This is a genomic window from Rhodoferax sp., from assembly GCF_013297935.1.
In the GTDB taxonomy this organism is placed as follows: domain Bacteria; phylum Pseudomonadota; class Gammaproteobacteria; order Burkholderiales; family Burkholderiaceae_C; genus Allorhodoferax.
In genome coordinates, this window is the sequence record NZ_JAAFIX010000008.1 from 1 (window position 1) to 112,009 (window position 112,009).

At 59.8% G+C, this 112,009-nt stretch carries 113 protein-coding genes, 1 tRNA gene and 2 pseudogenes; 45 read left to right on the forward strand and 71 right to left on the reverse strand.

Annotation, left to right across the window (positions count from 1 at the left end; all coding sequences use genetic code 11):
• The 12 genes and pseudogenes from QZW03_RS12110 to QZW03_RS12165 form a co-directional block, all read left to right on the forward strand.
• Positions 1-451, forward strand: a pseudogene (locus QZW03_RS12110) (nitrite reductase); the annotation flags it as partial.
• 29 nt (positions 452-480) lie between these two features.
• Positions 481-894 carry a DUF934 domain-containing protein gene (locus tag QZW03_RS12115; protein WP_296510264.1) on the forward strand — a complete coding sequence of 138 codons (414 nt, stop codon included), beginning with the start codon at positions 481-483 and terminating at the stop codon, positions 892-894.
• A 62-nt stretch (positions 895-956) separates the two neighbouring features.
• The gene (locus QZW03_RS12120; protein WP_296510410.1) at positions 957-1,676 is read left to right on the forward strand and encodes a phosphoadenylyl-sulfate reductase; all 720 of its coding nucleotides are present in this window, start codon (positions 957-959) and stop codon (positions 1,674-1,676) included.
• Positions 1,677-1,776: 100 nt separating this feature from the next.
• Entirely contained in the window at positions 1,777-2,709 is a 933-nt protein-coding gene (gene cysD / locus QZW03_RS12125; protein WP_296510265.1) for a sulfate adenylyltransferase subunit CysD, read from the forward strand.
• Entirely contained in the window at positions 2,709-4,082 is a 1,374-nt protein-coding gene (locus QZW03_RS12130; protein ID WP_296510266.1) for a GTP-binding protein, read from the forward strand. The genes cysD and QZW03_RS12130 overlap by 1 nt, the downstream gene beginning before the upstream one ends.
• 107 nt (positions 4,083-4,189) lie before the next feature.
• Complete coding sequence (gene fdxA / locus QZW03_RS12135; RefSeq protein ID WP_296510267.1) at positions 4,190-4,519, forward strand: ferredoxin FdxA; 330 nt, start codon at positions 4,190-4,192, stop codon at positions 4,517-4,519.
• A gap of 13 nt (positions 4,520-4,532) precedes the next feature.
• Entirely contained in the window at positions 4,533-5,606 is a 1,074-nt protein-coding gene (locus QZW03_RS12140; RefSeq protein ID WP_296510268.1) for an NAD(P)/FAD-dependent oxidoreductase, read from the forward strand.
• 69 nt (positions 5,607-5,675) lie between these two features.
• Positions 5,676-5,751: transfer RNA gene (locus QZW03_RS12145), tRNA-Asn, on the forward strand.
• Positions 5,752-5,829: 78 nt separating this feature from the next.
• Complete coding sequence (locus tag QZW03_RS12150) at positions 5,830-6,105, forward strand: DnaJ domain-containing protein (RefSeq protein ID WP_296510269.1); 276 nt, start codon at positions 5,830-5,832, stop codon at positions 6,103-6,105.
• Between the two features lie 12 nt (positions 6,106-6,117).
• Positions 6,118-6,672, forward strand: coding sequence for a hypothetical protein (locus QZW03_RS12155; RefSeq protein WP_296510270.1), 555 nt, complete (start codon positions 6,118-6,120; stop codon positions 6,670-6,672).
• A gap of 29 nt (positions 6,673-6,701) precedes the next feature.
• Positions 6,702-7,454 carry a hypothetical protein gene (locus tag QZW03_RS12160; protein ID WP_296510271.1) on the forward strand — a complete coding sequence of 251 codons (753 nt, stop codon included), beginning with the start codon at positions 6,702-6,704 and terminating at the stop codon, positions 7,452-7,454.
• A 15-nt stretch (positions 7,455-7,469) separates the two neighbouring features.
• Positions 7,470-8,687, forward strand: coding sequence for a hypothetical protein (locus QZW03_RS12165; RefSeq protein WP_296510272.1), 1,218 nt, complete (start codon positions 7,470-7,472; stop codon positions 8,685-8,687).
• A gap of 18 nt (positions 8,688-8,705) precedes the next feature.
• Here QZW03_RS12165 and QZW03_RS12170 read toward each other — a convergent pair whose 3' ends face one another.
• From QZW03_RS12170 to QZW03_RS12210, 9 genes are all read right to left on the reverse strand, one after another.
• Complete coding sequence (locus QZW03_RS12170) at positions 8,706-9,053, reverse strand: L-rhamnose mutarotase (RefSeq protein WP_296510273.1); 348 nt, start codon at positions 9,051-9,053, stop codon at positions 8,706-8,708.
• On the reverse strand, positions 9,050-9,826 hold the full coding sequence (locus QZW03_RS12175; RefSeq protein WP_296510274.1) for an SDR family oxidoreductase: 777 nt from the start codon (positions 9,824-9,826) through the stop codon (positions 9,050-9,052). The genes QZW03_RS12170 and QZW03_RS12175 overlap by 4 nt, the downstream gene beginning before the upstream one ends.
• Positions 9,827-9,851: 25 nt before the next feature.
• A complete protein-coding gene (locus QZW03_RS12180; RefSeq protein WP_296510275.1) occupies positions 9,852-10,736 on the reverse strand; it encodes an amidohydrolase family protein in 885 nt (294 codons plus the stop codon).
• On the reverse strand, positions 10,733-12,025 hold the full coding sequence (locus QZW03_RS12185; protein WP_296510276.1) for an L-fuconate dehydratase: 1,293 nt from the start codon (positions 12,023-12,025) through the stop codon (positions 10,733-10,735). The genes QZW03_RS12180 and QZW03_RS12185 overlap by 4 nt, the downstream gene beginning before the upstream one ends.
• A 1-nt stretch (position 12,026) precedes the next feature.
• The gene (locus tag QZW03_RS12190; protein ID WP_296510277.1) at positions 12,027-12,881 is read right to left on the reverse strand and encodes a fumarylacetoacetate hydrolase family protein; all 855 of its coding nucleotides are present in this window, start codon (positions 12,879-12,881) and stop codon (positions 12,027-12,029) included.
• 124 nt (positions 12,882-13,005) lie between these two features.
• Complete coding sequence (locus QZW03_RS12195) at positions 13,006-13,950, reverse strand: ABC transporter substrate-binding protein (RefSeq protein ID WP_296510278.1); 945 nt, start codon at positions 13,948-13,950, stop codon at positions 13,006-13,008.
• A gap of 92 nt (positions 13,951-14,042) precedes the next feature.
• Positions 14,043-15,041: an ABC transporter permease gene (locus QZW03_RS12200; RefSeq protein WP_296510279.1), complete on the reverse strand. Its 999-nt coding sequence runs from the start codon at positions 15,039-15,041 to the stop codon at positions 14,043-14,045.
• 50 nt (positions 15,042-15,091) lie between these two features.
• Positions 15,092-16,615 (reverse strand): sugar ABC transporter ATP-binding protein, encoded by a 1,524-nt coding sequence (locus tag QZW03_RS12205; protein WP_296510280.1) that lies wholly within the window; start codon positions 16,613-16,615, stop codon positions 15,092-15,094.
• 12 nt (positions 16,616-16,627) lie between these two features.
• Positions 16,628-17,389, reverse strand: coding sequence for an SDR family oxidoreductase (locus tag QZW03_RS12210; protein ID WP_296510281.1), 762 nt, complete (start codon positions 17,387-17,389; stop codon positions 16,628-16,630).
• Between the two features lie 211 nt (positions 17,390-17,600).
• Between QZW03_RS12210 and QZW03_RS12215 the strand changes: the two genes are divergently transcribed.
• Both QZW03_RS12215 and QZW03_RS12220 read left to right on the forward strand, forming a co-directional pair.
• Complete coding sequence (locus QZW03_RS12215) at positions 17,601-18,374, forward strand: IclR family transcriptional regulator (RefSeq protein WP_296510411.1); 774 nt, start codon at positions 17,601-17,603, stop codon at positions 18,372-18,374.
• A gap of 61 nt (positions 18,375-18,435) precedes the next feature.
• Complete coding sequence (locus QZW03_RS12220) at positions 18,436-19,389, forward strand: chemotaxis protein (protein WP_296510282.1); 954 nt, start codon at positions 18,436-18,438, stop codon at positions 19,387-19,389.
• Between the two features lie 32 nt (positions 19,390-19,421).
• On the opposite strand, the gene QZW03_RS12225 is transcribed toward QZW03_RS12220, so the two are convergent.
• Both QZW03_RS12225 and QZW03_RS12230 read right to left on the reverse strand, forming a co-directional pair.
• Positions 19,422-20,000 (reverse strand): MOSC domain-containing protein, encoded by a 579-nt coding sequence (locus QZW03_RS12225; protein ID WP_296510283.1) that lies wholly within the window; start codon positions 19,998-20,000, stop codon positions 19,422-19,424.
• Positions 20,001-20,014: 14 nt separating this feature from the next.
• Positions 20,015-21,079, reverse strand: a complete 1,065-nt coding sequence (locus QZW03_RS12230; RefSeq protein WP_296510284.1) for a 3'-5' exonuclease — start codon at positions 21,077-21,079, stop codon at positions 20,015-20,017.
• A 98-nt stretch (positions 21,080-21,177) separates the two neighbouring features.
• On the opposite strand from QZW03_RS12230, the gene QZW03_RS12235 reads away from it, so the two are divergent.
• The 7 genes from QZW03_RS12235 (at position 21,178) to QZW03_RS12265 (ending at position 27,120) form a co-directional block, all read left to right on the forward strand.
• Positions 21,178-21,636, forward strand: coding sequence for a flavodoxin domain-containing protein (locus QZW03_RS12235; RefSeq protein ID WP_296510285.1), 459 nt, complete (start codon positions 21,178-21,180; stop codon positions 21,634-21,636).
• A 60-nt stretch (positions 21,637-21,696) separates the two neighbouring features.
• Positions 21,697-22,617, forward strand: coding sequence for a CoA transferase (locus QZW03_RS12240; protein WP_296510286.1), 921 nt, complete (start codon positions 21,697-21,699; stop codon positions 22,615-22,617).
• Positions 22,618-22,653: 36 nt separating this feature from the next.
• On the forward strand, positions 22,654-23,736 hold the full coding sequence (locus QZW03_RS12245) for an acyltransferase (RefSeq protein WP_296510287.1): 1,083 nt from the start codon (positions 22,654-22,656) through the stop codon (positions 23,734-23,736).
• A gap of 33 nt (positions 23,737-23,769) precedes the next feature.
• Positions 23,770-24,483: a YebC/PmpR family DNA-binding transcriptional regulator gene (locus QZW03_RS12250; RefSeq protein WP_296510288.1), complete on the forward strand. Its 714-nt coding sequence runs from the start codon at positions 23,770-23,772 to the stop codon at positions 24,481-24,483.
• A gap of 59 nt (positions 24,484-24,542) precedes the next feature.
• Positions 24,543-25,235, forward strand: coding sequence for a cold shock and DUF1294 domain-containing protein (locus QZW03_RS12255; protein WP_296510289.1), 693 nt, complete (start codon positions 24,543-24,545; stop codon positions 25,233-25,235).
• Between the two features lie 167 nt (positions 25,236-25,402).
• The gene (locus QZW03_RS12260) at positions 25,403-25,738 is read left to right on the forward strand and encodes a helix-turn-helix transcriptional regulator (protein ID WP_296510290.1); all 336 of its coding nucleotides are present in this window, start codon (positions 25,403-25,405) and stop codon (positions 25,736-25,738) included.
• Positions 25,739-25,740: 2 nt separating this feature from the next.
• A complete protein-coding gene (locus QZW03_RS12265; RefSeq protein ID WP_296510291.1) occupies positions 25,741-27,120 on the forward strand; it encodes a type II toxin-antitoxin system HipA family toxin in 1,380 nt (459 codons plus the stop codon).
• 177 nt (positions 27,121-27,297) lie between these two features.
• On the opposite strand, the gene QZW03_RS12270 is transcribed toward QZW03_RS12265, so the two are convergent.
• The 8 genes from QZW03_RS12270 to QZW03_RS12305 form a co-directional block, all read right to left on the reverse strand.
• On the reverse strand, positions 27,298-29,769 hold the full coding sequence (locus QZW03_RS12270) for a glycogen/starch/alpha-glucan phosphorylase (RefSeq protein WP_296510412.1): 2,472 nt from the start codon (positions 29,767-29,769) through the stop codon (positions 27,298-27,300).
• 17 nt (positions 29,770-29,786) lie between these two features.
• On the reverse strand, positions 29,787-31,256 hold the full coding sequence (glgA, locus tag QZW03_RS12275) for a glycogen synthase GlgA (RefSeq protein WP_296510292.1): 1,470 nt from the start codon (positions 31,254-31,256) through the stop codon (positions 29,787-29,789).
• Between the two features lie 38 nt (positions 31,257-31,294).
• Positions 31,295-32,551: a glucose-1-phosphate adenylyltransferase gene (gene glgC / locus QZW03_RS12280; RefSeq protein WP_296510413.1), complete on the reverse strand. Its 1,257-nt coding sequence runs from the start codon at positions 32,549-32,551 to the stop codon at positions 31,295-31,297.
• Between the two features lie 109 nt (positions 32,552-32,660).
• Entirely contained in the window at positions 32,661-34,292 is a 1,632-nt protein-coding gene (locus QZW03_RS12285) for an alpha-D-glucose phosphate-specific phosphoglucomutase (protein ID WP_296510293.1), read from the reverse strand.
• A 41-nt stretch (positions 34,293-34,333) separates the two neighbouring features.
• Positions 34,334-36,406 carry a glycogen debranching protein GlgX gene (gene glgX, locus QZW03_RS12290; RefSeq protein ID WP_296510294.1) on the reverse strand — a complete coding sequence of 691 codons (2,073 nt, stop codon included), beginning with the start codon at positions 36,404-36,406 and terminating at the stop codon, positions 34,334-34,336.
• Positions 36,407-36,414: 8 nt separating this feature from the next.
• Positions 36,415-38,601 carry a 1,4-alpha-glucan branching protein GlgB gene (glgB, locus tag QZW03_RS12295; protein ID WP_296510295.1) on the reverse strand — a complete coding sequence of 729 codons (2,187 nt, stop codon included), beginning with the start codon at positions 38,599-38,601 and terminating at the stop codon, positions 36,415-36,417.
• A 188-nt stretch (positions 38,602-38,789) separates the two neighbouring features.
• Positions 38,790-39,752: a TraB/GumN family protein gene (locus QZW03_RS12300; RefSeq protein ID WP_296510296.1), complete on the reverse strand. Its 963-nt coding sequence runs from the start codon at positions 39,750-39,752 to the stop codon at positions 38,790-38,792.
• Entirely contained in the window at positions 39,742-40,380 is a 639-nt protein-coding gene (locus QZW03_RS12305) for a hypothetical protein (RefSeq protein ID WP_296510297.1), read from the reverse strand. The genes QZW03_RS12300 and QZW03_RS12305 overlap by 11 nt, the downstream gene beginning before the upstream one ends.
• A 139-nt stretch (positions 40,381-40,519) precedes the next feature.
• Here QZW03_RS12305 and yiaA point away from each other — a divergent pair, with 139 nt between their 5' ends.
• Positions 40,520-40,954, forward strand: coding sequence for an inner membrane protein YiaA (yiaA, locus tag QZW03_RS12310; RefSeq protein ID WP_296510298.1), 435 nt, complete (start codon positions 40,520-40,522; stop codon positions 40,952-40,954).
• A 9-nt stretch (positions 40,955-40,963) separates the two neighbouring features.
• Here the strand turns inward: yiaA and QZW03_RS12315 are convergent, their stop codons facing one another.
• A complete protein-coding gene (locus QZW03_RS12315) occupies positions 40,964-43,426 on the reverse strand; it encodes a YgiQ family radical SAM protein (RefSeq protein WP_296510299.1) in 2,463 nt (820 codons plus the stop codon).
• 295 nt (positions 43,427-43,721) lie between these two features.
• Between QZW03_RS12315 and QZW03_RS12320 the strand changes: the two genes are divergently transcribed.
• The 7 genes from QZW03_RS12320 to QZW03_RS12350 all read left to right on the forward strand — a co-directional run bounded on the left by QZW03_RS12320 (position 43,722) and on the right by QZW03_RS12350 (position 51,046).
• Positions 43,722-44,567 (forward strand): ABC transporter substrate-binding protein, encoded by an 846-nt coding sequence (locus QZW03_RS12320; RefSeq protein ID WP_296510300.1) that lies wholly within the window; start codon positions 43,722-43,724, stop codon positions 44,565-44,567.
• A 69-nt stretch (positions 44,568-44,636) separates the two neighbouring features.
• Entirely contained in the window at positions 44,637-45,323 is a 687-nt protein-coding gene (locus tag QZW03_RS12325; RefSeq protein ID WP_296510301.1) for an ABC transporter permease, read from the forward strand.
• Positions 45,320-46,033, forward strand: coding sequence for an ABC transporter permease subunit (locus QZW03_RS12330; protein ID WP_296510302.1), 714 nt, complete (start codon positions 45,320-45,322; stop codon positions 46,031-46,033). Before QZW03_RS12325 ends, QZW03_RS12330 begins: the two co-directional genes overlap by 4 nt.
• A gap of 5 nt (positions 46,034-46,038) precedes the next feature.
• Positions 46,039-47,169, forward strand: a complete 1,131-nt coding sequence (locus QZW03_RS12335) for a succinylglutamate desuccinylase/aspartoacylase family protein (RefSeq protein ID WP_296510303.1) — start codon at positions 46,039-46,041, stop codon at positions 47,167-47,169.
• Positions 47,170-47,214: 45 nt separating this feature from the next.
• A complete protein-coding gene (locus QZW03_RS12340) occupies positions 47,215-47,994 on the forward strand; it encodes an ATP-binding cassette domain-containing protein (protein WP_296510304.1) in 780 nt (259 codons plus the stop codon).
• An 18-nt stretch (positions 47,995-48,012) separates the two neighbouring features.
• Positions 48,013-50,106 (forward strand): diguanylate cyclase, encoded by a 2,094-nt coding sequence (locus QZW03_RS12345; RefSeq protein WP_296510305.1) that lies wholly within the window; start codon positions 48,013-48,015, stop codon positions 50,104-50,106.
• A gap of 34 nt (positions 50,107-50,140) precedes the next feature.
• The gene (locus tag QZW03_RS12350; protein ID WP_296510306.1) at positions 50,141-51,046 is read left to right on the forward strand and encodes an acyltransferase; all 906 of its coding nucleotides are present in this window, start codon (positions 50,141-50,143) and stop codon (positions 51,044-51,046) included.
• 78 nt (positions 51,047-51,124) lie between these two features.
• Here QZW03_RS12350 and QZW03_RS12355 read toward each other — a convergent pair whose 3' ends face one another.
• The 4 genes from QZW03_RS12355 to QZW03_RS12370 form a co-directional block, all read right to left on the reverse strand.
• Entirely contained in the window at positions 51,125-51,586 is a 462-nt protein-coding gene (locus tag QZW03_RS12355) for a DUF4405 domain-containing protein (RefSeq protein ID WP_296510307.1), read from the reverse strand.
• Between the two features lie 52 nt (positions 51,587-51,638).
• Positions 51,639-52,061: a tol-pal system-associated acyl-CoA thioesterase gene (gene ybgC, locus QZW03_RS12360; protein WP_296510308.1), complete on the reverse strand. Its 423-nt coding sequence runs from the start codon at positions 52,059-52,061 to the stop codon at positions 51,639-51,641.
• A complete protein-coding gene (locus QZW03_RS12365; RefSeq protein ID WP_296510309.1) occupies positions 52,058-52,522 on the reverse strand; it encodes an SRPBCC family protein in 465 nt (154 codons plus the stop codon). The genes ybgC and QZW03_RS12365 overlap by 4 nt, the downstream gene beginning before the upstream one ends.
• Before the next feature lie 111 nt (positions 52,523-52,633).
• A complete protein-coding gene (locus QZW03_RS12370; RefSeq protein WP_296510310.1) occupies positions 52,634-52,819 on the reverse strand; it encodes a hypothetical protein in 186 nt (61 codons plus the stop codon).
• A 230-nt stretch (positions 52,820-53,049) separates the two neighbouring features.
• Here QZW03_RS12370 and QZW03_RS12375 point away from each other — a divergent pair, with 230 nt between their 5' ends.
• Positions 53,050-54,075 carry a hypothetical protein gene (locus QZW03_RS12375; RefSeq protein WP_296510311.1) on the forward strand — a complete coding sequence of 342 codons (1,026 nt, stop codon included), beginning with the start codon at positions 53,050-53,052 and terminating at the stop codon, positions 54,073-54,075.
• A complete protein-coding gene (locus QZW03_RS12380; protein WP_296510312.1) occupies positions 54,072-55,196 on the forward strand; it encodes a HupE/UreJ family protein in 1,125 nt (374 codons plus the stop codon). The genes QZW03_RS12375 and QZW03_RS12380 overlap by 4 nt, the downstream gene beginning before the upstream one ends.
• A 1-nt stretch (position 55,197) precedes the next feature.
• Here the strand turns inward: QZW03_RS12380 and QZW03_RS12385 are convergent, their stop codons facing one another.
• Both QZW03_RS12385 and QZW03_RS12390 read right to left on the reverse strand, forming a co-directional pair.
• The gene (locus QZW03_RS12385) at positions 55,198-55,947 is read right to left on the reverse strand and encodes a sulfite exporter TauE/SafE family protein (protein WP_296510313.1); all 750 of its coding nucleotides are present in this window, start codon (positions 55,945-55,947) and stop codon (positions 55,198-55,200) included.
• Positions 55,948-55,992: 45 nt separating this feature from the next.
• Positions 55,993-57,156, reverse strand: a complete 1,164-nt coding sequence (locus tag QZW03_RS12390) for an acyl-CoA dehydrogenase family protein (protein WP_296510314.1) — start codon at positions 57,154-57,156, stop codon at positions 55,993-55,995.
• 126 nt (positions 57,157-57,282) lie between these two features.
• Here QZW03_RS12390 and QZW03_RS12395 point away from each other — a divergent pair, with 126 nt between their 5' ends.
• The 6 genes from QZW03_RS12395 (at position 57,283) to QZW03_RS12420 (ending at position 63,699) form a co-directional block, all read left to right on the forward strand.
• The gene (locus tag QZW03_RS12395) at positions 57,283-58,488 is read left to right on the forward strand and encodes an acetyl-CoA C-acetyltransferase (RefSeq protein WP_296510315.1); all 1,206 of its coding nucleotides are present in this window, start codon (positions 57,283-57,285) and stop codon (positions 58,486-58,488) included.
• Between the two features lie 69 nt (positions 58,489-58,557).
• On the forward strand, positions 58,558-60,729 hold the full coding sequence (locus tag QZW03_RS12400; RefSeq protein ID WP_296510316.1) for a 3-hydroxyacyl-CoA dehydrogenase NAD-binding domain-containing protein: 2,172 nt from the start codon (positions 58,558-58,560) through the stop codon (positions 60,727-60,729).
• 23 nt (positions 60,730-60,752) lie between these two features.
• The gene (locus QZW03_RS12405; protein ID WP_296510317.1) at positions 60,753-61,661 is read left to right on the forward strand and encodes an alpha/beta fold hydrolase; all 909 of its coding nucleotides are present in this window, start codon (positions 60,753-60,755) and stop codon (positions 61,659-61,661) included.
• Positions 61,658-62,482, forward strand: coding sequence for a metal-dependent hydrolase (locus QZW03_RS12410; protein WP_296510318.1), 825 nt, complete (start codon positions 61,658-61,660; stop codon positions 62,480-62,482). The genes QZW03_RS12405 and QZW03_RS12410 overlap by 4 nt, the downstream gene beginning before the upstream one ends.
• A 9-nt stretch (positions 62,483-62,491) precedes the next feature.
• Positions 62,492-63,106, forward strand: a complete 615-nt coding sequence (locus tag QZW03_RS12415) for a chromate transporter (protein ID WP_296510319.1) — start codon at positions 62,492-62,494, stop codon at positions 63,104-63,106.
• A complete protein-coding gene (locus QZW03_RS12420) occupies positions 63,103-63,699 on the forward strand; it encodes a chromate transporter (RefSeq protein ID WP_296510320.1) in 597 nt (198 codons plus the stop codon). The genes QZW03_RS12415 and QZW03_RS12420 overlap by 4 nt, the downstream gene beginning before the upstream one ends.
• 58 nt (positions 63,700-63,757) lie before the next feature.
• Here the strand turns inward: QZW03_RS12420 and QZW03_RS12425 are convergent, their stop codons facing one another.
• The 5 genes from QZW03_RS12425 to QZW03_RS12445 form a co-directional block, all read right to left on the reverse strand.
• A complete protein-coding gene (locus QZW03_RS12425; protein ID WP_296510321.1) occupies positions 63,758-64,678 on the reverse strand; it encodes a cation diffusion facilitator family transporter in 921 nt (306 codons plus the stop codon).
• On the reverse strand, positions 64,671-65,081 hold the full coding sequence (locus QZW03_RS12430) for an OsmC family protein (protein ID WP_296510322.1): 411 nt from the start codon (positions 65,079-65,081) through the stop codon (positions 64,671-64,673). Before QZW03_RS12430 ends, QZW03_RS12425 begins: the two co-directional genes overlap by 8 nt.
• 166 nt (positions 65,082-65,247) lie before the next feature.
• The gene (locus QZW03_RS12435; protein ID WP_296510323.1) at positions 65,248-65,676 is read right to left on the reverse strand and encodes a rhodanese-like domain-containing protein; all 429 of its coding nucleotides are present in this window, start codon (positions 65,674-65,676) and stop codon (positions 65,248-65,250) included.
• A 51-nt stretch (positions 65,677-65,727) separates the two neighbouring features.
• Positions 65,728-65,961 carry a thioredoxin family protein gene (locus tag QZW03_RS12440; RefSeq protein WP_296510324.1) on the reverse strand — a complete coding sequence of 78 codons (234 nt, stop codon included), beginning with the start codon at positions 65,959-65,961 and terminating at the stop codon, positions 65,728-65,730.
• A gap of 79 nt (positions 65,962-66,040) precedes the next feature.
• Positions 66,041-67,087: a permease gene (locus tag QZW03_RS12445; RefSeq protein ID WP_296510325.1), complete on the reverse strand. Its 1,047-nt coding sequence runs from the start codon at positions 67,085-67,087 to the stop codon at positions 66,041-66,043.
• Positions 67,088-67,266: 179 nt separating this feature from the next.
• On the opposite strand from QZW03_RS12445, the pseudogene QZW03_RS12450 reads away from it, so the two are divergent.
• Positions 67,267-67,455, forward strand: a pseudogene (locus tag QZW03_RS12450) (hypothetical protein); the annotation flags it as partial.
• A gap of 417 nt (positions 67,456-67,872) precedes the next feature.
• Here the strand turns inward: QZW03_RS12450 and QZW03_RS12455 are convergent.
• Complete coding sequence (locus tag QZW03_RS12455) at positions 67,873-69,981, reverse strand: methyl-accepting chemotaxis protein (protein WP_296510326.1); 2,109 nt, start codon at positions 69,979-69,981, stop codon at positions 67,873-67,875.
• A gap of 90 nt (positions 69,982-70,071) precedes the next feature.
• Between QZW03_RS12455 and QZW03_RS12460 the strand changes: the two genes are divergently transcribed.
• The gene (locus QZW03_RS12460) at positions 70,072-70,245 is read left to right on the forward strand and encodes a hypothetical protein (RefSeq protein WP_366481691.1); all 174 of its coding nucleotides are present in this window, start codon (positions 70,072-70,074) and stop codon (positions 70,243-70,245) included.
• A gap of 88 nt (positions 70,246-70,333) precedes the next feature.
• Entirely contained in the window at positions 70,334-70,966 is a 633-nt protein-coding gene (locus QZW03_RS12465; protein ID WP_296510327.1) for a universal stress protein, read from the forward strand.
• Positions 70,967-70,973: 7 nt separating this feature from the next.
• Here QZW03_RS12465 and QZW03_RS12470 read toward each other — a convergent pair whose 3' ends face one another.
• Genes QZW03_RS12470 through merT form a run of 3 tightly spaced genes read right to left on the reverse strand, consistent with a single transcriptional unit; the run spans position 70,974 to position 71,857 of the window.
• A complete protein-coding gene (locus QZW03_RS12470; protein WP_296510328.1) occupies positions 70,974-71,192 on the reverse strand; it encodes a GDCCVxC domain-containing (seleno)protein in 219 nt (72 codons plus the stop codon).
• Positions 71,189-71,473: a mercury resistance system periplasmic binding protein MerP gene (gene merP, locus QZW03_RS12475; RefSeq protein WP_296510329.1), complete on the reverse strand. Its 285-nt coding sequence runs from the start codon at positions 71,471-71,473 to the stop codon at positions 71,189-71,191. Before merP ends, QZW03_RS12470 begins: the two co-directional genes overlap by 4 nt.
• A 12-nt stretch (positions 71,474-71,485) precedes the next feature.
• Positions 71,486-71,857 carry a mercuric ion transporter MerT gene (gene merT / locus QZW03_RS12480; protein ID WP_296510330.1) on the reverse strand — a complete coding sequence of 124 codons (372 nt, stop codon included), beginning with the start codon at positions 71,855-71,857 and terminating at the stop codon, positions 71,486-71,488.
• Positions 71,858-71,899: 42 nt separating this feature from the next.
• Between merT and merR the strand changes: the two genes are divergently transcribed.
• Both merR and QZW03_RS12490 read left to right on the forward strand, forming a co-directional pair.
• On the forward strand, positions 71,900-72,307 hold the full coding sequence (gene merR / locus QZW03_RS12485) for an Hg(II)-responsive transcriptional regulator (RefSeq protein WP_296510331.1): 408 nt from the start codon (positions 71,900-71,902) through the stop codon (positions 72,305-72,307).
• A gap of 2 nt (positions 72,308-72,309) precedes the next feature.
• Complete coding sequence (locus QZW03_RS12490) at positions 72,310-72,645, forward strand: YnfA family protein (RefSeq protein ID WP_296510332.1); 336 nt, start codon at positions 72,310-72,312, stop codon at positions 72,643-72,645.
• Between the two features lie 24 nt (positions 72,646-72,669).
• On the opposite strand, the gene QZW03_RS12495 is transcribed toward QZW03_RS12490, so the two are convergent.
• The 5 genes from QZW03_RS12495 to QZW03_RS12515 form a co-directional block, all read right to left on the reverse strand.
• Positions 72,670-73,224 carry a sigma-70 family RNA polymerase sigma factor gene (locus tag QZW03_RS12495; RefSeq protein WP_296510333.1) on the reverse strand — a complete coding sequence of 185 codons (555 nt, stop codon included), beginning with the start codon at positions 73,222-73,224 and terminating at the stop codon, positions 72,670-72,672.
• 314 nt (positions 73,225-73,538) lie between these two features.
• On the reverse strand, positions 73,539-74,033 hold the full coding sequence (locus QZW03_RS12500) for a hypothetical protein (protein WP_296510334.1): 495 nt from the start codon (positions 74,031-74,033) through the stop codon (positions 73,539-73,541).
• An 11-nt stretch (positions 74,034-74,044) separates the two neighbouring features.
• Complete coding sequence (locus QZW03_RS12505) at positions 74,045-74,389, reverse strand: hypothetical protein (protein WP_296510414.1); 345 nt, start codon at positions 74,387-74,389, stop codon at positions 74,045-74,047.
• Between the two features lie 48 nt (positions 74,390-74,437).
• Positions 74,438-75,208, reverse strand: coding sequence for a 23S rRNA (guanosine(2251)-2'-O)-methyltransferase RlmB (rlmB, locus tag QZW03_RS12510; protein ID WP_296510335.1), 771 nt, complete (start codon positions 75,206-75,208; stop codon positions 74,438-74,440).
• Between the two features lie 65 nt (positions 75,209-75,273).
• Positions 75,274-75,963, reverse strand: coding sequence for an ABC transporter ATP-binding protein (locus QZW03_RS12515; protein WP_296510336.1), 690 nt, complete (start codon positions 75,961-75,963; stop codon positions 75,274-75,276).
• On the opposite strand from QZW03_RS12515, the gene QZW03_RS12520 reads away from it, so the two are divergent.
• Positions 75,962-76,627, forward strand: a complete 666-nt coding sequence (locus QZW03_RS12520; RefSeq protein WP_296510337.1) for an arylesterase — start codon at positions 75,962-75,964, stop codon at positions 76,625-76,627. The genes QZW03_RS12515 and QZW03_RS12520 overlap by 2 nt on opposite strands.
• Positions 76,628-76,677: 50 nt before the next feature.
• Here the strand turns inward: QZW03_RS12520 and QZW03_RS12525 are convergent, their stop codons facing one another.
• The 23 genes from QZW03_RS12525 to QZW03_RS12635 all read right to left on the reverse strand — a co-directional run bounded on the left by QZW03_RS12525 (position 76,678) and on the right by QZW03_RS12635 (position 98,461).
• Positions 76,678-76,866 (reverse strand): hypothetical protein, encoded by a 189-nt coding sequence (locus QZW03_RS12525; RefSeq protein WP_296510338.1) that lies wholly within the window; start codon positions 76,864-76,866, stop codon positions 76,678-76,680.
• 46 nt (positions 76,867-76,912) lie between these two features.
• Complete coding sequence (locus QZW03_RS12530; RefSeq protein WP_296510339.1) at positions 76,913-77,761, reverse strand: DUF2189 domain-containing protein; 849 nt, start codon at positions 77,759-77,761, stop codon at positions 76,913-76,915.
• Positions 77,762-77,814: 53 nt separating this feature from the next.
• Positions 77,815-79,020 carry a PLP-dependent transferase gene (locus QZW03_RS12535; protein ID WP_296510340.1) on the reverse strand — a complete coding sequence of 402 codons (1,206 nt, stop codon included), beginning with the start codon at positions 79,018-79,020 and terminating at the stop codon, positions 77,815-77,817.
• A 24-nt stretch (positions 79,021-79,044) separates the two neighbouring features.
• On the reverse strand, positions 79,045-79,569 hold the full coding sequence (locus tag QZW03_RS12540; RefSeq protein WP_296510341.1) for a phosphoribosyltransferase: 525 nt from the start codon (positions 79,567-79,569) through the stop codon (positions 79,045-79,047).
• A 74-nt stretch (positions 79,570-79,643) separates the two neighbouring features.
• A complete protein-coding gene (locus tag QZW03_RS12545) occupies positions 79,644-81,020 on the reverse strand; it encodes an adenylosuccinate synthase (RefSeq protein ID WP_296510342.1) in 1,377 nt (458 codons plus the stop codon).
• A gap of 11 nt (positions 81,021-81,031) precedes the next feature.
• Positions 81,032-82,180 (reverse strand): ATP phosphoribosyltransferase regulatory subunit, encoded by a 1,149-nt coding sequence (locus QZW03_RS12550; protein WP_296510343.1) that lies wholly within the window; start codon positions 82,178-82,180, stop codon positions 81,032-81,034.
• 55 nt (positions 82,181-82,235) lie between these two features.
• Entirely contained in the window at positions 82,236-82,427 is a 192-nt protein-coding gene (locus QZW03_RS12555) for a DUF2065 domain-containing protein (protein ID WP_296510344.1), read from the reverse strand.
• Between the two features lie 2 nt (positions 82,428-82,429).
• Entirely contained in the window at positions 82,430-83,332 is a 903-nt protein-coding gene (hflC, locus tag QZW03_RS12560) for a protease modulator HflC (protein WP_296510345.1), read from the reverse strand.
• A gap of 9 nt (positions 83,333-83,341) precedes the next feature.
• Positions 83,342-84,733 (reverse strand): FtsH protease activity modulator HflK, encoded by a 1,392-nt coding sequence (hflK, locus tag QZW03_RS12565; protein WP_296510346.1) that lies wholly within the window; start codon positions 84,731-84,733, stop codon positions 83,342-83,344.
• A 38-nt stretch (positions 84,734-84,771) separates the two neighbouring features.
• Positions 84,772-85,932 (reverse strand): GTPase HflX, encoded by a 1,161-nt coding sequence (hflX, locus tag QZW03_RS12570; protein WP_296510415.1) that lies wholly within the window; start codon positions 85,930-85,932, stop codon positions 84,772-84,774.
• A gap of 70 nt (positions 85,933-86,002) precedes the next feature.
• On the reverse strand, positions 86,003-86,248 hold the full coding sequence (gene hfq, locus QZW03_RS12575) for an RNA chaperone Hfq (RefSeq protein WP_296510347.1): 246 nt from the start codon (positions 86,246-86,248) through the stop codon (positions 86,003-86,005).
• Positions 86,249-86,352: 104 nt separating this feature from the next.
• Positions 86,353-87,690, reverse strand: coding sequence for a ribosome biogenesis GTPase Der (gene der, locus QZW03_RS12580; RefSeq protein WP_296510348.1), 1,338 nt, complete (start codon positions 87,688-87,690; stop codon positions 86,353-86,355).
• A 12-nt stretch (positions 87,691-87,702) separates the two neighbouring features.
• Positions 87,703-88,830, reverse strand: a complete 1,128-nt coding sequence (gene bamB / locus QZW03_RS12585; RefSeq protein WP_296510349.1) for an outer membrane protein assembly factor BamB — start codon at positions 88,828-88,830, stop codon at positions 87,703-87,705.
• Positions 88,831-88,835: 5 nt separating this feature from the next.
• Positions 88,836-89,483 (reverse strand): tetratricopeptide repeat protein, encoded by a 648-nt coding sequence (locus tag QZW03_RS12590; RefSeq protein WP_296510350.1) that lies wholly within the window; start codon positions 89,481-89,483, stop codon positions 88,836-88,838.
• Positions 89,484-89,494: 11 nt separating this feature from the next.
• The gene (hisS, locus tag QZW03_RS12595; RefSeq protein WP_296510351.1) at positions 89,495-90,808 is read right to left on the reverse strand and encodes a histidine--tRNA ligase; all 1,314 of its coding nucleotides are present in this window, start codon (positions 90,806-90,808) and stop codon (positions 89,495-89,497) included.
• A gap of 6 nt (positions 90,809-90,814) precedes the next feature.
• Positions 90,815-92,083: a flavodoxin-dependent (E)-4-hydroxy-3-methylbut-2-enyl-diphosphate synthase gene (gene ispG, locus QZW03_RS12600; protein ID WP_296510352.1), complete on the reverse strand. Its 1,269-nt coding sequence runs from the start codon at positions 92,081-92,083 to the stop codon at positions 90,815-90,817.
• A complete protein-coding gene (locus QZW03_RS12605) occupies positions 92,083-92,997 on the reverse strand; it encodes a helix-turn-helix domain-containing protein (RefSeq protein ID WP_296510353.1) in 915 nt (304 codons plus the stop codon). The genes ispG and QZW03_RS12605 overlap by 1 nt, the downstream gene beginning before the upstream one ends.
• The gene (gene pilW, locus QZW03_RS12610; protein ID WP_296510354.1) at positions 92,990-93,829 is read right to left on the reverse strand and encodes a type IV pilus biogenesis/stability protein PilW; all 840 of its coding nucleotides are present in this window, start codon (positions 93,827-93,829) and stop codon (positions 92,990-92,992) included. The genes QZW03_RS12605 and pilW overlap by 8 nt, the downstream gene beginning before the upstream one ends.
• Positions 93,822-94,973, reverse strand: coding sequence for a 23S rRNA (adenine(2503)-C(2))-methyltransferase RlmN (rlmN, locus tag QZW03_RS12615; RefSeq protein WP_296510355.1), 1,152 nt, complete (start codon positions 94,971-94,973; stop codon positions 93,822-93,824). The genes pilW and rlmN overlap by 8 nt, the downstream gene beginning before the upstream one ends.
• A 6-nt stretch (positions 94,974-94,979) precedes the next feature.
• On the reverse strand, positions 94,980-95,405 hold the full coding sequence (ndk, locus tag QZW03_RS12620) for a nucleoside-diphosphate kinase (RefSeq protein ID WP_296510356.1): 426 nt from the start codon (positions 95,403-95,405) through the stop codon (positions 94,980-94,982).
• A 66-nt stretch (positions 95,406-95,471) separates the two neighbouring features.
• Positions 95,472-96,698, reverse strand: coding sequence for a pseudouridine synthase (locus tag QZW03_RS12625; protein WP_296510357.1), 1,227 nt, complete (start codon positions 96,696-96,698; stop codon positions 95,472-95,474).
• Complete coding sequence (gene scpB, locus QZW03_RS12630; RefSeq protein ID WP_296510358.1) at positions 96,695-97,354, reverse strand: SMC-Scp complex subunit ScpB; 660 nt, start codon at positions 97,352-97,354, stop codon at positions 96,695-96,697. Before scpB ends, QZW03_RS12625 begins: the two co-directional genes overlap by 4 nt.
• A 105-nt stretch (positions 97,355-97,459) precedes the next feature.
• Positions 97,460-98,461, reverse strand: coding sequence for an RluA family pseudouridine synthase (locus QZW03_RS12635; protein WP_296510416.1), 1,002 nt, complete (start codon positions 98,459-98,461; stop codon positions 97,460-97,462).
• A gap of 40 nt (positions 98,462-98,501) precedes the next feature.
• Between QZW03_RS12635 and QZW03_RS12640 the strand changes: the two genes are divergently transcribed.
• Positions 98,502-99,308, forward strand: a complete 807-nt coding sequence (locus QZW03_RS12640) for an outer membrane protein assembly factor BamD (protein ID WP_296510359.1) — start codon at positions 98,502-98,504, stop codon at positions 99,306-99,308.
• Here QZW03_RS12640 and QZW03_RS12645 read toward each other — a convergent pair.
• On the reverse strand, positions 99,277-101,277 hold the full coding sequence (locus QZW03_RS12645; RefSeq protein ID WP_296510360.1) for an ATP-dependent DNA helicase: 2,001 nt from the start codon (positions 101,275-101,277) through the stop codon (positions 99,277-99,279). The two genes, QZW03_RS12640 and QZW03_RS12645, sit on opposite strands and share 32 nt — an antisense overlap.
• Complete coding sequence (locus tag QZW03_RS12650; RefSeq protein WP_296510361.1) at positions 101,277-101,483, reverse strand: YdcH family protein; 207 nt, start codon at positions 101,481-101,483, stop codon at positions 101,277-101,279. The genes QZW03_RS12645 and QZW03_RS12650 overlap by 1 nt, the downstream gene beginning before the upstream one ends.
• Positions 101,484-101,597: 114 nt before the next feature.
• On the opposite strand from QZW03_RS12650, the gene QZW03_RS12655 reads away from it, so the two are divergent.
• Positions 101,598-102,359, forward strand: coding sequence for a protein phosphatase 2C domain-containing protein (locus QZW03_RS12655; protein ID WP_296510362.1), 762 nt, complete (start codon positions 101,598-101,600; stop codon positions 102,357-102,359).
• A gap of 27 nt (positions 102,360-102,386) precedes the next feature.
• Here QZW03_RS12655 and QZW03_RS12660 read toward each other — a convergent pair whose 3' ends face one another.
• The 6 genes from QZW03_RS12660 to QZW03_RS12685 all read right to left on the reverse strand — a co-directional run bounded on the left by QZW03_RS12660 (position 102,387) and on the right by QZW03_RS12685 (position 111,953).
• Positions 102,387-102,941: a hypothetical protein gene (locus QZW03_RS12660; RefSeq protein ID WP_296510363.1), complete on the reverse strand. Its 555-nt coding sequence runs from the start codon at positions 102,939-102,941 to the stop codon at positions 102,387-102,389.
• Positions 102,938-104,035: a cell division protein ZapE gene (gene zapE, locus QZW03_RS12665; protein WP_296510364.1), complete on the reverse strand. Its 1,098-nt coding sequence runs from the start codon at positions 104,033-104,035 to the stop codon at positions 102,938-102,940. Before zapE ends, QZW03_RS12660 begins: the two co-directional genes overlap by 4 nt.
• Before the next feature lie 82 nt (positions 104,036-104,117).
• Complete coding sequence (lpdA, locus tag QZW03_RS12670; protein ID WP_296510365.1) at positions 104,118-105,545, reverse strand: dihydrolipoyl dehydrogenase; 1,428 nt, start codon at positions 105,543-105,545, stop codon at positions 104,118-104,120.
• 119 nt (positions 105,546-105,664) lie between these two features.
• Positions 105,665-106,912, reverse strand: coding sequence for a 2-oxoglutarate dehydrogenase complex dihydrolipoyllysine-residue succinyltransferase (odhB, locus tag QZW03_RS12675; RefSeq protein ID WP_296510366.1), 1,248 nt, complete (start codon positions 106,910-106,912; stop codon positions 105,665-105,667).
• Between the two features lie 46 nt (positions 106,913-106,958).
• The gene (locus tag QZW03_RS12680) at positions 106,959-109,853 is read right to left on the reverse strand and encodes a 2-oxoglutarate dehydrogenase E1 component (protein WP_296510367.1); all 2,895 of its coding nucleotides are present in this window, start codon (positions 109,851-109,853) and stop codon (positions 106,959-106,961) included.
• Positions 109,854-110,060: 207 nt separating this feature from the next.
• A complete protein-coding gene (locus tag QZW03_RS12685; protein ID WP_296510368.1) occupies positions 110,061-111,953 on the reverse strand; it encodes a propionate--CoA ligase in 1,893 nt (630 codons plus the stop codon).
• Positions 111,954-112,009: the final 56 nt, after the last annotated feature.

Sequence of the window (112,009 nt, forward strand, 5' to 3'; positions counted from 1 at the left end):
GATTGCCGCCCAGATCACCGAGCGCTACCAGGACATGGACGAGCTGCACGACCTGGGCGAGATCGACCTGCACATCAGCGGTTGCATCAACTCCTGCGGCCACCACCACAGCGGCCACATCGGCATCTTGGGCGTGGATAAAGACGGCAAGGAGTGGTACCAGGTGTCCCTGGGCGGCTCCGACGGCTCGGCCCTGAGCGGCGAAGCAGTCCCCGGCAAGGTGGTGGGCCCTTCGTTTGGCGCTTTAGAGGTGCCCGGCGTGATTGAGGCGGTGCTCGACACCTTCCGCCAACACCGCGCAGGCAGCGAGACCTTTATCGACTGTTTCAAGCGCGTGGGCATGGACGCCTTCAAGGCGGCTGCCAACAGCGCCCGCCTGGCCGACAAGCACGAAGACCTGCACGCCCTGCCCAAGGCAGCCGGCTACGCCAAAGACACCCAAGAAGCCTGATCGCTGTGCCGAAGAAAGAGAGATTTACTATGAAATTGATAGCTGCTTCCGCACATTCCACCGGGGCTGAAGGCCAAAAAGTCATTGAACTGGCCAACACCGAAGACCCCCGCGCTTTGGACTTGGCAGGCGTCGCCCGCATCGACCTGAACTTCCCCAAGTTCACCGATGGCCGCGCCTACAGCCAGGCCTTTTTGCTGCGCCGCCGCCTGGGCTTCACCGGCGAGCTGCGCGCCACCGGCGATGTGCTGATCGACCAACTGGTGCAAATGGAGCGCACAGGTTTTGACGTGGCCGTGCTGCGCGCTGACCAGAATATCGACTTTGCACAGCGCCAGTTCGACCGCTACCGTGGCTTCTACCAAGGCGACGCAGTGACGGTGCAGCCGCACTTCGCCCGTGAGGGCGATTCCATTGCTTCGCGTGAAGGCGAAGCAGCATGAGCGCCGAAACATCCTCTTTAGGCAACCGTTTTGCCGTGCAGGTGCAGCCCGCCGGCAGCGCCATGACCCGCAATGCCGAGGCCAGCGGCGAATACATCATCAAGTTGGCCGAAGCCCAAGGCGTGCTGTCCCAAGCCGCTGCGCAATACGCAGGTTTTGAGGGCGGCGCAGCCACTGTCACCCAAGCCTCCAGCCTGGGCGCCGAAGACGTGGTCATCAGCCACCTGATCAACAGCTTGAAGCTGGACATCGGCATCTTCGTGCTGGAAACCGGTGCCCTGCACCAGGAAACTCTGGACTTGCTGGAGCGCTTCAAGGCATCGAGCCGTGCTGCGGTCACGGTGTACCAGCCGGTGAATGAATCGGTAGTGCAGTTTGTGGACCGCGAAGGCAAAGAAGCGATGTACAAGAGCATCGCCCTGCGCAAAGCCTGCTGCGGCATCCGCAAGATGGAGCCACTGGACCGCGCCCTCAAAGGCAAAGACGCCTGGATCACCGGCCTGCGCCGCGAGCAATCCGGCGCCCGCGCCGAGGTGCCCTTGGTGGACACCAGCGAGCCACGCGTCAAGATCAACCCCTTGGCCAACTGGACGTGGGGCGATGTGTGGCACTACATCCAAACCAACAAGCTGGACTACAACCCGTTGCACGACCAGTTTTTCCCCAGCATTGGCTGCGAGCCTTGCACCCGCGCCATCAGCCTGGGTGAAGACTTCCGCTCCGGCCGCTGGTGGTGGGAGGACGAAAGCGCTAAGGAATGCGGGCTGCATGTGAAGCCATGAGACTTCTTTTTCCCCACTCCCCCAACCCCTCGCCCCGCCGGACGAGGGGAGCTCAACAGCCACATTTGACCTCCCGTTTGCAGTGAGGGAATTACTTGCCATGAATGCAATGACAGAACCGACCCATTTCGACCGCCTCTCTAACCAGCACCTTGATGCGCTGGAAGAAGAAACTATTTTCATCTTGCGTGAGGTAGCGGCGGCGTTTGAGCGCCCCACCCTGCTGTTTTCGGGCGGCAAAGATTCGCTGGTCATGCTCAAGTGCGCCGAAAAGGCGTTTGGCGCGGGCCGCATTCCCTACCCGCTCTTGATGATCGACACCGGCCACAACTTCCATGAAGTGACCGACTTCCGCGACTTCCGCGCCAAGGAACTGGGCGCCGAGCTCATCGTGCGCAGCGTGGAAGACTCCATGGCCCGCGGCACCGTGCGCCTGGCCCACCCCGGCGAGAGTCGCAATGTGCACCAGTCGGTGACGCTACTCGAAGCCATTGACGAATTCCGTTTTGATGCCCTGATTGGCGGCGCCCGCCGCGACGAAGAAAAGGCCCGCGCCAAAGAGCGCATCTTTTCCCACCGCGACAGCTTCGGCCAATGGCAGCCCAAGGCCCAGCGCCCTGAGCTGTGGACGCTGTTCAACACCCGCCTACAGCCCGGCGAACACTTCCGCGTGTTCCCGATCAGCAACTGGACCGAGCTGGACGTGTGGCAATACATCGAGCGCGAACAAATCGCCTTGCCAAGCCTGTACTACACGCACAAGCGCGATGTGGTGGAGCGCAAGGGCCTCTTGGTGCCGGTCACCGACCTCACATCTGCCAAAGAAGGCGAAACCATTGAGAGCCGCGACGTGCGTTTCCGCACCGTGGGTGACATCACCTGCACCTGCCCGGTGGAAAGCCTGGCCGCCACGGCTGCCGACATCGTGATCGAAACGCTGGCCGCCGACGTGAGCGAACGCGGCGCCACCCGCATGGACGACAAGACTTCTGAGGCTTCCATGGAGAAGCGCAAAAAGGACGGATACTTCTGATGACCGCTACTAATTCAATAGCTGCTCCCGCATATTCCACGGGGGCCAGCAGCACAAATGACACTTCATCCGCCCTGCGCTTCATCACTTGCGGCAGCGTGGACGATGGCAAGAGCACCCTGATCGGCCGCCTGCTGGTGGACAGCAAAGCCGTGTTGCAAGACCAGCTGGCCAACGTGTCCAAGAGCGGCGAGGCCGACTTGGCGCTGTTCACCGATGGCCTCTCCGCTGAGCGCGAGCAAGGCATCACCATCGATGTGGCCTACCGCTACTTCGCCACGCCTACGCGCAAGTTCATCATCGGCGACGCTCCGGGCCATGAGCAGTACACCCGCAACATGGTCACCGCCGCCAGCAGCGCCCATGCCGCCGTGGTGCTGGTGGACGCGACCAAACTCAAGTGGAATGTGGAAGGCCTGGTGGACCTGCTGCCCCAGACCCGCCGCCACAGCCTGCTGGTGAACCTGCTGCGCGTGCCCGGCATCATCTTTGCCGTGAACAAGCTCGACGCCTTGGGCAATGACGCCACCGCCGCGTTTGCCAAGATCAGCGAGGCGCTGCAAGCCTTTGCGAAGCAAGCCAGCATTGACGTCACAGCCACCATCCCCATGTCGGCACTCAAGGGCCACAACGTGGTGGAAGCGACGCCTGGCTGGTGCGGCTACCAAGGCCCGAGCCTGCTGGCCTTGCTGGAAACCCTGCCGGTCACCGCCGCTGAGACCGATGTGCCCTTCTCGTTCCCCGTGCAGTGGGTCGAAAAGTTCCACAACTCTGCCGACACCACCCAGGGCCGCCGTGTGTTCTGGGGCCGTGTAGGCACCGGCACCGTGCAGGTGGGCGACACCGTGAGCATTCACCCCAGCGGTCAGACCGCCGTGGTGGCCCAGGTGGTGAACCACGCCCGCGTGCCCGGCACCGTGACAGCGGGCCATGGCGCCGGCATCACGCTGGACCGCGAAGTGGATGTGTCCCGTGGCGACTGGTTGTTGGCGCAAGTCACACCCGCAGCAGACCCGGACGACGAGTTTGCCGACACGCCTAAGCCTCGCGCCTTTGCAGAGGCCACCCGCGAAATCAAGGCCACCGTCGCCTGGATGGACGATGAGCCCCTGGTGGCTGGCCGCGTGTACCTTGCGCTGCATGGCCACCGTTGGGTCAAGGCCAAGGTCAAACGCATCGTGCACAGCTTGGACATCAACACCTTGCAAGAGCACGACGCTACCGAGATTGCGCCTAACGCTATCGGCCATATCGAGCTGGCTTTGCAAGAGGCCATTACCGCTGTTCCCTATGCCCAAAGCCGGGTGCTGGGTGCGCTGATTTTGGTGGACACAGCCAGCCACAAGACCTCCGGCGCCCTGCTGCTGAATTGATCTAGCGCAATGGAGATGCCCCCGTGACAAGGGGCGTCCGCAAAAACCAATAAAATCAAAGGCTTGGCAATTATTTGCCCGCCCTCTCACTTACTGCCCGAACCAACATGACCCACATCGTCACCGAAGCCTGTATCAAGTGCAAATACACCGACTGCGTGGACGTGTGCCCCGTGGACTGCTTCCGCGAAGGCCCCAACTTTTTGACCATCGACCCCGATGAGTGCATTGACTGCGCAGTGTGCATCCCCGAGTGCCCCGCCAACGCCATCTATGCCGAGGAAGATGCGCCCAAAGACCAGCAGCACATGATTGCCCTGAACGCCGAACTCGCCCGCCTGCCCGGCTGGAAGAGCATCACCAAGCGTAAGGCGCCCTTAGCGGACGCCGACGACTGGAAAGACAAAACCGGCAAGCTCTCCGAGCTGATCCGCTAAACCATCGCACCCCATGACTGCAGCCGTCATTGAAACGGATGCCGTTGTCATCGGAGCCGGGCCGATAGGCCTGTTCCAGGTGTTCCAGCTGGGCCTGCACGAAGTGCAGGCCCATGTCATTGATGCCCTGCCCTACGCTGGCGGCCAATGCATGGAGCTGTACCCCGACAAACCCATCTACGACATTCCGGGCACACCCGTCACCACCGGCAGGCTGCTCACGCAGAGCCTGTTGCAGCAGGCCTCGCCCTTCCACCCTGTGATGCATTTTTCTCAGCTGGTGGAGTCGGTACAGCGACTCGACGATGGTCGCCTGCACATCACCACCCACACCGGAACCCGCTTCACCACCAAAGCGCTGTTTGTAGCGGCTGGTGTGGGTGCTTTTGTGCCCCGCAAACCACTGCTCCCGGGGCTGGAGGCGTTTGAGGGCACGCAGGTGCACTACCCGCACGACGCACCCTTGGCACCCGACCGTCTGGCCGGGGCCGACGTGGTGGTGCTGGGTGGAGACGAGTCTGCAGTCGCCGCCGCACTGGAGGCCGTGCATGGCGGCTCTGGCCAGACTTCAGCACGCAGCGTGACCTTGGTGCATCGACGCGATGTTTTTGCGGCCGAACCTGCCACGTTGCAGGCCTTGGCGGCAGCACGGGCTGCAGGACAGATCCGTGTGGTGGCAGCCCAAGCTACCGCCTGCACCGCCGATGGCAATCGCTTGCACTCGCTGCAGCTGCTCACCGCAGAAGAGACTGAGCTCTCCATTCCTGTGGACCACCTCATGGTGCGTTTGGGTGTGTCGCCCAAGATGGGGCCGATTGCCGATTGGGGTTGGACACTCGAACGCAAGCAAGTTCCGGTGAGCACCGAGACTTTCGAAAGCGAAATTCCCGGAATATTTGCAGTCGGAGATATAAATTTTTATCCGGGAAAGCGGAAATTGATTTTGAGTGGCTTTCATGAGGCTACACTAGCGGCCTTCGCAGCGATGAGACTGATTTCTCCAGAGAAAAAAGTCCTCTTGCAGTACACCACCACGAGCCCGCGTTTGCATCAGCTCCTCGGTGTTGGAACCCAAGAAAAAAGTTAGCGACAGAATCTAAAAATTAAGCGTGTTTCTAAAATCACTTAAAAAACACGCTATAATTTGAGGCTTCATTCCTCAATAGCTCAGTTGGTAGAGCGCCGGACTGTTAATCCGTAGGTCCCTGGTTCGAGCCCAGGTTGAGGAGCCAAATTAACCCGCAAGGGTCTTTAAAAACCCCGCTGCGATCGCAGTGGGGTTTTTTCTTTTCCGGCAGGAAACGTGCTGCATGAAAGACCATTACGCCAGTCTCGGATTGAACAGTGCAGCCACGCTGGCTGACATTAAAAAAGCCTTCCGCCAGAAGGCGGCGCAGTTCCACCCCGACCGCAACCCCGATCCGAATGCTGCAGCCTACTTTCGTGAGGTGCAGGAAGCCTACGATGTCCTCGCAGACATCGACAAGCGCCAGGCCTACGACGACAACCGCCGGCGCGGCCTGCTCGATAGCCCCATCGAGGTAGCCCGTGAAATCTGGTCTACTTATTTTTCCCGCATTCTTTGAACAGGCACCCCTATGAGCCTCTCTCCTTTCTTTCACCACCTGCGCAGCGCCTACCAAGCCGAGATTGACGACCTGACCTCGGACTCCGAGGGAAGCAACGTTCTCGCCAAAAAATTGGCAGAGCGCCGCAAGGAACTGAAGTTCCTGCTCAGCATGCTGGAACTGAGCCCCGAGATGGTGGCGGTGGTGTTCCACCAAGGATTCCGCTTCAAGCGCCCTGCCGTGTTGGAAGAACTGGTGCGCCAGGAGTCCGAAGACCTGCCGGAATGGGACGCCTTGGCCGATGCCGTCGAACTGGCACCGTGGGCCAACAACCTGGCCCAACAAGTCTTGCAACAGCCCGCAGGCCCTTGGTTCATGAGCGTAGCCGCGGCCCTGGAATACTTGCTCACAAAACCTGATGCACGGTTTGCTGCCACGGCGGACTCTGAGGACGACGAGGACGAGGACCGCGACGACATTGAACGCGACCCCGAAGGCATGGATGAAGACGAGCGCCAGAGCCGCGTGAACGAAGAAGAAGGCGCCGCCTGGATGGTGGAGCAAGGCTTCGACCACAAAGAATAAACACCGAGCACGTACTTAGAGGACCCCCTGTGAGCCAATTAGCCCTGATTGAGAAGACCCAAGCCCTGATCGCTGCCGGCGATATCGTCGGGGCCGAGTCCGTGTTGACCGAACTTGCTGACGCAGAGGGCGACGGTGCCTTGTTAGTGGTGTTGGAGCAGTTGCCTGCCAAAGACATTCTGGCCGTGATCCGTGAATACGACGACTCCAAAGAGTCCATCGTGAACCTGCTGATCACTCCGCAGCAATTCGCGCATGCGGTGGTCATTGAAAAGCAATACAAAGACCTGACCCGCACTCACCTTCGCGGCATGATGAACTCGGTGATCTTCCGTGACGATGCAGTGGATGCCATCGAGTTCTTGACCGCTATCGGCGACTTAGAAGGTGGCAGCGAAGCACTGGCCGACTATTTCACCGAAAAGTGGAGCCGCGTGGAAGCTTTTGCGCGCAGTGGAACCTTTGACACCGTCGAAGACGATGGCGAGATCCTGTCGGAGCAGGCCCTGTACCAGTCGGCCTATGTTCGACCGCGGGTGGACCTTGATGAAGTTGCCGACCAGGACTGGATGCAAATGGCGTGGTTGCTGCGCCATGAGCTGCCCGACCTGTTCATTGAAATGCTGATTGTGTTGCGCGCCAAAGCCCGTGCATTCGACCTGGGCCTCGACGAAGAAGAGCTCCCCGAGGAAGAAGACGACGGCAAAGTGGAAACCGGTGACACCGACCGCGGCAAGGCCACACCCGCAGCACGCGAAGACGACGAAGAATCTGCCATCTAACTCACTGCCCGCGCCATGTCTGCTGCCCCCCAATCCGTATCGCTATTTGATGGCCGGCCTTTTTTCGAAAAGGCACTCGCCTACGGTGTACAGCACGGTCTGATCGGGCAGGCGCAGCTGGATGCCATTCAGACCGATGCCCCCAAGGGCATGGTCCAAATCGCCCGCTATTTCGGAACAGAGTACCTGCGTCCGGAGCTGGAGCTGGCCAAAGACCGGATCATCAATCTCGTCAGCCTGCACCTCGCGCACACCACCCAGGGCGACCTGCAGCAGGCTGCCGGTTTGCTGCGTGACCACAGCTTCCTCTCTCGCTCCAAAGCCGGGGCAGACATGCTCAAGACCCTGATCACCATGCCGCAGACCACCCACTTCGGCCTGAACGAGCGTAGCGGCTTTCGCGATGAACACATTCCACTGCTCGCGAAATGGAGCTTGCGGACCTTGGCGGAGTACCAAGCTGAACTTGCAATTCGCAGCCGCGCAGCGGCCGTGGTGGATGCGGCAGCCTGGATGGCAGCAAACTTGGGCATGGAGCCCGATGACCTCGAAGAGGCCGGCAAAGATGCTGAGGCAGTGATACGCACCGCGCTGCTGACTATGGCCTGCAAGCGAAGTGCCCTGCCGGATTGGACGAGCTTCGAGAAGATGATTTTGGCGCTCCGCAAACGCTATCTCGCCAAGCCCGGCAAACTGCCGCTCACGCTGCCGCAAGGGCTTGCGGATGACTGGATTCCGGTGGTGGAGTCCGTTCGGGACTCGGTGTGGGCGGACGCCGCCAAATGGCTGGAGTCGGATCAGTCGCCGCGCAAGCTGTTTGACCAGACCCCTGCCTTCATGGGCCGGTATTTCTGGATCGAAGACGGTCTGGCTGAGATCGCACAGTTCGACAAAGCCGTGAGTAAAGCCTGGCAAAAAGCGACAGGTGGCAATGACGATGAAGGGTCGCTGATCACCCTCTTCTTGTGCCTGGCGGCCGGCAGCACGCCCAAAACCGTGCTGACAGAAAAGGCCGCCGCCACGCTGGTTAAGAAAATCCGCAAGTCGGGCCTGCAGTCCTCCTTGGCCCTGCAGTTCATTGCAGACAACGCACCTGCCGAGCATCAAGCGGACTATGCCGCCATGTGGACCGACTTTATGGACGAAGCCGCCGGCACCCTGACCAGCGACCACGACTACACCTTCAACGATGCGGTCGCCCTGATCCGCCGCGAAGGCAACGTCAGCAGCTGACCCGCGGAGCTGCGTCGCTCAGGCCAGCTCGAATATTTTGTCCATCCGGACCCACTTCTGGCCCACCGGTGTCCAGGGCGTGGGGGTCTGGTAAGCCCACATCAGTGTCTCCCAACGGACGATGGCCTCATTCTCCAATGAAGCCCGAGCCATTTTTTCCTCAGAGTACACGGTGGAGTCGACTTCCATCAGCATGAACATCCGGGTACCCAAGCGGTAGATTTCCATCCCCAAGACCCCTTGCGACAGCAAGTGCGACCGTACCTCGGGCCAGATGGCCTCATGGGCTTTTTCATAGGCAGCAATCAAGGCCTCATCATTCACCAGATCTAACGCCAATGCGTAGCGGGCGCGCTCGCCGCTCATGACAAGGCCCGATCCAGATGGGTGTAGCCGCCATCCACAAAAATCCACTGCCCGGTAGTGTGCGACGAAAGCCCGGAGAGCAAAAACACACACATTTGCGCCATTTCGTCGGGCGTGGTCATCCGCTTACCCAATGGGATTTTGGACGTAATGGCAGCCAGCTTCTCCTCAGGCTTGGGAAACGCCTGTAGCCAGGTTTCGTACAACGGTGTCATAACCTCGGCCGGAACCAAAGCATTGACCCGCACGCCGTCGTCCAGGAGTGCCGCCGCCCACTCTCGGGTGAGGGAAAGCTGCGCCCCCTTGGAGGCGCAGTAACCACTGGTGTTTCCCTGCCCTGTGAGAGCGGTTTTAGAGGCCACGTTCACCATCGCACCGCGGCTGACCTTAAGATGCGGCACACAGTAGTGCGCCATGACGTAGTAGTGAATCAGGTTCCGCTCCAAGGATGCGACGAAAGCGTCGCGCCCCGCGTCCAGCCCCACACTGTCATTCACCCCGGCGTTGTTCACCAGACCGTCCAGGCGCCCGTAGCGCGCTATGACTTGCGCCACACCCCGGCCACACGCGGCCTCATCAGCCAAATCCAGCTGCACAAACAGATGGCTGCTGGCGCTTGCCTGCAGCTGAGAAGCAAACTCAGGTGCGAGTGGATTTTTGCCAAACACGACCGGAATGGCGCCCTCCCGGGCCAGGGTCAAGGAAATGGCAGCACCAATGCCGCTCCCCCCACCCGTCACGATGAACACCTTGTCTTGCAGGAGCAGATCCATAGCTAACTTTCGAATACGAGAAGGCTCACGCCTCTGAATGCACACTCAGGCCATAACAACGGATCGCGTTGCCAGACCAAAACGCCTCTTGTTCGGTCATGGTGAGCCTGGACTTTGCCCATTTGTGAACCAGACCATGCACCACATCATAGGAAGCTGCCAACTGGCAAACCGGCCAGTCTGAGCCGAACATGAGGCGATGGGGGCCAAAGGCGTCCAACGCCTGGTCAAAACATGTCCACATGATTTTGCTATCCGCCGGGCTGATGCTCGTTCCCGACTGCCAAGCGGTCTCGGTGACCAGCCCCGACAGCTTGCACACCACATGCGGCAAGGTAGCGAGGCTGCGGATGCTGCTCAGCCACCGGGAAGGAACTTCGGGGTTGGTCAGCCAATCCCGGATCGACGGTTTACCCAGATGGTCCAACACCAGCCAATGGCCGTCATGCTGGGCGCAAAACGATGCCACGCCCGGCAATTGGTGATCAAACACCAGGACCTCATAAATGAGCCCCGCCGCTTGAACCGCGCGCAAACCGGCCGAATTTAGCGGGTTGTGGAGCCATGCGCTCACATCCGCCTCATCCTGCAGAATGTGGCGGATACCGCGCATGGCCGGATGCGCCGTCCAGCGCTCCAGTTGCGCCTCCAGATCCGGTGCCGCCAAATCGGTCCAGCCCACCACCCCCAGCACCTCCGGATGGCGATCCGCCACCTTCAGCAAAAAGTCCGTCTCCTCCACCAGGGTGCGCGCCTGCACCGCCACCACCCCCTCAACACCTGCGGCCCGCATTGCAGTTTCGCAATCGACAGGAAAACAATCCTTCTGCAGTTCCGGCATGGCATCACTGATCCACGGGAACTCCGCGGGCTTGTAGCGCCAATAGTGCTGATGGGTGTCGATCTTCATACCGCCGCCCTGGGGCGCTGGTAGGTGTACTGCCGCAGGGACTCGGGCTTCATCTCAATCGAAAAGCCAGCGGCCTTGGGGGGCATGTAGGCTGCGTTTTCGATCACGCAGGGTTCCAAAAAGTGCTCATGCAAGTGATCCACAAACTCAATGACACGACCTTCCCGAGTACCGGCAATGCACAGGTAGTCAATCATGGACAGGTGTTGTACATACTCACACAGCCCTACTCCACCGGCGTGCGGGCACACGGACAAGTTGTACTTGGCGGCCATCAACATAACCGCAAGAATCTCGTTCACACCGCCCAGGCGGCAAGAATCGATTTGCACCACATCAATGGCACCGCGCATGATCAGTTGCTTAAAGATGATGCGGTTCTGGCACATCTCGCCGGTCGCCACTTTCACAGGATGCACACCCTCACGAATGACGCGGTGGCCCTCAATGTCGTCCGGGCTGGTGGGCTCCTCAATGAACCAGGGCTTGGCAAAAGCCAGCTCGCGCACCCACTCCACTGCCTGATTCACTTCCCAGACCTGGTTGGCGTCAATCATCAAATGCCGATCGGGCCCCAGTACCTCGCGGGCGATACGCAGGCGGCGGATATCGTCCGCCTTGTCGCGCCCAACTTTCAGCTTGATGTGGTTAAAGCCCGCGTCGGTAGCCTCTTTGCACAGGCGGCGCAGCTTGTCGTCGTCATAACCCAGCCAGCCTGCCGAAGTGGTGTAACAGGGGTAGCCCTCACGTCGCAATGTTTCCATGCGCTCGGCTTTGCCCACCGCACGCTCTCGCAACAAGGCCAGCGCCTCATCCGGCGTAATGCAATCGGTGATGTAGCGGAAGTCGATCAGCTTCACCAGTTCTTCCGGGCTCATACGAGCCACCAGTTCCCACACCGGCACACCTTCGAGCTTGGCCCACAAGTCCCACACCGCATTGACCACCGCACCTGTTGCCAGATGGATAGCACCCTTGTCCGGGCCGATCCAGCGCAGCTGGCTGTCCGACGTAATGAAGCGCCAAAAGCGCCCCATGTCGGCGGCCACCCAGTCCATGTCCAAGCCGACCACCAGATGCCGCATGGCCTCGATCGCGGCGCAGCAGATCTCGTTGCCACGCCCGATGGTGAAGGTCAGGCCGTGCCCCTCCACACCCGGACGGTCTGTTTCCAGAATGACATACGCGGCCGAATAGTCCGGATCCGGGTTCATCGCATCCGAGCCATCCAAATGTTGGGACGTGGGAAAGCGCACGTCCACGACGCGCATGCCGGTGACTTGGGTCATATCAGGCCTGTTTGGTAATCTGTGTTTGGCTTCCCAGGCCCTCGATGCCCAGGTAAATGGTTTGGCCTGCGCGCAGGTAAACCGGAGGTTTCTGACCCATCCCGACGCCGGGTGGGGTGCCAGTAGAAATGATGTCGCCGGGCTGCAGGCTCATGAAGCGACTGAGGTACGAGATCAGGAACTTCACGCCGTACACCATCGTGGACGTGCTTCCGTTTTGGTAGCGCTTGCCATCCACTTCCAACCACATGGACAAGGCCTGCGGATCGGGAACTTCGTCCGCCGTCACCAACCAAGGGCCGGTGGGGCCGAAGGTGTCGCAGCCCTTGCCCTTGTCCCAGGTTCCGCTGCGGTCGAGCTGGTACTCGCGCTCGGACACATCATTCACCACGCAGTAGCCGGCCACGTGGGACATGGCATCGGCCTCGTCAATGTAGCGGCCGCCTTTGCCGATCACGACACCCAGCTCCACTTCCCAATCGGTCTTTACCGAGCCACGGGGAATCTCAACCGCGTCATCAGGGCCGACGATAGCGCTTGTCCATTTGTTGAACACCACAGGCTCCGGTGGCACCTGCATGCCGCTTTCGGCGGCATGGTCGGAATAGTTCAGACCAATGCAAATGAACTTGCCCACATTGCCCACACAGGCACCGAGGCGCAAGTCTTTCTGCGGAGTGCCGGCCACCAGGGGCAGGCTCTCAATATTCACGCCACGCAAACGCGCCAGGCTCTCAGACAGCAAAGCGGTACCGCCGACATCGGCAATGTGTGCAGAGAGGTCGCGCACCCGGCCTTGGGCGTCCAACACACCGGGCTTTTCATGGCCTGGCAATCCGTAGCGTACAAATTTCACAGTTCTTCCTTTCCAGTCAACAAAATTCAGTGCACCCGGGGACTGGCTCTGCCAGACCGCCGGGTGCGCCCCCTCACGCAGCATGCGAGAGGGGGCGAGCGGCAAGGCCGCTCAGCGGGTGATTTCAGTCATAAAGAACCGCCGCAATCTTGGCGTCCTTCATGTTGGTCTTGTCGTAATAGTAAAAGCCGGTGTCGATGATCTTGGGCAGCTTCTCGCCCTTGAGCGCCTTCACCGCGGCCTCTACCGTTTTGTAACCAATGCCCACGGGGTTCTGGGTGATCGCGCCAGCGATCGTGCCGTCGTTGATCATGTCTTTCTGGGCTTTGCCGGAGTCAAAACCGATGATCACAACACCACTCTTTTTGGCCTCTTTCAAGCCCTTGCCTGCACCGATGGCAGAGCCCTCATTGGTGCCGAAGATCCCTTTGAGCTTGGGGTGTGCCTGGGTCAGGGTCTTGGCAATTTCAGCCGACTTCAGGTGGTCACCACCGCCGTACTGGATGTCCACCACTTTGATCTTCGGGTACTTGGCCTTGATCTGGTCCACAAAACCATCACGACGGCCGGTGCCAGTGGTGCTAGTCTGATCGTGTCCGATCACAGCCACTTCACCTTCGCCACCGATTTTTTCTGCCATCTTTTCAGCGGCCAAGGCAGCAGCGGCTTTACTGTCAGTCTGGGCGGTGGTCAGCACAATGTCGCTGTCCACGCCGGAGTCAAAGGCAATCACCGGCACTTTGGCAGCTTGCGCTTTTTTCAGCAGTGGAATAGCGGCCTTGCTGTCCAGTGCCGCAAACCCGATAGCTGCCGGCTTTTTGGCCAAGGCTGCGGACAGCATGTCGATTTGTTTGTCGACCTGTTGCTCGGTCTCCGGCCCCTCAAAAGTTACCTTGACTTTGTAGTCTTTGGCCGCTTGATCTGCCCCTTGCTTCACCGCTTGCCAGAACTGGTGCTGGAAGCCTTTGGAGATCAAGGGAATATAGATTTCCTGTGCGGTAGCGAAGCTGGAAAAGCCAGCCAGTGCGAGGCTGGCGGTCAGTGCCAGCAATTGACGTTTTGCATTCATGGTTTGTCTCCTGTTAGATGGATTTATGGCTGTCAAATGAATCACGTAAAACTCAAGGGGTAGGTAGGCGCAGTGAGGTTGATCCTGTCTCCTTAATTCTTGGTGCGGCGCAGGTTGTCGGTGTAAACCGCGAGGATGATGATCAGACCGGTCAGCACCATTTGCCACTCCTGGGCAACCGACATGATGCGCAGTCCGTTGATAAGAACACTCATGATGAATGCGCCGATGATGGTGCCCAGAATCGTGCCCACCCCACCACTGAGCGAGGTGCCACCGATGACCACGGCGGCAATGGCATCCAGTTCGTAGCCCTGCCCCAACGCGGGCTGCGCGGAGTTCAACCGGGAGGCAATCAACAAACCCGCCACACCGCAGATTCCGCCGGCAAAGGTGTAGATAGCAACCTTCCAGCGGTCCACATTCACCCCGGACAAGCGCACCGCCTCCTCGTTGCTGCCCAGCGCGAAGGTGTACCGACCCAGCGCCGTTTTGTTCAACACCACAGCGCACACGACCGCCACCACAAATAGGATGAGCACTCCATTGGGAATGGGAAGCGAGGGAAACAGATCGCCCATCAAAGAGCCCAGTGCGATCTGGTCAAACCCTTCCACGTCACTGAAGTAAATCGGGCGGGTGTTGGTAATGATGAGAGACACGCCTTTGAGCAACATCATCATCCCCAGGGTGGCAATGAAGGGTGGCACCTTGAGCTTAGTAATGGCGACGCCCGACAAAGCGCCGCACAAGCACCCCATGCCGATGGCCAGCACAATTCCCAACGGCATGGGCAAGCCCAGATTCACCATGAACACACCCGCCATCACCGCGCAAAAGGTCATGAGCACGCCAACCGATAAATCGATACCTGAGGTGATGATGATGAAGGTGCTGGCAATCGCCAATACCCCGATGACCGTGGTCGACTGCAGAATCCCGATGATGTTGTCCTGCGTCATGAAAGCGTCCGGCTTGAGGACGGTGAAGACCAGAATCAAGGCGATCAGGCTGGCGAAGGCCAGTAACTTTTGCTTGGCCTGGCCGCCGCCCATGCGCCCTGCATAGGCGGAGTTTTGTTTGACATTCATCTCGCTGTCCTGTCCGATAAAAAAATTCGTAGTCCTGGCCAAGCTGCGCATCAGGCGGCCAATGCCTCACGGCGGGTAGCCAACTCCATCAAGCTCTCCTGAGTTGCTGCATCTCCCCGCACCTCACCCGTAATGCGTCCTTCGCACATCACCAGAATGCGATGGCTCAGCAGCAAGACTTCCGGCAGTTCACTGGAAATCACCACAATGGCCCGCCCCTGCGCCGCAAGTTCATTTAAAAGTTTGTAGATCTCGCTCTTGGCGCCTATGTCGATCCCCCGGGTGGGCTCATCAAAAATCAGCACTTCGCAATCCTGCACCAGCCACTTGGCAACTACCACCTTCTGCTGGTTGCCACCCGACAAGAGCCGGGACACCTGGTAGATGGAGGGCGTTTTGATGCGGAGCTTCTCGACCATGGACGCTGCCACCCGGCTAATGGCCGTCTGGTTCAAGAACACACCCCACCGCAGCCAACGGGACAAGCTCGGCAAGGTGATATTGGCGGCCACGTCCATGCCTGTTGCGAGACCGAAGTGCTTGCGGTCCTCCGACAGGTAGCCGATACCGGCATCCACTGCGTCCCGAGGGGAGCGAAGTCGCACCGGCTTCCCGGCGACAAAGACCTCTCCGCTATCGATAGCATCAGCACCGAAAACGGCCCGAGCCACCTCGGTGCGCCCCGCCCCCATCAGGCCTGCGAACCCCAAAATCTCGCCCCGCCGCACGCTGAAACTCACATCCCGAATCGCCCGCCCGCGGTTCAACCCACGGGCTTCTAAGAGCACTTCATTGGCAGCCGTATCCGGAATGTGCTTGTCACTGACCTCAAGGTGGCGCCCCACCATCATGGCGATGATCCGTGCCATCGGGGTGTGCGCCGGTACGGTGTCGATATAGCTGCCATCCCGCATGACCGTGACGCGGTCTGCGATTTGTTGGATCTCATCCATCTTGTGCGAGATGTAGACAATGCCCACCCCTTCGCTTTTGAGCTGACGGATGATCCGGAACAACTCTGCAATCTCCGCATTGTTCAGCGCAGCGGTCGGCTCATCCATGATCAACACCCGCGATTTGAACGAGAGCGCTTTCGCTATTTCCACCATTTGCTGCTTGGCAACCGTGAGATCCGATATCCGGGTCTGCGGGTCAAGCTGAAGGTTCAGCCGCTCGAACACCGCCAGGGCCTCCGCATTCAGGCGCGCCTCGTCAAGCAGACACCCCGCCAGTCTGCGCGGCTCACGACCGATAAACATGTTTTGCGCTGCGGTCAGGTGCGGCATGAGGTGCAGCTCCTGGTGAATGATCCCGATCGCCAGCGCCTGGGCGTGAGCGGGGCTCTGAATATCCACAGGCTGGCCATCCAGCAAAACCTCGCCACCATCCATGCGGTAGACGCCTGCCAAGATCTTCATCAGCGTGGACTTGCCGGCCCCGTTTTCACCCATCAGGGCATGCACCTCGCCGGCCAACAAGTCAAAGCGCACATGGTCCAGCGCTTTGACACCGGGAAAGGATTTACTGAGGTTGCGAACCTCGATCACGGGCACCTGCGCAAGAGATGAGCTCATGAACTGCAAACCTCAAATGGTGACGCCACCATCGACCAGCATGGTTTGACCCGTCACGAACAGGGACTCGTCACTGGCCAGAAACACCACCATGGGCGCGATGTCCTCCACCAGCGCCAAACGCCCCATGGGTTGCCGGGCCACAAAGTCCTTTTCCGCCTGCACCGGGTCGGCCGCCGACGCAATGCGACCGCGCAGCGACGGGGTATCCACCGTACCCGGGCACAAAGCATTGGCCCGCAGGCCGGCTTTCACGTAGTCCGCCGCCAGAGACTTGGTCAGGCCGATCACCGCGGCCTTGGTCGCGCCATAGGCACAACGGTTGGCAAACCCCTTGATGCTGGAAGCCATCGACGCCATGTTGATGACGGACCCACTGCCGCCACTCTGGGCGGCTTTGGCCAGCATGCCGGGAAGAAACGCGCGGGTCATGCGAAACATGCTTTTCACATTCAGGTCAAAGCTCAGGTCCCAATCTGCCTCTGTGCACTCCAACACCGAGCCATTGGCCACCATGCCAGCGCAGTTGAACAGCACATCCAGCGCGGGCAACTCGGCTGCCAGTGCGGATACGGCCGCATCGCTGCGCACGTCCAACACCGCAGTGCGGATGCCGGGAGCCTCGGCACACAAGCGCTCCAGGAGCTCGGCGTTAATGTCCGTGGCGATCACGCTGGCGCCTTCGCGGGCACAAGCCAGCGCACTGGCGCGGCCGATACCCTGCGCTGCAGCGGTAATCAAAATCGTTTTGCCTGTCAGCCTGCCTGCGGTCATATCCCGGACTCCGTTACATTAATTTAAATATAAACAATCAATTCACCGATGAAGCAAATGGTAACGACACTTCGCCTAACGCGGCTCAGTACTTTCCCTAGCAGTCGCCAGGCTCTGCTATAAAAAGAACACGTTAGCCCCAGAACAACAAAGAGACTCCATGACCGATACCGCCCCCAAACCCCGTGGCCGCCGCCCGAAACCTGATGAGATGGAAGACACCAGCCTCGCCGCCGAGGACCGCTACCGCGCCCCCGCGCTGGACAAAGGGCTGGACATCCTGGAGCTGCTGGCAAGCCAACCCCAAGGCTTGACCCGCGCCGAAATCGTCAAAGAAATGGACCGCAGTGCCAGCGAGATCTACCGCATGCTGGAGCGCCTGGTCGCACGGCAATATGTCATGCGCAGCCCCTCCGGCGACCGCTACGCCCTGAGCCTGAAACTGTTTGCGCTCGCCAACATGCATCCACCTTTGAGCAGGCTGATCAACCAGGCCCTGCCGGTCATGGATGAATTCACCCGCAAGGCTGAACAAAGTTGCCACATGGGCGTGTACGACCGGGGCAATGTGCTGATCAGCGCACAAATCAACAGCCCGAGCGGCTGGAGTTTTGCGGTGCAACGGGGCGCGCGGGTGGGCTTGCTGGACACCGCCTCCGGCCATTTGCTGCTCGCCTATGCCGATGCAGGCAGCTACCAACGCATGATGGCCGAGCACACCCCCCTCGATGGAGAGGTCCCCACCACCGAAGACAAACTACGAGCGGAGCTCGCAGCCATCCGCGAGCGGGGCTATCTGGAACGCGATAGCGCCCAAACCTTGGGGGTGGTGGATATCTCCTTCCCCATCCTCGGCCCTGACAACACCGCACTGGCCACCCTGACCTGCCCCTATATCCGCCGGATCGATGCCCACATCGGCCCCGATGTCCCGCAGGTGCGTCAACTTTTAAGAGAAGCGGCAAAAACCCTCTCCATTACCTGAAGCGCACGAGCGGGGAAACGGGTAAAGTGACAACGACAACACCGCAGCATAAGGCCGGACTATGAGCACACCACTGAACACCAAAACAGCAAACCAAGGAGCTCACGGGGCGGACAACAAGTTTCAGCTGCTCCTGTTCCGCCTCGGGGACACCCCAGGCTCCGATCGCCGGGAGTTGTTTGGCATCAACGTCTTCAAGGTGCGCGAAATCGTGGTGGCCCCCGAAATCACCACCATCGTGAATGCCCCGCAGCACGCTCTGGGCTTGGCCAACGTGCGCGGCCAATTGATACCAGTGATCAACCTGCCGGCACTGGCGGGTTGTGTACCCAAAACCGACTCCAAAATCGTGCTGGTGACCGAGTTTGCGCGCACCACCCAGGCGTTTTTGGTGGACGAAGTGGTCGAAATCATTCAGCTCGACTGGAAACACCTGCTTGCCGCCGACAACAACAGTTCGGGCCTGCTCTCCGGCGTTGCCCGCATTGATGGTGACGCGATCGACTCTCGCTTGGCACAGGTCCTGGATGTGGAGCAAATCATCCGCAATGTGTTTCCCAATACCCAGATGGAGTCGTCCGGAAACCTGCAGAAAATCAAACTGCCCGAGGGGTCGACCATCTTGTTTGCCGACGACTCGGCCATTGCCCGCATGCTGGTGGAGGAAAGTCTCAAGACCATGGGCGTGTCGTATGTAGCTGTCAAAAACGGCAAAGAAGCCTGGGAGCGCCTGGCCCAGATTCACAGCGACGCCATTGCCCACGGCAAGCGCGCCAGCGACAAGGTCGCAATGGTGTTGACGGATCTTGAAATGCCCGAGATGGACGGCTTCACCCTCACCCGCAGTATTAAAAACGACAACCGGTTTGCCGGCATACCCGTCATCGTTTACTCATCCCTGACCGGCACCGCCAGCGAGGGCCACGCCACCGGCGTGGGGGCAGACGCTTACGTGGCCAAGTTCGAGCCCAACGAACTGGCCGCGGCGATCAACACCACCCTGAACCGCGGCTAGGCCACCTGCCTGCGCAGCGCCCACCAGTGCTGCTAGCGCAGGTGCTTGAATATCCGGGCTTGAAACAGGCCCGCGATAGATGTTTGCCGTGAACCCGAAACCACCGTGAACGACTCCCCCGCCCCGATCTGCCCGGGCTCGTCCACCGCCAGATAAAACCCGCAGTGCCCACTTTGGGCCATAGCTTTGACCGCACCGGCAAACCCCATGGCAGCATTGAATTTGTAGCAGGGCTCCCGCGGCTGCACCACGCGCAGTGCGCAGTGCGCAAACCGGAGCACATCGCCCACCCACAGGTCGGACTCCAGCAGGCCGGCCAGCGTGAGGTTTTCGCCCATGGAGCCATAGGGCAAGGTGTCATCAAAACCACTTGCGCCCGCAGCGCGGCGGGCCTCTTGCCAGAACCCGTAGTGCTCCGACGGGTAGGCATAGACCGCCTTGTCGAGCCCGCCATGCACCGAGGGATCGGCCTGCTCATCCCCGAGCAGCCCGAGCGGCATCACCGGCACCGGCCCGACCACCGGGGTCTTGTGAATCGCAGTCAGAATGCTGCGCCCCTGAATTTGCACCTTGCGGGCCGCCCCGACCTGCACGCTGAGTAGCTGCCCCATGAGCATCGCCCCCCTTAAAGTTGTTGGTACACGGTGTGGCCGCTGCGGCTGGAGTATTTGGTCAGGGCATCCATCTTCTCTACTTGCACGGCCGCATGGCGCCCGGCGTAGACCTCTTGGCGCAACCAATCGAACTCGGTGTGCAGCGCGGCATCGTCGCTCAGGCGGGTGGCCCACACGCGCTGGTCTGCGTTCCAGCGGTAACCCCGGGCCTTGAGCAAGTCTTTGGCCTCAAACGGCGCGTTGGTCGCGCTCAGGCGGTAGCTCGGGTTGCGGGCCGCCTGCAGCAACTGGGCCAAGCCGGTTCGCACGGTCTCGCTAGCGGGCTGCGGGAGCGGGGCCGCCAACACCGCCAGCAGGGCGTGGCAGTCCATTTCGGCCCGGTGGGCGTCGTAAAACAAGCCCAGCTCGGCGGCCAGGCTTTCTAACTTGGCAGAGCCGCGCCCTTGGGCCTTCCAATCAATATCTGCAAACGAGCAGGACCACGCCATCCCGGCAAACGCCGGCAGCCGCGCTTCCACAAACGGACGGTCAAAGCCTGCGTTATGGGCAATCACGACATCCACCCCCTGCATGAGGGCGGCAATGCGCACTTCATCCAGCGCCTGGCCTTGCACCTCGGCGTCTTGAATCCCGGTGATAGCCACCACTTCAGGGGGAATGGGCTTGCCCGGGTCTTCCAAGCCGTCATAGACCTCGACCGGCCCGACCGGGAGCCCGGTTTCGGTATCGACCGACACCCGCAACAGCGCGAGTTCTATGATTTTTTCTTTGGACTGATCCAGCCCGGTGGTCTCGGTGTCGAGCACCAGAATCGTCTTCACCGGCTTGTCGGTGGCACCAGGCCATTGCAGACACGGCTTGAGGCGACGCTGTACCCGGTAATCGGCGTGGGCCTCCAGGGCACGGGCCATGGCCTCGGCATCCATCAGCGGCGCGGGTGGAGGCACGGCAGTCTTCGGGCTTTTGGCCGCGGCAGCCTTGGGGCTGCGGCTGGCGCGTTTGGGTGGATCAAGGTCCAGCGTGGGCAAATCGGCCAGAAAAGCAAAGCCGAGTTGGGGGTCAAAAACTTGGGTCACGGTGCACCTGAGAAAAACGGGAATCCCGTCGCCGGGAGAGGCCGACATTATTGCCCCTATCATCTTGCGAACGCTCTAGAAGTCCTCTGAAACCCGCTATGCACCTCACTATTCTTGTCGGTACTGTCCATGGCAACGCCCAAAGCGTGGCCGAAGCCCTCCAACTAGGCGCCGACGACATCGGAGCCACCATCGACGTGCTGCCCATGGACGGCCTCGATATCTCCGTGTTCGACACGCCCGGCACCTTCATCGTGTGCACCTCGACCACCGGCGCGGGCGATGTTCCCGACAATGCCACCGGCCTGTTCCACAGCCTGGACGCCCAAGCCAAATACCTCGGCCATGTGCGCTACGGCTTGGTGGCGCTGGGCGACAGCAGCTACGGCGACACCTTTTTAGGTGGCGGCAAGCAGTTCGACGCCAAACTGCAAGACCTGGGGGCCCGCAAACTCGGCGATACCTGTGTGATCGACGCCATGGAAACCACAACGCCCGAAGACGATGCACTGGCCTGGCTCCAGACTTGGGCCGTCGAGTTGGCGACACTTGGGTAAGAAATAGGCCTCCAGCCCATGCAGAATGTGCGCCAACAGCTCCTTTTTTGATAGCAAATCATGCCACTGCAATCACCCGCCCATCCCGCAGCTCCCGCACACCGCCCTCTCAAGGGCACCCGTATCCTGAGCCTGGCGCTCAATCTGCCGGGCCCTGCCGCCCTGATGCGCTGCCGCGACATGGGGGCGACCTGCATCAAGCTGGAGCCGCCCGCCCCAGCCGGCGCACGGGCTGGCGCCTCCGGCGACCCCATGGGCCTGTACAACCGCCCGGCCTATGAGGCTATGCACCGCGGCATGCGGGTGCTTGCCGCCGACTTGAAAACCGAGGCCGGCCAACGCGCCCTCCACAAAGAGCTGGCCAAGGCCGACGTGCTACTCACGTCTTTCCGCCCCAGCGCGCTCAAAAAGCTCGGCTTGGAGTGGAAAACACTGCGAAAGCAGTACCCGCAGTTGTCGATGGTTGCCATCGTGGGGGCGCCCGGTGCCCGCGCCGAGGAGCCGGGCCACGACCTGACCTACCTGGCCGAAAACGACCTCGTCACCGGACTGGAGATGCCCCCCACCCTGTATGCCGACATGGGCGGCTCACTCATGACCAGTGAAGCCGTGCTGCAAACCCGCCTGCTCACCCAGGCCAAAGGCAAAGGCGTGTGGATGGAGATTGCGCTCGCAGTGGCCGCGGGCTACCTCGCGCTGCCACGGCGCTGGGGCTTGACCCAAGCCGGTGCCGCCGTGGGCGGGGGGCACGCGGGCTACCGCGTCTACCCGTGCAAAGACGGGCGGGTCGCCATGGCGGCCCTGGAGCCCCATTTCGCAGCGTCCTTGGGCGCCGCTGCCGGTCTGCGACAATCGCACCCCTTGGCCATGATGACCCCGGAGGCCCACGCCGCCGTGGCAGCTTTTGTGGCCGGCCAAACCCGCGCGCAGCTCGACGAGCTTGCAAGCACCCAAGACATTCCGCTTTACACGCTGGCCTGATTCCCCGGGCCGGCACGCCCCTTTGTGCCCGCCCTGATGACTGTTGCCCGCCTGCCCGCCCTCGCCTCGTTCCGGCTGATTGATATCTTGAAAGTGATTGCAGCCCAGTGCATCGTGCTGCACCACTTCTCTGCCTATGGCCCCCTCTCAGAAGCTGCCTCCAGCGCCTTGCCCGAAGTGTTCGAGTGGCTCTATGACAACGCCCGCATGGCCGTGCAGGTGTTTCTGGTAATTGCCGGCTACCTGGCAGCCCGCGGTTTCGCTCTTACCAAGCGCCCGACCACCGACGTGCTCAGCGGCATCTGGCAGCGCTACCAGCGCTTGGCCCTGCCCTTTGTGGCGGCCCTGTTGCTCACGGTTCTGTGCTCCGCGGTGGCGCGCCCGTTCCTGGAGGCGGGCGTCGTTCCGGCTGCCCCCACCTTGCCCCAACTGCTGGCCCATGCGAGCCTGCTGCACAGCGTGGCGGACGTGGAGTCTTTGTCGGCCGGGGTCTGGTACGTGGCAATCGACTTCCAACTCTATGCCACCCTGGCCCTGGTGTTGTGGCTGGGCGGCGGCAAGCGCTGGCTGAGCATGGCGCTGGTGGCGCTGCTGTGTGTGGCATCCATCACCTGGTTCAATACGGATGCGGAGTGGGACATCTGGTCGGTGTATTTCTTTGGCGCCTATGGCCTGGGCGCCCTGGCGTGGTGGGCGGGTCAGCGGGCCCGCCATGGTCTGTACGCCGTGGGCCTGTATGCCACCACCCTGTGTATCGGGCTGGTCGCGCTGGCGGTGAGTTTCCGGGAGCGCATGGCACTGGCTATCAGCGTGTCGGCCTTGCTCGCGAGTTTCGGCAGCGCGCAGCTGCAACTGCCCAGAGCCCTGGACCGAGCCATCGCCCTGCTCAGCCGCACCTCATACGCCCTGTTTTTGGTGCACTACGCCGTGCTGCTGCTTGCCAACGCCGCGTGGGCCGAGATTGGCTCGGACAACGGCGACGCGGCCCTGCTTTTCATGGCAGCCAGCTGGCTCACAGCGCTCGGTGCCAGCTACTTGTTTCACACCCAGGTGGAACACCGCATCGCCCAATGGCGCGCTGCGCCCGGCACCGGCTCAGCCCCTCAGGCAGCCAAGTAAAATCTATTCCTTCAACATCAAGAAAGACTCGCTATGGGCGCGCAATGGAAAGCAAAGGGCAAGGCCTTGGTAGCCGATGCCAAGGGCCGGCTGTTTACCAAGCTGGTGAAAGAAATTACCGTGGCCGCCCGTGGCGGTGCAGACCCGGCCGCCAACGCCAAGCTGCGCTTGGTGGTGGAACAGGCCCGCAAGGTCTCCATGCCCAAAGAAACCCTGGACCGCGCCATCAAAAAAGGTGCGGGTCTGACCGGTGAAGTCATCAATTACGAACACGTCATCTACGAAGGCTTTGCGCCCCACCAAGTGGCCGTGATGGTGGAGTGCCTGACCGACAACGTGAAGCGCACCGCGCCTGAAATGCGCGTGTTGTTCCGCAAAGGCCAGCTGGGCACCAGCGGCTCGGTGTCGTGGGACTTTAACCACCTGGGCATGATCGAAGCATCACCCGCTGCTGCCGACTCCGACGCCGAAGTGGCGGCTATTGAAGCCGGAGCACAAGACTTTGAAGCCGGCGACGAAGAAGGCAACACCGTGTTTTACACCGACCCGGCCGACCTGGACCTGGTCGCCCGCGCCCTGCCCAACTTCGGCTTCAACGTGTTGTCCATGAAGCTGGGCTACAAAGCCAAAAACCCTGTCGACCCCACCAGCCTGAGCGCTGAAGCGCTGGAAGAGGTAGAAGCCTTCCTGGCCGCCATCGACGGCAATGACGACGTGCAAAACGTCTACGTGGCGCTGGGCGGTTGATAACTGCCAGCGAGCCCGCGATAGCCGCAACATAGCGGCGCGCACAGGGGGGACTTCACATGCAAAAGCAGGGCCAAGTGGTCCGGTTCGACGCGCAGCGAGGCTTTGGCTTTATTCGCTGCAACGCAACCAGCCAGGATATTTTTTTTCATATCCGTGATTGCCACGGGGGGGCTCAGCCCCCGTTGGGTGCGACGGTAGATTTTGAAGAAATTCACGTTGGCGGCAAAGGCCCGAGGGCCATGGCCGTGCGGCAGCGCAACTTAAGCGCAACACCTTTCAGCGCCCGGGATGCTCACCGTCCCACTAACAACCACCGCTCAGCGCCACGCACAGCAGCACCCGCAGCGCGCCCCCGCCAAGCGGCCAGGCCGCCAGAAGAGTCCACGCCCTTCATGGGGATAGGGTCCTTGACCCTGATCTGGATCGCCCTGCTGGTGTGGGGCATCTGGCAACACAAGCTCCCGCTGCTGGCGGGACTCGGTGCGCTGGGCATCAACCTCGCCACCTTTTTTGCCTATTGGGTGGACAAATACGCAGCACAAAAAGGCCAGTGGAGAACCAAGGAAGACACTTTGCACCTGCTGGCGCTGGCAGGCGGCTGGCCTGCTGCGCGGGCGGCGCAGCAAGTGCTGCGGCACAAAACGGTGAAAGCCAGTTTTCAAACCACCTATTGGGTAACTGTCTGGCTGCACCTGGCTCTACTGGCGGGCTACCTCTTCTGGGAGCGGATTCAACCGCTCCTAAAATAATAGCTACTCGCGCAATAGATTCGGTGGCTAGAGGCCGATTTGATGGATCTTTCTGCTGAAATGGGTGTTTTGCAGGGTAGGCGCGAATTACCAATCTAACATCCGCGCCAAACATGCTTATCGAGGCATATATTGCAAATATGCCTTTTTGAGCATACTATCCAACCGTGACCTACCTGCTTCAAACACCAGATCAACTCGCGGTGCATTTGCGTGCGCTGCGTCTGGCAAACGGCTGGAGCCAAAAACAGCTCGCAGAAAAACTTGGACTCAGTCAATCCCGCGTCGCTCGGATTGAGCGCGACCCCTTGAGCATCAGCGTGGAACAACTGCTCAAGGTACTGAGTGCCCTGGGCGCAAATGTGCGTATCCACGTCGACAGCGAAGGTGCGAGCCCTACTCAAACGCCCGTCGTTCAGGTCCATGCCGCAGATACCTCCGGAGAGTCGCTCACATCGGCAGCGGAAATTGCGTTTACAAAAAGCGAGCGGGGTGACTGGTAACCATGGCGGACAGCTTGAATGTCTGGATGAATGGCCTGCTGGTGGGCAACTGGAGGCATTCGCGCTCCAGAACGTCGGTATTTCGCTACGAGCCCCGCTGGATGGAGTCGCCCGCATCGCGTCCCTTGTCACTTTCCATTCCCATGACAGCGGGAAATAGCGAGCACCGCGGCGAGGTGGTTGACCACTATTTTGACAACCTGCTGCCGGATAACGAGGCGATTCGACAACGCATCCGCACACGCTATGGCACGCGATCCACGGGCGCCTACGAGTTGCTCACTGCGATAGGGCGTGATTGCGTCGGGGCGGTTCAGTTGCTCCCTCCCGACATGACACCACTTGGCTGGGATCAAGTGGCATCCGTTGCATTGTCCGAAAGCGACGTTGCCCGGCAACTGCGCAATGCCTCTTCGAGCCTCGCATTGGGGCAAGGTATCGATGTAGACCAGGATTTCCGCCTATCCCTTGCCGGCGCCCAAGAAAAAACTGCGCTCCTGAAATACGGGGGCTCGTGGCGCATGCCCCAAGGTGCAACACCGACCACCCACATCCTGAAGCTCCCCTTGGGGATTGTGGGCAATCAGCTCGCTACTTTGAGAGACTCTGTCGATAACGAGTGGGTATGTTCCAAGATCTTGGAGGCCATGGGCTTTCCAGTGGCAGCAACGGAGATGGAGGCCTTCGAAGGTCAAAAGGCACTGGTGGTGGAACGGTTTGATCGTCGTTGGCAGAACATCGCGCCTGGTCAACAAAATGAATCTGGCTTTGAGCCAGGTAGCGACGTGTGGATTGCACGTCTACCCCAAGAAGACTTTTGTCAGATCACAGGGCGATCACCCAGCCGGAAGTACGAGTCTCATGGTGGCCCTGGAATTGCCAAATGCATGGCGCAATTGGCAGGTAGCCAAGAGGCTGATGCTGATCGATCGCAGTTCGTCTTGGCACAACTGGCGTTCTGGCTGTTGGCAGCCACTGATGGACATGCCAAGAACTTTTCGATATTCATACTGCGCGGCGGTGCGTATCGAATGACCCCGCTCTACGACGTCATTTCAGTCTGGCCCTACATCGGCTCAGAGCCCCACAAATTACTCCCCTATCAAGACGCGAAACTTGCCATGGCGCTGCACTCCAAGAGCGCCCACTATCGACTCAACGAAGTCCGTGTGCGGCACTGGGAAAGGTTGGCACGTGAGTGCGGAGTTGAAGGCGTTTGGGAAAAAATGCAAAGCATGGTCGAGAGCACAAGTTCCGCACTAGATGCCGTAGAGAGTCGATTGCCTGCCGGATTCCCTGAGCACATTTGGTCGGCTATCAGCCATGGCGCACGCACACATGCCTCGCAGTTTCAGCGAGAACTTGCTTTGTCAAACAATTGAGCAAACGGTGTGAGCTGACTTTGCGGGCTTCGTCGTCACCTGCTGGCACCTGGGTCAGCTGGTTGCTGTCTTGGGCGATTCGCCTGTAGCGACGCCTGCTACAAAATTTGGAGCTGCTAGCACACACGCCCCTTGGGCCAGAGGCTGATTTGACACCAATCTGCTTCTGAACGCCCTTCAGGAAGCGAGCTCCAGCGGCTTGCTCTTCCAGATCTTGTCCGCGTACTCGCCAATCGTGCGGTCTGCAGAAAACGGGCCCATGGCCGCTACGTTGCGCAGGGCCATGACGGACCAGGCTTCTTTGCTCTGATAGGCCACGTCTACCTGCTCTTGCGCGGCAATATAGGCCGCATAGTCCGCCAGCAGCAGGTAGTGGTCGCCCCAGTTCACCAGCAGGTCGTAAATGCCCTGAAAGCGGCCTGGCTCGTCGGGGCTGAATACGCCGTCGCGGATGGCTTCCAGCACCGCAGTCAGCTCGGCGTTGCCTTCTGCAATGGCGCGCGGCTGGTAGCCGGCGGCGCGGGTGGCGGCCACCTGGGGCGTGGTCAGGCCGAAGATGAAGATGTTGTCGGCCCCCACGTTCTCCAGAATTTCCACGTTGGCGCCGTCCAGCGTGCCGATGGTCAGCGCGCCATTGAGCGCGAACTTCATGTTGCCCGTGCCGGACGCCTCGGTGCCGGCGGTGGAGATTTGCTCCGACAAATCCGCCGCCGGGATGATGCGCTCCGCCAGGCTCACGCTGTAGTTGGGGATGAACACCACCTTGAGCAGGTTGCCCACGCGCGGGTCGTTGTTCACCACCTTGGCCACGTTGTTGATGAGGTGAATGATCTGCTTGGCCATGTGGTAGGCCGATGCGGCCTTACCTGCAAACACCACAACACGAGGAACTGGGGGCGTCACCGTCACCGAGCCGGGGTTGTTGATGATGCGCAGGTAGCGGGTGATGACATGCAGCACGTTCAGCAACTGGCGCTTGTATTCGTGAATGCGCTTGACCTGCACGTCGTACAGCGCATCGGTCGGGATGGTCAGGCCCATGTTGGCCTGTACCCAATCAGCCAGGCGCTGCTTGTTGGCGAGCTTGGCGCCCTGAAAGGCCTCTATCACCTTGGGCTGCGTCAGCACCGCATTCAAGCCACTCAGCTGCGTCAGGTCACGGCGCCAGCCGGTGCCCACCTGCTTGTCGAGCACCGCAGACAGCGCCGGATTGGCCTGTGCCAGCCAGCGGCGCGGGGTGATGCCGTTGGTTTTGTTGTTAAAGCGCTCGGGCCACAGGGTGGCAAAGTCGAAAAAGATGCTCTCTTTCATCAACTCCGAGTGCAGGGCCGACACACCGTTGACCGAGTGGCTGGTCACCACCGCCAGGTAGGCCATGCGCACGCGGCGCTCGCCAGCCTCGTCCACCAGGCTCACCTTGCGCAGCAGCTCGGGGCTGCCGCCGCGCAGCGAGATTTGGTGCAAAAACTGGGCGTTGATGTCGTAAATAATTTGCAGGTGGCGCGGCAGGATGCGCCCCATCATCTCCACCGGCCAGGTCTCCAGCGCCTCGTGCATGAGGGTGTGGTTGGTGTAGCTGAACACGCCTTGGCACAGGCGCCAAGCGTCGGCCCACGAGAGGTGGTGCTCATCGAGCAGCAGGCGCATGAGCTCCGGAATGGCCAGCACCGGGTGGGTGTCGTTGAGGTGGATGCTGACCTTGTCGGGCAGGCTCTCAAAGTTGTCGTGGGTGCGCAGGTAGCGGCGCAACAGGTCTTGCACGCTGGCGCTGCAGAAGAAATACTCCTGGTGCAAACGCAGTTCTTTGCCGGAGGCGGTGGAGTCGTCCGGGTAGAGCACGCGGGACACGTTTTCGGAGTGGTTTTTGGTTTCCACCGCGGCCATGTAGTTGCCGCGGTTGAAGGCGCCGAGGTCAATCTCTTGCGTGGCCTTGGCCGACCACAGGCGCAGGGTGTTGGTGGCCTTGGTGGCGTAGCCGGGGATGATGGTGTCATAGGCCATAGCTTGCACGTCGTGGCTGTCCACCCACTGGTAGGCGTCGCCCACTTTCACCACATGGCCGCCGAACTGCACGCGGTAGTTCACCTCGGGGCGCGGAAACTCCCAGGGGTTGCCGTGGGTGAGCCAGTAGTCGGGCACTTCCACCTGGCGGCCGTCCACAATGGTTTGTTTGAACATGCCGTAGTCGTAGCGAATGCCGTAGCCGAAACCCGGAATATTCAGCGTGGCCATGGAGTCTAAAAAGCAGGCTGCCAAGCGGCCCAAGCCCCCGTTGCCCAAAGCGGCATCGGGCTCCAGCTCGGTTACGGCGTCCATATCCACCCCGAAATCGGCCAGGGCTTGTTTGACCCGCTCCCGCAGGCCGACGGCCAACATGGCGTTGCTGAAGGTGCGGCCGATCAAAAACTCCATGCTGAGGTAGTAGACCCGCTTGGAGTCTTGGGCGTATTGGGCGCGGGTGGTGGTCATCCAGCGCTCAACCAGCTGGTCGCGCACCGCATAGGCAGCGGCGTGCAGCCAGTCTTCGGGGCGGGCGGCCTCGGGGTCTTTGCCCACCACAAACATCAATTTATTGGCAATGGAGCGCTTGAGCGACTCCAGATCGCGGCCGGGCGCGTCGAATTCAAAGTTCACAGGGGCGCTCGTCATAGGGGTGGTAGAGGTGGTCATTCTTGAATCAACCTTTGGTAAAGGTGGGTGTAGTGCCCGGCGGCGGTAGCCCAGTCGAAGGCAAGCTTCATGCCGGTTTGGCGCACGCGGTTCCACTCGGCCTTGCGGTGGTACAGCGCAAACGCGCGGCGCACGGCCTTGCGGTAGGCGGTTTCGTCAAACGCATCGAACACAAAGCCAGTGGCGCTGCGGTCTTCGAGGGTCTCCAAGTCGCTATCGGTCACGGTGTCGGCCAGGCCACCCACACGGCGCACCAAAGGCAGGCTGCCGTATTTGAGGCCATACATCTGGGTCAGACCGCAGGGCTCGAAGCGGGAGGGCACCAAGGTGACGTCGCTCCCGGCGAACACCTTGTGGGCAAAAGACTCGTCGTAACCCAGCTTGACGGCCACTCGGCCGGCGTGGGTTTTGGCGCGCTCGGTGAAGGCTTGCTCCAACCACGTGTCGCCACTGCCCAGCACCAGCAACTGGCCACCGCGGGTCACGATTTCATCCAAGCCGGCCAGCACCAAGGGCAGGCCCTTTTGGTCGGTAAGGCGGCTCACCACGGCAAACAAGGGCGCGTCGGGCTCAATGGCCAGACCCATGGTGCCTTGCAACATGGCTTTGTTGAGCGCTTTACCGGCCATGTGGCGGGCGTCAAAGTTTTGTTCCAGCAAGCTGTCGGTGGCGGGGTTCCAGACCGTGTCGTCCACCGCGTTCAAGATGCCACTCAATGCATCGCGGCGCGCCATGAGCAAGCCGTCCAGCCCGCAGCCCTGCTCCGGCGTCTGGATTTCGCGGGCATAGGTGGGGCTCACGGTGGTAATGTGGCTGGCGTAAAACAAACCGGCTTTCATGAACGAGAGCTGGCCATGGAACTCCATGCCCTGCACATGAAAAGCCTCGCCGGGCAGGCCGAGGTCGCCAAAGTATTGCGGCCCGAACACGCCTTGGTACGCCAGGTTGTGCACGGTAAACACCGAGGGAACGCGGGTCGCACCGCGGTCGGCCCACAGCTTGAGGTAAGCGCTGGCCAAACCTGCGTGCCAGTCGTGGCTGTGCACCAACTGCGCCCGCCACAGACTGTCCATGCCATGCGCCAAGTGCGCCGCCGCCTGGCCCAGCGCGGCAAAGCGGCGGTGGTTGTCGCCATAGGGCTGCTTATTAGCGTCTTCATAGGGGTTACCAGGGCGCTCGTAGAGACCCGGGGCCATGAGCACATAAGCACCCTGCTGCATGTCACCCCGAGCCAAGGCCGGCAGGTCGCCGTAAACGACCTCCACCATCTCGCCCCAGGGCATGACAAACGCCCCTACCGGCGCGGCATTGCGCAGGCCCGCCACGATGGCCGGAAAGCCGGGTAACAGCACCCGCACATCACAGCCCGCCTCGTGCAGTGCCGCCGGCAGCGCGCCGGCAATGTCAGCCAGCCCTCCGGTTTTGAGCAGCGGGAAAATTTCAGCACTGACTTGCAGGATGCGCATAGGTTTTTTCTGTAGTGAGGGGGGAGACGCGCAGCGGCTCAGGGGGTGACCAACTTCTTCAGCATGTCTTTGGTGACCAGCACCACCCCGTTGTCGGTGCGCTCAAAGCGCGCGGCATCCGCCACCGGGTCTTCGCCGATGACCAAGCCATCTGGCACTTCCACACCCCGGTCGATGACCACCCGGCTCAGGCGGCAACCACGCCCCACGGTGACTTCGGGCAGCAGCACGGCCTGGTCGATCACGCAGAACGAGTGGATGCGCACGCTGCTAAACAACACCGAGTTGCTCACCACCGAGCCCGACACAATGCAGCCGCCCGACACCATGGTGTTGATGGCCTGACCGTGCTTGCCATCGGCGTCCTGCACAAACTTGGCAGGTGGCAACTGGCGCTGGCTGGTCCAGATGGGCCAGTTGGTGTCGTAAATGTCCAGCTCGGGCGTGACCGATGCGAGGTCGAGGTTGGCTTCCCAAAAGGCGTCGATGGTACCCACGTCGCGCCAGTAGGGCACGGCGTCCGGGGTGGACGACACACACGACATGGAGAACGGGTGCGCCACCGCCCTGCCCTCGCGCACCACGCGGGGAATCACGTCCTTGCCGAAGTCGTGGCTGGACTCGGGGTTGGCCAGGTCGTCTTCCAACAGGTCGTACAGGTACTTGGAATCGAAGATGTAAATGCCCATGCTGGCCAGAGACACGGCGTCGTTGCCGGGCATGGCGGGCGGGTTGGCGGGTTTCTCGACAAACTCGGTGATCATGCGGGTGCCGTCCACGGCCATCACGCCGAAGGCAGAAGCCTCGTCGCGGGGCACCTCGATGCAACCCACGGTGCAACCCGCGCCGCTCTCGACGTGGTCTTTGAGCATGAGCGAGTAGTCCATCTTGTAGATGTGGTCACCGGCCAGCACCACCACGTACTCGGGCTTGCTGCTTTGGATGATGTCCAGGTTCTGGTAGATCGCATCCGCCGTGCCGCGGTACCAGTGCTCTTCGTCTACCCGCTGTTGGGCGGGCAGCAGGTCGACCATCTCGTTGAGTTCAGCGCGCAAAAAGCTCCAGCCGCGCTGCAAGTGGCGCAGCAGCGAGTGCGATTTGTATTGGGTGATCACACCAATGCGGCGGATGCCGGAGTTCACGCAGTTGGAGAGCGCGAAGTCCACAATGCGGAACTTGCCGCCGAAATACACCGCTGGCTTAGCGCGGCGGTCGGTCAGCTGCTTGAGGCGGGAGCCGCGGCCACCAGCCAGCACCAGGGCGATGGTGCGACGCACCAGCATGTGGGGCTGCATGTGGCGCTCCTGGAGCGCGAGGTTGCGGGCGTTGTCTTGGGTGCTCATGGGTTTGTCTCCTGTCGCTTGGTTTTTGATGAGGTGAACGTAAGGCCTGTGCTTCTGCGGCTCAGGTCGTCACGGTGGGTTGGTTCATACCGGTGAAATGGCGGATGCGGGCCACCATTTCGGCCAGCGCAATCAGAGGTTGCAGCGCCTCTTGGGCGGGAATGTCATGGCGCGCAGCATCGGGCTCGTGGCGCTCCAGGTACACCCGCAAGGTAGCGCCCTCCGTGCCGGTGCCCGAGAGGCGGAACACCACCCGCGAGCCATCGGTAAGCACCACGCGCACGCCCTGCTTCTGGCTCACGCTGCCGTCCACCGGATCGGTGTAGGCAAAGTCGTCGGCAAAGGCCACCGGCAATCCGGCGATGGTGGTGCCACCCAAGGTAGGCAGTGCGGCCCGCAGCTCGGCCATCAAGGCATCTGCGCGCTCGGTAGGAATGCCCTCGTAATCGTGGCGGGAGTAGACACAGCGACCGTGGGCCGCCCACAACTCGCGCACCAAGGTTTCGACCGATTTGCCGCTGGCGGCAATCAGGTTGAGCCAGAACAGCACGGCCCACAAACCGTCTTTCTCGCGAACATGGTTGGAGCCGGTGCCGTAACTCTCTTCGCCACACAGGGTGACCTTGCCGTCGTCCATCAAGTTGCCAAAAAACTTCCAGCCGGTGGGGGTCTCAAAGCAAGGAATACCCAAAGCCTTGGCTACCCGGTCCACCGCGGTCGAGGTGGGCATGGAGCGGGCCACACCGGCCACACCGGCCTTGAAACCCGGCACCAAAGTGGCGTGGGCTGCAATCACCGCCAGGCTGTCGCTGGGTGACACCACAAAATTTCGCCCGACGATCATGTTGCGGTCGGCATCGCCGTCGCTCGCCGCGCCCATGTCGGGTGCGTCGGCGGCAAACAAATGGGCAATCAGGTCTTCGGCGTTCACCGGGTTAGGGTCAGGGTGCAAGCCACCGAAGTCTTCCAGCGGCGTGCCGTTGACCACCGTGCCGGCCGGTGCGCCCAGCTCGCCTTCCAGCAAGGCTTTGGCATAGGGGCCGCCCACCGCGCACATGGCGTCATACCGCAGGGTGAAGCCGCCTGCAAACAGCTTGCGGATGGCCTCGAAGTCAAACAGGCTGCGCATAACCTCGGCGTAATCGGACACGGGGTCAATGACCACCACCTCGGTGCTGCCAATGTGCTGGCTACCCAGAGCGTCCAGGCTGATGTCGGCCGTCTCCATGGTGCGGATTTCGCGGACTGACTTGGTACGCTCGTAAATGGCCTCGGTTACTTTTTCAGGCGCGGGGCCGCCATTGGCCACGTTGTATTTGATGCCGAAATCGCCATCCGGCCCGCCGGGGTTGTGACTGGCGGACAGCACGATGCCGCCGCTCGCGCCATGGCGGCGGATCACGGCACTCACTGCCGGCGTCGACAAAATGCCACCCTGCCCCACCAGCACCCGGGCATAGCCTTTGGCTGCAGCCATGCGCAATATGGTTTGGATCGCCACTCGGTTGTAAAAGCGGCCGTCACCGCCCACCACCAGCGTCAAGCCCGCTGCATCCGGCAGCACATCAAACAAAGCTTGAACAAAGTTTTCCAGATAACGGGGTTGCTGAAAGACCGTGACTTTTTTGCGCAAACCCGAAGTACCGGGGCGCTGTCCGTCAAAAGCAGAGGTGGGCAGAGTAATACGTGGCATGGTGGTGTGACAGTCGTAAAAACAAAAATGGTGGGTATGGTTCAAGTGGTCAACAGCATCAGGCTGTCCGCCTGCAGCAAGACCGAGCCAACGAGCGCGCTGCTTTCTGCGGGCAGCTCCGGGTGGGCGGTATCCAAGGCCAGGCACCAGGCACCGGGCGGCAGCTCAAACGCCTGGGCCTCACGGGCCGGGTTGAGCAGCAACACCAGTGCCTGCGGGGTGTCCGCCTGCAGGGTGACCGACATCGGGCCTCCAGCGGGGGCGTCCCAGTCGGCGGCCTGCAAGGGGCTGCCATCGGGCAGCGCCCACCGGGCTATGGGGCCGCTACCGGAGTCCGACGCATGGCCGCGCCACCAGCCGGCGGCCTGCAAGGCCTCCAGCCGCTTGCGCAAGGCAATGACACGGGCCACGAAGGCTGTTTCATGCTGCACCACAGCATCCCAGCGCAGCCAGGTGGTGGCGTTGTCTTGGCAGTAGGCGTTGTTGTTACCGCCCTGGGTGTGGCCCAGCTCGTCGCCGGCGAGCAGCATCGGGGTGCCGAGCGACAACAGCGTGGCGGCCAGCAAAGTGCGCCGATGGCGTGCACGCGCTTGCACCACGTGCGAATCGTCACTGGTTCCCTCGACCCCGTGGTTCACGCTCAGGTTGTGGCCATGCCCGTCGCGGTTGTGTTCGCCGTTGGCATCGTTGTGGCGCTCGCAGTAGCTCACCACGTCCATGAGGTTGAAGCCATCGTGCGCCGTCACCAGGTTCACGCTGCTATGGGCCGGGCGGGCGCTGGGTGTGAAGGCATCTGCCGAGCCTGCCAACCGGTTAGCCAGCGCGCCCCGGCTGGTGCTGTGGCGCAGCCAGGCACTGCGCTGGGTGTCGCGGAAGCGGTCGTTCCACTCCAGCCAGCCGGACGGAAATGCGCCCAGTTGGTAACCGCCGGGCCCGATGTCCCAGGGCTCGGCCACCATCAAGCGGTCGCGCAGCACGGGGTCTTGCGCCACCGCGGCCAGCCACGGGGCGTGTGGGTTGAAGCGGTAACCGGTGTCCCGTGTACCGCGCGCCATCACGGGCGCGAGGTCAAAACGGAAGCCATCGACCCCGTAGTCCAGCACCCAAGTGCGCAAGCTGTCCATCACGGTGCGCAGCACCAGCGGGTGGTTGAGGTTGACGCAGTTGCCGCAGCCCGTCCAGTTGATGTAACGGGCCGCATCACCGGGCTCCAAGTGGTAGTAGGTGCTGTTGGCAATGCCCCGCAGGCTCAGCGTCGGGCCGAGTTCATCGGTTTCGGCGGTGTGGTTGTAGACCACATCCAACACCACCTCCAGCCCGGCTGCGTGCAATGCGTCCACCATGGCGCGGAACTCGCTGCGCGGGGTGCTGCCCGGAGTGCCGCTCCAGTAGCGGGGCTCGGGCGCACTCCAGGCAATGGGGCTGTAGCCCCAGTAGTTACTCAGCCCCAGGTGCTGCAGGCGCTCTTCATCGGCGCGGGCTGCCACCGGCATCACGCTGAGCGTGGTCACCCCCAGAGCCGTCAAGTGGGCGATGGCTGCCGGGTGGGCAAGCCCCGCATAGGTACCCTGCAAATGCGCGGGCACGCCGGGGTGCAGCCGGGTAAAGCCCTTGACGTGCAGCTCATACATCACGCGTTGCCGCGCCTCGATGACCGGGCCGGCGGATGCAGGGGGCAAAGCGGCGGACACCCGCGCCTTCAGGGCTGTGGCCGCGTTGTCTCGGGCATCGGTTTGCTGCGAGCCCCTTGCACTCTCCGGGGTGTGGGCCCAGTGCAACTCGGAGCCGTCGTAGCGGCCCACGACCTCTAAGGCGTAGGGGTCGAGCAACACTTTGGCGGGGTTAAAGCGGTGGCCCTGCGCGGGCGCCCAAGGGCCGTGCACCCGGTAGCCGTACACCGGCCCGGCTCCGGCGCCAGGCAGCAGGCCATGCCACACGCCACCCGTGCAGCCCGGTAGAGCCAGGCGCTGGAGCTCGGTGCTGCCGGTTTCATCAAACAGGCAGAGATCCACACCGGTGGCGTCAGGCGCCGCCAGTGCAAAGTTCACCCCTTCTGCAGTGAGGCTCGCACCCCACACAGCGGCAGAACCCTGCAATAAGCTCGGCAAAGACATAGAGAGACTCATTCTTCTCCGGGAATGAGCACAAGGCATGCCAAGGGTGGCAAGGTCAGCACCAGCGACTGCCCGAGATGGTGCGCGACCACCGGCTCGCTTCGGCCGGCACACGAGCTCAGGCTGCTGCCACCATACACCCCGTTGTCGGTGTTAATGACCTCGCGCCAGGCCCCTGCCACCGGCACGCCGATGCGGTAACCCGGGCGCGGCACCGGTGTGAAGTTGCACACCACCACCATGACGCGACCGTCTTTGGCACGGCGCTGAAAAGCCACTACCGACTGGGCGGCATCGTCATGGGCGATCCACGCAAACCCTTCTTGCTGTATGTCTTGCTCATGCAGGGCGGGAAACGCGCGGTACACCCGATTCAGGTCTCGCACCAGGCGCTGCACGCCTTGGTGGCGCGGCAGCTGCTCCAGCGCCCAGGGCAGCTCGGTCGCGTCAGCCCACTCGGTGGGCTGGGCCAACTCGCCCCCCATGAACAATAATTTTTTGCCGGGGTAGGCCCACATGAACCCATAGAGCGCCCGCAAATTCGCGAACTTTTGCCACTCGTCCCCCGACATTTTCCCCAGCAGTGAGGCTTTGCCATGCACTACTTCGTCGTGCGAGAGCGGTAGCACAAAGTTTTCGGTGAACGCGTACATCAGCCCGAAGGTGAGTTGGTTCTGGTGGTGCTTGCGGTGTACGCCGTCCAGCGCCGCGTATTCCAGGGTGTCGTGCATCCAGCCCATGTTCCACTTGTAGTGAAAGCCCAAGCCGCCGCTCTGCAGGTCCGGCGATGGCGGCCGGCTTACGCCGGGGAAGGCGGTGGACTCTTCGGCCAGCGTGATCGCGCCGGGACGCTCGGTGCCGACCACATGGTTCATGCGACGCAAAAACTCAATCGCCTCCAGGTTCTCGCGTCCGCCGTGCTTATTGGGAATCCACTGCCCAGCGGCGCGGCTGTAGTCACGGTAGAGCATGGAGGCCACCGCGTCCACCCGCAGACCATCAATACCGAAGCGCTCCAACCAGTAAAGCGCATTGCTCACCAGAAAGTTACGCACTTCGGTGCGACCGAAGTTGTAGATGAGCGTGTTCCAGTCCTGGTGAAAGCCTTCTTTAGGATCGGCGTATTCGTAGAGGTGCGTGCCGTCGAACTCAGCCAGGCCGTGCGCGTCACTCGGAAAGTGCGCCGGCACCCAGTCAAGAATCACCCCCAGCCCGGCGTTGTGGGCAGCGTCCACAAAGTACTGAAAGTCTTCCGGAGACCCGAAGCGCGACGTCGGCGCAAAAAGCCCCAGTGGCTGGTAGCCCCACGAGCCATCAAACGGGTGCTCGCTCACCGGCAGCAGCTCTAGGTGGGTGAAGCCGAGTTCACGCGCATAGGGCACCAGTGTGTCGGCGAGCTCACGGTAGTTCAGCCAGCGCCAGCCGTCGGCTTTGCGCCAGGAGCCCAAGTGCACCTCATAAATGCTCAAGGGCTGGTTCAGCCCGTTGGCCTGCACGCGGTCCGCACGCATGGGCAGCCGCGGGGGCAAGCCTGCAACCACACTGGCCGTATCGGGGCGCAGCTGGGCCGCAAACGCAAACGGGTCGGCCTTGGTGGTGATGGCGCCCTTGGCGTTCCAGAGCTCAAATTTGTACAGGTCCCCCTTGCCGACATGGGGGATAAAAATTTCCCATACGCCACACTCACGGCGCAAACGCATGGGGTGGCGCCGCCCGTCCCATGCATTGAACGAGCCGACCACCGAGACCCGCTGGGCATTGGGCGCCCACACGGCAAAACTGGTGCCGTCGATGCCGCACACCCGGGCGGGGTGCGCCCCCAGACATTCATAGGGGCGCAAATGCGTGCCCTCGGCGAGCAGCCACAAATCCATCTCTTGCAACACGACCGGAAAGCGGTAGGGGTCCTCCAGGAGCGACACACCGGCAGCACTGTCATCCCAGCAGACTTCCAGTAAATAGTCCGGTACCACGAGAGCGCCCGGCAACAGGAGTGAGAACACATCAGTGCCCTCGTGGCGGGCGAGTGTTCCAAGCCGTGCGCCGGTTTCACGCTCTATAGCGCACACCTCCCGGGCTGCCGGGAACAGCGCACAAATGCGAACGCCGCCCTCTTGCAGGTGGGGCCCGAGAATGCTGAAAGGATCGGCATGTTGGGCACGCATCAAGGCACCCACGTCGTGGTCTGTCAGCATAGGTCTCTCACATTCACCAAGGGCTCACACCCGGGCTTGTCGTTGGTTTAAATCACAGCTTATTGCATAAGTCTGCAAAAAACCGGCTACCCGGTGGACTCCCGCACCAAAAGCGGAATTTTGTAACCGTTACCACCAAGAGTTACCAACATTGTGAAGCTGAAAAGCCGCTTCACGGGCCTTGACCATCAGGGTAAACGCTGGACGCGATAGCCCATTCGGCCTAATACCGCGGGCAAACCCCGATCACCTGACATGTGCAAACTCCCGACGGCGGCAAAAACCCGTTGCCCTGAGCGATGCAGCGCGTCAATCTGGTGCGCCATGGCGGGGTTTCGCTGGTCCAAAAGACGCTGCATTTGTAACTTTTCCGAGGGAGTTACCAAGCACTCGCACCACTGCTCATACGTGTCCAGCCGCTGCTGATCACCGTGCTCCCACATGCTGACCAGCTCCAGCAAGCTCTGGCGTGCGGTGCCGGCCTCAAGCTCACGCAAACCGTCTTCCAGCATTTGGCGGGCTTCGGCGGCGTCTGGCGACAGCAGGGCTTGTAACTGCAGCTCCACGGTTTCCAGCGACACGACAGGCATGCCCCGCTGTTGTGCAAACAATGCCAGAAAGGTTTCTGAACCAAACTGCGCATCCAGCCCGTCGCGCCGCGCTAGGGCGAGCGCCACCCCGGAGAGCAGCAATTCCGCAGGGCTCAGCCCCACGGCCTGGATCGGGAGACACTGCGCCTGCAACTGGCGCTCCAAGCGCTGGCGCTGCCCGGGCGCCAGCGGCCGCACCGGCGCTTGCGCCAGGGCAGCCCCCATGCGGCGGACGTTGTCAGCATCCAGAGGATTGAGCTCCAGCGCGAGAGTGGTGGCATCTTGCAAAGCCGCCGCCATGGCCGGGCCAGCGGCCAACCAAGTTTCACGGCCCACATGCAGCGTGCCATAAAGGTAGGAGCTGTGCCCGTCCTTGGTGACCCGCCACAAAAACCCGCGATCTCGCGCTTGGGCCTGCGACGCTGCGAACAACTCGGCACTCAAGGACTTGCGCTCTGGGGGGCAGTTTTCCCCCGTGGCAGAAGCCGAAATACAGAAACCCAGTAAACAGCAGCACAACATCCACTGCTGGAAGGTGCGCCAGAGGTACCTAGCGTTCATGGACTTTGCGAACCGTTTTACGCAAGCGTTCCACCATAGCCGCCGTTGCTTCTTGACATACATTCAAAGTGACCCTGTTTCCCCCATTCAAGAGCTGGCCATCCTGAACGCTAGACGCCGTCGCACAAGCGGAGGGTTGTTGCGCGCTTGCAGCACTTAACTCCAGCAACTCTTTGCTGAGCTTTTGCATGCGTTGCACGTCGGACAGGTAATTGCGCTCCGAGTGCACCACCTCCAGCATTTCAGCACCTTCCGGCGTGCGAACCAAGCGGCATCGCCCGTAATCCCGAGGTAACACCAATCTCAGCGAGAGCTTCTTGTCGCGGGAAAGTACCTGACCATCCACCAAAGTAAAGGTGCGCTTGTCTTGGTCAAATACGAACACTGAGTACAAGCCGGTTTTCGAGTTTTGAGGCATGACATCGACAAACCCGTTTCGCAGGGCGCGAACCTCTTCAGGGACCTTGTAACTCTCGACTTTCATCACGGGACAGCGCTCAACCAAGCTCTCCAAAGTACTCGACTCGTACTGCTTGATCGCCTTAGGACTGTTACTGAACTGGATGGGCGCCTGAGCCAAAGCCATGGCCGGCAACATCAGCAACGCTATCGTGAATACCCTGATCATTTTTTAGAAAAAGTCCGAAATTTATTGAGAGAATGGCGCCGGCATTTCGCGGGCCATTAAAAACAATAGCTTAGCGCCATCAGGCAGCAGCACTGTGGCTCGTCACCGCCAAACTTTTAAACTCGTCACACACCTACCCATGAAAACATCCATCTCGTTTCCACAATCTTCTTCCGGTGCCTACGTAGGCGCCACATTCGCTTGTCTAGGCTTGGGCGCCGGTGGGTTTCTGCTAGGCCTGTGGAATGCGGAAATGCAACTGAACGAGAGAGGCTACTACTTCACCTTACTGGCCTTCGGATTGTTTGCCGCCGTTTCGCTGCAAAAATGCGTGCGCGACAAGCTTGAAGGCATTCCAGTGTCTGGTGCGTATTACGGCATTTGCTATTTGGCAGTCGGCTTGTCGCTGCTATTGCTTGGCACTGGCTTGTGGAACGCGACCCTGCTGCTCTCCGAAAAAGGTTATTACGCAATGTCCTTCGTACTAGCCTTGTACAGCGCCGTGACCGTCCAGAAAAATGTGCGGGACAAAAAGGCAACCGCCGCCGGCAACGACAGCGATACCCTGCAGTAAATCAGTCTTCTAACGTGGCTTACGGGCCGCTTTGAAAGCCGGCTTTGGCGCGCCGGTGTCGCGTGGCGGCAGGCCGGTGTGCTGGGTCAGCATGCGCCCTTTTACCGGAGTGGCTGCCTTGCCGAGCGGCTGCACGCGGCTGGCGGTGGCCTTCACCGGTGCGGCGGTCGAGTTCTTTTTGCGGGCGCTCTGGTAACCACCGTCCACCAAGGGTTGGAAGGTGGGGATCAGGTGGTGCTTGCCGTTGCCGATGAGGTCGGCGCGGCCCATGGTCTTGAGCGCTTCGCGCAGCAGGGGCCAGTTGTTGGCATCGTGGTAGCGCAAAAACGCCTTGTGCAGGCGGCGGCGCTTTTCGCCCCGCACGATATCGACCGTTTCGTCTTCACTTTGGGCGGTGCGGTGCACGCGCTTCAAGGTATTGCGGCCTGAGTGGTACATGGCGGTGGCAGTGGCCATGGGGCTCGGGTAGAAGGTTTGCACCTGGTCGGCGCGGAAACCATTCTTCTTGAGCCAGATGGCCAGGTTCATCATGTCTTCATCGGTGGTGCCGGGGTGGGCAGCGATGAAATACGGAATCAGGAACTGTTTTTTGCCGGCCTCGAGCGAGAACTTTTCAAACAGCTGCTTGAACTTGTCATAGCTGCCAATGCCGGGCTTCATCATCTTGGTGAGCGGGCCCTGCTCGGTGTGCTCCGGCGCGATCTTGAGGTAGCCGCCCACGTGGTGCTGCACCAGTTCTTTCACGTACTCGGGGCTCTTGACGGCCAGGTCGTAGCGCAGGCCGGAGCCGATCAAAATCTTCTTGATGCCCTTGAGCGCCCGCGCGCGGCGGTAGATCTTGATGAGCGGATCGTGGTTGGTGGTCAGGTTCTGGCAGATGCCGGGGTACACACAGCTGGGCTTGCGGCAGGCGGCTTCAATCTCGGGGCTGCGGCAGCCCAGGCGGTACATATTGGCGGTGGGGCCACCCAAGTCGGAGATGGTGCCCGTGAAGCCCTTGACCTTGTCGCGGATGTCTTCCACCTCTTTGATGATGGACTCTTCCGAGCGGCTTTGGATGATGCGGCCCTCGTGCTCGGTGATGGAGCAGAAGGTGCAGCCGCCGAAACAGCCGCGCATGATGTTGACTGAGAAGCGGATCATTTCCCACGCGGGGATTTTGGTCGCGCCGTCGTGGCTGCCGCTCTCGTCCGCATAGGTCGGGTGCGGGCTGCGGGCATACGGCAGGTCGAAGACAAAGTCCATTTCCGCAGTGGTGAGCGGAATGGGTGGCGGCGTGATCCACACGTCACGGGCGGTCACGCCCTCGCCATGGGCCTGCACCAGCGCGCGCGCGTTGCCGGGGTTGGTTTCCAGGTGCAGCACGCGGTTGGCGTGGGCATACAAAATCGGGTCGCTCTTGACTTGCTCGTAACTCGGCAGCCGGATCACCGACCGCTCACGCGGCGGCACTTTGAGCTTGCCCTTGCCGCTGGACAGTGCAGGGTTGGCAAAAAAGGTCAGCGGGGCAATGGCGGCATTGACCTCCGGTTTTGAACCATTTTGGCCTGCAGCCCCCGTATTATCTGCGCGATCAGCTCCTGATTTCATAGCACCTGCTGCCTCGGCAGCTGCAGCGGTGGCTTGGGCCTCTTCGTCTTTGGCGCAGGTGGCGCCGTTCTCGGCAGCCAGCTCGCTGGTGGTCATGTAGGGGTTGACATGGGCCTCGACGCGGCCCGGCTCGTCCACGGTCGTGGAGGTGATCTCAAACCAGTCTTTACCCGACGCATCGTCCGGGCGGCGCACAAAAGCGGTGCCCCGCACATCCGTGATGCTCTCGACCGGCTCCTTGGCGGCCAGGCGGTGGGCGATTTCCACAATCGCGCGCTCGGCGTTGCCGTAGAGCAGCAAATCGCACTTAGCGTCCACCACGATGCTGCGGCGGACCTTGTCGCTCCAGTAGTCGTAGTGCGCGATGCGGCGCAAACTGCCTTCGATGCCGCCCAGCACAATGGGCGTGTCTTTGAAGGCCTCGCGGCAGCGCTGGCTGTACACAATGGCGGCGCGGTCGGGGCGCTTACCGCCCACATCGCCGGGGGTGTAGGCGTCGTCGCTGCGGATTTTGCGGTCCGCGGTGTAGCGGTTGATCATGGAATCCATGTTGCCGCTGGTCACGCCCCAGAATAAATTGGGCTTGCCCAAGGCCTTGAAGGCTTCGGCGCTGGTCCAATCCGGCTGGGCAATGATGCCTACCCGGAAGCCCTGGGCTTCAAGCATGCGGCCAATGACCGCCATGCCGAAGCTCGGGTGGTCGACGTAGGCATCGCCCGTCACGATGATGATGTCGCAACTGTCCCAGCCGAGCTTGTCCATTTCCGCGCGGCTCATGGGCAAAAAGGGGGCCGTGCCGAAGCGGGACGCCCAGTACTTGCGGTAACTGGAAATCGGCTTGGCGGCGCGCGCGAAGAAGGAGACGTCGACTGGGGCGTTCATAGGAATCCGGGGGATAACCCGCGAGTGTAAGGTTTTAGGCGTACCAATGCACTTGGAGGGGCTTCTCGCAGGGGCTGGTAATTCCGTTTTTGAAGAGTGCGTCTCCTGCGGGACTGTGCGCAATCGGAAATTACATTGAGTTTTGACTTCCGAAACCGCCAAATGCATGATTTTCACCGGTACAAACCCCCATGCCCCGAGTTGGGGCGGCACTAAATTTGCTGTGGTTAGCCCGTAGAATGATTTTTTCTTTTCTTAACCGCCGGCGCAGTCCGGCAAATCAAAGGACTTTTCCATGAAGAAACTCCTGCTGGCACTGGCAGCAACCTCCGTTTTGGCTGCTTGCGGCAAAAAAGAAGAAGCCGCTCCTGCAGCGCCTGCTGCCCCCGCATCGGCTCCTGTCGCTGCAGCTCCCGCTCCTGAAGTCGGCCCTCTGAAGGTCGCCATCGACCCCACCTACGAACCCTTCACCTTCAAGTCCGCCGATGGCCAGCCCACCGGCTTCGACGTGGATGTGGCCAACGCCCTGTGCGAGCAGATCAAGCGCAAGTGCGAATTCGTCGAACAAGTCTGGGACAGCATGATCCCCGGCCTGAACGCCAAGAAATACGACGTCATCATTTCCTCCATGTCCATCACCGATGACCGCATGAAGGAAGTCGACTTCACCGACAAGTACTACAACACCCCTAGCCGCATCGTGCTGAAAAAGGGCGTGAAGTTCACGGACGCAGCCTCCATCAAGGGCAAGAAAATCGGTGTATTGAAGGGCTCTACCCAAGAAAAATACGCCATGGGCGACTTGAAGCCAGCCGGCGTAATCGTGAACTCCTACGAAGCCCAGGATCAGGTCTACCTGGACATCAAGTCCGGCCGTCTGGACGGTACTGTTGCCGACTACATGGAAGTCACCGGTGGCTTCCTGTCCAAGCCTGAAGGCGCCAAGTACGAGTTGGTCGGCCCCGACCTGAAGATGCCCCAGTACTTCGGCTACGGCGCAGGTATTGCACTGCGCAAGGGTGAAGACAAGCTCAAGGGCGAGCTGAACGAAGCGATCAAGGCCATCCGCGCCAACGGCACCTACAAGACCCTGAACGACAAGTACTTTGCCAAGTACAACATCGACGTTTACGGCGAATAAATCTTGTAAAAACTACACAACGGGGCGCAACTGTGCGCCCCGTTGTGTTCCATGCGCCCACAGGCTTTCATGAATTCTTATTACGTTGCCATCCTGCAGGGCTCGGTACTAACCATTGGCGTATCGCTGTGTGCTCTGCTGGTGTCCATTGCCCTCGGCCTGCTGGGCGCAGCAGCCAAACTCTCCGGCCGCCCCGTGTTGGTCGCCCTCTCCACCGCTTACACCACTGTCATCCGCGGGGTGCCTGACCTCGTGGTGATGCTGCTGGTTTTTTACGGCGGCACCATCGGACTGAACCACTTGCTGGAACTGGCGGGCAGCAAAAAAACCGTCGACATCAACCCTTTTCTGGCCGGCGTGCTCACGATCGGCTTTATTTACGGCGCCTACATGACGGAAACTTTCCGGGGCGCCATTTTGTCTATCCCCAAGGGCCAGATGGAAGCCGCCTGGGCCTTCGGCATGGGGCGTGTGCGCGCGTTTGTGCGCATTACCGCACCGCAAATGGTGCGCTACGCCCTGCCCGGCTTCACTAACAACTGGCTGGTACTGATCAAGGCCACCGCGTTGGTGAGTTTGATCGGGCTCAAGGAAATGACTTATCTCTCGAAGCAGGCCAGTGCCGCGACGCGCTCGCCCTTTGAGTTTTTCCTGTTCACGGCAGCGCTGTTTTTGATTTACACCAGCATCTCGCTGTATGTGCTGCGCAAAATCAATGCGCGCTACAGCCTCGGCACCAAGCGGGGTGAGCTATGAAATGGCATGTGATTTTTGAGCCGCAAAATCTGCAGCTCTACCTCACCGGCATCAGCACCACCCTGGGTCTGCTGCTGTCTTCCCTGGCTATTGGCGCCGTTTTGGCTTTGGTGTTTGCGCTGGCCCTCACCAGCCGCTGGGCAGTGCTGCGTTGGGTGGTGGGAGCCTACACCTACGTGATTCGCGGTACCCCGCTGTTGATTCAGGTGTATCTGATTTATTACGGCTTGGGCCAACTGGAGTGGATTCAGGCACGCTGGGACGATGTGTGGCCCTGGACGCACTTTAAAGAGCCTTTTTTCTGCGCCCTGTTGGCCTTCAGCCTGAACACCGCGGGCTACACCGCCGAAATGTTGGCCGGTGCCATTCGCGAGACGGCTGCCGGTGAAATTGAGGCGGCCCAGGCCTACGGCATGAGCCGGTTCCAAGCCATGCGCCGCATCGTGCTGCCCAGCGCCTTGCGCCGCACCCTGCCCGCCTACAGCAATGAAGTGGTCATGATGCTGCAAAGCACCAGCCTGGCCAGCGCCGTGCCCAGCATGCTGGACGTCACCGCCGCGGCGAGCCGCATCTACTCGGACTACTACCTGCCTTTCGAGGCCTACTTGGCCGCTGCAGCCATTTACCTGGTGGCGTCGTTTTGCCTGATCGGCATGTTCCGTTTGGCAGAAAAGCATTTTCTGGCGTACTTGGCCCCCCGCAAACACTGACCACCATGCAACGCAAAGACCACCCCTTGTTGTCCAACAGCTTGGGCAGCCATCGCAGCCTGAGCAGTTTTCACTACGGCACACCCGGCCTTGGGCCCAAGGTGTATGTGCAGGCCAGTTTGCACGCCGAAGAGTTGCCCGGCATGTTGGCCGCCTACCACCTGCGTGCCCTATTGGACAAAGCCGAAGCGGCCGGCCAACTCCGTGGCGAAGTGATTCTGGTTCCGGTCGCCAACCCGATCGGGCTGGCCCAGCGCATTGACCACAAGCCGATGGGGCGCTTTGAGCTGGACAGCTCGGAGAACTTCAACCGCCACTACCCCGACCTGGCCAAAGAGGTGTACGACACCGTCAAGCCCCAGTTGGACCAGGATGCCCAGGGCAATGTCCTCAAGGTCCGCCGTGCCATGGCGGCCTACTTGCAGCAGTGGCAACCTGCGACCGAGCTGCAAAGCCTGCGCAAAACCCTGTTGCTGCTGGCGCACGACGCAGACCATGTGATTGACCTGCATTGCGACTGCGAAGGCGTCATGCACTTCTACACCGAAGAGCCCTGCTGGCCCCAGCTGGAGCCGCTGGCGCACTTGCTGCAGGCGCAGGCCATTTTGTTGGCCCGCAATTCGGGCAGTGGCCCGTTTGACGAATGCTTGTCCGGTGCCTGGTGGCAACTGGCGGAACGTTTGAAGCAAGACGGCCTGACGGTTCCCCTGCCTCAGGGTTGTAACAGCACCACGGTCGAGCTGCGCGGCGAGGCCGATGTGTCCCACACCTGGGCGCAAGCCGATGCACAAGCCGTGTTTGATTTCTTGTGCGTTTCGGGCGCGGTGCACACCACGACTCCCGTGCGCATTCCCGCGCCGGCAGCCCAAGCGACGCCCTTGGCAGGTTCTGAGACACTGCGCACGCCGTGCCCCGGCGTCGTGGCTTATGTGGCCGATGTGGGCCGAGTATTGCAGGTCGGCGACCTCGTTGCCGAGGTGATCAACCCGATTGAGAACACCTGCCACCCGATCTACGCCGGCGTTGCCGGTGTGTTTTATGCCCGGGTGCGGGATCGCTATGCCCATGCCGGAGCCGAAATCGGCAAGATCGCCGGCGCCACCGCCTTCCGGACGGGTGAGCTTCTGGGCGCTTGAGCGCCAGCTTGCCCTCCACCGAAACCTGATACGACTGCCCAGACCATGACCGAACCCAAAACCCTGAAACTCCAGGTCGAAAACATCCACAAACGCTTCGGCAGTAACGAGGTGCTCAAAGGGGTGTCGCTCTCGGCGCATGCCGGCGATGTCATCAGCATCATCGGAAGCTCCGGCTCTGGCAAAAGCACCTTTTTGCGCTGCATCAACATGCTGGAAAAGCCCCACCAGGGCCGCATCCAGGTGGCGGGTGAAGAGCTCGCCCTCGTGGCCGGCCCTACCGGCGAGCTGGTCGCCAAAGATGCCAAGCAACTGCAGCGCCTGCGCACCAAGCTGGCCATGGTGTTTCAGCACTTCAACCTCTGGGCCCACATGACGGTGCTGGAAAACATTATTGAAGTCCCCGTGCATGTGCTAGGCGTCCCCAAAGACGAGGCCGTGGCAACCGCGCGCAAGTACCTCGCCAAAGTGGGTCTGACCGGTGTGGAAGACCGCTACCCCGCCCACATGAGCGGCGGGCAGCAACAGCGCGTAGCCATTGCCCGCGCGTTGGCGGTAGAGCCCGAAGTCATGCTCTTTGACGAACCGACCAGCGCGCTCGACCCCGAGCTGGTGTCCGAAGTGTTGCGCGTCATGAAGAGCCTGGCCGAAGAGGGCCGCACTATGGTGGTGGTGACGCACGAAATGGGCTTTGCGCGTGAGGTGTCTAACCACCTGATCTTCCTGCACAAGGGCCTGATTGAAGAGCAAGGACACCCCGCGCAAGTTTTAGCGGCGCCCAAGAGCGAACGGTTGGCGCAATTTTTGTCGGGAAGCCTGAAATAGTTTCAGACCGGAGCGGCTGTGAGCGTCAAAAACGACACGTCCACCCTGTTCGAGTACCTGCCTATCGGTGCTTATCGCGTAGGGCTGGACGGCCGGATTCTGCAAGCCAACCGCGCTTTCGTGCGCATACACCAATGCAGAGATGAGCTGCAACTCACCGAGCGCCTGCAGGCCTGCGGTTTCAACCCCTATGTGCAGCCCCAGCGTCACAAAGACCTGGTCGATGAATTGCACAAACACGGCAAAGTCAGTGACTTCGTGTCCGAGATGTTCCGCCTGCAAAACGGTGAGCGCTTCTGGGTCCGGGAGCATGCCCATGCGCTCTACGACAGGTACGGCAAAGTCGTGGCCTTTGAGGGCACGATCGAAGACATCACCCGCGAGCGCAAAGCCCGCGCCGCGCTGCGCAAGAGCGAAGCGATGCTGCGCAATGTAATGCAGACCATTCCTGACCAGATCTGGGTCAAAGACCTTCAGGGCGTGTACCTCACTTGCAATGGAGCCTTTGCAGATGCTTTGGGGGTGCAGATCGAAGACATCGTTGGTACCCGGGATGCGAATTGGGTCGAAGAAACTATTGCGGCGGAATTCATGCTGTCGGACCAATGGGCACTGCAAAGCGGCAGGACTGTGAGCTTTGAAGAAAGCAACGTCACCAAAATCAACCCTGACGGTTTGCTGTTCGAAGTCAACAAAACTCCCATGCGCGACGCGCAAGGCAAAGTGATCGGCGTTTTGGGCGTGTCCCGCAACATCCAGGATCGTAAAGACGCAGAAGCCCTGTTGCGCGACACCACCGAACAGCTGGAACTCGCCATCATGGGCGCCGAACTGGGCCGGTGGGACCACGACTTGCGCCACGAGCCCGGGTACCTGATGGACCAGCGTGCCTTCGCCATGCTGGGCCACATGCCGGGTGACGCACAGGCGCCGCGGTCCTGGAGCCAATTTATCCACCCCGACGATCTGGCCCATGTCGCAGGAGCGGTGCACCAACACCTGCAAGGGCAAAGCGCTTCTTTTCAGGCGGAGTACCGGGCCCAACATGCCAGCGGGCGGTGGATCTGGCTGAGCAGCCGTGGCAAGATTGTGCAGACCAGCCAAGACGGTATTCCTCAGCGGATGGTGGGCACCTTGATGGATATCACCAACCGCAAGCAAGCCGAGCAGTCTTTGCTGGCCGCACAGGCTGAACTGCAAGCCACGCTGGACGCCCTACCCGACTTGCTGTTCGAGTTCAGCAGCCAAGGCCATTACCGTGCCGTGCATAGCCACAACAAAAGTGCCCTGATTCAAGACCCGCAGATGCTGATTGACCGCACCGTGCAGGAAGTACTCCCGCAAGAGGCGGCTGCAGCCTGCATGGCCGCTATCGAGCAGGCATCGCACAATGGGCGCTCGGATGGCGTGCAATACAGCTTGGAGAGTGCCAGCGGCCGCGTGTGGTACGAGCTGTCTGTCGTGCGCAAACCGGCGGTTGGTAACGAAGAGACGCGATTCATAGCCATTGCCCGCGACATCACGGAGCGCAAGGTAGCCGAAGAGGCCATCCGGCACCTGGCCTTTCACGATGCGCTCACCAGCCTGCCCAACCGGCGCCTGCTGAACGACCGCTTGCAGACCGCCATGGCCCAGAGCCAGCGGAGTGCTGAGCTTGGTGCGCTGTTGTTTATCGATCTGGATCGGTTTAAACAGCTCAACGACACCCGTGGGCACGATGTGGGCGACCTGCTGCTCCAAGAAGTGGCGCGTCGACTGCAGCGCAATGTGCGCCAGGTGGACACCGTAGCCCGGCTCGGCGGGGACGAGTTTGTGGTGTTGCTGCAGAACCTGGGACCTGACCCGGGTGCGGCACGGCTGCACGCATCCATGATCAGCTACAAGATATTGGCCAGCCTGAATGAGGACTTCACCTTGGCCGGCCAGTCACACAAATCCACGCCCAGCATCGGAGTAACTTTGTTCTCGGGCAGCCGGACCCAGGCGGCCGAGGCCCTCAAAAACGCCGATACTGCCATGTATGCGGCCAAACAGCGCGGGCGCAACAACGTGTGCTTTTATGAAGATATGCCACCAGCGCCCGCTAATACTGCACCTACCGCTATAAATTAAATAGCGCTCCAGCACTTTCAACCCGAACGCGTGTATGTTGAACTTTCTTCCCCTCCCTCTGGTCGCACTCATCGCCGGCGTGCTGTTAACACTGAACATCTTGTTCTGGGTGCCTATTCTGTTGGTGTTTGCTGCCGTCAAGCTGCTTTTGCCATTCAGGGCTGTGCGCCTGCGCATCGATCCGGTCATTCTTTCCATTGCGGAGAGCTGGATCAGTTGCAACAGCGGCTGGATGAAACTCACCCAGAAGACCACCTGGAATGTGCAAGGACTGGAAGGCCTTCGCCCGGACCAGTGGTACATGGTGAGTAGCAATCACCAGAGTTGGGTGGATATTTTTGTGTTGCAGCACCTGCTCAACCGGCGTATCCCGCTGCTCAAGTTTTTTCTCAAACAGCAGCTGATCTGGGTTCCAGTGATGGGGCTGGCGTGGTGGGCACTGGAATTTCCGTTCATGCGCCGCCACAGCAAGGCCTATTTGAAAAAGCATCCTGAAATGCGGGGCAAAGATCAAGAAACCACCCGCAAAGCCTGCGAGAAATTCGCCCTGATCCCCACCAGCGTCATGAATTTTCTAGAGGGCACACGCTTTACGCCCGCCAAGCACGCCCGGCAGCAGTCGCCTTACCCGCACCTGCTCAAGCCCAAGGCGGGAGGGCTTGCGCTTGCCTTGCAAGCCATGGGCAACAAGTTTCACAGCGTGTTGGACATTACGATTTACTACCCCGACGGGGTGCCCACGTTCATGGACTTTCTGTGCGGGCGTATGCGCCGTGTTGTGGTCCGGGCCCGCACGATCAGTGTGCCGGTGGCGCAACAGAGTGGCGACTACGGCACCGATGCCGAATTTCGCGCCGGTTTTGCAGCCTGGGTAGCGGGCATCTGGCAGGAAAAAGAAGCCTTGATGTCGGCGCTGGAAGCCGAGCTCCCGCCGCGCTAACACCTCCACAGGGGAGCTGCCCTCCCCACTGAGTGCTCAGGGCTTGGCGGAGGTGCTGAGTGCTGACAGGGCGCGCATCTAAGCCCCCAGATCGGAACCCACCAGATCGCGGATCGATTGATCGGGACGCTCTACCCGGATACCTTGTGCCGCCAAACGCGCAGTAATCGCAGCCAAGTCCACCCCAGCCACGGGCGCCACGGCGCTCAGCGGGGCCGCAGCCATCATTTGAATGGGGGCGACAAACGGCGGCTTAGAGTCGCCGCCCCCCAAGTTGACAAAGCTTGCCGCCAGCAACAACGCAAAGCCGATGACCACCCAGCGCCCTACTCCGGTTTTGAAATAGCGCTTGAACGCAGCCACGTTGAGCAACACGTGCAGGACCACTACGATGACAAAAATCCAACTCAGCCACTCGTGCGCGAGTTTGTTGAATCCGGAATCCAGATGAAAAAACATCAAAATGCCGGTGACTGAGAGCAAGGCAAAGCTGCCAATGACAGCAGGGGTGATCCAAGGGCGCTGCGCACTGACTTTCATTTTTAGTTCCTCCGTTGATTCTTGTATTGTTTCAACCGGAGATGAAGCCCCCTTAGCCGGTGTGTCGCGACTCTGTAAAGTTCACAAGGGCCTGCAACACTGCCTTAGGAATGCGGCAGGGCTTCAAGCTTGCGGACTGCAAGCAACCGATGCGGATACGACCTTCCGCCAGCAGTGTCTGCCCGCGCCACACTTGCTGCGCAATCACCATGCTGGCGGCGCCCTGTTCTTCAATGCGGACGGTAACGTCCAGCAGGTCATCCAAACGGGCGGAACTGACATAGCGGGTCTGCACCTCTGCCACCACAAACATTGCGCCCGTCTCATCACGCAGCTGCTGCTGTTCTACGCCTGCCGCGCGCAGCCACTCGGTGCGGGCACGTTCAAAAAACTTGAGGTAGTTGGCATAAAACACCACGCCTCCGGCGTCGGTGTCCTCCCAGTACACACGCACCGGAAAACGGAACTCTGTCATGAGGTCCGCGCCAAAGCTTCGAGCTGCAGGGTGGCCGCAGCCCAGCCTTCATTGAACCCCATAGCTTCGTGCTGCTGCATGTCGGCCTCAGACCAATGCAGGGCACGCGCCAGGTAGTGCGTGCCGCCCTCCGGGGCGTCGGCCAGCGTAATTTCGCCCACCATAAAAGCCTTGCCACTGGGCACCCACGCACTGGTAAACGCGTCGGTGAACACCAGTTTGCGATCAGGCTCCACCTGCAGAAAAACGCCTGCATTGGGCATCTGCTCACCATTCGGACCCACCATATGGGTCAGGAACCGCCCCCCCGCTTGTAACTCAATAACGGCGTGGCTCACGCTCCACGGCTTGGGGCAAAACCATTGGCAGAGCAGCTCTGGCTCCGTCCAACAGCGCCATACGGCCTGGCGTGGCACTTTCAGAACGCGATCCAGACTTAAGGGAAATAAAGGCGACGTCATAGAACTCAACTCCTCCAAGTGTGGTTCAAAGTGTAGCGATGCGACTGCCATCGCCCGCCAAAAGAAAACGGGCCCGAAGGCCCGTCAGAAAAAAAAGAAAAGCGGGGAGCTTTACTTCTTTTCCATCATCTTTTTGCATTCCATCTTCATTTTTTCGTCCGCTTTGCTTTGATCCATTTTTTTGCATTCCTCCATCTTCTTGTCATCCTTCATGGCTCCCCCGTGGGAAGCTGCAAACGTGCCGAATGAGGCAGTGGCAAAAGCAGACGCAATCACGATGCTGAAAAACTTATTCATGGTTAGACTCCAATGACAGGGTTAACTCCCACCGGGATAGGTGGAAACTGCAATGTACGCCACATATGAAACCAGCAAAACCGCTAAATTCAATTCGTACTAGGGTTTACATCAGTGTTTTGTGCTTGGCGGCTCTGATACTGCCAACACTATCCCACGCCACGCCTTATCAACCGGCTTCAGACGACCAGATTCTTGAAAAGCTCCCGGGCCGTTCGGGAGACACGAGCATGAAGGAACTGGCTGCACTGCGCGCCAACGCGCAAGCGGAGCCGGCTAACGCCTCCACCCAAGCCGCTCTGGCACAGCGCTACATCGATCTCGCTACGGCCCGTGGAGACCCACGCTACATTGGCTACGCAGACGCTCTGCTGCGACGCTTCACCCAGCCCTTTTCCGCCGAACTCTTCACAGTTCGAGGCGTGACACGTCAATATCGTCATGATTTTCAAGGTGGCCTGCAGGACTTCGCACAGGCGCTCAAACTGGACCCGGAATACGCGGAGGCGCATGCCTGGCGGGGCGCTATTTACTTGGTGCAAGCAGACTATCCGGCCGCAAACAAAGAGTGCTCAGCCCTGAAGGGCCTGGGGCGCGAGGCACTGCATGGTGCCTGCCAGGGCTTGGCCCAGGCCTATGCGGGTGAACTAGGCATGGGGTACCAGACGCTATTGAAGACTTTGGATGGCACCCGGTCTGACGCGAGTCGCCTCTGGTTACTGACCCGTTTAGGGGAGCTCGCTGCTTGGCAGGGCCGGCCTGAAGTGGCCAGGCGGCACTACCAACAGGCAATGGCCCTAGGCCAGGATGATGTGTACCTCTTAGCCGCATGGTCCGACTTCCTGCTAGACAACGGCCAAGCTCGCGAAGTTGCAAAACTGCTGTCAACTTGGGAAGCGGCAGACAGCCTCCTGGTGCGCCTTGCCATTGCAGAAGGACTGATAGGCAGCGCCTCCACCCAGCGCCACCGCGACATGTTGAGGGACCGCTTCGCAGCCGCGCGAGCGCGAGGTGACACAACCCATCTGGCTGAAGAAGCCCGCTTTGAGCTGCAGGTGCGCAAGGACCCGGCGACGGCAGTGCGGCTCGCGCAAGAAAACTATGCCTTTCAGCGTGAACCACGCGATGCCCGCATACTCCTGGAAACGGCGATCGCGGCCCGACAAACCCAGGCTGCGCAGCCGGCGCTCGACTGGCTGCAGTCCAGCAAGTTTGAAGACCCCCGCATGCGGCAACTCGCGAGGGAACTGCGATGAATTGGCGATTCCTCTGTTTTTGGCTGCTGAGTCTGTGGTGGCTTCCGGCGCAAGCCCACAAAGCTAGTGACAGTTACTTGATCCTGGAGGTTCAAGGGGCAGAAGTGCGTGGTCAATGGGACATCGCACTCCGGGACATCGACTTTGCCATCGGTCTCGATGCCAATGGTGACGGCAAGATTACCTGGGGGGAAGTGCGCAGCAAACATACGGAAGTCGAGGCCTGGAGCACCAGTGCCCTGACGCTATCGCGCGGCGGGGCCTGCCGGATTTCCGTCACGGAGCACCTGATCGACGAACACACCGATGGCGCCTATGCGGTGATGCGCTTGCAGGGGCAGTGCCCGGCAAGTGCTGCCCCCTTTCAGGTGAACTACCGGTTGCTATTCGGCATGGATGCTCTGCACCGCGGCCTCTTGCGTCTGAACCTCGACGGGCAAACGGTCTCCACCATCTTCTCGCCAGAATCATCTGAGCAGGAATTCGCGTCCGGCGAGTTATCAGGCCTCAGTCAGTTTGGCGCGTTTCTGGTGCAAGGTGTGTGGCACATCTGGATCGGGTTTGACCACATACTTTTCCTACTGGCCTTGCTCCTGCCGGTGGTGTTGGTGCGCTCGCGGGACCAATGGAGTCCTATCTCCAACCTCAAGGCCGCAGGCCGGGAAGTGCTGTGGGTGGTCACTGCCTTCACGGTTGCACACTCCATCACCCTCACGCTGGCTGCATTGCAAGTCGTTGAGTTGCCCTCGCGCTGGGTGGAATCCGTCATTGCACTGTCAGTGGTGTTGGCGGCCGCCAACAACCTCTACCCTGTCGTGGGAGAAAAACGCTGGGTCGCCGCCTTTCTCTTCGGCCTCATTCACGGCTTTGGCTTTGCCAGTGTTTTGAGCGAATTGGGCCTTCCGAGCGCCACGCTGGTGATCAGCCTGGTGGGCTTCAATGTCGGCGTGGAGCTCGGGCAACTCGCGATCGTCGCGGTGTTCTTGCCACTTGCCTTTGCTTTAAGAAAGACGCGCTTTTATCAAAAAGGTGTGTTTGCCGGCGGCTCCGCGCTCACGATGGTCCTGGCCCTGGTGTGGCTGGTTGAGCGCGCTTTCGATTTGAAGTGGATCACCGCGTGAATCAGGCGGTCATTCGAAGCGCATCCCACATCAACTTTATCGACACCGCAAACAGGCTGAACTGCACCAGGCGGTAGAACCATTGGTCGGCAATTCGCTTCGTTAAAAACGCCCCTGCAAAGGCCCCCGCCAGCGCAAAAGGCACCAACCACGCGATGGACTGCAAGGACGCGACCGAGTAGGGGCGCAGGCTCTGGTAGGGAATGATTTTGGCGGCATTGATCACCGCAAACACAATGGTCGACGTGCCCGCAAATGCCGCTTTGGGCAGCTTTTGCGGCAGCATGTACACCTGGTATGGCGGCGCTCCGGCGTGAGAAATGAAGCTAGTGAAACCCGCCAACGTGCCCCAGAACCAGCCTTTGCCCCAATGAGGCGGCTGCGCTTTCACTGCGCTCTGGTCGCGCAACCACATATTGAGGCAAAACCCGACCCCCACCATGCCGATCATCAGCATGATCGCCCGGTCCGACACCATAGACGCCGTGGCCCAGCCGACCCCGACGCCCACCACCCCGGCAGGAATCAAAATTCTCAGGTTCGGCGCACTGAACTCTCGGCGGTAGAGCCACACCCCGGCGACATCCGAGATCACAAAGATGGGCAGCAACAACACCGCCGCTTGAACCGGCGACATCGCCAGCGACAAAATAGGCACCGCCAACATACCCACCGCAGGCAAGCCCCCTTTGGAGGAACCGACCAGAAAAGCCGCCAGGCCCGCCAGCAGAAAGAGCGCATCAAATGTCATGGACCGATCATAGTAGTGAGGTCGCCGCAAGGGCTTTACAAGCCCTCACTTGCCGCCCAGCCCCATGGCGCGGGTGATGACCTCTTTCATGATCTCGTTGGTGCCGCCGTAAATGCGCTGCACACGCGCATCGGCATAAGCCCGGGTAATGGGGTACTCCCACATATAGCCGTAGCCACCAAAGAGCTGCACACACTCGTCCATCACCTTGCACTGCAAGTCGGTCGTCCAGTACTTGGCCATGCTGGCGGTGGCGGTGTCCAGCTGATCCTTGCAAACGAGTTCGCAGCATTTGTCCACAAACACACGGGCCACCTGCACCTCGGTTTGCAGTTCGGCCAGCGTGAAGCGCGTGTTTTGAAAACTCGCCACCGGCTGGCCAAATACCTTGCGCTCTTTCACATAGTCCACCGTCCATTCAATAGCGGCCTGGGCCGCCGCCACCGCGCCGATGGCAATCTGCAGCCGCTCCCAAGGCAGCTGCTCCATCAGGCAGATAAAGCCCTTGTTCTCAAACGCCGCACCGCCCAGCAAGTTGTCGGCAGGCACGCGCACGTTGTCAAAAAACAGCTCAGAAGTGTCTTGCGCTTTCATGCCCATTTTTTTGAGCCGCTGGCCCACACTAAAGCCCGGCATGCCCCGCTCTACCAGCAGCAAACTGGTGCCCTTGCCACCGGCGGCGGGGTTGGTCTTGGCGACCACCACCACCAGGTCGGCATGCCAGCCGTTGGTGATAAAGGTTTTGCTGCCGTTGAGCAGGTAGCTGCCGTCGGGCTGCTGGATCGCCGTGGCTTTGATGCCCTGCAAGTCAGACCCCGCCGCAGGCTCGCTCATGGCAATGGCGCCCACCATCTCGCCGCTGGCCAGCTTGGGCAGGTAGCGGGCTTTTTGCTCCGGGGTGCCGTAATGCAGGATGTAGGGCGCCACGATCTCGCTGTGCAGCCCGAAGCCGATGCCGGTGGTCCCGGCGCGCGCCAGCTCCTCCATCTGGATTACCGAGTACAGCTTGTCCGCCTCGGAGCCGCCGTATTCCTCGGGCATGGACATGCACAAAAAGCCGTTCGCCCCCGCCTTGTTCCACACCTCGCGGGCCACATATCCCTGGTCTTCCCAATCGGCGTGGAAGGGGCTGATCTCTTTCTCAACAAATTTGCGGAAGCTGTCGCGAAAGGCTTCGTGGTCGCTTGAAAACAGGGTGCGTTCGATCATGGGTTCTCCTAGGGAAAGTCAGTAGTTATTTATACAAAGCATTTGCTTGGTAAAAACAATATACTGCAAACACCGCCGGTTGCGCCAGCGTGCGCACCCGCATATTCCCCCCATCACGGAGCCTCCATGACCGAAGCATTTGTGTTCGACGCCATCCGCACCCCACGCGGCAAAGGCAAAAAAGACGGCAGCCTGCACGAAGTCAAACCCGTCACCCTGCTGGCAGGTTTGCTCACCGACCTGCAGCAGCGCCACCAGCTCGACACCGCGCAGGTGGACGATGTGGTCATGGGCGTGGTGTCTCCGGTGGGCGACCAGGGCGCGGTGCTGCCCAAGGTGGCGGCACTCAAGGCGGGCTGGGACTTCCAGGCTGCGGGCGTGCAGATCAACCGCTTTTGCGCCTCGGGCCTGGAGGCGGTGAACATGGCGGCGCAAAAAGTGCGCTCCGGCTGGGAAGACCTAGTGGTGGCCGGTGGCGTGGAGAGCATGAGCCGCGTGCCGATTGGCTCCGACGGCGGCGCTTGGGCCATGGACCCCGAAACCAATTCGCAAACCCTGTTTGTGCCCCAAGGCATAGGCGCAGATTTGATAGCCACCCTGGAAGGCTTTAGCCGCGCAGATGTAGATGCCTATGCGCTCGAATCCCAGCGCCGCGCCACCAAAGCGCAAGCTGCCGGCTATTTCTACCGCTCAGTCATGCCCGTCAAAGACAGCTTGGGCCAGACCATTTTGGCGCGCGATGAGTTCATCAAACCCGGCACCACGCTGGAGGGGCTGGCCGGGCTCAAGCCCGCGTTTGCCGACATGGGTGGCATGGGCTTTGACGCCGTGGCGCTGACCCGCTACCCGCAGGTGGAGCGCATCCACCATGTGCACCACGCCGGCAATTCGTCGGGCATTGTGGATGGCGCAGCCGCCGTGCTGGTGGGCAACGAAGCCGCCGCCAAGGCCCACAACCTGGCCCCGCGCGCGCGCATCGTGGCTACGGCGCTCAGCGGTGCGGACCCTACCATCATGCTCACCGGCCCTATGCCCGCCACGCGCAAAGCGCTGGCCAAGGCAGGCCTGACGGTGGACGACATCGACCTGTTTGAAGTGAACGAGGCCTTTGCCGCTGTGGTGATGCGCTTCATGAAAGAGATGCGCGTGCCGCACGACAAGGTGAATGTGAACGGCGGCGCCATCGCCATGGGCCACCCGCTGGGGGCCACCGGCGCCATGATTCTGGGCACGCTGATTGACGAGCTGCACCGCCGCAAGCTGCGCTACGGCCTGGCCACGCTGTGCGTGGGCGGCGGCATGGGTATTGCCACCATCGTCGAGCGGATTTAGAGCCATTTTGGCCTATAGCCCCCGTATCTATTGCGCAAGCAGCTCCTAATTCAATAGCAGGCATCTCCCATGAAAACCATCCGATACACCCTGGTGGACGGCATTGCCACCCTCACCTTTGACGAACCCGACTCCCCCGTCAACACCATGTGCCTGCAGTGGCAGGAGGATATGGACGCCGCAGCCGCGCAGGTGCTGCAGGACAAAGACGCCATCAAAGGCATCTTGCTGGCGTCCGCCAAGAGCACCTTTTTTGCGGGTGCCGACCTCAAAGCCGCCATGCGACTGACCCCAGCCGACGCGCCGCGCATCTTTGAAGAGATCGAGCGCGTCAAAAAGAACTTCCGCACCATCGAGACGCTGGGCAAGCCGGTGGTGAGCCTGCTCAACGGCACGGCGCTGGGCGGCGGCTGGGAAGTGGCGCTGGTGGGCCACTACCGCATTGCCATAGACGACCGCAAAACCCAGTTCGGCCTGCCCGAAGTAACACTGGGCCTGCTGCCCGGCGCCAGCGGCGTGACCAAAATGACGCGTCACCTGGGCCTGATGGGCGCGCAGCCCTATCTGGTGGAGGGCAAGACCTTCGGCCCCGCCGAGGCCAAAGGCTTGGGGCTGGTGCACGAGCTGGTAACACCCGGCCCTGACGCCGCCGCCGAGATGCGCGCCAAGGCCCTGGCATGGATTGCCGCCAACCCCAGCGCCCAACACCCGTGGGAGGCCAAGGGCTACAAAATGCCCGGCGGCCTGCCCAGCAGCCCGGCGGTGGCGGGCATGTTGCCCGTGGTGCCTGCGGTCATCAAGAAAAACACCCGCGGCCTTTACCCCGCGCCGGAGGCCATCATCGCCTGCATGGTCGAGGGCCTGCAGGTGGACCTCGACACGGCGCTGCGCATCGAGAGCCGCTATCTCGCCAAGCTCATGGCAGGCCCGCAGGCCAAGGCCATGATCAACACGTTCTTCTTCAACCTGAACGCCATTAAAAGCGGCCAGAGCCGCCCGGCTGGCGTGCCCCGCTTCAAGCCCACCAAAGTGGGCCTGCTGGGCGCCGGCATGATGGGTGCCGGCATTGCCTACAGCCAGGCCAGCAAAGGCATAGCCACCGTGCTCAAAGACGTGAGCCAGGAAAAGGCAGACCTCGGCAAAAGCTACAGCGCCAAGATCACCCAAGGCCGGGTGGACAAAGGCCGCATGAAGCCCGAAGCCCAGCAACAAATCCTCGACCTGATTCGCCCTACCGGCAGCGTGGCGGACTTGCAAGGCTGCGACTTGATCATTGAGGCTGTGTTCGAGAACCGCGAACTCAAGGCCCGCGTGACCCAAGAAGCCGAGCCCATGTTGGCAGCCGGCGGATTTTTTGCCTCCAATACATCCACCTTGCCGATTACCGGCTTGGCCACGGCTAGCCGCGATGCCAGCAAGTTCATCGGCATCCACTTCTTCAGCCCCGTGGACAAGATGAAACTGGTGGAAATCATCAAGGGCAAAGCTACCGACGATGAGACCGTGGCCCGCGCGTACGACTATGTGCAGGCCCTGGGCAAATTCCCCATCGTGGTGAACGACTCGCGCGGCTTCTTCACCAGCCGTGTGTTCGGCACCTTTGTCATGGAGGGCGCCGCCATGCTGGGTGAAGGCATTCCCGCTGCGGCCATTGAGAACGCGGGCATCCAGTGCGGCATGCCGGTGGGCCCGCTGGCCGTACTGGACGAAACCGCCCTCACCCTGAGCCTGCATGTGATGGAACAGACCCGCAAAGACTTTGAGGCTGAGGGCAAGACCTACATCGCCACACCCGGTGAACTCGTGGTCGAGAAAATGGTGAAGCAGCACCAGCGCCCCGGCCGCGCCGGTGGTGCGGGCTTCTACGAGTACCCTTCTGATGAACAAGCCAAAAAAGGAGCCAAGAAATTCCTCTGGCCCGAGCTCAAGGGCTTGTTCGAGAAGGCAGACGCGCCCTGGAACATCACAGACCTCAAAGACCGCCTACTCTACCGCCAGGCCGTGGAGACAGCGCGCTGCCTGTCCGAGGGCGTGTTGACCAGCGTGCACGACGCCAACATCGGCTCCATCTTCGGCATAGGCTTTCCGGCTTGGACGGGTGGCGCCATGCAGTTCATCTACGGCATGGGCATCGACACTTTTGAAGCGCGTGCTGCCGGCTTGGCCACACAATTTGGAAGCGGATTCGCATTGAGCGATGATGTGAAAGCCGCCATCCGGCGCTTTCAACCGGTGTACTAGCACCATCAACGCCCTCACCCGCCATGCTCGCCAGACTACTGCAACGCTTTCTACTCGCTACCGTGCTTGCGGGCGCTGGTTTGGCCATGCTCTGGCACGGCGCAACCGGCGACCTGGTGATCGCCGCGGTGCTGTTGCCCTGGCTGGCTGTCGTGCTGAGCACCGCCTACACCATGCACACCAGCCGCCAGACAAGCGAGCCGGCCGGCGCTTTTTACCGGGCCTGGTGGGGTGAAACCGTGGCCAGCTTCCGCACCTTTGTGCTGCGCCAGCCGTGGGCTGCCCCGCGCCCCACCTTGTTGGAAGCCACCGGTGGCAACCCCCGGGTGCCGGTGGTTTTGGTACACGGCTACATCTGCAACCACCGTCTTTGGGACGATGTGGCTCCCCGCCTGCGTGCGCAGGGGCACAGCGTGCTGGCCATCAACCTCGAACCCCTGTTTGTGTCTATCGACCACTATGCCGACGCTATCGAGGCCGCAGTGCAACAACTGCTGCAGCACAGCGGTCAGCCCAAGGTGGCGCTGGTCGGGCACAGCATGGGTGGGCTGGCTATTCGTGCCTGGATGCGCAAGTACGGTAGCGACCGCGTGGCCCGCATACTGACCTTGGGCACCCCGCACGCAGGCACCAAGGCCGCAAAAAAAGCCTCTACGCCGAACGGTCGCCAAATGCTCTTCAACAGCCCGTGGCTGCAAGGTCTGTCAGCCGCTGAGTCGCCTGCCCAGCGGGCCCTCATTCACATTGCCCTCACCCCGCAAGACAACATTGTGTTTCCCCAGCGGGCACAGGTGCTCCCGGGAGTCACGCCGGTGGTTTTTGAAGGCATCGGCCATGTGCAAATGGCCAGCGACCCGGCCGTGATCGACTGGGTAGCCACCCAGCTGCGCGACCTGCCCGAAGGCGGCCCCACCACCGAGACCTCACCATGACCCACCTCACCGTGCGCAAGCTGCTGATTGACCTGAACACCCCGTTTGCCGTGCGCTGGAACGGGGGCGACGCTTTCCGCACCGCCTTCTTCAACGCCCTGTCGATGAGCTTTCCCTTGGGCGAGCAGTACTTCATGGACTCGGTGCGCGCTGGCCTCAAAACTCGGCCCCCCGAAGAACAGGCCCGCTTCGCTACCGAAGTGCAGGGCTTTGTGGGCCAGGAGGCCACCCACCGCCGCATCCACAGCCTGTTTAACCAACAGCTCACCCAGCAAGGTTTTGACAACGCGCTGGAGCGGCGCGCCACCCGGCGCCTGCAGGCCAATGCCCACCGCGATGTGCGCATCCACGTGGCAGCCACCGCCGCCACCGAGCACCTCACGGCCATCTTTGCAGATTGGATGCTGCGTCACCCCGAGGCCCTGGAGGGCAGCGAGGAGCGCCTTAAAACCCTGTGGCTCTGGCACAGCGCCGAAGAAAGCGAGCACCGCAGCACGGCCTTTGATGTGTATGAGGCCATAGGCGGCAACTACGAGTGGCGGCTGCGCCTGTTCCGCTACATCACCATCACTTTTTTCAGCGATGTAGCGCGCCAGACAGTGCGCAACCTCTGGCACGACAAGGCCTTGTTTAGCTGGAGCACCTGGCGGAGTGCAGCGCACTTTTTGTTTGGCACGGGCGGCATCATCCGCAGCAACCGGGCCCAGTGGCGGGAGTATTTGCGCGAAGACTTTCATCCGTGCCAGCAAGACGGCACGCGTTCAGAACAGTGGCTGCGCGACAATAGCGTTCAGTTCACTGTGGTGGGGCAACCCGCCTGACCCTTCTGCATGCCACCCAGCACACCACCCGCCATTCCCCCTGCCCCGCGCCCTGCGCCCCGCTCTAAAACCGACCTGTTTTTCTCGTTCTCCCTGCTCGCCCTGCAGGGCTTTGGCGGCGTGCTGGCCGTGGCCCAGCGCGAGCTGGTGGAGCGCAAACAGTGGCTCACCGCCGAAGAGTTTGTCGAAGACTGGGCCGTGGCCCAGATCCTGCCCGGCCCTAACGTCGTCAACCTCTCGCTCATGCTGGGCGACCGCTACTTCGGCTGGCGCGGTGCGCTGGCCGGTGTGGCCGGCATGCTGAGTTTTCCGCTGGTGCTGGTGCTCTTGTTGGCGGCAGCATTTGCCGGTGTGGCAGACGACCCGCACGCCCAGGGCGCGCTGCGCGGCATGGGTGCCGTGGCGGCCGGCCTCATCATCGCGGCAGGCCTGCGCCTGGTGCCGGCGCTGAAAAGCAATGTGATGGGCCTCGCGCCCTGCGTGGCACTGATGGCCGCCACCTTTGCCGCCGTGGCGCTGCTGCGCGTGCCATTGCTGTGGGTGCTGCTGAGCATTGGCGGGCTGGGCTGCGCTTGGGCCTATGTGTGCCTGGGTCGCCTGGCGGCTAAGAAGGAAGCAGCATGAGCATCGCCCTGACCAGCGCCCAGTGGCTGGAACTGTTTATGCACTTCGCATCGCTCTCGCTGCTGGCCGTGGGCGGCGCCATTACCACCGCACCGGACATGCAGCGCTTTTTGGTGGTGGAAAGAGGCTGGCTGGACGCCGAGCAGTTCAGCAACAGCATTGCGCTGGCGCAAGCGGCACCCGGCCCCAACATTTTGTTTGTGCCCCTGCTGGGCTGGACCATAGGCCTCAACGCTGCCGGTGGCTTGGGCGCCGGCTGGCATGCCGTGGCGCTGGCCATGCTGGGCGTGTTTTTGTCGATGCTGGGCATCATGCTGCCCAGCAGCATCCTCACCTTCACTGCGTCACGCTGGGGCCACCGCAACCGCGAGTTGCGCGCCGTGCGCGCCTTCAAACAAGGCATGGCCCCGCTCGTGATTGCCCTGCTGGTGGCCACCGGCTGGATTCTGGCTGCCAACCACAAAGTCGACACCCACCATCTGGCGCTCTGGGCCGTGACCGCGGTGAGCACCCTGATCGTCTGGAAGACCCGCATCCACCTGCTGTGGCTGCTGGGTGCAGGGGCGGTTGCGGGGTGGATGGGGTGGATTTAAGCTGCTTTGGGCCGTATGCGGTCACCGACGAATGGCAGGTATCTGGACCCTCAACCAGCTACGGCTGTGCACAGCTCGCAGTCCCTTGTAGTGCACATAGTCGCGCGTAGGCGGGAGGCTCCAACTGCAAGGTCATGTGCCGGATTTCGAAGTGCACATGCAACTCCTCTTCGGCAGCGCACAGCACGGCGGTCAGATCGGCAGCGGGATCGCTCAGCACCAGGTGGGCCGTGAGTGCGACCTGCGACGTTCCCATCGCCCAGACGTGCAAGTCGTGCACGTCGGCCACACCCGGTAGCCCCAGCAGCAGCGCGCGCACGGCCTGCAGGTCGATGCCCTCAGGCACGCCGTCGAACATCAGGTGCAGCGACTGCTTGAACAGGTTCCAGGTGCCAACCACGATCACCACCGCGATGGCCAGGCTCATCACCGGGTCGATCCAGCCCCAGCCTTGCCAGAGGTAGAGCGCGCCGCCGATCACTACGCCGAGGGACACTAGCGCGTCGGCCGCCATGTGCAGGAAAGCACCGCGGATGTTGAGGTCGCCCTTGCGACCGCGCATGAAGAGCAGGGCCGTGACCGTGTTGACGACAATGCCCACGGCCGCCACGGCGATGATGGTCCAGCCTTCGGTGGCCTCCGGCGCACTCAGCCTGTGCGCGGCCTCCCACGCCAGCGACCCCATCGCCACGAGCAACAGCAAGGCGTTGGCAAATGCGGCCAGGATGCTGCCTCGCTTCCAGCCGTAGGTATGGCGCGCATCCGGACGCAGATTGCCGGCAAGTGCGCCGCCCCAGGCAAGGACCAGCCCGGCAACGTCACTGAGGTTGTGGCCGGCATCGGCGAGCAGCGAGAGCGAATTGACTTTCCAGCCGTAAAAGGCCTCGATGCCGACAAAGGCCAGGTTCAGCGCAATGCCAATGGCAAAGGCCCGGTCAAAGTTCGCGGGTGCGTGGGCATGATCGTGGTGGTCACTCATGGGAGGCCTTGCGCACCAAAACTCCAGCAAGGTCGGTCCCAGGCGACACCGTGTTAAAAACCGTGCCGTACTTCTTTACGTTCTCGTGCAGCAAATTCAAGCGTTGATCCGACTCGTCGGTATCCACAATGATTTGGTAGCGTATGGATTCCATCTTCGGAGGGACATCTTGGCGAATGCCATCCACGATCACCTCCACGCCGCGAAGCTCAAATTTCAGAATAGGCGTGACGCGCTCAATGCCTTTGATCATGCAGGCGGACAAGGCGGACAGCAATAGCTCGGCTGGGTTGAATGCATCGGGATTCCCAGCCATATCCGTATCGAGGTCAATCCGAGCTTGTTTGCATCGTGACTGACTAACATGCCCACTAATGCGTGTGGACTCGACGTGAAAGCGCATCTTTTGTGATTCCGTTGAGTGGTTCATCGCTCGTGCTTCCCATTTTGGTTGGTTTTTTTGTATTCATTCCGTGCCCAACGCAACGCAATAAACGTCGGACACACACCTAAGAGTGGTGAATCTGCTGCGAAGAGTAGAAGCGCACCTTGGCCTAGCTCGTAGGCAATCAGCAGCAGCTTGACGCGGGGGCGGCATTCGAGCAGCAGGCATCGCTTGCGGCAGGCGCGGAGCCACAGCAACCGGTAGAGCAATCGCAGGCATTGGCAGCCCGAGCGCCCTTGACCGGAAAACCCTTTGCACTCCACTTCACAATGCCGCCGCTCATGTTGCTGACATTTTTGTAGCCTTGAAACTGCATGAAATAGGTCGCCTTGAGGCTGCGGGCGCCAGACTGGCAAACAAAGACCACGGGCTTGTCGCTCGGAATTTCCGTCCAGCGACTTTCGAGCTGCGTGGCCGGAATGTTCAGAACACCGGGAACATCAAATGCAAACGCGGCTACTTCGTTTGGCTCGCGCACGTCGATCATCACTGCGCCTTCGGCCAGCATGCGGCGGGTGTTGGTGGGGCAAACTTCTTTGGCTTCATCAAGCATGGTGCTTCTCCTGTGTGTGAAATGTGCGCTCAGAGTGAGTGGTGTGTTTCTTCAGGCAGTGAGCCATTTTTCGACTTTTTCGCGGCTGGGCACGCCGCCTGCATGCACGACCTTGCCATTGATCACCACGCCCGGTGTGCTCATCACTCCGTAACCCATGATGGCCCGCAGCTCCTCAATCTTTTCCAGCGTCACGCTGACGTCTTTGTCTTTGGCGACCTGATCAATGAGTGCGATGGTGTTTTTGCAGTTGGCGCAGCCGGTTCCTAGAACTTTGATGTCCATGATTACTCCTTTTTGAATTGAATATGGCTTGGGTGGCAAGCAGGCTGCCGTTTCATGGCGCTGCTTGATGGGCAATGGCTCAGAGAACTCCGTTGAACACATAGCCCACCATCAGGATGCCTGTCGCCACAACGCACGCGAAGGTGGCGATAAGCCGGATCTTGAGTACCTTGCGCAGGATGATCATCTCGGGCAGGGACAGCGCGATCACGCTCATCATGAAAGCCAGCACCGTGCCCAGCGCGGCGCCTTTGGCCAGCAGGGCCTGGACGATGGGAATCACACCAGCGGCATTCGTGTACATGGGCACGCCGATGAGCACGGCCAACGGGACGGACCACCAGGCTTCCTTGCCCATGATCGAGGCCATGAAGTCTTGCGGCACATAGCCGTGGATCAATGCGCCCAACGCAATGCCGCCCAGGATGTAAGGCCAGACCTTGCCCACAATTTCATGGACAGAGGCAAAGCCAGCCTGGACGCGCTCAGCCAAACTTGCACCCTGGTCTTCAAATTGTGCGGACACCTTGGGCATGTCTCGAACCCAGTCTTCCAAATAGGACTCCATCTTGAGTCGCCCAATGACCCAGCCCGCAACGATGGCCACGCTCAAGCCCAAACCCATGTAAAGCAGCGCCACTTTCCATCCGAACATGCCAAAGAGCAGTGTTAGCGCCACTTCATTGACCATGGGAGCCGAAATCAGGAACGAGAAGGTCACCCCCAACGGAACCCCGGCCTGTACGAAGCCGATGAACAGGGGCACGGCAGAACACGAGCAAAACGGTGTCACGATGCCCAAAGACGCTGCCATCACATTGGCCACGCCCTCGGTCTTGCCTGCCAGCAGCGCCCGGGTGCGCTCCGGGGTGAAGTAGCTGTTGACCATGCCCATGACGAATACGACGCCCGTCAGCAACATGAGCACCTTGGGGGTGTCATAAAGGAAAAACTGCAATGAGCCGCCCAAATGGCTGTTCCGGTCCACTGGTAGCCATGCCACCACGGCCTCGGATGCAGACATGAGGGTTTGGTAAAGCGCATACCAAACAACGGCGGCCAGCACCAGAAACGCAGCAGGTTGGCGACTAGGCCAGCTTTTCAATTGAAGAGTTTGGGTGTTCATACCTGTGAAGACGATGAACACGCCGAAAAGACGCAGCTTTTGTGCAAATAATTTCGCGGCCAGGACAAAAGTGACCGCAACCGGTCTGATGTCAGTTCAGGCCTCGCTGGATTGCACCCAGCCTTCCGATGCACACAAAATCAAGGGTCAACCGCAACAACTGCCCTTGCCGCGCTCCTGAATCGGTGGGCGCCGTGGTGGACAAGCAAAACGCGGGTGACAAGCTGTACAAGCCCATGGCGGGCAACTTTGGCACCAGCGCGGCCTGCAAGGCGGTGTGCGAGCTGGTTTCCAGGGGCATGGAACAGCCCAGTGGTTACACCGAGCCTTTGCTACCTGCTTGGCGCCTGAAGGTGAAGGCTGCCTAGGGCGTCTCGCCACTGCGCATTCGCTACTAATTTTGTAGCTGCTTGCGCAATATCTACGGGGACCGGCGGCCTATTTGGCATCAAAAAGCCACGCAACCCGCAGTTACCGCCCGACAGAGCCCGAACCGGCAACGGTTCGGGCTTTGTGCTTTGCGAATCGCAACAATCGCCGCAGAATGCTGCGCTTGCGCCACCCCGAACGCACGCTGCTGTACCAAACAGTGGCTGAACACTCCGAAACCTGGCTGGGACGACTCAGCACAACCGGCACCGGACTTTGAAGTTGATCAGCGCGTCAGTTGGTGAATAAATAGGACGCGGGCGGCTTTGACCCGCTGCGGGTGGTCTGCGCTATCAGCGCGCCGCTCACACAAAAACGCCACTGACCTCTGGGTGATCTGTAACCCGCATCCATGCTCAAAATGTTTCCCACTCCTGTGATGGTTCCGAATGGGGAGCGCTTGGTGCCGGTAGCGCCACAGGGTTCGAGGCCGGTGCAGTGCCTCCCCCCACACGCGCCGACGAACCTTTTGATTTGCCCACTGTTTGCCGGATCTCGGTGTCCAATGACCGGATCGCCATCACGGTGGACTGGGTGGCCTTGGAGAAGTCAGAGCCGCTTGCCAGCAACTTTTTGACACGATCAGCGTCACCGTGATTGGCTGCTTCGGCAATTGGGGCTGCAGAACGGTGAAACTGGGCATGGCTGTTGAGTAACTTGGTAAACCCAGGTAGCTGCGCCCATCGGGCCTGGCCCGTACTGTGAACCCATTTTCCCAATGCACAGCAGTCGTCCCGGCGCACCGTGGCCACGTCAAACTTTTCACCGTCTCGAATGGCATTGCGAAGGCGCGTTTTCCATTTCAAATGGGCTTCGGTGAATGTACGAACATCAAAGTCCGTACCGGTGGATACCGCAGACGATGCACGCTGTTTTAGGCTGGCCACATCGCGCTCGGCCACCACGCGCTGGCCCGGACTCAACTGGAACAAACTGAGTTGCAAATCGAACGATTCGATTGGCCCGAAAATGCCTTGGGACGCCGCAGCCAGCTCTTCCACCATGGCTGCATTTTGCTGCGTGGTGGTGTCAAGTTGCGTAATGGCATCAGACACCTGCGACACCCCCAGTTGCTGTTCACCTGCGGCGTGGCTAACCTGTTCCAGCACGTTTTGCATATTGCTCACCGCCTCGGCCAAATCGCGCATGCGCGACTGTGCTTCTGCGGTGACCGCATTGCCCGCATCCACACGCTGAGTTGACTCTCCAATGAGTTGACGGATTTCCTTGGCCGCTGCGGAGGTGCGTTGGGCCAAAGTGCGCACTTCGCTCGCAACCACGGCAAACCCGCGCCCCTGCTCACCCGCGCGCGCGGCCTCTACTGCGGCATTGAGTGCCAGGATATTGGTTTGAAAAGCCACCCCCTCAATGACCTGGATGATGTCGCCAATTTTTCGCGACGACTCGCTGATGGCCTCCATGGTGGAAACCATATTGGCTACGGCCTCTTCACTCAAGCGCGCGGTGTCCTGTGCAGTTTTTCCGTATTCGGTGCCCTGGGCGGCGGCCGCAGCGGTGTTGCTGGCGGTGCCATTGATTTGCTCCATGGCAGCGGCGGTCTCCTCGATGCTGCTGGCTTGGCTTTCGGTTCTGGCCGACATATCCATGCTGCCCGAAGCCACTTCTTCCCCCACCCCTCGGAGTTCTAGAACAACGTTTCGGGAATCAGTTAACAGGGTTTGCACTGTCACGCGCAACTGCTGCAAGCCCGCGTAGATGCCATCGAAATCACCGCCCTGCGTACCTTCCAACTGCGTCACCAAGTCGCCGCTGGCCAAATTTTCGATGATGGACTGTGCCCGGCGCACGGGCCTTTGCATGGCATACCATTGCAGCGCGTAACCGCCCACGGCTGCCACCGCAAGCAGGCCCAACGCCATCACCGGCGGTAAAAGCATTGCCGCTGCGGCAACCAGCAACAACGTGCCCAAATGGATCAATCCCACCACCCCATACGCCCCCAGGGCTGCGCGCAGCCCTTGCGAGGCGCGCCCCAGCCACCCGGCCCTTTGCACGCGGCCAGAGCGCAACACGGTATGGAGCCGGCCCAGTGCGGCCTCTTCACGCATGCGTGCGTACAACTGCTCAGCCGCATCGACCTGGCTGCGCTCCGGCACGGTCCGAACCGATATGTAGCCCACCATTTGCCCATCTTTGCGCGTGGGCGTGACATGGGCCTTCACCCAGTAATGGTCGCCATCTTTGCGCCGGTTCTTGACCATCGCCGACCAAGGCTTTCCACCCTGAATGGTGGCCCACATGTCGCGAAAAGCCTCAGCCGGCATGTCAGGGTGGCGGATCATGTTGTGCGCCTGCCCTAGTAACTCGGCCTCAGCAAAACCACTGGCCGCTACAAAGGCATGGTTGCAGTACACGATGCGACCTTTGAGGTCGGTCACCGACACCAGGGTTTTGGCGGCAGGAAGGATGAACTCTTTTTGGCTAACAGGTCCGTTCTCTCTCATGGTTTTTTCCGGTGATTGTTTTGTAACTGCGTTGCTTTTATGTGCTCAATTCGTAATTAGCCTAGCACATCTATTGGTTCGTCAACGATCTTGGGCAGGGAAGATCTATACATCCACAGCGCGCTGGACAAGGTGGTCATCAATTTCCGCCGTGAAGCCACCGAGGTCGAAGTGATCGGCCTGAACGAAGCCAGCGCCACGCTGGTGGACAAGTTTGCCGTGCATGACAAAGACGGTGCCGACGACATGCTGATGGGTCACTGAGAGGACACAAAACCATGAAAAACGACAACAAAGTGCTAGCCTATGTGGATCAATACCACTTCGCCGATTACGGAGCCGACTACGCGACATGGGCCGCCCGCCGCAAGGACGCATCTTCCTGAACCGCCTGCGGGAGCGGGCCGTTGCTGCCGGGGTCAAACACGTCGATGTGCGGCAACGCCATGGCGCACTGGAAGAGACACTGGCCGAGCAAGAGCAGGGCGTGCGCCTGTTGGTCCTGGGATGCCGGGGCGAGGCAGCGCAAACGTCGCAGCGCGACCTTGGCCGCAACGTCGAGGCCGTGATTCGCGCCCTGCATAAACCGATCCTGACGGTAACGGAGAGCTTCACGGAACCCAAGCGCGTGATGATCGCCTTCGATGGCAGCACCATCACCCGGCGCGGCGTTGAAATGGTCGCAGTCAGCCCCTTGTTTCGTGGCCTGCCGATCTACCTGCTGATGTCCGGCAAGGAAAGCCAAGACGCGCCCAAGCAACTCCAATGGGCCAAGACCACCTTGGAAGCCGCTGGCTTTGAGGTGACGGCAGTGCTGATCCCCGGTGACGCCCAGAGCGTCATTGCCAAGACGGTCAAGGAGCAATCCGTCGACATGCTCATCATGGGTGCTTTTGGCCATTCGCCACTGCGCAGCCTGTTGCTGGGCAGCAAGACGGCCGACCTGCTGCGTTCATCGACCATCCCCACGCTCTTGCTGCGCTAAATCGCCATCAAGGGCAACAACTGCCCTTGCCGCGTTCCTGAATTGGTGGGCACGGCACCGTGCCATAAGAGCAATAGACGCAACAGTCACCCGGCTTCGGTTTGAGCACCGTGTGACACTGCTCGCACTCGTAGAACCACTGGCAGGCGTCGGTGGGCATGGTTTCCGTCTTGGCGTGACCGCACTCGGGACAGGTCAGGGTCGATTCCAGAATCACCGTTGTCACTTGGCGGCGCCCAGTACGGTGGAGGGATAACCGGCATCCTTGGTGGCGAGCCTGAGTGCCTCAGCGTTTGTTTTCGCGTCATCGAACGTTACTTTGGCCTCGCGCCGCTCCAGGTTCACTTCGGCTTTGTTCACGCCCGGCACTTTGGTCAACGCCTTCTTGACGGTGATCGGGCAGGCGGCACAGTTCATGTCCGGCACGGACAACGTGACGGTTTGCGTGGCTGCCCAGAGGGGCGATGTCAGTGTGGCCAAAGCGGCCAGTGCAACAAGTTTCTTCATGGCAAGTTCCTTTCAGTAAAACAACGGGGCGACCAACGGGAACCCCAACGCCACCAGCACCAGGCCCACAACGATCCAGAACAGCGCCTTGTAGCTGTGGTTGACCTGTGGCAATGCGCAGACCTGCCCAGGCTCACAGGCGGCAGCCGGCCGCCAAATGCGCCGGTAGGCAAGCAACAGCGCCACGACCGCCGCGCCAATAAAGAGAGGTCGATAGGGCTCAAGAAGCGTCAGGTTGCTGATCCACGCGCCGGAAATGCCGAGTGTGATCAGCACCAAGGGTCCGAGGCAACAGGTCGAGGCGAGGATGGCCGCCAAACCACCGGTCAGCAGCGCGCCGCGACCGCCGCTATTGGTCAATTCGGTTGGGGAATCTGGTTTCATGCCGTAAGATTACTTCCGTACCTAAGTACGGAGTCAAGCGCCATGAACCACCCATCTGAAAATCTGACCATCGGCGTTCTTGCCGAAGCCGCCGACGTCAGTGTCGAGACGATCCGCTTCTACCAGCGCAAGGGGCTGATGCAGGCGCCGGACCGCCCCCATGGGGGCATACGTCGCTACGGTGAAGCTGATTTGGCGCGCGTGCGTTTCATCAAGTCAGCCCAGCGCCTGGGCTTCAGCCTCGACGAGATCTCCGACTTGCTGCAACTGGAGGATGGCGCGCATTGCGCTGAGGCACGCCAGCAGGCCGAGCGCAAGTTGACCGATGTGCGCACACGCCTGGCCGACCTGCATCGCATCGAAACCGTCTTACAGGACCTGGTGCAGCGTTGCTGCGCCGCCAAGGGCAGGGTGCGCTGTCCCTTGATTGCGTCGCTGCAGGAGGCATGAATATGGACATGTTGAAAGTCACCCTGCTGTTTGGCGTCACGGCGGTGGCCGAAATCGTTGGTTGCTACCTGCCTTGGCTCGTTATCAAGCAGGGCAAGGCCGCATGGCTACTGATACCCGCCGCCATGTCGCTGGCTTTGTTTGCCTGGATGTTGACGCTGCACCCATCTGCGGCTGGGCGCACGTATGCAGCCTATGGGGGGATGTACATCGCCGTGGCGCTGGCCTGGCTCTATTTCGTGGATGGTGTGGCGCTGACCCGCTGGGACATCGCCGGGGCCGGCATCGCCTTGATCGGCATGGCAGTCATCGTGCTGCAGCCTCCGCCGGCAGGGTGACGTATAGACATATCGGGTACGGTTTTAACCCGGTCCCGAATGGGGAGCGTCAAGTGGTGGGCGGGGCACAAAGTCCTCGACATGTCCTGTGGTATCGATTCTGACCTTACAAGCCGTGGTCATTCGGTCCTTCAATCTTTGCCGCGCGCGCTGAAGGCGGGATTTTGCTGCGCTGAGATTAAGCCCTGCATGCGTGGCATAGTCGGCCTGCGACATACCCTGAAGATCACAAAAGGTGATGGCCTCCCTGTCCAAATCACTGAGCTCTGACAGCACCCGAGGCAGACACGCTGTGAGTTCATCCACGGCATCCGATTCGCCGCCGGCGGCCACCAGGTCTTCTGGCAATTCGACCATCTCGCGTTGAAGCTTGAGGCGGTCCGCCAGCGTGTTCCGGGTGACTTCAAACAGCCATGCTCTGGCGTTTTGGACACTGCAAAATTGGTTTCCCTGGCGCAGTGCCTTCATGAACACATCCTGCATCAGGTCGTCCGCATCTTGTGCTTGGCTCAGCCGACGGCGCAGCCATGACCGCAACTCGGCGGCGTACAGTTTCCAGGCGGTGTCCAAGCAATTCATCAGAGCTTCACTTTACAGGGTTGCGAATTGAGTAGATTGATGGCAGGTTGCATGGCCCGTACTTTAAAAGGCAACACTTTGCTGACTTCGGTGGTTCTCTCTATCGTCATGCCTGCGGTCCTTGCGCAAGTCGCTGCTGGCCCAAGGGCAGGCGCACCCTGATGCGGTCTTGGACTTGCTATCCAAACCGCAGCAAGGCCCGTTCACCAGAGCGGATGGCGAAGGAATGTCGGCGTGCCGGCATTGATTTCGGAGTTCGCTCGCACTGCTATGGGTCGCAAGTAGCCACCTGAAATAGGCCCTCCCAAGACTTTCTAGCACCGCAATCGTGCGATGACTGCGGACAGCGCAAACACAGCAATCCCCACCCACTTGAAAGCCGCGCACAGACCCGCTACCAAGTACCAAGTAGCGCCCGAAGGCGCAGCCAAAGCGTCGCCCTGTGTCAGCCCCCAGTGCAGCAGGTTCTCCCCAGCGTCACACAGTGCCGCCAGTGGCAACAGCAGTGCTACCCAACGCAGGGGCAGCCATGTCGCCAGAGGTCGAAAAACACGGGTACGTGCCACGGCCAAGTAACCGGCCGCGCTGTAGCTCAGCAGCAGAAGCCCATCGACGGCCAAGTGGGTGCGAAAGCGTTGTACGCCTTCGGGGCCCCACGCTTGCAGTACTTGGGCAAAAGCATTCGGGGTAAAAGTGAACTGCAGCGCGACCACACTGGGTTGCAAAGGCGCCAGGTAGATGCCCAGCCCGCCAAACAAGAGAGCGCAGGCCACTGCGGCCAGTTTCAGGGGCGCGGTGGGTGCGGGCATGGAGGGGGCGTTTAGCGCGGGTTCTCGAAGAACAGGTAGTTGGAGCCGTAGTCGCTGATTTCGAAATACACCTTCTTCTCGCCGCTGTCTGCGGTGAAGTTCAGGTTCTCGTCCAACACGCCATAGCCAAAGCGATAGGGGCGCGGCTTGCCATCGTCAGTGCCCATGGCGGTGCTGAGTTTGTCGATTTTGATAAAGCGGCGCACGAGCTTGTCGCCCGCATAAAACTCCAGAACACCGTTGGTGCCGGTCCAGTTCTGGATTTCACGGCCCAGCTTGTTTTGTTGCTCCTGGGTGCAAGCAACCAAGCCAAATACGGCTATAGCCCCCACTAATAGTGCGCAGGCAGCTCTCATTTTCGTAGCAAACATCATCATCTCCCAGAGGTAAAAAACCGAATAGCCTTAGTGAGTGCGCTGGCGCAGTGCTTCGTACAGGCACACGCCACTGGCGACCGACACATTCAGGCTCTCCACCGCGCCCTGCATGGGAATGCTCACCAATTGGTCGCAAGTTTTGGCGGTGAGTTGGCGCATGCCGTCGCCCTCGGCGCCCAGCACCAAGGCCACGGGGCCTTTGAGGTCGGCCTGGTACAGGTCGCTGGTTGCCTGGTCGCTGGTGCCAATGATCCAGATGTTGCGCTCTTTGAGCTCGTTGAGCGTGCGCGCCAGGTTGGTCACCATGAAGTAAGGCACGGTTTCGGCAGCACCACTGGCGACCTTGGCCACGGTGGCGTTGATGCCGGCGGCGTGGTCTTTGGGGGCGATCACGCAGTGGGCACCGGCGCCGTCGGCCACCCGCAAGCAGGCGCCGAGGTTGTGCGGGTCGGTCACGCCGTCCAACACCAGAATCAGCGGTTGGGTGCGTTTTTCCAGTGGCAGCTCGGCGTTGGCGGCTTCGAGGTTTTCCAGCAGTTCGTCCAGCGAGTGCACTTGCTTGAGCTCGTGCACGCGGGCCGCCACGCCCTGGTGACCGTGGCTGCCAGCCAACTTGGCAAGGCGCATGCCATCGGCCTCAATCACACGGACACCGGCTTCAGCCACCCGCTCCAGAAACTGGCGCATGCGGGCATCACGCCGGGTGGGCTCGTAATAAATTTCAACAATGGATTTGGGCGCGGTCTTCAAACGCACACCCACGGCATGGAAGCCGAATAGAACTTTGGGAGATGACATGCCCCGATTATCGGGCCTTGGAGCGAGGTGCCCTGTATCGCCAGCGGCCACGGGGGCCAATCAAGTCACACTTCGGCCGGGATTTCAGAGGCAACACGGCCCGCTTCGATCAAGATCCGGCGGTCACATCTTGCGGCAATTCCGCGATCGTGGGTGACCAACACCAGCGTAGTGCCCTGCTCGCGGTTGAGGTCAAACATCAGCTCCATGATTTTTTCGCCGGTTGCAAAATCCAGGCTGCCGGTGGGCTCGTCGGCCAACAGCACCGCGGGTTTGACCACAAAAGCACGGGCCAGTGCCACGCGCTGCTGCTCCCCGCCGGAGAGCACCTTGGGGTAGGAGTTCAGGCGCTGCGACAGGCCCACGCGTGCGAGCATGTCGGTCGCTGCGGAGCGAGCGTCTTTGCGGCCGTCCAGCTCCAAGGGGAGCATGACGTTTTCCAGCGCAGTCAGGTTGCCCAAGAGCTGAAAGCTCTGGAACACAAAGCCGACTTGGCGGGCGCGCAGGGCGGCGCGGGCGTCTTCGTCCATGGCAAAAATGTCTTGTCCTGCGAGGCGCACGGTTCCGCGGGTGGGGCTGTCGAGCCCAGCAATGATGGACAGTAAGGTGCTTTTGCCCGAGCCGGATGCCCCCACAATAGCTGCGGTCTCACGGGCATTGAGTGCAAAATCAATGTCACGCAGGATCTCCAGCGTGCCGGTGGAATCTGTCACCGCTTTGAAAACATGCTCAACCGAAATAATGGAATCACTCATGGGGCTCTCTGTAGTTCGTAGACACTGTATCGCGGTGCTCATTCTGGCCTCTTTTGCAGGGGTAAGCCCGGCCTTGGCCAAAGATGCAGCGCCGCCCGGTGCGGCCGGAGCCAAAATTCTGGTGCTCGGGGACTCGTTGAGCGCCGAATACGGTCTCAAGCGCGGCACCGGTTGGGTCGCGCTGATGGAACAACGCCTGAGCAAAGAAAAAATACCGGCGACGGTGGTCAATGCCAGCATCAGTGGTGACACCACCTCGGGCGGCCGCTCGCGCTTGCCCGCGCTGTTGGCCCAGCACCGGCCTTCTGTGGTGGTGATTGAGTTGGGCGGCAACGACGCCTTGCGCGGCCTGCCGCTCTCCATGACCCAAGACAACCTGGCCGCCATGACACGGGCAGCCCAGCAAGCGGGTGCCAAGGTGTTGCTCGCAGGCATGCAGGTGCCACCCAACTATGGGCAGGACTACACCAAGCGGTTTAGCGAGACTTTTGCCACGGTTGCCAAGAGCACCAAAGCGGCGCTGGTACCGTTTTTACTCAAGGGCGTAGCCGATGCCCCCAATGCCACTGCCCTGTTTCAGGCCGACCGGATTCACCCCCGGGAGGAGGCGCACCCGACCATTCTGAACACGATGTGGCCGGCAATAAAAAACCTCCTCAAGTGAAATTCACCGGAGGAGGTTGTCGCTGAAACAGCGGTATTCGTGAGGGGTGCTTAAGCAGCCGGTGGCTCAGCGTCGGGAGCAGCGACTTCTCCGGCAACCAGTTCAGCGGCTTCGTTCGGGTTGAGTTCAGGCTCGTCGCCCGTTTTCCGCTCGGCTTTTTGCTTGAGCTTCTCCTCTTTTTTCTTCTTTTTAGCCAGTTCTTTCTGACGCTTTTCGTATCCGTAGTTGGGTGTTGCCAATGTGTGCTTTCGTTAATGGGATCCACTTTACCACCTCAGCCCCCACTCAGGCCGGGGCCTCGGTGTTTTGCAGTGGATCGGCCGGCATTTCGGCTGCCGGCCAGTGCACGGCTCCACGGTAGGCGTGCCAGGTGGCGTGGCCTAACAAGGGCCCGACTAGCAGCAGCCCGACATGCCACGGCAGCATGAGTGCTGCGGTCAGCAAGCCCGTCAACAAGGCTCCCCACCACAACATGACGCCGAGGTTGGTCAGAAACACCTCGATGCTGGTGATGGCCGCAAACACGGCATCGGTGTCGCGGTCGAGAATCATGGGTATCGACACCACACTCAGTGCGAACACCAGCACTGCAAAGCCCCCGCCGACCACTGCGTAGGCCAGCACGAACTCCAGATTCTCAGGATTGAAGACCGCTTGAACCACACCGGTTGTGGAAGGCATGCCGGTATTGAAGAACACAGCAAACACCACCAAGGAGGCCCTGCCCCACAGCAACTCCAACACGATCAACACCAGAACCAGCATCGCCATACTGCCCAGATGCTGGTCCCAGCAGGTGATGGATGCCCCCAGCGAGGGCGGACTACCGGCCTCACGGCGGCGGCTGACCTCATACAACCCCATGGCGAGAAAAGGGCCTACCAGAAGGCAACCCGAAGCAATGGTCATGGTGTATTCGGGCTTGCTGCGGAACACTGCGCTCAGCACCAGTGCCATAACGGTAAACGCAATACCGTAAAACAAGCCTATGCCCGGGTGCGCCCGGTAGTCCTGCAGGCCGCGCACAATCCACCGCACAGGGTCACTCCAACGCAGGTCCACCACCGTCTTGCGGGGAGCCTGAGAGGGTGGCGGAATGTAGGGGACGGAATCAGCGTCGGAGGAAGTGCTCATGGGGAGCAGCCTACGCCCTCCTCCATGCCTTGCCTACTCAGGAAAACACGCAGTCAGCGAAGGACTTCGAGTGCTTGGGCGATATCTGCCTGAAGGTCGGCCACGTTCTCCAAGCCGACCGAGAACCGGACCAAAGTGCCGCGCAGCAAGTGCTCGGGCCAGCCGGTTCGCATGGTTTCCAGTTCGTAGGGCACTACCAGGCTGATAGGACCACCCCAGCTGTAGCCGAGCTTGAAGAGGCGCAAGGCATCGCAAAAAGCATCGACCTCGGTCTGGCTGAAGCGGGAGTCGAGCATGACACTGAACAACCCCGCTGCGGTGCCGATCTCGCCGCCCGTCAAAGCCTTCCAATGGCTGTGGCCAGGTGACTCCGGCAACGCGGGGTGCATGACCTGCACAAACTCGGCTTGGGTCTGCGCCCAGGCTGCCAGCGAGCGGGTTGCCGCATCATGTGCCTTGTAGCGCAGGTCGATCGTCGGCAAAGAGCGAAGCACCGCTTCCACATCGTTCATGCCCACCCCGATGCCGAACCGCATGTGGGTCAACTTGAGCTTGAGGTGCAGACCCGGATTGCGGGTGATGACGCTGCCCATGAGCACGTCACCGCCCCCACTGGGGTATTTGGTGAGGGCATGGGCAGAGATGTCTACCCCCACCCGCTCCGCCGCCCCGGGGACCAGGTCGAACGGGCAGAATGCCAGGCCTGCACCCCAGGTGTTATCGAGCGCAGTCATGGTTTTGCGGCGCTGGCAAATCCGCGCCATTTCCACCAGATGGGGAAATTCCAGACTCACGGAGCCCGCAGCCTCCAGCCAGACCAGCTTGGTACGGCTCGATATCTGAGCTTCCAGATCCTCAGGATCCATCGGGTTGTAGTACTGGTGCGTGATTCCCCAGCCTTGCAACTCACCCTCGACGATGGCCTTGTTCGGACCATAGGCGTTGTCAGGTACCAGCACTTCATCCCCGCTTTTCAGCAGCGACATGGCCACCAGGCCCAATGCGGCCAAGCCGCTGGGCACCAGCAAACACTCGTCCCCACCCTCCAGAGTCGCCAAGCGCGCTTCCAGCGCGTAGCTGGTAGGCGTGCCGTGCAGGCCGTAGGTGTAAGCCGACTTGTCTATCCACTGGCGGCTGCGCATGGCAGCGACGGTGGGAAAAAACACGGTGGATGCCTTGAACACGCCGGGTTGTGGCGCTTCAAAACCTGCCGGTGGCTGGTAAGGGTGGTGAATGAGGTGGGTAATCCGATCAGTCATGGCAGTCAACGACACGCACAGGTGTCACACACTCCACTTCTGGATCAGTTGCTGGGGGCGCAAGGAGTCATAGCTCTCAAAAGGCTGGTGAATCCAGGGATTCGTGGGCAGGAACTCCACCGAGTAATCGGGGGTGAACACGCTGACCGCCTTGGTCCAAATGACGGCGCTGCGCAGCTCCGTAATAGGGGCATAGTTGTTGCGTAACTGGTTGATCACCGCATTCAGCGTGTGGCCGGAGTCCGCGAGGTCGTCCACCAACAGTACCTTCCCGGCGATTTCACCTTTGGGCGTAGTGATGTAGCGGGCAATGTCGAGGTTGCCCTGCTGCGTGCCCGCCTCGGCCCGGTAAGAACTGGTCGACATGATGGCCAGAGGCTTGTCGAACACGCGGGACAAAATGTCCCCCGGACGCATGCCGCCACGGGCGAGGCACAAAATGGTGTCGAACTCCCAGCCGGACTGGAATATCTTGATGGCCAGCTTTTCGATGAGATTGTGGTACTCGTCGTAGCTTACGTAGAGGTGTTTACCGTCTTCAGTCAACATCAAAATGCTCCTAAAAAGATAGCTGCTTGCGCAGTATTTACGGGGGCTAGAGGCATAAAACGCATAAAACCGGCTTACTCTGGCAAATACGGGTGGCGCATCATGATGGTGTGGTCCCGATCAGGGCTGGTCGACACCATGTGGATAGGAACCCCGGTTACCTGCTCGATACGCTGCAGGTACAGACGCGCAGCCACCGGCAGCTTGTCGTACTGGGTGACACCCACTGTGCTGTCGCTCCAACCTTCCATGACTTCGTAGATTGGCTTGCAGCGCTCAATTTCGTCGGCGCCCATGGGCAGGATGTCGACCTTCTCACCGTCCACCTCATAGCCGGTGCAGAGCAACAACTCTTTGAGGCCGTCCAACACGTCGAGCTTGGTGATGCACAGGCCAGACAGGCCGTTGACCTGCGCAGAGCGCTTGAGCAGCGCAGCATCAAACCAACCGCAACGACGCGAACGACCGGTCGTCACGCCCTTTTCGGCGCCCACAGTACTCATGTGGTAGCCGGGGGTGCCGGGCACTTCCCAGTCCAACTCAGTGGGGAAAGGACCACCGCCAACACGGGTGCAGTAAGCCTTGGTAATGCCGAGGATGTAATGCAACATGCCGGGGCCCACGCCGGAGCCGGCCGCTGCGTTGCCCGCCACGCAGTTGCTGGAGGTCACGTAGGGGTAGGTGCCGTGGTCGACATCGAGCAGAGTGCCTTGTGCGCCTTCAAACAGGAGATTGGCACCTGCCAGATGGGCTTCGTTGAGTTCGCGGGAAACGTCTGCAACCATGGTCTTGAGCAAAGCTGCGTGCTCCATGGCCTGCTGGAACACCGGCTCAAACTGAACTCGGCCATTGGCCATGAAAGGCGCCAACAACGGGCCGAAGTCAAACGCCTCAGAGCCCAGGTAGCTGGCCAGCACATGGTTGTGCAGATCCAACAACTCGCGCAGCTTGGCGGCAAAGCGCTCAGGGTGCTTCAGGTCTTGCACGCGCAATGCACGACGGGCAATTTTGTCTTCATAGGCGGGGCCGATGCCGCGACCGGTCGTGCCGATCTTGGCGGTGCCGCCCTTCTCGCGGAAAGCTTCGCGCGCCACATCGAGCGCCACGTGGAAAGGCAAAATCAGGGGGCAAGCCTCGCTCACGCGCAAACGGGAGCGAACCTCGACACCCGCTTTTTCCAGGCCTTCGATTTCTTCAAACAACTTGGCCGCGGACAGCACGACCCCGTTGCCGATGTAGCACTTAACGCCGGGACGCATGATGCCCGAGGGAATCAGGTGCAGCGCGGTTTTCACGCCGTTAATCACCAGTGTGTGGCCTGCGTTATGGCCACCTTGGAAGCGCACCACGCCTTGGGCGCTTTCGGTGAGCCAATCGACCAGTTTGCCCTTGCCTTCATCACCCCACTGGGTGCCGACGACCACTACATTTCGACCTTTGGTTGTATTCATTTCGCTCAGGATTAAATTGCTGTTACGACCCACTGACCAGCGGCTTGCACCAGCTCACGGTCGCAATGGAACTCATCGACTTCACTTTCGTGCCCGGGAAGGACACACACTACGGTTTCGCCCTGTTGGCGCAAACCCGCAATTGCTGAGCGCAAGGCCGGAGCCTCGCCCCAAGGGGCACGGATAGCCGCACGCAAAGGACGCACCTGTGCTGCTTGGGCCAGGACCTTCACATCCAAGCTAAAGCCCACGGCCGGCCGCTTGCGACCGAAAACCGAGCCCACCTCGTCATACCGGCCGCCACGCGCCAAGGCATCGCCCGCCCCTTGGGCGTAAACGGAGAATCGCATGCCGGTGTAGTAGGCATAGCCTCGCAAGTCCGCAAGGTCAAAGGTGACTTTGACACCGTCCAGGTGACTCGCGACCCACTCCAAATGATCAAGTGCTTCGAGTACACCCGGTAGCTTTGGCAACTCTGCACGCGCCTGCGCCAGCACCGAAACACCGCCGTAAAGCTTGACCAGCAGTTGCAACGCTGCGGACATGCCGTCGGGACAACCGGAAGTCAGCTCACTCAAAGCGCTGCTGTCTTTGGAGGCCAGTGCTGCCAAGACCTCGGTACGCTGGGAGAGGCTCAGGCCGGACTCCGCCAGCAGGCTGCTGACAATGCGGGCATCCGCCATGTCTACGGTCAAGCCACCCACTCCGCTAGCCTTGAGACAGTCCAGAGAAAGCGCCAGTATTTCGAGGTCAGCCTCCAAGCCGGCGTGCCCATAAATTTCGGCGCCGAACTGGAGGGGCTCACGGGTCGCGTGAGGTACGGCAGGGAGCGTATGTAGCACAGGACCGCAGTAACACAGGCGGGTAACGCCCTTGCGGTTGAGCAGGTGGGCATCGATCCGCGCAACTTGCGGGGTACTGTCCGCCCGTAAACCCATGGTCCGGCCGGATAGCTGATCGACCAGTTTGAAGGTTTGCAGATCCAGTGCCTTGCCGGTTCCGGAAAGGAGAGACTCCAGATGCTCCAGCAATGGAGGCATCACGAGCTCGTAGCCATAGCAACGGGCCATGTCCAGGAGTTCTCGACGTATTTCTTCGATGTGGCGCGCTTCGGACGGCAGCACATCGGCAATGTGATCCGGGAGGACCCAAGCAGACATGGAATTGAGGGGAGGCTGTTAAAACGGAGATTTTACCGGCCTTAAGCCCCAAATTTCAGGGTAGCAAGTACCAAATGCTGACTAAACCCACAAGGATGCTGCACAAGCCGTAAAAACGGATCTGGCCATCCTGCAGTTGGAGTAGCTGCTGAAAGAGCTTGCGCCACCCTTGGGGTGACGCAAATGGGAACAAACCTTCTAGCACCAGCACCAGGGCCAGTGCTAGCCACAACGTGTCAGCGTTCACGTTTATTTTTTGGCCGCAGGAGCGTTTCCGCCACCATTGCGGAAGGTTTTGAAGAACTCAGAGCCGCTCGGATCCAGCACCATCACGTCGCTTTTGTTCGCGAAACTCGATTTGTAGGCTTCGAGGCTCCGGTAGAACTGCGCGAACTGAGGGTCTTTACCGAACGACTCAGCGTAGATACGGGCAGCTTCGGCATCGCCCTCGCCTTTGATCTTTTGAGCATCGCGGTAAGCATTGGCAATGGCGATTTCGCGCTGGCGGTCGGCATCAGCACGGATTTTTTCGCCCTCAGCAGCACCGGTAGAGCGCAGCTCATTGGCCACGCGCTTACGCTCCGCTTCCATCCGGCGGTAGACCGATTCCGTGATGGCTTCGACATAGTCCACCCGGGTAATGCGCACATCCACCACATCAACACCCCACGGCTTAGCTCCCCGAACCTTGTCGAGTACTTCGGCCTTTACGTCTGCCATCAAGTCTTCGCGCTTCAGCGAGAGCAATTCCTTGACCGTGCGCTTGTTGATTTCCTCCTGGAAGGCATTGCGCACCACACGGTTCAACTGGCTGGCTCCGGCACCTTCATTCAACCCGACATTGCGGATGTACTCAGAGGGCTCAGTAATGCGCCAGCGCACATACCAGTCGATGACGACCCGTTGTTTTTCAGCGGTCAACATGGGCTCAGCATCGGTGCTGTCCAGGGTCAGCAAACGCTTGTCGATATAGGACACGTTTTGAAACGGCGGCGGCAGCTTGAAGTTCAAGCCAGGCTCGGTAATGACATCCTTGATTTGACCCAAAGCGTAGACCACGCCGAATTGGCGCTGGTCCACGACAAACAAGGTTGAGCTAGCCAGTGCCAACAGCACCAGCAACGAAGAAAAAATCAGTCCAATGCGGTTCATAGTTCTTTCCTAGCGCACGTCGCGTTCGCGGGTTCGCGCAGCATCGCGGCTGCGGGGGTCTACGGTAGTTGTCGCGGCTGCGGCACCTGTCGGGCCGGCAGGCGTTGTCGCGTTCGCGGCTGCCGCCGTGGCACCGGCGGAATCAACGCCTGAAGTAGCTCCCGTCATTTGGAGGACCTTGTCCAATGGCAGGTAAAGCATGTTGGACCCCTGCTTCGAATCGACCACCACTTTGGTGACGTTGCTGTAAATTTGCTGCATGGTGTCGAGGTACATGCGGTCGCGCATGACTTGTGGCGCCTTTTGATACTCCGCGAATACAGAGCGGAAACGCTGAGAGTCACCCTGTGCTTGCGCTACCACGCGAGCCTTGTAAGCGTCGGCCTCTTCCTTCAAACGGGATGCAGAACCAACAGCCCGTGGGATCACGTCGTTGGCGTAGGCTTGCGCTTCATTCTTTGCGCGCTCGCGCTCTTGACCCGCTTTGAGCACATCATCAAACGATGCCTGCACTTGCTCTGGTGGGCGAACACCGCCTTGCTGGAGGTTGACCCCCACCACTTCAATACCCACCTTGTAGCGATCCAGAATGGTCTGCATCAAGGCCCGCACCCGCGGTGCGATCTGGTCACGCTCTTCAGAGAGCGCAGCGTCCATTTTCATTTTCCCGAGAACCTCGCGAATCGAAGTTTCCGCGGCCTGCACAACAGCCTCACCCGGATTTTTGCTCTCGAACAAGAACGCACGAGCATCACTCAGGCGGTACTGGACGGCAAATTTGATATCAAGAATGTTTTCATCCTCTGTGAGCATGGCGGACTCTTTGAGCCCCGTAGCCTTCATGACCACATCACGCCCCACATCCACCGAGCGGATCTGGCTTACGAAAACCAACTCGTGTTTCTCAATCGGGTATGGCAGACGCCAGTTGAAGCCGGCGTTTACCGTCGACTTGTACTTGCCGAACTGGGTAATCACGGCTTGCTGACCTTCTTGCACAATGAAGAAACCGGTTCCCAGCCAGATCAGGGCCACTACACCAACGATCAACCCGGCACCGATACCGGCATTTTTCATGTCAGGCTGGAAACCACCGCCGCCATTGCCGGCAGGCGGTTTTTGCCCGCCACCAAACAAGCCGCCGAGTTTGCGATTGAAATCTCTCCACAGCTCGTCAAGGTCCGGCGGACCCGACTGCGCGGTGTTTTTAGGCTGGCCACCTTGTACCCCTGGATGCGCCGACGGCCTGTCCGACTCGCCCTCCGGCTTCGGTGCGGACTCTGAGCCCGGATTTTCTTGCTTGTCGTCTCCGCGTCCCCACCGGGAATCGTTCAAATTGAGCACCACCCGCAACCAGGACATCAAGTCCCGATTTTTCATACGAATCGCAGTAAGTTTCATGGTTTCTTCTTAAGTGCAGTTAAGTGCATTGTGCCAACTCAAGCCTCATCCCCGAGGGCGTCAGGGTGAATCGGCGAATCCTCGGGCGCGTCAGGTTCTGGTTTAGCTATTTCAGCCAGTTTTTGACGGAGGGTAGGCATGCCTGCCAACGTTCGAGCACTCACGAAAATCCGTGGTGTTTGAAGGCCCTCGATGTCATAAAAATCATCAAGCCGGATAGGCTGCGCATCTTCCGCGATGGCGTCTAGTTTATTGAATACCAGGAGCTGCGGAATGTCAGCAGCACCAATTTCTTTCAGTACCAATTGAACTTGCGCAATCTGCTCCGGAAACTCAGGGTTAGCCGCATCCACGACATGGAGCAACAAGTCGGCGTCGATAGCCTCTTGCAGGGTCGCCTGGAAAGCATCCACCAAACCGTGCGGCAGATCACGAATAAAACCCACGGTGTCAGACAGTGATACCGAACGCCCTGCTTCGCCGAGGTAGAGCTGCCGGGTTGTGGTGTCCAAGGTCGCAAATAGCTGATCCGCGGCGTATGTGCGTGCCTTCACCAATGCATTGAAGAGCGTGGACTTGCCAGCATTCGTGTAACCGATGAGGGAAATGTTGAAGGCGTCCCGCCGCTCCCGTTGGCGTCTTTGCGTTTGACGTTGGCGCTTTACTTTGCTGAGGCGCTCTTTGGTCCGCTTGATGTTTTCACTGATCATTCGGCGATCCAACTCGATCTGGGTCTCGCCGGGGCCGCCGCGCGTGCCTATACCGCCGCGCTGCCGCTCTAAGTGCGACCATCTGCGGACCAAGCGGGTGCTCAGGTACTGAAGCCGGGCGAGCTCCACTTGCAGCTTACCTTCATGGCTTCTCGCCCTCTGCGCAAAGATTTCGAGAATCAAGAAGGTCCGGTCGTTGACCGGCATTTGCATATGGCGCTCCAGATTCCTCTGCTGGCCAGGACTAAGCGCCTGGTCAAACAAAATTTCTGTTGCGCCGGTTTGTAACGCCAGCTGCCGTATCTCTTCGGCCTTACCGGAACCTACAAACAGCGCGGCGTCAGGTGCCCTGCGCTTGCAAACCACCCTAGCAACCGGATGTAGACCGGCAGTCTGAGCGAGCAAACCCAACTCTTCCAGCTCAGAATCAAAGTTGGGCAAACCAAGATCGACCCCCACCAAAATAGTCGGCGCCGACTGACTGTCCATCGATTTACTCAAGAAAGGAAAGATTTTTCAAAACTATCAGGTCGGGGTGAACCGACCTGGACAACCGGCCTCAGGCAGCCGAAGTCTCGTCCGCAGCGGCCGCCAGATTCACTGCGCGACCGGGAACAATGGTGGAAATTGCATGCTTGTAAACCATTTGGGTCACGGTATTGCGAAGCAATACTACGTACTGATCAAATGATTCAATCTGACCCTGCAGCTTGATACCGTTGACCAAATAAATGGACACCGGTACGTGCTCCCTACGCAAAGCGTTGAGGAAGGGGTCTTGAAGAAGTTGGCCTTTGTTGCTCACGATATTCTCCGTGTTCAAAAAATTAATAAGGGTTTGACGATACCACACTAGGGTGTGGCGGCTGGCCGGCAGGCCAATTAAGGTCTTAGAGAGGCAAAAAGCTTTCAGTCTTTGTCTGCAAATGGGTTGGCAGAGGACTTCATCTCAATGCGCAGTGGCGTACCTACGAGATTGAACTCCTTGCGGAATCGCCCTTCCAGAAATCGCTTGTAAGCCTCGGTGACATGCTCGAGCGAGTTGCCGTGCACCACAATGATGGGAGGATTCATCCCGCCTTGGTGGGCATAGCGCAGCTTTGGACGGTAGGCCCCGGTTTTCTTGGGTGTTTGGAATTGCACGGCTTCTAGCAATAGGCGTGTCAAAACAGGCGTCGGCATTTTGCAGTTTGCGGCTTTGTGCGCTTGGGCAATGGCATCCCAGACAGGCCCCAAGCCTTGACGCTTCTTGGCTGAAATCAAATGCAGCGATGCAAACTTCAAGAAACCCAATCGCGTTTCAAGTGACCGCTTTACCAATTCGCGTTGGTATTCGTCCACGGCATCCCACTTATTCACCGCCACGACGACAGCGCGCCCGGACTCTAGTATGTATCCGGCAATGTGAGCATCTTGATCCGTGACGCCCTGCTCCGCGTCAATCAATAGCAACACCACGCTGGCGGACTCAATTGCCTGCAAGGTTTTCACGACTGAGAATTTCTCGATCGCCTCAAAGACCTTGCCCTTGCGACGCAAACCTGCAGTGTCCACGAGCTCAAACTTTTGCCCATTGCGCTCAAACGGGACCGAAATAGCATCCCGGGTAGTGCCAGGCATATCAAAAGCAACCAAACGCTCTTCACCCAGCCAAGTGTTAATCAGGGTGGACTTACCCACATTGGGTCGCCCGGCCACTGCAAGCTTAATGATGCTCGGGTCTGCCGGCTCGGGATCATCCTCCGGCTCCTCAAGATGCAAGGCATCCAGCGCAAGCTCAATGAGCGATCGCATGCCTTGACCATGGGCTGCAGACACCGGGTAAACCTCTCCCAAGCCCAATTCAAAAAATTCGGAAAGCTGTGCACCGGCCTTCATGCCTTCGGCCTTGTTGGCAATCACCAAGCAAGGTTTGCCCAGTTTCCGGAGGTAGTTGCCGATGTCGTGATCCTGAGCAGACAAGCCCGCGCGGGCATCCACCACAAAGACAACAACATCTGCTTCTGCGACGGCTTGGCGAGTTTGCTTCGCCATTTCTTTAAAAATGCCGCTACCTGCGTCCGGCTCAAAGCCGCCGGTATCGATAACAATGAATTCGTGCTTACCGTGTTTGCCATTTCCGTAATGACGGTCGCGCGTAAGTCCCGCAAAGTCCGCGACGATCGCATCGCGCGTCTTGGTCAGGCGGTTAAAAAGAGTGGATTTCCCAACATTGGGACGACCCACCAGAGCGATTACTGGCTTCATGAATGACCTTTTTTATTCGGGGCGGAAGGCGAAAATGCCCCCCATCTGGGTCACTGCGACCAGGGTGTTGCCGGCGAGGACCGGCGTTGCAGCAAGAGGAGAACCGTCAAGCGTAAGCCGACCGACCGTTGCGCCATCAGCAGCTGACAGCAAATGCAGAAAACCTGCGTTGTCAGGCACCACCAATGTGGAGCCCAGCAGAACCGGGGTACCGAGCTCCCGCCATTTAAATTTGTCTGATTGCCAGACTTTTTCACCATTCAGGCGATTCCAGGCAATAAGAGTCCCATCGAGCTCCGTACCAAAAACCACACTTTCGTTTCCACTGATTCCCGTAAAGCCATTGGCAGGTTTGGACCAGAGAGACTTCGCTGTTGCCAAGTCAATGCAAGCAACTGAGCTTGCATAAGCCCTCACGCACACATTACTTCCCTGACGACTTATGCCGGAGACAACGTCAACCAAGCGCTCGACCTCATTGGTACCACGGCCCAACGCCACAGGAACGTCCCACTTCTGGCTTCCGTTGGCAGGGTTGAGCCCCACCAGACGACCGCCCAGCCCGGCTACCAGGGTGTCGCCCGCAGGAAACAAAACGCCAGGGCGATCCAACACCAAGGTGTCCGCTCCACGCTGTTGTTGCCAGAGCCGCTTACCCGATTCGCCGTCAAACGCAAACAACGTCCGATCCGGGGTTACCACGAACACTCGCCCACCAGCAACCAGTGGTGGGGTAGTTGCCACTGCGCTGAGGTTTTGTTTCCAAAGGACTTTGCCCCCTTGCATCACGACAACGTCACCTGCCGCAGTGGCAACTGCGATGCGTCCCGCACTGACGCCAACGGCGGCAGATATCCGGGCGCCAGCTTCGGTTTTCGAGCGAACGCTACCGTTCTCGGCGTCCATTGTCGTGACGGTACCCGCAGCATTGGCAAAGTAAACCTCGCTACCAGCACTCTTGAGCTCCAAGGGGAAAGTGACCTCCCCCAGGTTACCTTTCCAAACAGCCTTCACGCCCAAGAGTGGAACCAGGGGTGCCAACTCAGCGGGTTTTTGCTTAGTCGGCCCCGAGCAGGCCGACAGAACTAGGCTGCCAACCAGAATAACAGAGCGCGAAAAAAGTGAAAACCGCTTTGCCATACTGATCACTTCACCTCACCGGCACCCAGCGCGGCCAGCTTGACCTCGACCAGGCGACGGTACTGATCTTGCGGAGGAAAAAGTTTTACCGCTTCTTTGAAGCCAGCAATAGCGTCCTCAGTTTTGCCTTGGGAGAGAGACAAATCTGCACGCTTGTCCGCCACCAGACCTTTGAACTCCGCTGGAAACTCACCCGCCAATATTTTGGCGGCGCCGTCATATTCCTTAGCCTCAATCAAAAGACCGGCATGGCGGACCTTAGCCAGCGCGGCAAGGCCGGCATCTGCCTTGCTATCCGCAACCCAACTCAACGCGCCCTTGGCGACGTCAGACTTGCCGGTGAGGTAAGCCACCTTGGCAAGATTGAGGCCGGACTGCTGTGTATAAAACACAGATGGAAAACGTTGCTTCATGTCATCGAAGGCTCGACCAGCCGCGACTAAGTCTCCGCTAGCAATGATGCGATCGACTTCTTCAAACATTGCAGAAGCTTGTTCGGCTTGACGCTTGTTCCACCATTGGTAACCGTTCCACGAAGCGAACCCACCTAGGACGGCAATCAAAACCCAGGTAATCGCATTGCCATATTGCTTCCAGAAATGCTTCAGCTGATCTAGTTGCTCTTGTTCTTCGAGATCTAAATGGTTTGCCATGGTGTACCCTTTTATACTTTTGTGGTGTGCTGAGATGCCCACTTCGCTACGTCAGAGAGCGAAATGGTGACCTGTGGAACTTCCGAGTTCCGCAATGATTTGATAGTGACTTGCCTTGAGGCCTGCTCATCCGGACCAAAGACAAATGCAAAACGCGCCCCGGAGCCGTCTGCCCGCTTAAACTGTGATTTAAGGCTAGGCATACCCTCCGGATTGCTGGCTTGCATTTGTACCGACAGGCCAGCTTGCCGTAAAAGAGCCAATACAGGCATCACGGTTGCCATGTACTCTGCTGACAAAATGATCGCGTAGACGTCGAGAGCAGGCAAAGAAAGGTCCCTGCCCGACTCCTGCAACAACTCCAACACCCGCTCGACACCCATCGCCCAGCCCACTGCCGGGGCTGCCTTGCCGCCGATTTGCTCGATCAGATAATCGTATCGCCCGCCAGCACAGACCGTACCTTGTGACCCCAGCTTGGTCGTTACAAACTCGAATACGGTCAAGTTGTAGTAGTCCATGCCGCGAACCAACCGGGGGTTGATTCGATAAGGGACACCGTGGCACTCAAGTAGGCGGGTCACTGCATCAAGGTGAGCTTTGGATTCAAGCCCTAAAAGGTCGATGAGCTTTGGTGCAGCTTCGATTACGCCTTGCATCGCAGGATTTTTGGAGTCGAGCAAGCGAAGTGGGTTAAGGTGCAAGCGGCGTTTGGCCTCTTCATCCAAGACAGCCTCATGCAACTCAAAGTGTGCAATCAGTGCATTTCGATGAAGTTGACGCTCCTCGGGCTGACCCAAGCTATTGATTTGAAGTTCGATGTCCGACAAGCCAAGCTCTTGCCACATCATGTGCGCCATCAAAATCACTTCTGCATCCACTTCCGGCCCACCAAACCCCAAGGCTTCCGCCCCGATCTGGTGAAACTGTCGGTAGCGCCCCCTTTGGGGACGCTCATGGCGGAACATAGGCCCCATGTAGTAGAGGCGTTTCGGTCCACCGTATAACAATGAATGCTCTACTGCTGCCCGCACTACGCCAGCGGTATTTTCAGGCCGGAGAGTTAACGCTTCGCCATTCAGGCGGTCTTCAAAGGAATACATCTCCTTCTCGACAATATCCGTTACCTCACCAAGCCCCCGTACAAACAGCGCGGTGGGTTCCACGATAGGTGTGCGGATATTTTCGAAAGCAAACCTACGCATCAGATTGCGAACGAGGGACTCCAAGGTCTCCCAAGCCGCCGATTGGGGGGGCAGGATATCGTTCATACCCTTAACGGCAACGATTTTGTCCACTTTGCGCGGACTATTTTTCTCTGACATAGACTCTCAAACTTGTGGGGATTGGCGCGAAAAGCGCGCTTTGATGTAGTTTTCAACCACTGCTTGAAACTCGCTGGCAATGGCGTCGCCTCGCAAGGTCATTTTCTTTTCACCATCGATGTAGACCGGTGCCGCAGGAGCCTCGCCGGTGCCGGGGAGGCTGATACCAATATCAGCATGCTTGCTCTCACCCGGGCCGTTGACGATACATCCCATCACCGCGACTTTCATGTTTTCTACGCCGGGATATTGGCTACGCCAGACAGGCATCTGATCTCTAAGGAAATCGTCAATCTGCTTTGTCAGCTCTTGAAAAGTTGTACTGGTCGTCCGCCCACAGCCGGGGCAAGCTGTTACGCTGGGTACGAATTTTCGCAAACCTAATGATTGAATAATCTCAGACGCCACGACAACTTCCTGTGTACGCGCTTCGCCGGGAGCAGGTGTCAATGAAACACGAATCGTATCGCCGATACCTTCCTGCAGAAGGATACCCAAGGCCGTAGCGGACGCGACGGTACCTTTTGTTCCCATTCCCGCCTCAGTCAGGCCCAAATGCAGCGCATACTTTGAGCGCTTTGCGAGTTCGCGGTAGACCGCAATCAAGTCGGTCACCCCGCTTACTTTGCAAGACAGCATGATCTGGTGCCCAGGCAAGCCGATTTCCTCGGCCTTTTCAGCAGAGGAAATCGCCGAAGTTATCAATGCTTCGTACATGACCTGCTTTGCATCCCACGGACGGGCCCTGCGGCTGTTTTCATCCATCAGCGCAGCGAGGAGCTCCTGATCCAAACTCCCCCAGTTCACACCAATCCGAATGGGTTTTTCCCATTTGATAGCTGCCTCGATCATCTGGGCGAATTGTCGATCTCGTTTGTCACCCTTGCCGACATTTCCCGGATTGATCCGGTACTTCGACAAAGACTCTGCGCACTCGGGGTAGTCGCTCAAAAGGCGGTGGCCGTTGTAGTGAAAATCACCTATCAGGGGGACGCTAACTCCCATTCTGTCCAGTTGCGCACGGATGTGAGGCACCGCTTGTGCAGCCTCAGGGGTATTGACTGTAATCCGAACCAACTCAGACCCGGCTGCCGCAAGCTCTTTCACTTGAATGGCAGTACCGATCGCATCTTCGGTGTCGGTGTTGGTCATTGACTGGATACGCACAGGAGCAGCACCACCTACGGTGACGACGTGACCGCCCCACTTCACCTCAGATTGCAAACTCGTCCGAACTAGGGGCTGCGCTAACGCAATGGGCAATACCTGTTCCACTACTTCACCTCAAATCGAGCAACGTTGTCTTTAGAAACACCAGATACCGCAAATGGCTTGCCGCGAACCTCCACGTCGACTAGGTCAGCCTTCCCGATCACTACCGAAAGCGGGGGCGTACCGTTCGCCAAAGTACTGCCATCCGCTTGTAGCATGCGTCGCACCAAGACCGCTCCGGTTGAATCAAGCACCTCAACCCAAGTCGTTCCTTTAGCCCGAATAATCACGAGGTCAGGAGCTTTGGAAGGAGGACTCGGATCCTGAGCTATAAGCGGTGAGGATGCCGCAGCAGCCGGCTGAGAAGCTGCAGCTGACACCACCGGTGCCGCTGGCACTACCTCGACCGGCGTTACCTTTTCTTCTGACTCTCGAACTGGGGACGAGGCCTCCAAGACGACTTCTTTTGGGTCACTTGTAGTTGCATCCTTGGAGGCTGAACCAACAAGCCAGGCCGGCATATGAAGATCGGGCATGGTAGACACCACGACAGCAGCCAGCAATATGCCCGCCACCAAAAGCACTTGAGGCCGTTTTAGAATTTCCGGTACAGAAGAAATACGACGCTCACCAGTCGCCCGGAATGGGGCATTGATACCGCGATCTCCTGTTTGAAATTGAGGCGCGGACGACGGAGGCAGAAGCTCCAGAATAGGACTCGCATCAATCTTCAGAGTTCGGCAAACACTAGACGCCAGAGCCCGCACAAACACGGCATCTGGCAACAAATCGACACGATCTGCTTCCAACGCCTCTAGTTTCTTCACGGGCACTTTCATCGAAACTGCCAAAGCCGCTATGTGCAGGCCCGCAGCCAAGCGCGCCTCGCGTAGCAACTCACCCGCTGTAGCTTGTTTTTTATTGACAACTTCGGTTTCCGGCACCGAAGGTTGGCTTGCAGCCTCTACGTCACTCATTGAAAGCTCCCCGCTCGAAACTGGCGGCCTCTTTTGACTTCGGGAATCGCTTCAGGAGCTGTGTCCCAAGTTGAGTCACGGCGCCCTTGTTACCAAGGCCCTGCTCCACTTTGATGCCGAGCCACAGGGTCTCGGAATTCGCGAATTCACTGTTGTTGATCCGCCGCACATAAAACTGTGACTTGGACAAATCGCCTTGCTGAAACAAAAGCAAAGCAAGGTTATAGCCGGCTACGGGGCTACCCGGATCGAGCTCTTGGGCGCGAGTGAGGCTGACAAGCGCTTCGTTTCGCAAGCCGGATTTCATTTGGCATATTCCGAGAGCCATCCAAGATTTCGCGCGCTCAGAATACAAAGGGTTATTGATCGCAGACGAAAAGTTAGAAAACGACTCCGGCATCCGTCCCTGCTGACACAGCATCCAAGCGTAGTTGTGTTGAACACTGGCAGCCCGAGGACTTAACTGGAGAGCCCGCCTGAAGCTTTCATCCGCCAATGGAAAGTCATTGAGCGCCATGTAAATGAGACCGCGGAGGTTGTGCGCCTCAAAAAGCCCTGGATCGGCGGCAATCGATTGCTTCACCTCATCAAGGGCAACCGTAGTTTGCCCGTTGTTGAAGTACCCAGCGGCCAGCTCCAAACGGATTTTGGCTCGCTTACGTGCTGGCGACTCATCAGAGTCGGTCACAAAGTCAGCCGTAGATGGTGCGGGGGTTGGCGTGCTTGAACAACCGTAAATTGCACCCAGTGCTACAAAAACAATGCTCCAGAAAGCAGGTCGATAGAGACGGCGAGCTATTTGTCCGGCAATAAAAGAATCAAGCTCAGACATTTTGCAAACCATTGGTATCTCCAACAACCGGCACGTTTACCTGATGGAGCATGACAGTTCGCTGCTTATTGATACGGCTACCCACATTAGTACGGTCCCGTACATCCCCGGCGAGTTGCCCACAAGCTGCATCGATGTCATCTCCACGTGTCTTCCGTACTGTTGTCACGACCCCTCCGTCTACCAATATCCGAGCGAATGCTTGCACCGCATTGTTCTTCGAACGCAAAAGCCCCGATGCAGGAAAAGGGTTAAAAGGGATCAGATTGAACTTGCACGGGATACCAGCGTCACGCACCAAGGAAAGCAAAGCAAGCGCTTGTTCCGGGCTATCGTTCACGCCATCCAACATACAGTACTCAAAGGTGATGAAATCCCTCGGTGCGCGCTCAAGATAGCGTTTGCATGCATCAAGCAGTTCAGAGAGTGGATACTTTTTGTTGAGCGGGACCAGGTTGTCCCGTAGATCATCTGTTGGCGCATGCAGGGAAACTGCCAAGGCTACTGGGCAATCATCCCGCAGGCGGTCCATCATCGGAACGACACCGGATGTGGAGACAGTCACCCTTCGGCGTGAAAGCCCATAGCCATGGTCATCCAGCATTGCCTTGAGTGCTGGCACCAAAGCCCCGTAATTCTGGAGCGGCTCACCCATGCCCATCATGACCACGTTTGAAATCACCCGCTCCTGAACCCCCAGGTGCTTACGCAGAAAATGTTCTGCAAACCAGAGCTGAGCCAAAATTTCCCACGTCTTCAGGTTTCTACTGAAGCCTTGGTGCCCCGTTGAGCAGAAACGACACCCTACCGCGCAACCCGCTTGCGAAGAAATGCACAAGGTGCCCCGGTCCGACTCGGGAATAAAAACGGTCTCCACAGCATCACCACCACCAACGTCAAACAACCACTTGATGGTTCCGTCGGAGGAAATGTGCTGGGTAATCACGGGCAATGCTTTGATCTGGGCATTGCCTTTCAATTTATCTCTGAGCGATCGCGCAAGGTCGCTCATGTCATCAAATTGGCTGGCGCCCTTTTGATGAACCCAGCGAAATAGCTGGGTCGCGCGAAACTTCTTTTCGCCTAGGCTCTCGCAAAAGGCGGCCAGACCCTCGAGGTCGAAATCGAGCAGGTTGACCGCCATATTGATTTAGCGGGAGTAAACGTTCATGCCGGCGAAGAAGAAGCCGATTTCCACAGCGGCAGTCTCAGCAGCGTCGGAGCCATGAACAGCGTTGGCATCAATGCTGTCTGCAAAATCAGCGCGGATGGTCCCTGGAGCTGCTTTCTTAGGGTCTGTAGCGCCCATCAAGTCGCGATTCTTAGCGATTGCGCCTTCGCCTTCCAAAGCCTGGATCATCACTGGACCGGAAACCATGAAATCAACCAGGTCCTTGAAGAAAGGACGCTCTTTGTGCACTGCGTAGAAAGCTTCAGCTTCGCCGCGGGACAGGTGTGCCATGCGAGCAGCCACGACCTTCAGGCCAGCTGCTTCAAAACGTGCGTAAATTTGACCGATCACGTTCTTGGCGACTGCGTCAGGCTTGATGATGGAGAGTGTGCGTTCGATTGCCATATTAATTCCCAATTAGAAAAATGTATTTGTCTTACGTAGACAAAGCCTGCGAGTTTACCACCCGCATTAACGACTTCTGCCTCCGGAGCGGCGTTGACCGCCCCCCGGACGACCGCGGCCGTTTGATTCTTGTCGCTGCCTTGTAAAGCTGTCGGCGCCGATGTACCCCAAAGAAGTCTTCATCGGGTCCGGCTGCCCACCTTCTTGACGGTTCGCCTGGCGGGGCGGCTTTGCACCGCCCTGACGCACAGGTTGCGATGCCACTGAACCTTCTTTCGGGTAGGCCGGACCACGTCCGCTTTGGCGCCCTCCCCGGCCGCGAGGGCGAGGTGCTGCGCCTGCGCCAAAAGCACCTTCTTCCCGGGTTCGAGCCTTGGGAGTGCCTGCCGCCTGCATGAGCGAGCGGATATCTGTCTCATCCAGCTCCATCCAAGCACCACGCTTCAGTCCCCGAGGGAGAACCATCGCACCATATCGAATACGGATCAGCCGGCTTACAGCATGCCCGACGGACTCCAACATACGCCGGACCTCACGGTTGCGCCCTTCGGAAATGGTCACCCGGTACCAGCAATTGGAGCCTTCTCCACCGCCGTCTTCGATGGATCCGAACTGAGCGATCCCATCGTCGAGCTGAACACCATTCAGCAATGCTTGCTTTTCTTCTTTAGTGAGCGCACCCAAAACCCGCACCGCATATTCACGCTCCAGACCGAACCGGGGGTGCATGAGGTTATTGGCGAGCTCACCGGAGCTGGTAAACAACAACAGGCCTTCTGTATTCAGATCCAAGCGCCCTACCGATTGCCACTTGCCCTGATGCAGCTTAGGCAGCCGGCGAAACACTGTAGGCCGGTTTTGAGGATCATCATGGGTGACCACCTCCCCGACCGGCTTGTGGTAAGCGATAACGCGTGCTGGCGGCGGCTCGATGCGGAACCGAATAGGCTTACCGTTGACTTTGATGTTGTCGCCAAACTGAATGCGCTGTCCGATATGGGCAGGCTCATTGTTTACCGAAATCCGCCCTTCCAGAATCAACTGCTCCATTTCCAAGCGCGAACCCATTCCTGACTGGGCCAATACTTTATGCAGCTTGGGGGTTTCCGCTTGCGGCGCTAATACACGCTTGGGAAGGCTCACATCTTCTGCGGCTTCGTCGGCATCAAACTGTCCGGAAACAACATCATCGAACCGATTACCGCCGACTTTGGCGTGCGCAGCCTCCAACGAAGCAATCTCTTCATGAGGTTGAACGGCCTCAGCGCCGGCGTTGTTGTCAATATCGTTCATAGTGTTGTTCCGTTTTCCACTGCCGGCGAAGCCGCATGCAATGGCATAGTTAATTGTTGACCTTCATCTGCCACATCCCCAGCGGGAGAAGTCTCTGCCACACCCAACATGTCACCCAAACCCATGACCGGGTCAACACCCCGATCCGGCGACTCCAACAATGGCAACTGGTCTAGTGAGCTCAGGCCTAAATCGTCCAGAAACTGGCGCGTGGTCGCGTACAGCGCTGGTCTTCCTGGCGCCTCACGGTGGCCAATGACCTCTACCCAACCACGATCTTCAAGCTGCTTGATAAGCAACGAACTGATCGTGACGCCTCGGATGTCTTCCATATCGCCACGGGTAACCGGCTGTCGATAAGCGATGATGGCCAGGGTTTCCAGCGTTGCCCGCGTGTACTTGGGTGGCTTTTCCGGATGGAGCCGGTCCAAAAACTCGCGCATTTCTGGCCGACTCTGGAATCGCCAGCCGGACGCAACACTCACCAACTCCACACCGCGCTCAGCCCACTCACTCTGAAGCTCTGAAAGCAACGATTTCACCGTATCCGCACCAATTTCATCAGCAAATAGCTCTCTCAGCACACGCACTGTCATTGGCTGAGGTGAACAAATCAAAGCGGTTTCGAGCACACGCTTGGCATCGACCATGTTCATAGTCTGGACTCAAAGATGGAAACCGGTGTTTGTTGCGGACCGGAGTCAACCGCTCTAGGTAGGAAAAGCTGTTTGCCTCAGTCGACTACCCTACGTGACACGTAGTTACAAACCTCCCGGTTTGGAGGCCCAATTGTACCCGAGCCCAAGTTGCGTTGAAAGTGACATGAAATCAGCAGGCGGCTCAGACTCAAACAACAGCTCAACTCCCGTCACCGGGTGCGTAAAAGCAAGGCGGCAGGCATGTAATGCTTGCCTGCGCATGTCCGCAACAGGAGCCCCGCCATAAACAGTATCCGAAACCAAGGGATGGCCGAGGTGCGCCATGTGCACACGGATCTGATGCGTCCTACCCGTATGCAAAATGCAACGCACCCAGCAGGCTACTTGGCGGGTCGAAATCAATTCGAAATCCGTCCTCGCGTCTTTACCGGAGTGCAAGGCCAGATCTACGACCGCCATTCTCAACCGGTTGCGCGGATCCCGGCCAATCGGCGCGCTGACAGACTTCAGACCGGTCCATGCCCAAGCTTTGTGGGCGATAGCGAAATACTGCCGACTTACCTCCCGGGCAGCAATGGCTTTTACCAGTGCGTCCATGGCCGCCCGCGTGCGGGCTACGACCATCAAACCACTGGTGTCTTTATCAAGCCTATGCACAATTCCAGCGCGGGGAACCAGAGATGCATGGGCGCTGTACCCCAGCAATCCGTTTAGCAAAGTGCCACTCCAGTTTCCGGGCGCGGGGTGAACCACCAAGCCCGGCGGTTTATTGATGACTAGCAGATGCTCGTCTTCATACCTGACATCCAGATCCATCGCCTCCGGCTTAAACGCTTGGCTTTGCGGCGTGGGTCGTAGTTCAATGGTGGCAGTGTCGCCCACCTTGACTTTGGCAGACACCTTCTGAACGACACGCCCGTTCAACTGCACCAAACCCAGCTCAATGAGCTGCTGCAGATAACTCCGCGAAAATTCGTCCACATGGACTGCGAGCGCTCGATCCAACCGCTCCCCGTGCATTTCAGCGGGAAAAACCAAGTGACGGAGCTCGGTTTCACCCGCAAGCTCAGCGGGGTCTTCAGCCTCTGTTTCCGCACAGTGCATCGATATAATTCCGTCGGTTTGAATCAAGAAAGTCCCCAAAATGCTGCGTGCGAAATTATCGGTCGTTTATGCCTTGATGCTGGCGACCCTTGCCAGCCAGCTCGTGGCCTGCTCCAGCGCCCCCATCGACAAAACAGCCGGCATGAGCCCGAACCGTTTGTATGCAGAGGCAAAAGACGAAATGGGCGCCTCTCAGTGGGATAAAGCTGTACCTCTGCTGGAAAAGCTAGAAGCGCGTGCAGCGGGAACCCCGCTCGCACAACAAGCGCAACTAGACAAAGCTTTTGCCCACTTCAAGGCCGGCGAGCAAGCGCAGTCTCTCGCAACACTTGAGCGGTTTATTAAGTTGCACCCTGCAAGCCCGGCTTTGGACTATGCGATTTACCTGAAGGGCGTCGTGAATTTCAACGATGACCTGGGCTTGCTCTCATCTGTCACCCGCCAGGATCTGGCTGAACGCGACCAAAAAGCAGCCAAAGAATCCTTCGAGGCATTCAAAGAACTCACCTCCCGGTTCCCGGAGTCCAAATACGCACCGGACGCACGGCTGCGCATGAATTACATCGTCGGCTCATTGGCCCAATACGAAGTGCATGTGGCACGCTACTACTACAAGCGCGGCGCCTACCTCGCGGCCGCCAACCGTGCCCAACAGTGTCTTACAGATTACCGCGATGTGCCCGCAACCGAAGAGGCCCTGTACATCTTGTACAAATCCTACGACGCTTTGGGCATGGACCAACTGCGGGACGATGCGAAGCGGATTCTCGATAAAACCTTCCCGCAATCCGAATTTGTTGCGCGCGGCGGCCGGGCTAGTACGGATCCGTGGTGGAAACTCTGGTGAGCGCATGGAGCGCTGCGTAGTACTGCTCAGCCTCTGACAAGGGGCGCATCGGTGGCAAGGCGGTGAGCAGTTTTTTCCCGTAGCCCATTTGTCGAAGCCGGGAATCGCACACGACCAGCACCCCCCGATCTGACTCACGGCGTATCAAGCGACCGACGCCCTGCTTTAAAGCAATGCCTGCCATGGGGAGCTGAATTTCATTGAAAGGGCTCCGCCCTTCCTGCTCTGCTTGTGCGCAGCGCGCTTGCAGCAACGGGTCATCGGGTGGTGCAAACGGAATCTTGTCGATCACCAGCAGCTGCAAGGCCCGCCCGGGAATATCGACCCCTTCCCAAAAAGTAGCGGACCCGACCAGAATCATTCCGCGGCCATTCGCAGCTTGAAACTGCGCCAGCAGATCGCGCTTCGACGCCTCACCCTGCACCAGCACCCGGATATCGATATGCCCGGGGAGCATCTGCCGGATACTCTCTCCGATTTGCTTCATCGCGCGGAGTGTCGTCGTCAACACCAAGGTATGACCACCCAATATCTGCACCGACTCCGACGCCAACTCGGCTACCGCATGGCTGTGCTGAGGTGAGGATGGCAGCGCAAACGCCTTGGGAACGTACACCGCCGCTTGTTTCAGATAATCAAAGGGGCTCGGAATTCGCAGGCACTCCGCATCCTGCAAACCACTGGACGAGAGAAACCAATCCAAACTCTGCCCGACCCCGAGAGTTGCAGAGGTGAAAATCCACGACCTGAGAGAATCCTGACCGGTATCCACCGCCACCTTGGCGCGCATCGCTTCCGAGATATCCATGGGCGACTCGACACATCGCAAGCGTAGGCCCGACTCGACCCAACGTATGAGCCCCTCTTGCGCGGGCAGTAACGCCGACTCGACACTATCCAGCAGCACACAGGTCCGCTCCCACAACACCTTTAAATCAGGATGCGCGTCCCGAACACCTTCCAGTGCCCGGGCGAGCGCGCGAAGCCCTTCACCCAAACGGGTTATCCGCGAAGCCCACACAGCGGGGGGGAGGCCATCTGGCGCTACCGACTGCCACATGGCACGCTGGGCCGCCACTTTCTGTTCAGGAAACATCGCGTGTAAAGCGACCACAGCCATTTCAATCTGCTCGACCAACCAAGGCCAATCGGCTAAACCGCGGGCGGACTGGGCTCCGACAAACACCACATCACGCCCCAGCGCCAGAATTTGACCCGTCGACCATTGCCGACCCAAAAACTGAACCCCAATGTCATTGAGTTGATGCGCCTCATCGAAAACGACGGTATTCACAGTGGGTAGCAACTCCGCAACTCCGGACTCCCGAACGTTGGAATCTGCAAAGAAGAGATGGTGATTGATAACCACCATGTCTGCGTTCATCGCATCGCGCCGGGCCTTGTAGAGAAAACAGTCGGCATATCGGGGGCACTTAGAAGCTGTGCAACTCTCCCGGGTGGAGGTCACCAGCGGCAGTACTTGAGATGACTCTTCCAGCGCCGGCACCTCGGCCACATCGCCTTGCCGGGTGGCGGCAGCCCATTGCTCAACCTGTGCCAGCAATCTCAGAGGAGCCGCTGTCTGCAGCATTCCATCATGTCTCGCGGAGGCAAGGCGATGAAGGCAGAGATAGCTACTCCGGCCCTTTAGCAGAGCCACCCGGGCCGGGCTTTTGAGCATGCTGAGCAACTCTGGAATATCGCGCCCGAACAACTGATCCTGAAGCGCCTTGGTCGCAGTGGAGATCAAGACCTTGTGCCCGCTCTGTAGCGCGGGGACGAGATACGCATAGGTTTTTCCAATCCCCGTGCCGGCCTCCACCACCAGCGCTCCGCCGGTGGACATAACGCGAGCCACCGCTTGCGCCATCTGGATCTGCCCCGCACGCGGGGTGTACTCGGTGACGTGTTGGGCTAACGTGCCTGCTCCCCCGAACACATCGGCAACTGCCGCCTCTGGCTCAGTCATCAAGCAGATTCGTCCGGAGTCAGGCTTCGCTGCAGCTGCGCGATAGCATCTCGCAAGCCCAGTCGCCTTTTCTTGAGACGCTGAAGCAAAAGCTCGTCGGTGATCCCCCCCTTGGATGAAGCCAAGTCAATACAAGCGTCCAGATCACTGTGGGCCATGCGGAGCTCAATAAGCCTGCGCTCGGGCGAATGTAGATTGGTTTCCAAAGGTAAAAGCAGTCGGCTAGAGGGTTAAACTGACCGCACTAAACGGCAAGCGCTCGATAATACGGCCAGCTGCCGCCGCCACCTACCGATTTTTTCGAGAGCACAACAAACACCATGTCCTCTGGTTATCGCCTCAGCGCCTCCACCGGCATCCACAAAGGTGACCGTGAATATCAGCAGGACCAAGTCTCGCTCTTCAAGCACCCGCGGATCAACGGTTGCCTGTTGGCCATAGTCGCCGACGGCATGGGCGGACGCAGCGGCGGCAGAAAAGCCTCCGACCAAGTCATGCTGACGGCCAAACAGCTCTTCGAGCGCTATGACCCCGCGACTGACGACGCGGTTGTCACTCTGCGCCAGGTGGTGCAGGAAGCCCATATTGTGATCAAGCTGACGGCCATTTCTTCTGAGGAAGAGCCCCACAGTACCCTGGCTGCATTTCTGATCAACCCCGGTGGGGACTGCCACTGGGCCCACACAGGTGACTCCCGCGTCTATCAGTTTCACGGTAACCGGTTTGTCAAACGCACCAGTGACCACTCCTATGTGCAGGCGCTGGTCAATCGGGGCGAAATCACTGAGGAACAAGCAGCAAACCACCCGCAATCCAATATATTGATGGGATGCTTGGGTACGGAGAACGATCCGCCGGTGGACTTTCACTTCATACCGAAACTCCGGGCTGGCGACGTCCTCATGGCGTGCAGTGACGGAGTGTGGCACTACTTCAACAACGGCGAACTCGGCTCGGTACTTTCCACCTTGTCTGCGCGCGAGGCCACAGAATTTTTAATTGAAAAAGCCCGCTCACGCGCTCGGGGCGGTGGTGACAATTTGTCGGTCGTGATTGTCAAAGTAGAGTCACTGCAGAGCTGATGCAGTGGGTGCCCTGCCGCGTAAAAGCTAAGGACTGACCGGAAGCGGCTCGGCCCGATCTGGCTTTTCTTCAATCCGTTTTTCGACCTCTGCCTTACGGCGTGCGGCCTCCTGCTGCTTGCTGTCAAATGCTGCGCGATTGGCCTGTGCCTGTTCCGCGCTGATGACCGATGTTGATGTAGCTGCCTCCGGCCGACTCACCGGCACTGGCACAGGCACAGGCGCCACCTTGGGCTGACGTGCAACGACCGGGTTCTGGCCAAGCTCCTCCTGGCGGTTCGCCAGCTCGGCCTGTTTTTGCTCTAATTGCCCCAGTTGCTCCCGTGTCCGCTGGGCGCGGGCCGTATCACGCAAGGCAAGCTCCCGCTTGCGCAACGCCGCACTGCGACTGCGCTGTTCAGCCGCCCACCGGGACAAGCAAGCGTTGACTGCGAAACGGTCATAGCAGGCCGACTCCGCGTGGGCCGCTTCAATCTGCAAAGCCTTGCGCTCCGCATCAACAGCCTCTAGAGAGTCGGCATAGCCAGGCTGGATGGCCAGTTGCACCAACAGCAAACCGCCCAAGAGTCGATGGGCTTTCATGTCAATCGGGTGTCCACCGTACGACGCTCCAGCTCCAAAAACTCTTTGGACTGCATCTCGGTCAAACGCGACACCGTGCGCGGAAATTCATGAGACATGGGGCCCTCGGTGTACAGCGCCTCAGGAGCCACATCCGCCGACATGATCAACTTCACGCGCCGGTCGTACAACACATCAACCAGCCAGGTGAAGCGCCTTGCCTCCGACGCCATCCGCACCGGCATATGCGGTACACCACTCAAAAACACCGTGTGAAAGCACGAAGCGATTTCGAGGTAGTCATTCTGCGAGCGGGGGCCGCCACACAGCGTCTTGAAGTCAAACCACACGACACCACCGGCTTTGCGATAAGCCTTGATTTCGCGGGCCTCAATACGAAGGACCGGGTCCTCATCATGTTGTTCCGCCAAGGCATTGAACGTGGCCGTCATTGCAGCATCCGCCTCGGCACCGTTGGGCACGTGGTAGAGCTTGGCGTCTTCCAGGGTGCGGCGGCGGTAGTCCGTGCCGTTATCCACATTGAGCACTTCCAGCTTGGCATTCAGCAACGCAATGGCCGGCAAAATGCGGTCGCGGTGCAAGCCGCCCGGGTACAGGTCATCCGGCTTGAAGTTGGAGGTGGTGACAAAGCCCACGCCGTTGTCGAACAAAGCATTGAGCAGCCGGTGCAAGATCATGGCGTCGGTGATGTCCGCCACATGAAACTCGTCAAAGCAAATCAGGCGGTAGCGCTTGGACATGCGCTTGCCCAACTCGTCCAGCGGATTCACCGTTCCTTGCAGGTTCACCAACTCGTGGTGCACTTCCCGCATGAACTCATGAAAATGCAGACGGGTTTTGCGCTTCAGTGGCACCGCGTTGAAAAAGCAATCCATCAAAAAGCTCTTGCCCCGCCCTACTCCGCCGAACATGTACACGCCGCGCGGAATATCGGGCCGGTTGATGAGCTTTTTGAGAGCATTCGAGCGCTTGGCCTTGTAGGCAGCCCAGTCGCTGGCACAACGCTCCAGTGCCTCCACCGCGCGGAGTTGCGCAGGGTCGGCCGTGTATCCACGGGCTTTCAGCTCCGCCTCGTAGGCTTCTTTGACGCTCAATGCAGACTCCGTTACGCTACAAAAAGAGAAGCTGCTAGCGCACTATTCATGCGGGCTAGCAGCTTATTTCGCTTAAAAACTATCAGAAGTTCAGCGTGCGCTTATCCACGGCCAGTGCCGCTTCTTTGGTAGCTTCGCTCAACGAAGGGTGCGCGTGGCAGATGCGGGCAATGTCTTCTGCGCTCGCCTTGAACTCCATGGCCACCACGGCTTCGGAGATCAACTCTGACGCTTGTGGCCCCACAATGTGCACACCCAAAATCTCGTCCGTCGTGGCATCGGCCAGGAACTTCACGAAACCGGTGGTGTCGCCCAGAGCGCGCGCACGGCCGTTCGCCAAGAACGGGAACTGGCCAGCTTTGTACGCCACGCCGTCCGCCTTGAGCTGCTGCTCGGTGCGACCGACCCACGCAATCTCGGGGCTGGTGTAAATCACCCAAGGGATGGTGTTGAAATTCACGTGGCCATGTTGACCGGCAATGCGCTCAGCGACCGCTACGCCCTCTTCTTCCGCCTTGTGCGCCAGCATGGGGCCGCGCACCACGTCACCCACCGCCCACACGCCGGGCAGGTTGGTCTTGCAGTCGCCGTCCACCACAATCGCGCCGCGTTCGTCCAGCGCCAAGCCCACGGCTTCGGTGTTCAAACCAATGGTGTTAGGCACCCGGCCGATGGACACGATCAGCTTGTCGACATCCAGCGACAGGGCTTCGCCCTTGGCGTTGGTGTAGGCCACGGATACGCCCTTTTTGCCGTTTTTGATTTCGCCGACTTTGACACCGAGTTCAATCTTGAGGCCTTGTTTGGTGAATGCCTTGAAAGCTTCCTTGGCCACACCTTCGTCTACCGCGCCCAGGAATGTGGGCAGACCTTCCAGGATGGTGACTTCGGCACCCAGGCGCTTCCATACCGAGCCCATCTCCAGGCCGATGACGCCGGAGCCGATCAGGCCCAGCTTTTTGGGCACTGCGCCGATGTTCAGGGCGCCATCGTTGGACAGCACATTGACTTCATCGAACGGTGTGCCGGGCAATGCACGGGCATTGGAACCAGTCGCGATGATGATTTGCTTGCCGGTGATGACTTCTTCAGTGGCGCCCGCCACCTTGATGTCGTAGCCGCCTTCAGCAGCTTTAACGAAAGAGCCGCGGCCGTGGAAGAAGGCGATCTTGTTCTTCTTGAACAAGTACAGGATGCCGTCGTTGTTTTGCTTCACCACGGTGTTTTTGCGGCCGATCATCTTCGCCACATCCATGCTCACGCCCTTCACCTCGATGCCGTGCTCTGCAAAGTGGTGGTTGGCATGATTGAAGTGCTCGGACGACTGCAGCAAAGCCTTGGAGGGAATGCAGCCTACGTTGGTGCAAGTACCGCCGGGCGCAGGGCCGCCAGCGGCATTCTTCCACTCGTCGATACAGGCCACGTTGAAGCCCAACTGGGCTGCGCGGATGGCGGCAATGTAGCCACCGGGGCCGCCGCCAATGACGACTACGTCGAATTGTTTACTCATACATTTTCCTAGGATTCTGGGTGGCTGAGGGTTCTGCGCAGGTAAAGGGGGAGCCCGCAGGGCGGAGGACACGGAGCAGAACCCTCTACCGCCCAGACTCCGTGTCAGCGAAAACTCAGTTAGATGTCAAACAGCAGACGTGCTGGATCTTCCAGCGCTTCCTTCATGGCCACCAGACCCAGAACGGCTTCACGGCCGTCGATGATGCGGTGGTCGTAGGACATAGCGAAGTAGTTCATGGGGCGAACCACCACTTGGCCGTTTTCGACCATAGCGCGGTCTTTGGTCGCATGCACACCCAAAATAGCGGACTGGGGCGGGTTGATGATGGGGGTCGACATCATGGAACCGAAAGTACCGCCGTTGGAGATAGAGAAGGTGCCGCCGGTCATTTCTTCAATGCCCAACTTGCCGTCCTTGGCCTTCTGGCCAAACTCTGCAATCTTCTTCTCGATATCGGCAAAGCTCATCTGGTCTGCGTTGCGCAGGATAGGCACCACCAAGCCACGGGGAGAGCCCACGGCGATACCGATGTCGAAGTAGCCGTGGTACACGATGTCAGTGCCATCGACAGAAGCGTTCAACACAGGGAACTTCTTCAGGGCATGAACAGCAGCCTTGACGAAGAAGCTCATGAAGCCCAACTTGCAACCGTGTTCCTTCTCGAAACGTTCTTGCATGCGCTTGCGCATCTCCATGACCGGGGCCATGTTGATTTCGTTGAAGGTGGTCAGGATCGCGTTGGTCGACTGGGACTGCAGCAGGCGCTCAGCCACGCGCGCACGCAAACGGCTCATGGGCACGCGCTGCTCGGGACGGTCACCCAGATTCACCGAAGGTGCTGCCACTTGAGGCAACGACTTGGTGGGAGCGCCCGTGGGGATTACGGCAGTCGCTACCACTTTAGGAGCAGCAGCCGCAGCCAGCACGTCACCCTTGGTGATGCGGCCGTCTTTACCGGTGCCCGACACATCAGCGGCGGCCATGCCGTTGTCGGCCAGCAGCTTCGCCGCAGCGGGCATGGCAACACCGGCTTTGGAGTTGCTGGCAGCTGCAGCGGCCACAGGGGTTGCAGCAGGCGCAGCGGCGGGCGCTGCAGCAGGTGCCGCAACAGCACCGGCCACCGCAGCGGTGTCGATACGGGCGATCAACTGCTCGGCACCGACGGTCGCGCCGTCTGGCGCGACCAGCTCGACCAACACGCCAGCGGCTGGCGCGGGCACTTCCATCACAACCTTGTCGGTTTCGACTTCGATCAGGATTTCGTCGATAGCGACTGCTTCACCGACCTTCTTTTTCCACTGCAACAAGGTTGCTTCCGCCACAGATTCAGACAGCTGTGGGACTTTGACTTCTACGATTGCCATATCAAATTCTTTCCGTAATGTGTTGTAAGTGTGAAGTGCTGCTGACTTACTTAGTCAGAACAAAGCCCTTCAGCTTGCCGAAAGCGCCTTCGACCAGAGCCTTTTGTTGCTCCTGGTGCAGGTGGGAGTAACCCACGGCGGGCGATGCCGAAGCAGCGCGGCCGGAGTAGCCCAGCTTTTGGCCTTCCAACATGTTTTCGTGGATGTAGTGCTGCACAAAGAACCACGCACCCTGGTTTTGCGGCTCATCCTGGCACCACACCACGTCGGTAGCGTTGGGGTACTTTTTGAGCTCAGTCGCAAATGCCTTGTGCGGGAACGGGTACAGCTGCTCCACGCGGATGATGGCAACGTCGGTGTCGCCCTTTTCTTCGCGCTTCTTCACTAGGTCGTAATACACCTTGCCGGAGCAGGCAATCACGCGCTTGACCTTGTCGCCCTTGAGCTCTTTGCTCTCGGGAATCACGGTCTGGAATGCACCCTTGGTGAACTCGGACAGCGGCGATGTCGCATCCTTATTACGCAACAGGCTCTTGGGCGTCATGATGATCAATGGCTTGCGCAGGTTGCGCACCATTTGACGACGCAGCACGTGGAAGATCTGGCTGGCCGTTGTCGGCTGCACGATCTGCATGTTGGTGTCAGCCGCCAATTGCATGAAGCGCTCCAGGCGTGCCGAGCTGTGCTCAGGGCCTTGGCCTTCGTAGCCGTGGGGCAGCATCAAGGTGATGCCGTTCACACGGCCCCACTTCACTTCACCGGACGCGATGAACTGGTCAATGACCACCTGAGCGCCGTTGGCGAAGTCGCCGAACTGGGCTTCCCAGATCACCAGGGTGTTCGGGTCGTTAGAAGCGTAGCCGTACTCAAAGCCCAACACCGCCTCTTCAGACAGGATGGAGTCGATCACCACGAACGGAGCCTGGTTGTCCGCCACGTTTTGCAAGGGCACGTAAGTACCGGCATCCCACTTCTCACGCTTCTGGTCGTGAATCACGGCATGGCGGTGGGTAAAGGTACCGCGGCCGCAGTCTTCACCCGACAAGCGCACGGGGTAGCCGCTGGCCACCAAGGACGCAAAGGCCATGTGTTCGCCCATGCCCCAGTCCACATTGACTTCGCCGCGGCCCATGGCTGCGCGGTCGTCGTACACCTTTTTCACCAATTGGTGAGGCGTGACGCTCTCAGGAATCGTCGTCAGTTTTTCAGACAAACGCTTCCACTCGGTCAAAGGAATGGCTGTGTCGCCGGCATCTGTCCACTTCTTACCCAGGAACGGGGACCAGTCCACCGAATACTTGCTCTTGAAGTTGGTCAGCACCGGGTCTACGGTGTGCTTGCCGGCATCCATGGCTGCGCGGTATTCCTTGACCATGGTGTCGCCCAAATCGGTGCCCAAGCCTTGCGCAGACAACTTGTCAGCGTACAGCTTGCGGGTACCGGGGTGAGCGCTGATTTTTTTGTACATCAGCGGCTGGGTCAGAGAAGGAGTGTCCTGCTCGTTGTGGCCCAACTTGCGGTAGCAAGTGATGTCCACCACCACGTCCTGACCGAACTCCATGCGGAATTCCAGGGCCAGTTGCGTTGCCAAAACTACCGCTTCCGGATCATCGCCATTCACGTGCAACACGGGAGACTCGACCATCTTCACGATGTCCGTGCAGAACGCACTGGAGCGCATGTCGCGGGGGTCAGAGGTTGTGAAACCGATCTGGTTGTTGATGATGATGTGCACTGTGCCGCCGGTGGTGTAACCACGGGTTTGGGCCAATGCCAGTGTTTCCTGGTTCACACCCTGGCCGCCGAAGGCCGCATCGCCGTGCACCAGCACCGGCAGCACTTGCGCGCCTTTGGGGTCTGCACGGCGGTCCATACGGGCACGCACCGAGCCTTCGACCACGGGGTTCACAATTTCCAAGTGCGAAGGGTTGAACGCCAACGACAGGTGGACCGGGCCGCCCGCTGTGGACACGTCCGAGCTGAAACCCTGGTGGTACTTCACGTCGCCAGCGGGCAACTCTTCAGGTGCGGTGTGGTCGAACTCGGCGAAGAGGTCCGCAGGCATCTTGCCCAAGGTGTTCACCAGCACGTTCAGGCGGCCACGGTGCGCCATACCGATCACGATTTCCTGAATGCCTTTGGCGCCGGCTTGCTGGATCAGCTCGTCCATGGCGGCAATAAAGCTCTCGCCACCTTCGAGGGAGAAGCGCTTCTGGCCCACGTACTTGGTGTGCAAGTAACGCTCAAGGCCTTCAGCAGCTGTCAAGCGCTCCAGGATGTGTTTTTTCTTTTCTGCGTTGAACTGGGGCTTGCTGCGGGTTGCCTCCAGCTTTTGCTGCCACCAGCGCTTCTGGTTCTGGTCGGTGGTGTACATGTACTCCACGCCGATGGTGCCGCAGTAGGTCTCGCGCAAAGCGTTCATGAGCTCACGCAGGCTCATGGACTCTTTGCCGAAGAATGTGTTGCTGATGTTGAAGACCGTTTCCTGGTCTGCATCGCTGAAGCCGTAGAACGAGGGCTCCAGTTCAGGGATGTCATCGCGCTCGATGCGCTTCAAAGGATCCAGATCAGCCCAACGTGCGCCCACATTGCGGTAAGCCGCAATCAATTGCTGCACTGCAGTGCGCTTGCGACCCATTTCGGAATCGGCGCCTGAAGCCACGACCGTTTGCTTAACGCCTTTTTTCGCCAGATCGACGAAAGCATTAATCACCGGCAGGTGTGCCACGTCTTTGGCGGTGCTGCCATCTGATGCGGGAACGTGTTGCAGGGCGTCGAAATAATCGCGCCATGTGTCGGGAACGCTACCGGGGTTGGACAGGTAGTTCTCATACATCTCTTCGACGTACGGAGCATTGCCACCGAACAGGTAGGTGTTGTTTTGATAGGTTTGGTACACGGTGGAACCCGTGTTCGCCCCTTTGGAGTTTGAATCACTCATCTTGCGCTGACCTCCGTTCCCCTTCAGGGAACATAAGCTGGTTAAAGCTGGTTAATTAACCTTCCGCGACACGGCTGAACCGGTTGGCGGATGCGACTGTGGCATGGGAAGGGCCTTCATTGCAGGGCGGATTGTGCCACCGAATGATTTTGAGAGATAGTAAAGACTTGGCCGGGGTATGCACTTCGTGCATACCCTCATGCCGATTTAGGCGAGCAGCTCACGAATCTGTTGCAGGGCTCCGGGGTCCTCCATGGTGGTCAGGTCGCCGGGGTCGCGCCCTTCACACACCGCCTGGATGGCACGCCGCAGCAGCTTTCCGCTGCGGGTTTTAGGCAAAACCGACACAAAGCGCACCCGGGCCGGCCGGCCCACAGCGCCAATGGTCTGGTCCACCACCTTCATGATCTCGGCCTCCAATTGGAGCTTGGCAGCATCATCCACCAGCAGAGATGCGTCTTTCACCACCACAAAGGCCACGGCAACCTGACCCTTCAAGGCGTCAGCCACCCCGACCACGGCTACCTCTGACACGTTGGCATGGCTGGAAATGCTCTCTTCGATCTCGCGGGTCCCCAAGCGGTGTCCCGCCACGTTAATGACGTCATCGGTGCGCCCGAGGATGAAGAAATAGCCATCTTTATCCCGCACCGCCCAGTCGAACGTGCTGTACAGCTGCTTGCCGGGGATGCTGCTCCAGTAGGTTTTGACGAAGCGCTCATCATCCCGCCACACTGTCTGCATGCAACCGGGTGGCAAGGGGCCCTCGATGGCGACCACCCCTTTCTGGTCCGGCCCGGTCAACTCCTCAGAGGTGTTCTCGTCAATAAGCTTGATGTTGTAGCCATACATGGCCACACCCGGGCTGCCGAATTTGCTGGGCGCCTTTTCAACGCCATTGGCAATGGTCAAGATAGGCCAGCCGGTTTCTGTCTGCCAATAGTTGTCGATGATGGGCTTACCCAGACTCGCACTGATCCACTGGGCGGTGGGCTCATCCAGAGGCTCGCCCGCCAAGAACAGTGCGCGCAAGCTGGAAAGATCGTATTTGCTGAGCAGCGCAGGGTCCTGCTTTTTAAGCACCCGCACCGCTGTGGGGGCGCTGAACATCACCGTAACTTTGTACTTCTCCACCAGGCTCCACCACACACCGCCGTCCGGCCGGGTGGGCAGGCCCTCGTACATGATGGTGGCCATGCCGGCAATCAAAGGCCCGTAAATGATGTAGCTGTGCCCCACCACCCAGCCGATATCGCTGGTTGAAAAGTAAGTTTCGCCCGCGTTGCCACAAAAGATGTGCTGCATGCTGGCCGCCAAGGCCACGGCATAGCCCCCCGTGTCGCGCTGCACCCCCTTGGGCTTGCCGGTTGTGCCACTGGTGTACAGGGTGTAGCTTGGGTGGCCCGAGTCCAGCCAGACGCACGGCACCACGGTTTCCAAGTGAGCTGAGCGCAAATCCGCCCACACATGGTCACGCCCGGCCACCAATTGCATGGGTGCCAGCTTGCGGTCCACCATCAGCACCGCGGCCGGCTTGTGGCTGGAGGTGGCAATCGCCTCATCCAGCAACGGCTTGTACTCCACCACCTTGCCGCCGCGGGAGCCTGCATCGGCACTCACCACCACCACCGGAGATGCGTCTTCAATCCGCGAGGCCAATGAGCCGGCGGCAAAGCCGCCAAACACCACGGTATGAATAGCCCCGATGCGCGCGCAAGCCAGCATGGCAAACGAAGCCTCGGCAATCATGGGCATGTAAATCAGCACCCGGTCGCCCTGCTTCACTCCCAGCGCTTGCAGGGCAGCCGCCATACGCTGCACCTCGGCGTGCAATTCCGCAAAGGAATACACCTTTTCGGTATTGGTTTCTGTAGATACGGCAATCAAAGCGGCTTGATCGGCTCGGGTTGCCAGGTGCCGGTCGACCGCGTTGTGACAGAGGTTGGTGGTTCCCCCGACAAACCACTTGGCGAACGGCGGCTGGCTGTAGTCGCACACCTGCGTGGGCGGCGTGTGCCAATCAATCATGGCGGCCTGTTCAGACCAAAAGCCATCGCGGTCATCGATGGAACGGCGGTAAAAATCAGCGTAGCCTGTCATTGTTTGTCTCCGGTCGGGCCCATAAAACTGAATTCATAATTATGGATAAGCAACTT

Excerpts from the sequence above, each read along its gene's own strand:
- QZW03_RS12115 (WP_296510264.1), top strand. The coding sequence starts at position 481 with ATGAAATTGATAGCTGCTTCCGCACATTCCACCGGGGCTGAAGGCCAA.
- QZW03_RS12120 (WP_296510410.1), top strand. The coding sequence starts at position 957 with ATGACCCGCAATGCCGAGGCCAGCGGCGAATACATCATCAAGTTGGCC.
- cysD (WP_296510265.1), top strand. The coding sequence starts at position 1,777 with ATGAATGCAATGACAGAACCGACCCATTTCGACCGCCTCTCTAACCAG.
- QZW03_RS12130 (WP_296510266.1), top strand. The coding sequence starts at position 2,709 with ATGACCGCTACTAATTCAATAGCTGCTCCCGCATATTCCACGGGGGCC.
- fdxA (WP_296510267.1), top strand. The coding sequence starts at position 4,190 with ATGACCCACATCGTCACCGAAGCCTGTATCAAGTGCAAATACACCGAC.
- QZW03_RS12140 (WP_296510268.1), top strand. The coding sequence starts at position 4,533 with ATGACTGCAGCCGTCATTGAAACGGATGCCGTTGTCATCGGAGCCGGG.
- QZW03_RS12150 (WP_296510269.1), top strand. The coding sequence starts at position 5,830 with ATGAAAGACCATTACGCCAGTCTCGGATTGAACAGTGCAGCCACGCTG.
- QZW03_RS12155 (WP_296510270.1), top strand. The coding sequence starts at position 6,118 with ATGAGCCTCTCTCCTTTCTTTCACCACCTGCGCAGCGCCTACCAAGCC.
- QZW03_RS12165 (WP_296510272.1), top strand. The coding sequence starts at position 7,470 with ATGTCTGCTGCCCCCCAATCCGTATCGCTATTTGATGGCCGGCCTTTT.
- QZW03_RS12170 (WP_296510273.1), bottom strand. The coding sequence starts at position 9,053 with ATGAGCGGCGAGCGCGCCCGCTACGCATTGGCGTTAGATCTGGTGAAT.
- QZW03_RS12175 (WP_296510274.1), bottom strand. The coding sequence starts at position 9,826 with ATGGATCTGCTCCTGCAAGACAAGGTGTTCATCGTGACGGGTGGGGGG.
- QZW03_RS12180 (WP_296510275.1), bottom strand. The coding sequence starts at position 10,736 with ATGAAGATCGACACCCATCAGCACTATTGGCGCTACAAGCCCGCGGAG.
- QZW03_RS12185 (WP_296510276.1), bottom strand. The coding sequence starts at position 12,025 with ATGACCCAAGTCACCGGCATGCGCGTCGTGGACGTGCGCTTTCCCACG.
- QZW03_RS12195 (WP_296510278.1), bottom strand. The coding sequence starts at position 13,950 with ATGAATGCAAAACGTCAATTGCTGGCACTGACCGCCAGCCTCGCACTG.
- QZW03_RS12200 (WP_296510279.1), bottom strand. The coding sequence starts at position 15,041 with ATGAATGTCAAACAAAACTCCGCCTATGCAGGGCGCATGGGCGGCGGC.
- QZW03_RS12205 (WP_296510280.1), bottom strand. The coding sequence starts at position 16,615 with ATGAGCTCATCTCTTGCGCAGGTGCCCGTGATCGAGGTTCGCAACCTC.
- QZW03_RS12210 (WP_296510281.1), bottom strand. The coding sequence starts at position 17,389 with ATGACCGCAGGCAGGCTGACAGGCAAAACGATTTTGATTACCGCTGCA.
- QZW03_RS12215 (WP_296510411.1), top strand. The coding sequence starts at position 17,601 with ATGGAAGACACCAGCCTCGCCGCCGAGGACCGCTACCGCGCCCCCGCG.
- QZW03_RS12220 (WP_296510282.1), top strand. The coding sequence starts at position 18,436 with ATGAGCACACCACTGAACACCAAAACAGCAAACCAAGGAGCTCACGGG.
- QZW03_RS12225 (WP_296510283.1), bottom strand. The coding sequence starts at position 20,000 with ATGGGGCAGCTACTCAGCGTGCAGGTCGGGGCGGCCCGCAAGGTGCAA.
- QZW03_RS12235 (WP_296510285.1), top strand. The coding sequence starts at position 21,178 with ATGCACCTCACTATTCTTGTCGGTACTGTCCATGGCAACGCCCAAAGC.
- QZW03_RS12240 (WP_296510286.1), top strand. The coding sequence starts at position 21,697 with ATGCCACTGCAATCACCCGCCCATCCCGCAGCTCCCGCACACCGCCCT.
- QZW03_RS12245 (WP_296510287.1), top strand. The coding sequence starts at position 22,654 with ATGACTGTTGCCCGCCTGCCCGCCCTCGCCTCGTTCCGGCTGATTGAT.
- QZW03_RS12250 (WP_296510288.1), top strand. The coding sequence starts at position 23,770 with ATGGGCGCGCAATGGAAAGCAAAGGGCAAGGCCTTGGTAGCCGATGCC.
- QZW03_RS12255 (WP_296510289.1), top strand. The coding sequence starts at position 24,543 with ATGCAAAAGCAGGGCCAAGTGGTCCGGTTCGACGCGCAGCGAGGCTTT.
- QZW03_RS12265 (WP_296510291.1), top strand. The coding sequence starts at position 25,741 with ATGGCGGACAGCTTGAATGTCTGGATGAATGGCCTGCTGGTGGGCAAC.
- QZW03_RS12270 (WP_296510412.1), bottom strand. The coding sequence starts at position 29,769 with ATGACGAGCGCCCCTGTGAACTTTGAATTCGACGCGCCCGGCCGCGAT.
- glgA (WP_296510292.1), bottom strand. The coding sequence starts at position 31,256 with ATGCGCATCCTGCAAGTCAGTGCTGAAATTTTCCCGCTGCTCAAAACC.
- glgC (WP_296510413.1), bottom strand. The coding sequence starts at position 32,551 with ATGCAGCCCCACATGCTGGTGCGTCGCACCATCGCCCTGGTGCTGGCT.
- QZW03_RS12285 (WP_296510293.1), bottom strand. The coding sequence starts at position 34,292 with ATGCCACGTATTACTCTGCCCACCTCTGCTTTTGACGGACAGCGCCCC.
- glgX (WP_296510294.1), bottom strand. The coding sequence starts at position 36,406 with ATGTCTTTGCCGAGCTTATTGCAGGGTTCTGCCGCTGTGTGGGGTGCG.
- glgB (WP_296510295.1), bottom strand. The coding sequence starts at position 38,601 with ATGCTGACAGACCACGACGTGGGTGCCTTGATGCGTGCCCAACATGCC.
- QZW03_RS12300 (WP_296510296.1), bottom strand. The coding sequence starts at position 39,752 with ATGAACGCTAGGTACCTCTGGCGCACCTTCCAGCAGTGGATGTTGTGC.
- QZW03_RS12305 (WP_296510297.1), bottom strand. The coding sequence starts at position 40,380 with ATGATCAGGGTATTCACGATAGCGTTGCTGATGTTGCCGGCCATGGCT.
- yiaA (WP_296510298.1), top strand. The coding sequence starts at position 40,520 with ATGAAAACATCCATCTCGTTTCCACAATCTTCTTCCGGTGCCTACGTA.
- QZW03_RS12315 (WP_296510299.1), bottom strand. The coding sequence starts at position 43,426 with ATGAACGCCCCAGTCGACGTCTCCTTCTTCGCGCGCGCCGCCAAGCCG.
- QZW03_RS12320 (WP_296510300.1), top strand. The coding sequence starts at position 43,722 with ATGAAGAAACTCCTGCTGGCACTGGCAGCAACCTCCGTTTTGGCTGCT.
- QZW03_RS12325 (WP_296510301.1), top strand. The coding sequence starts at position 44,637 with ATGAATTCTTATTACGTTGCCATCCTGCAGGGCTCGGTACTAACCATT.
- QZW03_RS12330 (WP_296510302.1), top strand. The coding sequence starts at position 45,320 with ATGAAATGGCATGTGATTTTTGAGCCGCAAAATCTGCAGCTCTACCTC.
- QZW03_RS12335 (WP_296510303.1), top strand. The coding sequence starts at position 46,039 with ATGCAACGCAAAGACCACCCCTTGTTGTCCAACAGCTTGGGCAGCCAT.
- QZW03_RS12340 (WP_296510304.1), top strand. The coding sequence starts at position 47,215 with ATGACCGAACCCAAAACCCTGAAACTCCAGGTCGAAAACATCCACAAA.
- QZW03_RS12350 (WP_296510306.1), top strand. The coding sequence starts at position 50,141 with ATGTTGAACTTTCTTCCCCTCCCTCTGGTCGCACTCATCGCCGGCGTG.
- QZW03_RS12355 (WP_296510307.1), bottom strand. The coding sequence starts at position 51,586 with ATGAAAGTCAGTGCGCAGCGCCCTTGGATCACCCCTGCTGTCATTGGC.
- ybgC (WP_296510308.1), bottom strand. The coding sequence starts at position 52,061 with ATGACAGAGTTCCGTTTTCCGGTGCGTGTGTACTGGGAGGACACCGAC.
- QZW03_RS12365 (WP_296510309.1), bottom strand. The coding sequence starts at position 52,522 with ATGACGTCGCCTTTATTTCCCTTAAGTCTGGATCGCGTTCTGAAAGTG.
- QZW03_RS12370 (WP_296510310.1), bottom strand. The coding sequence starts at position 52,819 with ATGAATAAGTTTTTCAGCATCGTGATTGCGTCTGCTTTTGCCACTGCC.
- QZW03_RS12375 (WP_296510311.1), top strand. The coding sequence starts at position 53,050 with ATGAAGGAACTGGCTGCACTGCGCGCCAACGCGCAAGCGGAGCCGGCT.
- QZW03_RS12380 (WP_296510312.1), top strand. The coding sequence starts at position 54,072 with ATGAATTGGCGATTCCTCTGTTTTTGGCTGCTGAGTCTGTGGTGGCTT.
- QZW03_RS12385 (WP_296510313.1), bottom strand. The coding sequence starts at position 55,947 with ATGACATTTGATGCGCTCTTTCTGCTGGCGGGCCTGGCGGCTTTTCTG.
- QZW03_RS12390 (WP_296510314.1), bottom strand. The coding sequence starts at position 57,156 with ATGATCGAACGCACCCTGTTTTCAAGCGACCACGAAGCCTTTCGCGAC.
- QZW03_RS12395 (WP_296510315.1), top strand. The coding sequence starts at position 57,283 with ATGACCGAAGCATTTGTGTTCGACGCCATCCGCACCCCACGCGGCAAA.
- QZW03_RS12400 (WP_296510316.1), top strand. The coding sequence starts at position 58,558 with ATGAAAACCATCCGATACACCCTGGTGGACGGCATTGCCACCCTCACC.
- QZW03_RS12405 (WP_296510317.1), top strand. The coding sequence starts at position 60,753 with ATGCTCGCCAGACTACTGCAACGCTTTCTACTCGCTACCGTGCTTGCG.
- QZW03_RS12410 (WP_296510318.1), top strand. The coding sequence starts at position 61,658 with ATGACCCACCTCACCGTGCGCAAGCTGCTGATTGACCTGAACACCCCG.
- QZW03_RS12415 (WP_296510319.1), top strand. The coding sequence starts at position 62,492 with ATGCCACCCAGCACACCACCCGCCATTCCCCCTGCCCCGCGCCCTGCG.
- QZW03_RS12420 (WP_296510320.1), top strand. The coding sequence starts at position 63,103 with ATGAGCATCGCCCTGACCAGCGCCCAGTGGCTGGAACTGTTTATGCAC.
- QZW03_RS12425 (WP_296510321.1), bottom strand. The coding sequence starts at position 64,678 with ATGAGTGACCACCACGATCATGCCCACGCACCCGCGAACTTTGACCGG.
- QZW03_RS12430 (WP_296510322.1), bottom strand. The coding sequence starts at position 65,081 with ATGCGCTTTCACGTCGAGTCCACACGCATTAGTGGGCATGTTAGTCAG.
- QZW03_RS12435 (WP_296510323.1), bottom strand. The coding sequence starts at position 65,676 with ATGCTTGATGAAGCCAAAGAAGTTTGCCCCACCAACACCCGCCGCATG.
- QZW03_RS12440 (WP_296510324.1), bottom strand. The coding sequence starts at position 65,961 with ATGGACATCAAAGTTCTAGGAACCGGCTGCGCCAACTGCAAAAACACC.
- QZW03_RS12445 (WP_296510325.1), bottom strand. The coding sequence starts at position 67,087 with ATGAACACCCAAACTCTTCAATTGAAAAGCTGGCCTAGTCGCCAACCT.
- QZW03_RS12455 (WP_296510326.1), bottom strand. The coding sequence starts at position 69,981 with ATGAGAGAGAACGGACCTGTTAGCCAAAAAGAGTTCATCCTTCCTGCC.
- QZW03_RS12465 (WP_296510327.1), top strand. The coding sequence starts at position 70,334 with ATGGGCCGCCCGCCGCAAGGACGCATCTTCCTGAACCGCCTGCGGGAG.
- merP (WP_296510329.1), bottom strand. The coding sequence starts at position 71,473 with ATGAAGAAACTTGTTGCACTGGCCGCTTTGGCCACACTGACATCGCCC.
- merT (WP_296510330.1), bottom strand. The coding sequence starts at position 71,857 with ATGAAACCAGATTCCCCAACCGAATTGACCAATAGCGGCGGTCGCGGC.
- merR (WP_296510331.1), top strand. The coding sequence starts at position 71,900 with ATGAACCACCCATCTGAAAATCTGACCATCGGCGTTCTTGCCGAAGCC.
- QZW03_RS12490 (WP_296510332.1), top strand. The coding sequence starts at position 72,310 with ATGGACATGTTGAAAGTCACCCTGCTGTTTGGCGTCACGGCGGTGGCC.
- QZW03_RS12495 (WP_296510333.1), bottom strand. The coding sequence starts at position 73,224 with ATGAATTGCTTGGACACCGCCTGGAAACTGTACGCCGCCGAGTTGCGG.
- QZW03_RS12500 (WP_296510334.1), bottom strand. The coding sequence starts at position 74,033 with ATGCCCGCACCCACCGCGCCCCTGAAACTGGCCGCAGTGGCCTGCGCT.
- QZW03_RS12505 (WP_296510414.1), bottom strand. The coding sequence starts at position 74,389 with ATGAGAGCTGCCTGCGCACTATTAGTGGGGGCTATAGCCGTATTTGGC.
- rlmB (WP_296510335.1), bottom strand. The coding sequence starts at position 75,208 with ATGTCATCTCCCAAAGTTCTATTCGGCTTCCATGCCGTGGGTGTGCGT.
- QZW03_RS12520 (WP_296510337.1), top strand. The coding sequence starts at position 75,962 with ATGGGGCTCTCTGTAGTTCGTAGACACTGTATCGCGGTGCTCATTCTG.
- QZW03_RS12515 (WP_296510336.1), bottom strand. The coding sequence starts at position 75,963 with ATGAGTGATTCCATTATTTCGGTTGAGCATGTTTTCAAAGCGGTGACA.
- QZW03_RS12530 (WP_296510339.1), bottom strand. The coding sequence starts at position 77,761 with ATGAGCACTTCCTCCGACGCTGATTCCGTCCCCTACATTCCGCCACCC.
- QZW03_RS12535 (WP_296510340.1), bottom strand. The coding sequence starts at position 79,020 with ATGACTGATCGGATTACCCACCTCATTCACCACCCTTACCAGCCACCG.
- QZW03_RS12540 (WP_296510341.1), bottom strand. The coding sequence starts at position 79,569 with ATGTTGACTGAAGACGGTAAACACCTCTACGTAAGCTACGACGAGTAC.
- QZW03_RS12545 (WP_296510342.1), bottom strand. The coding sequence starts at position 81,020 with ATGAATACAACCAAAGGTCGAAATGTAGTGGTCGTCGGCACCCAGTGG.
- QZW03_RS12550 (WP_296510343.1), bottom strand. The coding sequence starts at position 82,180 with ATGTCTGCTTGGGTCCTCCCGGATCACATTGCCGATGTGCTGCCGTCC.
- hflC (WP_296510345.1), bottom strand. The coding sequence starts at position 83,332 with ATGAACCGCATTGGACTGATTTTTTCTTCGTTGCTGGTGCTGTTGGCA.
- hflK (WP_296510346.1), bottom strand. The coding sequence starts at position 84,733 with ATGAAACTTACTGCGATTCGTATGAAAAATCGGGACTTGATGTCCTGG.
- hflX (WP_296510415.1), bottom strand. The coding sequence starts at position 85,932 with ATGGACAGTCAGTCGGCGCCGACTATTTTGGTGGGGGTCGATCTTGGT.
- der (WP_296510348.1), bottom strand. The coding sequence starts at position 87,690 with ATGAAGCCAGTAATCGCTCTGGTGGGTCGTCCCAATGTTGGGAAATCC.
- bamB (WP_296510349.1), bottom strand. The coding sequence starts at position 88,830 with ATGGCAAAGCGGTTTTCACTTTTTTCGCGCTCTGTTATTCTGGTTGGC.
- QZW03_RS12590 (WP_296510350.1), bottom strand. The coding sequence starts at position 89,483 with ATGGCAAACCATTTAGATCTCGAAGAACAAGAGCAACTAGATCAGCTG.
- hisS (WP_296510351.1), bottom strand. The coding sequence starts at position 90,808 with ATGTCAGAGAAAAATAGTCCGCGCAAAGTGGACAAAATCGTTGCCGTT.
- QZW03_RS12605 (WP_296510353.1), bottom strand. The coding sequence starts at position 92,997 with ATGAGTGACGTAGAGGCTGCAAGCCAACCTTCGGTGCCGGAAACCGAA.
- pilW (WP_296510354.1), bottom strand. The coding sequence starts at position 93,829 with ATGTCTGAGCTTGATTCTTTTATTGCCGGACAAATAGCTCGCCGTCTC.
- rlmN (WP_296510355.1), bottom strand. The coding sequence starts at position 94,973 with ATGGCGGTCAACCTGCTCGATTTCGACCTCGAGGGTCTGGCCGCCTTT.
- ndk (WP_296510356.1), bottom strand. The coding sequence starts at position 95,405 with ATGGCAATCGAACGCACACTCTCCATCATCAAGCCTGACGCAGTCGCC.
- QZW03_RS12625 (WP_296510357.1), bottom strand. The coding sequence starts at position 96,698 with ATGAACGATATTGACAACAACGCCGGCGCTGAGGCCGTTCAACCTCAT.
- scpB (WP_296510358.1), bottom strand. The coding sequence starts at position 97,354 with ATGAACATGGTCGATGCCAAGCGTGTGCTCGAAACCGCTTTGATTTGT.
- QZW03_RS12635 (WP_296510416.1), bottom strand. The coding sequence starts at position 98,461 with ATGCACTGTGCGGAAACAGAGGCTGAAGACCCCGCTGAGCTTGCGGGT.
- QZW03_RS12640 (WP_296510359.1), top strand. The coding sequence starts at position 98,502 with ATGCTGCGTGCGAAATTATCGGTCGTTTATGCCTTGATGCTGGCGACC.
- QZW03_RS12645 (WP_296510360.1), bottom strand. The coding sequence starts at position 101,277 with ATGACTGAGCCAGAGGCGGCAGTTGCCGATGTGTTCGGGGGAGCAGGC.
- QZW03_RS12655 (WP_296510362.1), top strand. The coding sequence starts at position 101,598 with ATGTCCTCTGGTTATCGCCTCAGCGCCTCCACCGGCATCCACAAAGGT.
- QZW03_RS12660 (WP_296510363.1), bottom strand. The coding sequence starts at position 102,941 with ATGAAAGCCCATCGACTCTTGGGCGGTTTGCTGTTGGTGCAACTGGCC.
- lpdA (WP_296510365.1), bottom strand. The coding sequence starts at position 105,545 with ATGAGTAAACAATTCGACGTAGTCGTCATTGGCGGCGGCCCCGGTGGC.
- odhB (WP_296510366.1), bottom strand. The coding sequence starts at position 106,912 with ATGGCAATCGTAGAAGTCAAAGTCCCACAGCTGTCTGAATCTGTGGCG.
- QZW03_RS12680 (WP_296510367.1), bottom strand. The coding sequence starts at position 109,853 with ATGAGTGATTCAAACTCCAAAGGGGCGAACACGGGTTCCACCGTGTAC.
- QZW03_RS12685 (WP_296510368.1), bottom strand. The coding sequence starts at position 111,953 with ATGACAGGCTACGCTGATTTTTACCGCCGTTCCATCGATGACCGCGAT.